Below are 115,343 nucleotides of genomic sequence, written 5' to 3' on the forward strand. Positions count from 1 at the left end.
GTCGCCCACGAGCTGAGCCACGGCGTCACCGAAACCGAAGCCGGGCTTATCTACTTTGAACAGTCCGGGGCGCTGAACGAGTCGTTATCTGACGTTTTTGGTGCGCTGGTGAAGCAGTATCATCTTAAGCAAACCGCCGATAAGGCCGACTGGCTGATTGGCGAAGGCCTGCTGGCAGAGGGCGTTAACGGCAAGGCTCTGCGTTCCATGTCCGAGCCGGGCAGCGCCTACGACGATCCACTGCTGGGCAAAGATCCGCAGCCGGGGCATATGGATGATTTCATTAAAACCCGTGAGGACAATGGCGGCGTTCATCTGAACTCCGGCATCCCTAACCGCGCCTTTTACCTGGCGGCCACCGCCATTGGGGGCTATGCCTGGGAAAAGGCTGGCTACGCCTGGTACGATACGGTGTGCGATCGCAACCTGGCGCAGGACGCAGATTTTGCCGCCTTTGCACGGCTGACCATCTATCACGGAGAGAAACGCGCCGGCGGCGACGTGGCGGCAGCCATTGAACAGGCCTGGAAGAGCACAGGAGTACTGTAAATGCAGATCCCGGAACTGACGGATGACGCCGTGGTTGAGCTGGCCCGCGAGGGCGGCGTCGCTTTTATTCCTAAGCTGAGCGGCCTGCGGCGTATCGCCCTCTCGGAACTGAACGAGCAGCAGCGCCAGCGGGTGGTAGCGATCCTCGACCAGGCGCTGAACCTTGGCCAGCCGCCCGGCCAGGCATCATCACCGGGGCGCGGGGATCAGCGCTATTTTCGCATCCAGATCGTCTGGACCCGGCACAACCAGGCGCAGTATACCGACGTGATCCTACTGGTGCCGGAACAGGAAGCCCCGCCCTCGCTGGTAGATTTGTGGCGTAAGGGCGAAGACTGCGTCTGCGATTAAGCGCCGGGCAGGACGAACTCAACGCGCTTTTTCGAGATCAGGCCGTGGCCGTTCTGGCAGAAATAGTCCACCGCACCGCAGGCTTTTAACACCTCGAGCGGCTTATGGCACTCCGGGCAGCGCGCTTCCAGGGCAATATCCTGGTTGCAGTTTTCACAATGCGCCACGCCGTTTTGCGGTTCAATCTCCGCATGGCAATCCGGGCAGGTAATCGACATGATGACTCCTTGAAAGGATATTCAGTACGCTGTTGATTTTAACACGATGCGCTCAGTGGGGGCCACGTAGCTGTTGCTGTAATGTCAGCAGGCATGTTACTTCCTCCAGCCGACGTTGCGTTGTGCGGCTCACCTCCTGCGGGGCACGTTCAAACAGGCTCTGCTCCCCCAGGATATGCTCCGCCAGACAGTGGGCGTAAATCGTGCCGCCAAAACGCCAGCTCTGAACAACCTGCCCCTTATCAATGAGCTCCAGCACATCTTCCGCTCCGCGCCGGTCGTGGCTGAGGATACGGCCGTCACGCAGATAGAGCCGCAGCCCTTTTTGCCCGCCGCTCGGCCCCGCATATTTGTTGAGCCAGATATCCACCGGCACGCCGCTAATCTGCCCCTGAAGATGCGCCTCGCCTTCCGCGGTGGTCAGGTCGCCTTTAGCGATATCGCGCCCCAGCCGATCTCTGGCGGTCACCACCTGCAAGGCCAGATCCCCACTGCCGCCCAGATAGCGCACCGTTTCGCGCATCATCGCCAGTACGTGCGTGCCGATATCGAGGATCACCCCATCCGGGTGGCGAAGCGTCCGGGTATCCGGCTCGCCGGTGGCAAAGTTAAGCGCGACAGGTTCCCCCGCCGCGTTAAACCCGCTCGGCTCCTGCAAAAAGCCCTCGATCCTGACGATGTCAGAGAAGGAGCCGATCAGCCCCAGACGTATCAGATGAATGCGCGCCATCCAGTGATCGAGCGCCAGCACCCGGGAGGCCGCCTCCGGCCTCGCCAGCAGCGATGTCAGTTTTTCGGCCTGGGCAAGCGTGGCGACAATCGGTTTTTCGACCACAATCCTCGATATGGAGGAGGCCAGCGCCTGCTCAAGCACATCCAGATGGTGTAGTGATGAGGTCGTGATAAAAAGCGTATCGAGGGGGCGGGCAAGGAGGTCGTCGAGCGCAGGAGATCGGGTGATGCCTGCAAGGGTCTTTGCGGGCTGGATATCAAACCCCAGAGAGTGGAGTGAATCACCAAAGGTATTTTGTAGTGCGGGCAGGTAGGCGGTTTCAACCACCGCGCCAAGCCCGACAAATCCAATCTGCATCTGTTACCTCTTTCGTTGCATTGCCGGGGCGTAACACCGCCCCGGCCAGGAAAGGTCAGATTCAGGCGTTGGTTACGGGTTTCGGCTCACTTTTCGTTTGCGCATTTTCCAGCATACGACGCACCGGAACAATGAGCACCGTCAGAACAGCGGCACAAATCAGCAGGGCAATGGAGCAGCGCGCGAAGAGGTCCGGCAGCATATCCAGCTGGTCGGCCTTCACGTGCCCGCCAATCAGGCCCGCCGCCAGGTTGCCCAGCGCGCTGGCGCAGAACCACAGCCCCATCATCTGACCGCGCATTCTTTCCGGGGCCAGCAGGGTCATGGTCGCCAGACCAATCGGGCTCAGGCACAGTTCACCGAGGGTCAGCATCAGAATACTGCCCACCAGCCAGAATGGGGAGACACCCGCCCCACCGTTACTGAGGACATTCTGCGCCGCCAGCATCATCAGGCCAAAGCCCCCTGCCGCGCACAGAATACCGATCACGAACTTGGTGATGCTGCTCGGACGAATATTGTTTTGCGCCAGTTTAGGCCAGGCCCAGCTAAAGACCGGCGCCAGCAGAATAATAAACAGGGCGTTAATTGACTGGAACCACACGGCCGGGATTTCAAAATCGCCGATCATGCGATTGGTGTAGTCGTTCGCAAACAGGTTGAATGAGGTCGGCTTTTGCTCGAACGCAGACCAGAAGAAGGCCGCAGAGACCAGCAGAATAAAGCAGACCAGCAGTCTGGCGCGCTCTTTCCGGTTCAGGCCGGCAAAGGCAAACAGCCAGATGAAGTAGAGCGCCACAGAGGCGGCAATCACATACACCAGCACGCTGGCAACGGCGACCGGGTTAATGACAATCACGCCCTGAGCAATCAGGGTAACAATAATCGCAATACCCACTGCCAGTGCCAGCAGCCAGCCGCCGACACCGTTTTTCTTCGCAACCGGGCTGTTCCAGGTGGAGTCCAGCCCCACTTCACTGTCATAGCGTTTCATGGCCGGTACGGCAAACAGGCGGAAGATGACCAGCGCCACCAGCATCCCGATGCCGCCGATACCAAAGCCCCAGTGCCAGCCGTGGGATTTAATCAACCAGCCGGAGATCAGCGGCGCGATAAATGACCCCATGTTGATGCCCATATAGAACAGCGAGAAGCCGCCGTCACGACGCGCATCGCCTTTCTTATACAGGGTGCCGACCATTACCGAGATACAGGTTTTAAACAGGCCCGAACCAAGGACAATAAACATCAGGCCGATAAAGAACAGGTTGTTACCCATCACCGCAGAAAGCGCAATCGACAGGTGGCCGAGCGCAATCAGGATCGAACCGTACCAGACCGCTCTTTGCTGGCCGAGCCAGTTATCCGCCAGCCAGCCGCCCGGCAGTGCGGCCAGGTACATGGTTCCGGCGAAGATACCGACGATAGCGGAGGCATTTTCACGCGCCAGCCCCATGCCGCCATCATAGACGGTGGCCGCCATAAAGAGGATCAGCAGCGGACGGATACCGTAAAACGAGAAGCGCTCCCACATCTCCGTGAAAAACAGCGCGCCGAGCGGATAAGGATGGCCGAAGAAAGTTCGGCTTTCGTTTTTATTAACAGAGGATTGCATAATTCTCCCGAGATGATGTGTCGTCGTACTTGTTAGCACCGGAAGTCAGCCGCCCCGTTAGCATTCGGGTGGCTTTTTTACATCCGGCGAAATGTTATTTAACCATTTGATAACCTGAAGCAACTTTTGTCCAGCCCCTGGTGCACCACCAAAAGATGAAAGTTCGACAATCATCTTATTTCTTAGATTTTATGTTGGATAAACATGAATAGTGATTGACATCACATCAATAATTATTCGTTCCTGTCAGGCATAAAAAAACCCGCGACAGGCGCGGGTTTTTTGGCAGAGCAGCAAAGATTATTTGCTTTTCTTGATGTGTTTAATCAAACGCTTACGTTTACGCATCTGGTTCGGCGTCAGGGTGTTGCGTTTGTTAGCAAACGGGTTATCCCCTTCCTTGAACTGGATACGGATCGGCGTACCCATTACGTCCAGCGATTTGCGGAAGTAGTTCATCAGGTAACGTTTGTAGGAGTCCGGCAGATCCTTCACCTGGTTACCGTGAATAACCACGATAGGTGGGTTATAACCACCGGCGTGCGCATACTTCAGCTTCACGCGACGACCACGCACCAGCGGTGGCTGGTGGTCTTCTGCCGCCATGGTCATGATGCGGGTCAGCATCGCGGTACCGACACGGCGGGTAGAGCTGTCGTAGGCTTCGCGTACGGATTCAAACAGGTTGCCGACGCCGCTACCGTGCAGGGCAGAGATGAAATGCACACGAGCAAAGTCGATAAAGCCCAGACGGAAGTCGAGGGTCTCTTTCACCTGCTCACGCACTTCATTGCTCAGGCCATCCCACTTGTTGACGACGATAACGAGTGAGCGCCCACTGTTGAGGATAAAGCCGAGCAGGGAGAGATCCTGGTCGGAGATACCTTCACGGGCATCGATAACCAGCATCACCACGTTGGCATCTTCAATCGCCTGCAGGGTTTTGATTACCGAGAATTTTTCCACTACATCGGTGATTTTGCCGCGCTTACGCACGCCCGCGGTGTCGATCAGCACATATTCACGCTCGTCGCGCTGCATCGGGATGTAGATGCTGTCACGGGTCGTGCCCGGCATGTCGTAGACCACCACGCGGTCTTCACCGAGAATACGGTTAGTAAGCGTTGACTTACCGACGTTTGGACGGCCCACAATCGCCAGCTTGATCGGCAGATCCTGTGGATTGAAGTCGTCTTCAGGCTCTTCTTCGCCCTCTTCGCTCTCTTCAAACTGCGCCCAGTATTCCGCGTCTTCATCCACCTCTTCTGGCGGGTTGATCTCATCAACAAACGGCAGCAGCGCGGTTTCCAGCAGGCTGGTCACGCCACGACCGTGAGAGGCGGCGATCGGGTAGATATCACCCAGGCCTAATGACCAGAAATCGGCCATCGCCTGGTCGGCATCGATACCGTCAGTTTTGTTCGCCACCAGGAACGTTGCTTTTTCACGTGAGCGCAGATGCTTGGCAATAGCCGAGTCGGCAGGCATCAGGCCCGCGCGCGCATCGACCATAAACAGCACGATATCGGCCTCTTCGATCGCCAGCAGGGATTGCTCCGCCATGCGGGTTTCCACGCCGTCCTCTGTACCGTCGATACCACCGGTATCGATACAGATAAACTCACGACCTTCCACTTCTGCACGACCGTACTTACGGTCACGCGTGAGCCCCGGGAAATCCGCAACCAGCGCATCACGGGTGCGTGTTAAACGGTTAAAAAGAGTGGATTTTCCAACGTTCGGGCGCCCGACAAGCGCGACCACAGGTACCATGTTTAAAGCCTCATAAAATTCGATATCACGTCGCATTTGCGGCGTTTTTTAAAAAATCAAAACGGCCCCTGAAGCAACAGGAGCCGTTGAGTATACTACAACCGCGGTGATTAACGCGTGATCGCGTACAGCGTGCCGTCTTTTGCCTGGATCAGCAGTTTACCGTCAACCGATACCGGCTCGGTCAGGAAGCCGGAACTGTCGACCTTCTCCTGCGCGACAAAACGACCGTTGCTCGGGTCAATCCAGTGCATATAGCCTTCGCTATCACCCACCACCAGGCTGCCGTTATAGAGTGCCGGCGCGGTCAGCAGACGGTGCAGCAGATCGCTTTGCGTCCACAGCGTCACGCCGCCTTCAGTGCTCAGGGCCAGCACGCGATCGTTCTGATCGACCAGGTAGATGCGGTTGCCGTCAACGATGAAATCGTTCACCGAGCCCAGCTCACGTTTCCACATGATTTGACCACTACGCAGATCCATCGCGGTCAGGTTGCCGTTATAGGCCAGCGCATACACAACGCCATTCACGATAACCGGCGTGGTATCGACGTCGCTCAGACGGTCGATTTCGGTCGGACCGGTAGCCTGAGAGATACGCTGCTGCCAGATCAGCTGACCTTGCTGCATCAGTACGGCGCTAACGCGACCGTTATCACCGCCGACAATGGCGGCGCCAAACGCGGTAGCCGGAGCCGATTCGCCGCGCAGGGAGAGCGCAGGCATATCCAGGTTCACGGTCCATTTCACCGCGCCGTCAGTTTCATTCAGCGCCTGCAGCTGACCGTTTGCGGTATGCACCAGCACCATGCCGTCGCTGACGACCGGACGAGAGAGCGATTCGCCCGCCACGCGGGTCTGCCAGGCAATGGAGCCATCGCTGGCGTTAAGAGCATAGACCTGTGCCTTCTCGCTGCCGATATAGACATGGCCACCGGCGACCGTTACACCACCGGAGAGCAGCGCAGGCGTGCGTGACAGCCAGCCGCTTTTTTCTGCGAGGTTAACCGACCACACTTCTTTGCCGTCGTCGGCATTCAGGGCTTTCACCGTGCCTTTACGGTCAGCCGCATAGACAACGCCGTCCGCAGAAGCCGGATGCAGGTTAGAGTAGAAATCACCAATCCCGTCGCCCACGGAGGTGCTCCAGGCGGTAGAAGGTTCAAACTGGTTTTCAACCGTCGGCAGTGGCGACATGGTCACGACATCTTCTTCACCGCTGAACAGTGAACAGCCGCTCAATAACGTAACGGAAAGCAGTCCTGGCAGAAGTAATTTACGCAATTGCATCGGGTCCCTCTCAGACGGACAAATTATTTATTTTCATCTGCAGCATTTCGCTCAGCGCTGGCGAAGCGTTGCTTTTCACGCCCGCTTCCCACGCGCTGCGCGCGCCCTGTTTGTCACCTTTGCTCAGCAATGCTTCGCCACGCAGGTCGGCAACAATGGCGGCGTAACCTTCACCTTTAACGCTGTCCAGCGTTTTCAGCGCGTCGTCAGTTTTTTTCTGCTGAACCTGAATACGGGCGAGACGCAGGTTGATAACCGCTTTCAGATTATCGTCGCTTGCTGATGCCAGACCCTGCTGCAGCTGGGCTGCCGCTTTGTCCAGTTCATTCTTATCAACAAACTGCTGAGCCACTTCCAGGGAAGCCAGCGCACCGTAGGTGTTTTTGTTGTCTGCGGCAAATTTCTCTGCCGCCGCCAGCGTTTGTGGCTGATCGGCGCGGATTGCGCTAACGGTATTTTCATACTGTAAGGAAGAACCACGGGCAGAATCGACCTGATGATTGTTCCAGTAACGCCAGCCCACCAGGGCGCCAACACCTAAAATGACCCCAACAGCCAGGGCTTTGCCGTTTTCAGCAAAGAAGCGTTTAAGTGCATCAACCTGGTCGTTTTCGTTCTCGTAAATTTCCACGCAGTCCTTCTCCTTAGCCCAGTAGAGTGCGCAAGTGCGCCGCAACGCCGTCCTGCGTTACCGTTGTTTGCTCACCAGAGCGCAGATCTTTCACTACCACTTCGCCGTTAGCCACTTCTGACTCGCCAAGTACCAGTGCGATACGCGCGCCCCACTTATCGGCACGGGCGAACTGTTTTTTAAAGTTGCCGCCGCCGTGGTTGGTCATCAGCTTAGCCTCCGGGAGCGCATCGCGCACGCGTTCGGCAAGCTGCATTGCCGCAGACTGCGTTTCCGCGCCTGAGGCTACCAGGTATATATCGACAACAGGATCGGCTTTAAATTCCGGATTAACTGCCTGAACTAACAAAACAAGTCGCTCAAGGCCCATGGCGAAGCCAACGGCAGGTGCAGGGCGACCGCCTAACTGCTCAACCAGACCGTCATAACGGCCACCGGCACAGACAGTCCCCTGGGAACCCAGGCTGGTAGTGACCCACTCAAAGACGGTGCGGTTATAGTAATCCAGGCCACGTACCAGGCGCTGGTTAACCGTATAGGTAATACCGGCAGCTTCCAGCAGTTTGCACAGACCGGCAAAGTGTTCGCGGGAGTCGTCATCCAGGTAATCACCCAGCGCAGGCGCATCGTTCAGCAGCGCCTGCACGTCCGGGTTCTTGGAGTCCAGCACGCGCAGCGGGTTGCTGTACATACGACGTTTGCAGTCTTCGTCCAGCTTCTCTTTGTGCAGTTCCAGGAAGGCCACCAGCGCATCGCGGTAGTTCGCGCGCGCTTCAAGAGAACCGATAGAGTTCAGCTCCAGCGTAACATGTTCGGCGATGCCCAGCGCACGCCACCAGCGCGCGGTAAGCATGATCAGCTCAGCGTCGATATCCGGCCCCTGCAGGCCAAAGGCTTCGACACCCAGCTGGTTAAACTGGCGGTAGCGGCCCTTCTGCGGACGTTCGTGGCGGAACATCGGGCCGATATACCACAGGCGTTGCTCCTGATTGTACAGGAGACCATGCTCGATGCCGGCGCGAACACAGCCCGCCGTACCTTCCGGACGTAAAGTCAGGCTGTCGCCGTTACGATCCTCAAAGGTATACATCTCTTTTTCAACCACATCGGTCACTTCGCCGATAGCGCGCTTGAATAACGGGGTCTGCTCTACAATCGGCAAACGGATTTCGCTGTAACCGTAGCTGCCGAGCACCTGCTTCAGGGTGCCTTCAATGCGCTGCCAGATGGCGGTCTCGGCAGGCAGATAATCGTTCATGCCGCGAATGGCTTGAATATTCTTTGCCACGTTTGTTCTCTTTCTATAGACAAAAATGAACCCTGGGGTTCATAACCGAAGGGTTCAATCATACACAGGAAGCATACCGCTTCCCATCACGTTATTTTTCGACCTGGTGCACGCTGATGCGCTGCGCTTCATCAAGCATGGTCGCTTTGGCGCGGATTCGGGCTTCAAGCTGATCGATCATGTCGCTATTATCCAGACGATCTTTGCGAACGCCATCTTCATAGAGACCACTTTTCTTGTTGCCGCCCGTTACACCAAGCGTTGACACCAGCGCTTCACCCGGACCGTTTACCACGCAGCCGATAATCGAGACATCCATTGGGGTGATGATATCTTCCAGACGCTGCTCAAGGGCATTCACGGTACCGATGACATCAAACTCCTGACGCGAACAGGTCGGGCAGGCGATAAAGTTGATGCCACGGGAGCGGATACGCAGGGATTTCAGAATATCGAAACCGACTTTGATCTCTTCGACCGGATCGGCGGCCAGCGAGACGCGCAGGGTATCGCCAATGCCTTCGTTCAGCAGCAGGCCGAGGCCAATGGCTGACTTCACCGCCCCACTGCGCGCGCCACCGGCTTCGGTGATCCCCAGGTGCAGCGGCTGATCGATCTGCTTCGCAAGCAGACGATAGGATTCAACGGCAAGGAAAACATCAGAGGCTTTCACGCTGACTTTGAATTGATCGAAGTTCAGGCGATCGAGATGATCCACATGACGCATGGCCGATTCCAGCAGCGCCTGCGGCGTCGGTTCGCCATACTTTTCCTGCAGATCTTTTTCCAGAGAACCGGCGTTCACGCCGATACGGATGGGGATGTTTTTATCGCGGGCGCAATCCACCACCGCACGAATACGCTCTTCGCTGCCGATATTGCCGGGGTTGATACGCAGACAATCGACACCGTATTTCGCCACTTTCAGCGCGATGCGGTAATCGAAGTGAATATCGGCAACCAGCGGAACAGAGACCTGCTGCTTGATGAGTTTGAATGCTTCTGCCGCATCCATCGTTGGCACGGAAACGCGAACAATGTCCGCACCTACGCGTTCTAACGCTTTGATCTGATTGACCGTCGCTTCCACATCCGTGGTGCGGGTGTTGGTCATCGACTGAACGGCGATGGGGGCACCATCGCCGATTGGCACATTTCCGACGTAAATACGTTTCGATTTTCTACGTGGAATAGGAGCCTGGTTATGCATGAAAAATCTCCCGCGTTGCCTGTCCGTTACTTACTGTGCTGCTGATTGTTCGGCATTTACGGTCAGACGCGCAACCTGGTTAGTTCTGATAAAACGGCTCAGATCGACAGGTTTACCCTGGAACTGGATCTGGACCGCAGCCGGAGCACCAATCTTGAGTTTGTACGGCGCCTGGCCTGTCAGGTTTAAATTACCGTCTTTACGCTGCAGACCGCTGAACAGCTTTTTGCCCGTCGCATCGGTCACTTCCAGCCAGCAGTCGGCGGTGAAGTTCATCACCAGCGCGTTCGGGTCAACAGGTGCTGCCGACACGCCTGCCGGATCGGCAGGTAAGGTCTGAGTGGCATCCGCCGTCGCTGCAGGTGCGGTTGCAGGTGCAGTCTCGACGTTAGCCTGAGAAGGCGACACCACCGCATTGTCTGCCGGTGCCTGCGCCGTCTGATCCGCGGCTGGCGCAGCAGTTTGCGCCGTTGCCATATCCTGAGTGCCGGTTGCTGGCGTCTGTGAATCGCTGGCGCTTGCAGAGGCGTCGGTATTCAGCGGGATGCTCTGGGCACCATCGCCCGCTGAGTTATTGAGCTCGGCGGAAGTTTGATCGGCCATGGTGGTGATCTCTTCCTGCTGCGCTTTATGGTTCTGCCACCACCACGCGCCCGTCAGGCCGATGACCACAAACAGCACCAGCCAGGTGAAACTCATCAGCCAGCCATCACGTTTTTTACGGCGTTTGCCCAGCGAAAAACTCTGCATCGGCGCGACTTTCGCCGCTCTGACCGGTGCCTGTTTTTCCATCATTGGCAGCAGTTCGTTTTCAGGGATATGAACCAGTTTCGCATAGGAGCGGATATAACCACGCAGAAACGTTGAAGCAAGATCGGCAGGAGCCTTATCTTCTTCAATATCGCGGACCGTGGAAACCTTCAGACATAAGCGCTCCGCAACGACTTGCTGGCTTAGTCCAAGTTGTTCACGGGCGTTACGAAGACGTACGCCAGTGGAAAGTGCTGCATTTTGGTCGTGAGTGGCTTCAGTATTCATTCGCTACAACTACTGGTACGTGAAAAGTGAGTATCCTGGCGCCGGTGAGTCACAATGCCACCTGCACCGCGAAACTTCTGGTCAGTTAACCTTAGTAACCCCGCCCAATGCTGTCAGGTTATCGTTGACAGAGGCGGTCTGGCAGTGAGGCTAAACTGTTGTTGCATCGTTACATACTGCCTCAAAGTCATATAAAACGCACCGTAATTATTACCCATATGCCGGCGCAATGACTGTTTATTCGCATCCGTAGCCGCCACGGCGCAATAGACGCGCCGTGACGGCATAATAATTACACGGACTTGATCGCGATGGCGTCGCCCTGCATGCGTTTACGCAGTGTACGCTTGGTGCGGTCGATAACATCACCGGCCAGCTGACCACAGGCGGCATCAATATCATCACCACGGGTTTTACGCACGATAGTGGTAAAACCATACTCCATCAGAACCTTGGAGAAACGGTCGATACGGCTGTTTGAGCTACGGCCATACGGCGCGCCCGGGAACGGGTTCCATGGGATCAGGTTGATCTTGCACGGCGTGTCTTTCAACAGTGCCGCCAGCTCGTGGGCGTGTTCGGTACCGTCGTTGACGTGATCCAGCATGACGTACTCAATGGTGACGCGACCCTGGTTGGCGTTGGACTTCGAAATGTAGCCACGAACCGAGTTCAGGAAGGTCTCAATGTTGTACTTCTTGTTGATGGGCACGATCTCATCGCGGATGGTATCGTTTGGCGCATGCAGCGAAATCGCCAGCGCCACGTCAATCATATCGCCGAGCTTATCCAGCGCGGGAACAACGCCTGAGGTAGAGAGTGTGACGCGACGTTTGGAGAGGCCAAAACCGAAGTCGTCGAGCATGATTTCCATCGCCGGAACCACGTTGGTCAGGTTCAGCAGCGGCTCGCCCATCCCCATCATCACCACGTTGGTGATTGGACGGGTGCCGGTGATTTTTGCCGCACCGACGATTTTCGCCGCACGCCACACCTGGCCGATGATCTCTGACACGCGCAGGTTACGGTTAAAGCCCTGCTGCGCCGTGGAGCAGAATTTACACTCCAGCGCACAACCCACCTGGGAGGAGACGCAGAGGGTAGCGCGATCGTCTTCCGGGATATAAACCGTTTCAACACGCTGATCGCCAACCGCAATCGCCCATTTGATGGTGCCGTCAGCGGAACGCTGCTCTTCCACCACTTCCGGCGCGCGGATTTCGGCCACTTCTTTCAGCTTGTTGCGCAGCACTTTGTTGATGTCGGTCATCTCATCAAAGTTGTCGCTGCAATAGTGGTACATCCATTTCATGACCTGGTCGGCACGAAACGGCTTTTCGCCCATCTCTTTGAAGAACTCGCGCATCTGCTGACGGTTCAAATCCAGCAGGTTGATTTTTCCATTTTTATTCGGAACCGCAGGAATGGCGACTTCGGAGGTGTTAACTAATTCAGACATAATATATTCCGGCCTCGTTGTTACACGTTATGGCCCGTGGAGGGTTGAAAAGAAACGCCCCGGAAAGCGATCGGCTCATCCGGGGCGTTACATTGTACAAAGTCTGGTGCAGGGATGCCACGTTTGCACGCGGCATTTACGAAAATAATGTGTAAACGAAACCGTTATATTAACGGGTACGTGGACACACTTCGCCTTCCGCGAAGAAGTAGGCGATTTCGCGTTTAGCAGATTCTACGGAGTCGGAACCGTGGGTGCCGTTCTCGGTGAAGCTGTCAGCGTAGTCTGCACGCAGTGTACCTGCCAGCGCGTTGTCCGGGTTAGTGGCACCCAGCAGATCGCGGTGACGCTGAACGGCATTTTCGCCTTCCAGAACGGAAACCACGATTGGGCCAGAGGTCATGAACTCAACCAGGCCGTCGAAGAATGGGCGACCTTCGTGCTCAGCATAGAAACCGCGAGCCTGCTCAACGGTCAGATGCAGCATTTTGGTACCAACAATTTTGAACCCTGCCGCTTCAAAGCGCGCAAAGATGCTGCCAATAACGTTTTTTGCCACCGCGTTTGGTTTGATGATGGAAAAAGTACGTTCAATAGCCATGATTACCTCTGTGATTTGTTCTGTTGTTTTGCATTCATGCGAAATATATGGCGCGGATTATAATGAGCATTGGCGCCATTGCCTATGGATGCATGTAACATTTTTTTAAAATAAGACGAGTTTTAACAACAGATCCTCGTCAAAACACCTTTTATCTATTGCAGCGTGAAATCCACAGTCGCCACCTGCCCCGCCTCATCCATTACCAGTAGCTGATAGTCTCCTGCATTTTCAAGCTGCAACGTATACATTCGCCCCTGGACATTCAGCGGTTCGCCATTAAGAAACCACCAGCGCGGTCCCTCGCTGCCGCTGACCAGCAGAGGCAGCGAGACGCGCGACTCCCCCGGCAAACGCTTAATCACTGCCCCCTGACGAATGCCGGAGAGCAGCAGCGGCGCCGGGAAGGTCTGACCGAGCGGCGGACAGGTTGCAGACGCGGGCGGGATGCGGGCAGACCGTCGCTCTGCCTGGGGCAGCCACGGCTCCAGCGGCAGCGGCCAGACGTCGACGCTTTTTTCCTGCGCCTGCGGGCAGTCTGCTGCCACCCGCTTACCGCTGTTATCCAGCCAGATCGGAAAATGAATGCCGCGGATGCCCTCCTGCTCCGGCAGTAACAGCGTCGGCGGTTGGCTCCCTTCGAGCAGCCACGTCGCGAGTCGACGGCGGCAGTTGCTGTCCCCGTCTGGCAGCGACTGCCCGCCCGGCCAGCAAATCACCCCGCGGCTAACGGAGGCCGGGCGCGGATCGCGCGGCAGACGCGCCTCATCCAGCGCCGATCGCGACTGCAGCAGGTTATTAACCTGATTCAACACCGGCACGGCGCTGGCAAAACCAAACTGCCCGGCCACCGGGGTGCCGTCCGGCCTGCCGGTCCAGACCCCGATGACGTAGCGCGCATTCAGCCCAATCGCCCACGCATCACGATAGCCATAGCTGGTGCCGGTTTTTATTGCCAGGGGCACTACCTGAGCAAGCGCGCTGTCGGGTAACGGCTGCGCCTCACTGGCAAGAATGCGTCGGATGATCCACGCGGACCCAGGCGAGAGTAGAGGCCGTTCCAGCAGCGGGTCGTCGGGTTTCAGGCGCAGCTTCCCTGCCCGACCCTGACGGGCAAACGCGCTGTATGCCGCGGCGATATCCGCCAGACGCGCCCCGGCGCCCCCGAGAATCAGGGACAGATTCGGCTGAGCCCCCGCAGGCAGGAGAAGCGGTAAACCAGCGTTACGCAGCATTCCGGCAAACTTTTTCGGCCCGTAGGCCTCCAGCACCTGGACGGCGGGCAGGTTCAGGGATCTCACCAGCGCCTCGCTCATGCTCACTGGGCCGTGAAAGCCGCTGTCAAAGTTACCCGGACGGTAATCGCCGGTGCGTCGCGGCACATCCTGCAGCAGCGAGGCGGGATGGATCAGCCCCTCATCCATCGCCAGGCCATAGATAAAGGGCTTCAGCACCGATCCCGGGGATCGGATCGCGCTGATCATATCCACATGGCTGAAGCGGCTGTCGTCGTTGATATCGACCGATCCCACCCAGCCGCGCACCTTCATATCGGTATGATCCAGGACGATCATCGCCAGCGAGCTGCGGGGCGGCAGGCGGGATTTCCAGTTCAGGGCCAGCTCCTCCAGCTGACGCTGCAGCGTGGCATCCAGCGTCGTCACCACTTTGCTGTCGCGGCTTTTGCCCAGCATCATGCGCGAGAACAGCGGCGCCAGCTGCGGCATCTGGCGTGGCGCCAGCCAGACGGGCTCTTTCTGCGACTCTTTGACCTGGCGGGCGGACCAGACGCCCTGGGATGCCATCCGGTTGAGCACTTTGTTACGCGCCGCCTCTGCCCGCTGCGGCCAGCGATCCGGTCGCAAACGGCTCGGCGCCTGGGGCAGAACGGCAAGCAGGGCGGCTTCGGAGTAGCTCAGTTGCGCAGGGGATTTTCCCAGATAGGCCCAGCTGGCGGCCCCCACCCCCTGTAGCGTGCCGCCAAACGGGGCGCGGTTCAGATAGAGCGTCAGGATCTCAGCTTTGGAGAGGTGCCACTCCAGCTGGAGCGCCCGCCAGAGCTGACGCACTTTGCCCCCCAGCGTACGGGAATGCGGATCCAGCAGTCGCGCCACCTGCATCGTCAGCGTGCTGCCGCCCGAGATCACCTTTCCGGCCAGCAGATCCTGCCAGGCGGCGCGCAGAACAGAGAATGGGTTAACGCCGGGATGATCCCAGAACCAGCGATCCTCATACTGGATCAGCGCCTCAAGATAGCGGGGTGAAACCTCTTCAATGGTGACCGGATAGCGCCAGATCCCGTCGCGATCGGCAAATCGCCACAATGGAATGCCCTTTTCATCCACCACCAGGCGGGCAGGTTTGACCTCGTGTAACGGCAGCGGCCACAGGCGATCGGCAGCCACGACAGCGCCCCATAGCAGAAGAAGCGCTCCCGCCGGCCACAGCCAGCGGGAGCGTAACAGAGAGCGGCGCTGCACGTTACGGAACGACAGTTAGCGGGCCGCTGGCCGCACCCGTTGCCCGCCACTGCGGTACGTACATGGATTCCACCATCGGTACCGGCACCGTGTAGGTTCCCGGGGTGACGGCACGGGCCAGATAGACCAGCGTCACTGTCTCATAATTTTTCACCGACACGGCGGCGACAAAGCGATCGTCGCGGAACTCCATATGCTGGATATCCGCCTGCTGCATCTGGTTGAGCAGGTTTTGTACCTCGCTGCCGCTCTCCTGCAGGCTGGCGCTGCTGCTGGCGAGGTTCTGGTTTTCCAGCTCCAGCCCCGCAGGCAGCAGATCCACCACCAGCGCATCCGGCACGTTCTTGCTGGCACGCACGGTCAGCCAGACCAGAACCAGCTCCCCGCTTTTCAGGGAGGAGAGCGACTTGCTGCTGCCATCGGTGGCCAGAATCTGCCGTTCAATTTTCAGCACGTTCGAGGCGGGCTGCGGCGCGTATTGTGGGTAGCCGCTGCTGTCCAGACGCACCCACAGCGGTGCAGTGCCGGTATTGGTCACCTGCAGGGCGGCCAGTTGATCGGCATTAAGATTTTGCACCTGCGGTTTGTCTCCCCGCATATTGCCTTCTTTAAACGACGTGGTGGCCTGCCACTCTCCGGTGAGTTTCTGTACGGAACGCCCCGCCAGGAACAGAGCGTTACTCTCCTGCGTTGAGAGCCAGCGCTGGCTGTACGCCTGCTCAGAAAGCACATTCAGCAGCGTATTCTGAGCGTTCGGCAGCAGTTTGTACTCTTCCAGCAGGCTGAGCATCATCGCGTTATCGCGAAGCGGGCTGCCGTAATCGGCCAGCCAGCTTTGCGTTTCGCTGCGCGGCGTTTTGATTGCCAGATCGAGCGCCTGCTGGCTGCGCGGCGCATCCCCCATCAGCTTCAGCGCCAGGCCAAGCTGCATCAGCGGCAGGCCCGATTTGGCCTGACCATGACGATCCCAGATTTCACGCAGCGCCCCCAGCGGCGCTTTTTGCTGACGAGCCAGCACCAGCGCGGCATAGGCCTGGATGGCAAATTTGCTGGCGGTGGTGTTCTCGCTGTAGCGGACAGCCATCATGCCCGGGTCCTGCAGATAGCGCAGCAGGCGGTTGTTGGCGTTGGTAATGGCCTCAGCCGGGACGCTGTAACCCTGCTCGCCCGCCCGCACCAGGAAATCAGTGACGTAGGCGGTGAGCCAGTACTCTTCCTCACCGTTTTTATCCCACAGGGCAAAGCCACCGTTGTCACGCTGCATCTGCAGCAGGCGGGAGATACCGATCTCAATAGCCGCGCGACGTTTTTCGTCGCTGTCACCCTTAATCCCTAACGCGCTCAGCTGGGCGGCATTGGTATACAGAGACGGGAAGAGACCGCTGGTGGTCTGTTCCAGACAGCCATACGGATAGGCCTGCAGCTCACGAATGTAGCGGGCCAGGTTGAGCGGCGGCTTGCCGCTGAGCAGAAGCTGCCCCTGTAAGGTCACCGGCGAGAAATTCGCCAGGTGCTGTTCCGGCGCATGCCAGCTTTCGCCCGGATTGAGCATCGTGCCGGTGTTCACCGTCTGCGCCGGGAATGCCGGGCGCACGCCGATTTTCCAGCTTTTCTGCTGCGGGGCAAAGGTTTCGCCGGGCAGCGTCAGGCCGTTTACCTGCGCGACGATTTCGCCCTCGCCGTAACCTTCCAGCGCCCGCACAGGAATAAACAGCGTCGAGCGTTCGCCCGCGGCCAGTGTAACCGGCTGCGGCTGGGCCCCTTCCAGCGCCAGATTACCGCCAGCGGTCAGGGCGACGTTCAGGGTCTGCGGACGATCGGTGAGGTTAGTCAGATCCAGCGTCAGCCTGGCGCTATCGCCGCTGGCCAGGAAGCGCGGTGTGTTTAGCTCGGTGATCACCGGTGCGGCAACGATGATTTTGCTCTCGCTACTGCCAAAATCATCATCGGTCCAGGCCTGGGCCATCAGACGCAGCTCGCCGTTAAAGTCGCCAATGGGTAACGAGACGGTGCCCTCCCCGTTGGCGTCCAGCTCTACCGGCTGCGCCTGCTGGGCGATAATGGTGACGTGGTTAACCGGCGGTTTGCCGCCGCGCTTGAGCTCATCGCCGTCGCCGCCAAAGCGCAGCGACGCCAGACGCCCCTGGCCTTCAATCACCTGGCCGTAGATATCGTAGATGTCCGCGCCATAGCGCTTCTGGCCAAAGAACGCCTGCCACGGATCCGGGGTGACGTAATCGGTAATGTTGAGTACGCCGCTGTCCACCGCCGAAACCAGCACGTTAACTTTCTGCGGGGTCGTCCCCTCTTTCACGCTGGCTTTCACTTTCACCGTCAGCATCTGGTCAGGACGCATTTTGGGCGGATTTTCCAGGGCGATGCTCAGGCGACGGTTCTCATCGCCCATCGGCAGATGCAGCAAGCCCACAGCCCGTTTTGGCGTGGCCGATTTGGATTTATCGCCGGGGCGAACCACCAGCGTGGAGAGGTAAAGATCGTGACGTTTCCAGGCTTTATCTACCGGGATCGTCATATCCAGCCCTTCAGCCGGGACGTCGATCTCTTTCCACCACAGCGGCCCTTCGCTGGATTCGATCATCGCGTAGCCTTTACCTGCCGCCGGGGCGGCAATGTGCAGCTTGATGGTATCCCCTGGCTGATAGGCCGGTTTGTCCAGTTTCAGGGTGACGCGATCCGGTCGCGCCGCGCCGGAGCCGTCGCTGTTATCCTGCCAGCTGTAGCCCGCCCAGAAGCGCACGCTGCTCACCGCCTCATCCGGGGCTTTCACCTCCAGACGGTAGGAGCCCCACTCCACCGGGAAGCTCACTTTCCCCGTTTCGTCCGCGGCCAGATCCAGCGCCTGCTCGCCTTCGATCAGATCTTTTTGATCAAACTGCGACTGCCAGCCGTCACTTTCCGACCAGGTCCAGGCGTAGTCCCGACGTTCGCGGATCAGGCGAACCTGCAGACCAGAAACGGCTTTTTTCGCCCCGCTGGCATCAGCGTAGACAATATCGAATCCGGCCTGGCTGTTCTCCTCCACAATCGGCTGGTTGACGGTGGTATCGGTGCGGTAGTCATAGACCGCTTTGCTGGCGAACTGCGGACGGATGCCCGGCAGGGTGGCCGCTGGCCAGACGGCCTGTTCCGCCCGGCGGGTCACCGGACGTCCGCCGGACTCCAGCAGGCTGGCCTGCAAAATAACCTGCAGCGGGGAGTGCGTCTCTTTCCACTGGCTTTCGCTGGTCACCTGACCCCGCCCTTGTTCGTCCAGGGTCAGCTGCACTTCGTCGAGGCTGCGGCTCAGGTTCTCTTCGGCGATATCGCCAAACTGGAAGCCCGGCAGTGCGGCCACGGCGTCACGCAGCGGGCGTAAAAAGAGCTGTCCTTGCAGGCTGTTGCCGTTGGCGGGAGCGCCGTACAGGTAATACCCCGTCACGTCGAACGCGACATCATCCTGCGGCGCAACCGGCGCTTTTTGCCCGGTAAGATTCAGCGCCATGCGCTCTGGCATAAAATCTTCGACGTGGAAATCCCACATCCGCTGCTGGTTATCGCCGGTACTGGCGCGCACATGCCACATGCCGGTCTGCGCCCCGCTATCAAGGGGATAGTTAAAGCGATAGAGACCGTTTTCCGGCTGGCTGACCACGGTACGTGCCACCTGGCCGTCCGGGCGTAATACCTCCAGCTTCACCGGCTGGTCGGGCAGCGGTTTGCCGTCGCTGTCGCGCAGCAGGCCGTTGAGGATCAACGTTTCGCCCGGGCGATAGAGATCGCGCGGACCAAACATAAAGAACTGCTTGTTCAGGCCTGGCGCGCCGGTGATGGCAAACTCCGCCAGATCCAGCGCCGGAAGGGTGAGATCCAAAAGCGTGGTCTGCCCATCTTTACGGGCGAGAAGCAGCGCGGCCGCTTTATCTGTTTGCAACGTCGCGTGACCGTCGGCATCGCTCGACGCCTGGGCCAGTGTCTGCCCTTTATCGTTGAGCAACAGCACCTCAATGCCCGACTGCGCCGCGCCGTTCTCCAGGCTCTGGGTAAAAATATCCAGCCGGTTATGGTAGCGGTGGGCGGAGAGACCAATATCGCTGAGGGTAAAGAGCGTGGCGGCGTTGCTGTAGTTATAGTGCCCGGCCTGATTCATCACCGCGATGTAGACCCCCGCCTGCTGTAGCGGCTTGATCTCCGCCAGCGGCAGCAGCAGTTTCTCGCGGGTATTGCGCGCCGGGTTAAGGTCGAAGCGGCCGGTATAGACCAGATCGGCCATCTTCAGCAGATTGTCGGATTCCCAGTTGGTAAGCGAACTGCGGTACTCCCACTGGCTGACGAACGCGGCCAGGGACTCGGGTTTGACCCGGTAGAAATTCACATCGACGTTATTTACGTTCAGCGCCATTACCGGCAACCCTTCTACCACCTTGCCCGGCAGCAGCGAGCCGCGGCTGGCGAAGCCCACGGTCGGCTCAATATCGCGGGTGGTGATGGTTTTTTCGATATCGCTGCCCAGCGTGGCTTTATTCAGCCCAAGCAGCCCGCTCTCGACGGTGACCACCAGATTCCGGTTTGGCTCCAGATGGCGCAGGCGCAGCTCCTTCAGATTAGGCGCCAGCTCCCATGCCCCATCAACCTTGCCGCTTTTTTTGTCCACCACGTGCACGGTACGGGCGAAATCCTGGGCGGGATCGAGGGGAACCGAGAAGGTCAGCACCAGGGCTGCCGCGCCGTCGAGCTGGAGCTCTGAAGCATCCAGCAGGGTCAGCGCCTTGCCCTGGCTCTGCGCTGCCAGTTTTTCCAGCGTGGCGCCGTCAGGCTTCGCCGGGACAGTCGGTTGTGTGGTGGATGCAGCCGCCGCAGCGGGCGCCTGGGGTTTGGGCTTATCGTCACTGTTGTCACAGCCGATAAGCGCCAGTGAAGTGAGCAGCGCTAATGAAAGTGCGGCGAAGCGAAACGGTTTCATCCTTTATCCCTGGCCTCTCGGGCCTGTTGGTCGTCGTCGGGGTAAGTATTATCCGCAAGTTTCATTAATACAAAAGCACTCAATCCAATTACGGACAGCACCTCGCAAAATAATTATCAGCATTAAAAATTCCGCTGCTACGGCGATCACAGCCCATAAGGTTACATGTAACCTTTAACGTCATTTGTTTTTAAAACAAGAAGATATATGGATAAACCGGCGTTCCCACTGCTAGTTTTACTCTCAGACGCACCTTGAGTGCGCGGTTCAATAAGAGAGAACATGATGAAACGAGCCGTGAACGCCCTACAAAATTTCGGAAAATCATTATACGGACCGGTACTTATCCTGCCGATTGTCGGTCTGTTTATTGCCTTTGGAAACGTGCTGGGTAACGGTGGTCTTGCCGGCTATCTGCCATTCCTCGGCCATCCACTGATCCAGAGTATTGGCCAGCTGATCGCCAAATCCGCCGTCTCGGTGCTGGTTAACCTCGCGCTGGTGTTCGCCGTGGGGATTCCCATTGGTCTGGCAACACGTGACAAAGGTTACGCGGCGCTGATTGGTCTGGTGACCTTTGTGGTGTTTATCAACGCCATGAACGTCACGCTGCAACTGCAGGGCGCGCTGGCCCCTGCGGAGCAGATGAAAGCCGCCGGACAGAGCATGGTGCTGGGGGTACAGGTGCTGGAGATGGGCGTGTTCGCCGGGATCCTCACCGGGGCGCTGTCGGGCTACCTGTATAACAAATACTCCGGGGTGCAGTTTAACGGCGCCATGGCAATCTACTCCGGCCACTGCTTTGTCGCCATTATTATGCTGCCGGTCTCAATGCTGCTGGGGGTGGTGATGAGCGAGCTGTGGCCGTTTGCCCAGCACGGGATCAGCACGATGGCCTTAGCAATAAAAGGTTCCGGACCGTTTGGGGTGGCGATTTACGGCTTCCTTGAGCGCATCCTGGTGCCGACCGGCCTGCACCATCTGGTTTATACCCCCTTCCTCTATACCGAACTGGGCGGTACCCAGGAGGTCTGCGGCGCTACCTACCAGGGCGCGCGTAATATCTACTTCGCCGAGATGGCCTGCCCGGACGTGAAACAGCTCAGCAGCACCGTGGTCTGGGATGCTCGCGGTATCAGCAAGATGTTTGGCCTGCCTGCCGCCGCGCTGGCGATGTATGTCACCGCGAAACCGGAGCGTAAAGCCGCGGCGAAAGCGATTCTGATCCCGGCGGCGCTCACCTCGTTGCTGGTGGGCGTTACCGAACCCATTGAGTTCTCCTTCCTGTTTGTCGCCCCGCTGCTGTTTGTGGTGCATGCGGTGCTGACCGGGATTGGCATGATGCTCTTCTCCCCGTTCGGCGTTCACGCCATCGGCGCCAACGGCATCATCGATTTTATTCTCTATAACCTGCCGCTGGGCACTGAGAAGTCTAACTGGCCGATGTACATCGTGGTCGGGCTGATCATGTTCACCGTCTACTTCGTTGTCTTCCGCTTCCTGATCCTGCATTTCCGCATGAAAACGCCGGGACGCGAGGAGGAAGATCAGGAGACCCGTCTGTACAGCAAGCAGGAGTATCAGGCGAAGGGCAGCAATAATGGCCTGGGCGAGGCGATTGTGGTCGGCCTCGGCGGACGTGAAAACATCGAGGTAGTGGACAACTGCTACACCCGCCTGCGCGTCACGGTGAAAGATGTCGCCGTCATCGACGAGCCGCGGCTCAAGGCGACGGGCGCGAAAGGCATTATCAAACAAGGTAACAACGTTCAGGTGGTCTACGGGCTGCATGTCAAAAAAATGCGAGAAGCGGTCGAGACGGTTCTCTGAAGGAGATAAACATGATTACACCCCCATTCATTCTCTCTATCGCCGGTGGCGGCAGCACCTATACGCCCGGGATTGTGAAAAGCCTGATGGTGCAGCTGGACAAATTCCCGCTGGCGGAAATTCGCCTCTACGACATCGACGCCGCGCGGCAGGATACCATCGCGCCGGTGGTGGAGAAGGTGATTCGCGATCACAGTCAGAGCATCAAATTCACCGTCACCAGCGACCCGGAAGTGGCCTTCAGCGGTGCCCATTTCATCTTCGCCCAGATGCGCGTGGGTCAGTACAAAATGCGCGAGAAGGATGAGAAGATCCCGCTGCGTCACGGCGTGGTTGGCCAGGAGACCTGCGGCCCGGGCGGGCTGGCGTATGGCTTACGCACGATCCTGCCGATGGTTGAACTGATCGACATGGTCGAGCGCTATGCGCATGAAAAAGCGTGGATCGTTAACTACTCCAACCCGGCGGCCATCGTCGCAGAGGGTGTGCGCCGCCTGCGACCTGACGCCCGGGTGCTGAACATCTGCGATATGCCGGTCGCGGCGATGCGCAATATGGGGGCCATTCTGGGCGTGGATCGTCACAAGCTGGAGGTGGATTATTTCGGTCTGAACCACTTCGGCTGGTTTACCCGCGTGCTGGTGGATGGCGAGGACAAACTGCCGGAGCTGCGCCGCCATGTCGCCAGATTTGGCCTGCTGACGGAAGATGCGGCTAAAACCGACCCGCAGCACTCCGATCCATCCTGGGTGAAAACCTGGCGCAACATCAAGCCGATCATGGATAACTTCCCGGAGTATCTGCCGAACCCCTATCTGCAGTACTACCTGATGCCAAACCAGATCGTGGAGCACCAGAACCCGGACTATACCCGCGCCAACGAAGTGATGAACGGTCGCGAGAAAAAGCTGTTTGCGGCTGCGGAAGAGTATAAACAGACCGGGATCCTGCCAGATGCGTTCCACGTGGGGGTACACGGCGAGTTTATCGTGGATGTGGCCCGCTCGCTGGCGTTCAACCTGCGTCAGCGCCATCTGGTGATGGTAGAAAACCGCGGGGCGATTACTAATCTGCCGTATGACGCCATGGTTGAAGTGCCGGCCTATATCACAAGCGAAGGGCCAGAGCCGATCCGCATCGGCCAGGTGCCGCTGTTCCACCAGACCCTGCTGCAACAACAGCTGGCCTCGGAGCAGCTGCTGGTAGAGGCCACCATCGAAGGCAGCTACGAGAAAGCGTTGCAGGCGTTCACCCTGAACCGCACCGTGCCAACCATGGAGCATGCCAAAGCCATTCTGGACGAGATGATCGAAGCTAACCGTGAATACTGGCCTGCATTGCAGAAAGCATGGCAGGACGGAGAAGCGGTGAAAAAATAAGGGCTTGCTCGCGAGTTGAACGTGGTTCCCTTGTCGGTGTCAGAAAAAACACCGACAATCCATTATTGGATTCATTTATGGAGGCAACCATGCCCACCTCATATTTTGTCGCAGCCGACTGGCTGATTGAGCACAGTGACGATCCTGAAGTCCAGATCCTCGACGCGCGCATGGCGCCGCCGGGGCAGGAGCATCGTGACGTTCCCGCGGAATACCGCGCCGGGCATCTGCCGGGGGCGGTATTTTTTGATATTGAAGCCCTCTCCGATCACACCTCTCCCCTGCCGCACATGATGCCGCGCCCGGAAGCTTTTGCGGTCGCCATGCGCGAGCTGGGCGTCAGCCACGATAAGCATCTGGTGATTTATGATGAAGGGAATCTCTTCTCCGCACCACGGGCGTGGTGGATGCTGAAAACCTTCGGCGTGGAAAAAGTGTCGATTCTGGCGGGCGGGCTTGCGGGCTGGCAGCGGGCGGAGCTCCCGCTCCAGCAGGGCGATGTCTCGCTGCCGGACGGCGATTTTGAAGCCACCTTCGATGCCGGAGCGATCAAGCGCGTCACCGACGTGCTGCTGGCCAGCCACGAACAGACCGCACAGATTGTCGATGCCCGCCCTGCCCCGCGCTTTAACGCCGAGGCCGACGAGCCGCGCCCTGGCCTCAAGCGCGGCCATATCCCAGGCGCACGTAACGTGCCGTGGGGCGATCTGGTGTTTGAGGGCGAGCTGAAGACCACCGATGAGCTGCGTGAGATTTTTGCCCGTCAGGGTGTGGATCTGCATCAGCCCATCGTCGCCAGCTGCGGCTCGGGCGTCACCGCCTGTGTGGTGCTCCTGGCGCTGGCTACCCTCGGCAAAACCGACGTGACGCTCTACGACGGGGCGTGGAGTGAATGGGGTGCCCGGGACGATCTGCCGGTTGAACCGGCGCAGTAATGGATAACCGCCTGGCGACATTGTTATCGCGCGGGGAGACCCTGACCCGCGCGGAATATCGCGTGCTGGCCCATCTGACCGGGCATCCGCTGCTGGTGGGCCATATCACGGTGCGGGAGCTGGCGCAGGCGACCTTTGTCTCGACCGCCACCATTATGCGTCTCTGCCGCAAGCTGGGGTTTAGCGGCTTTAGCGAGTTCATCTGGCACTGCAAGCAGCTGTTGAGCGACACGCCGCACATTGCCGCCGAAAGCCGTCAGCCTGCGGAGCTGCCCGCGCTGTTCAATCAGTTTATCGCCAACTATCAGCAGACCTTTCAGTGGGCGACGGCGCAAAAGCGCCACTATTTTGCCGAACTGCTGCGGGAAAAAGAGAGCTTCTTTCTCTACGGGGCGGGCTTTTCCTATCTTTTTGCCGAGTACCTGACCAAAAAATTGCAGGTGCTGGGCAAGACGGCCTTTATCTCCGGCCCGGGCGACAGCCGTAATATCTTTCTCAGCAACGCCTCGCGCTATCAGGTCTTCATCGCAGTCTCGCGCAGCGGGGAAACGGAACAGGTTCTGGATAAGGCGCGCATTGCGCAAAACGTGGGGATGACGGTGGTGGCTTTTACCCGCGCGTCGGCGAATAGCCTGGCGGGGATGGCGGATCTGCATTTTGCTTTGTACGACGAAGCGGTGCATTTCGCCGCCGAAGCCGCAGGGGTGACCTCGTTTGAGTCGAACCTGGTGCTGCTGATGGATTTACTGCTGCTGGAAGCAACGGGGTGAGTGCCACCCCGTAAGATTCAGATAATGCGGTTGTTTTTGAAATCGCGCAGGAAGCCACCCCAGCGGCGCTCATAGAACGGCGTGATGTGCTCGGTGATAAAGTGGCTGATGCCCTTCTCCCCCGCCACTACCCGGCAGATATCGATCGGCTCGTCGCCCGGCAGGGTGTCGGTCGCCACGCTGCCCGCGGCCTGAATGATGTCGTCGATCTCGCCATCCGCCTCGATACCAATCAGCAGTACCGGCTGTTCGTCAGCCTGCTCTTTGATGGAGCAGAGAAACGCGCGCTTAACCGGCTTGAGGGTCTGGAAAAGGGTGGTCAGGGAGTCGATCATCTGCGCCGGTGGCTCGGCCACTTCCGACAGCAGCAGCGACTCGCCGCCCTCCAGCACCTCCTGGGTGCTAAGCGGGTTGCCCTCTTCGCCAATCAGATGGCTGATTTCACGCGGGGTGAACTCTTTCCCGGTCGGCAGTTTGGCATTCAGAAACAGGGTTTCGCCCAGCGTCATCTCAAACAGGGTGCGCACCGGCATCACCACGAACGCCTGCTCATCTTCAACGGCTTGCTGTAAGGCCTCAAGGGAGGAGAAGAACGGGATCACCGAGGTGCCGTCGTCTTTTTCCCAGTGCAGCAGATCCAGGGCGCTGTCCTCAACAACCTGCTCGCCTTCCGCCGCCGTACCGGGCACCCAGACGGTGGACTCCAGCAGCGCGCGGAAGAATGCCGGACGATGGGCGGGCTCGGTGGCCGCTTTCTCCAGCAGGGTTTCTAATTCGTTTTTGGTTTCTGACATAGTTTCACTACTTCAAAAAACGCCGGGTGGCGCTTTGCTTACCCGGCCTACAACACCCGTAGGCCCGTGCAAGCGCAGCGCCGCCGGGCAAGCTAATTACTCTGCCGTCAGCAGGTTCGCAATGGTACGCACGCCCAGACCGGTCGCACCCGCGGACCACTGTTCAACCGCCGCTTTACGGTAGGTCGCGGAGCAGTCGATGTGCAGCCAGCCTTCGCGATAGTTCTCGACAAAGTGCGACAGGAAACCGGCGGCGGTGCTTGCCCCTGCCGGATAGGCCGCGCTGGCGGTATTGTTCAGTTCGGCAAAGTTCGACGGCAGCTGGCTGCGGTGGAACTCGGCCAGCGGCAGACGCCAGAACGGCTCGTTCTCGGCGGCGGCGCTCGCCAGCAGGCGGTTTGCCAGCTTATCGTCGAAGCTGAACAGCGCGTGGTAGTCGTTGCCCAGCGCGGTTTTCGCCGCCCCGGTCAGGGTCGCCATGTCGATAATCAGCTCTGGTTTTTGCGCCGAGGCATCGATCAGCCCATCCGCCAGCACCAGACGGCCTTCGGCGTCGGTATTCATCACTTCAACGTTTTTGCCGTTGCGGTAGCGAATGATGTCGCCCAGCTTAAAGGCGTTACCGCTGACCATGTTGTCGGCGCAGCAGAGCCAGAGCTTCACGCGTTTGTTCAGGCCGCGGGTGATGGCAAAGGCCAGCGCACCGGTGATGGTCGCCGCGCCGCCCATGTCGGACTTCATGGAGTCCATGAACGCGCTCTGCTTCAGGCTATAGCCGCCGGTGTCAAAGGTAATGCCCTTCCCGACCAGGCAGGCGAATACCGGGGCCGCTTTATCGCCGGTTGGGTTGTAGTCCAGCGCCAGCAGCACCGGCGGGCGCTCAGAGCCGCGACCCACGGTGTGGATGCCCATATAGTTCTGCTCGCGCAGATCTTCGCCTTTGGTGATGCGGTAAGAGACGTTGTCGCCCGCCACCTTGCTCAGCAGATCGACAGCACGCTGCGCCAGCTGCTCCGGACCCAGCTCTTCCGCCGGGGCGTTGATGGTGTCGCGCACCCAGTCGATAATGGTCAGACGGCTTTCCAGCTCGCGCTTGCCGGCTTCGTCCAGATTAGCCCACTCAATTTTACGGCTGCCTTTTGGCCCTTTATAACCGGCCCAGAAGGCCCAGCTGCGATCGGTGTCCCAGCCTTCGCCGTCGAGTAACACATGTTTAATGCCCAGGCCGTCAATTTTACGCGCCGCGCGCTGGATCAGGCCTAAATCGTCGCTGCCGTTCAGGTGCAGGGTAATACCGTCGTTGTTGATGCTGTAAGTGGCTTTTTCACCCCAGCGCGCATCGGCAGGCTGAGTAGAGAGCGTAATCTTCATCGCTTCGGTCATTTTATTTTTCCTTATTAGCAACAAGCAAACGGGCCGCCTGAAGGCAGCCCGTTACGTTTTTATTCTGCTTCGTCCAGCCAGACTAACAGAATCGCCTCCAGAATTTTTTCATTGGATGCGTTGGGATCGTCGTCAAACTCTTCCAGATCGCAAATCCACTGATGCATATCGGTGAAGCGTACGGTCTTCGGATCGAGATCCGGGTTGGCGTCGTACAGCGCCTCGCCGATTTCACGGCTGTCTGTCCACTTCAGTCCCATATTAATGCTCGCGTGCGTGGTTAAGCGTATAACGCGGAAGTTCGACCACCAGATCTTCATCGGTGACGCGCGCCTGACAGCTCAGACGGCTTTCCGGCTCCAGACCCCATGCTTTATCCAGCATGTCGTCTTCATCTTCTGTGCTCTCCGCCAGGGAGTCAAACCCCTCGCGGACGATGCAGTGGCAGGTTGTGCAGGCACAGGATTTTTCACAGGCGTGTTCCACTTCAATACCGTTACGCAGGGCAACGTTAAGGATGGTTTCGCCGGTCTCAGCTTCCAGAACTGCGCCATCCGGACAGAGGTCCGCATGTGGCAGAAAAACAATCTTTGGCATATTAAACCTCGTCCACGGAGTGGCCTTTCAGCGCAGTACGGACAGACTGGTCCATACGACGAGCGGCAAACTCCTGGGTTTGTTTATCAACGTTTTTAATCGCTTGTTCTATGGCGTCAGCATCATTGCCTTCGGCCACCGCAATCAACTGTGCGACGGCATCGTCAATGGCCTGACGTTCAGCGGCGCTTAGCAGCGCGGCATCAGCAGTGAGTGCGCTGTTCAGGCTTTCCAGCACGCGTGCGGCTTCGACTTTCTGTTCGGCCAGCATACGCGCCTTCACATCCTGCTCAGCAAAACTCATTGAGTCCTGAATCATGGCGGCGATCTCATTATCGGTCAGACCGTAGGACGGTTTCACCTGAATGGAGGATTCGACACCGGTCGATTTTTCCATCGCCGTGACGCTCAGCAGGCCGTCCGCATCCACCTGGAAGGTGACGCGGATGTGCGCCCCGCCTGCAGGCAGCGCCGGAATGCCGCGCAGGGCGAAACGCGCCAGCGAACGGCAGTCCTGAACCAGCTCGCGCTCACCCTGCAGGACGTGGATGGACATTGCAGTCTGGCCATCCTTGAAGGTGGTGAACTCCTGCGCGCGGGCCACCGGAATGGTGGTGTTACGCGGGATCACTTTCTCCACCAGGCCGCCCATGGTTTCTAACCCGAGGGAGAGCGGGATAACATCCAGCAGCAGCATTTCGCTGTCCGGCTTGTTGCCGACCAGAATATCGGCCTGGATAGCGGCGCCGATAGCGACCACTTTATCCGGATCGATAGAGGTTAATGGCGTGCGGCCAAAGAACTCGCCCACGCGCTCACGCACCAGCGGCACACGGGTTGAACCGCCGACCATCACCACCTCCAGCACCTCTTCGGCTTCCACGCCCGCATCTTTCAGCGCGCGACGGCAGGCCAGCAGGGTGCGTTTCACCAGCGGGGCAATCAGTTCATTGAACTGCTCGCGGCTGATGCCGCCTTTCCAGCCCGCCACCTCAACGGTCACGGAGGAGGCATCGCTGAGAGCGATTTTGGCGGCAATGGCCGCATCCAGCAGCTCGCGCTGGACGCGCAGGTCGCTGCGATCGGCAATCCCCGCCTGCTCGCGGATGTGATCCGCCAGCAGATGGTCGAAGTCGTCACCGCCGAGGGCAGAGTCGCCGCCGGTCGCCAGCACTTCAAACACCCCGCGGCTCAGGCGCAGGATGGAGATATCAAAAGTCCCGCCGCCGAGATCGAATACCGCGATCACCCCTTCCTGGCCGGAGTCGAGACCATAGGCAATGGCGGCCGCGGTCGGCTCGTTGAGCAGACGCAGCACATGCAGGCCCGCCAGACGCGCGGCATCTTTGGTGCCCTGACGCTGGGCGTCATCGAAATAGGCCGGCACGGTGATCACCACGCCATCCAGCTCGCCTGAAAGGGTCGCGGTGGCGCGGGCGGCCAGCGCCTTGAGAATATCGGCAGAGACACGGATCGGGTTCAGTAACCCTGCGGCAGTGGCGATCATCGGCAGGCCATTTTCACTTGCCTGCAGCTGATACGGCAGATGGGGATAACGGTTCTGGATATCCGCCAGCGAGCGGCCCATCATGCGTTTTACCGAGCTGATGGTGTTGGCAGGATCCTGCGCGGCATTGGCGCGGGCATCGAAGCCCACGCTGTGGCCCTGAGGCTGATAGTGGACCACAGAAGGCAACAGATGTTGACCCTGCGCATCCGCCAGCGTCTCAGCCTGGCCGCTGCGCACGGTCGCCACCAGCGAGTTTGTGGTGCCTAAGTCGATGCCCACCGCCAGACGACGCTGGTGCGGTGCGGCACTTAAACCTGGCTCACTAATTTGTAATAAGGCCATAATCGCTTCCGAAATTAAAAATCGAGCAGCTTTTCTTCGAGTTGTTCAGCACTGCTTCGCAGTTTATCGAGAAAACGCAGCTTGCGAACGCTGTCCGCTGCCACGTCCCACGTCTCGTTATTCAATTGGTCAACCATCTGCTGATGGCGGGTATCGAACATCCCTTTTACGCGCTTGATAAAGCGCTCCAGACGGGCTTCGTCTTTGGCCTGTTCAATCTCATCCAGCTCTTCACGCAGCTCCAGCTGTTCCATCAGGAACGCGGTGTCGCGGACGGTGTGTTGCTCACTGGAGAGATCAAACCCGTGACGCGAAAGCAGATATTCTGCCCGGCTCAGCGGATTGCGCAGGGTTTGCCACGCCTGATTGATGGTCGCAGAGTGCTGCACCGCCGCCAGTTGTTCCGCCTGCGTACCGCTGGCGAATTTATCCGGGTGATACTGACGTTGCAGATCCTGGAAACGGGCCGCCAGCGCCTGAGTATCAATTTCATACCCGGCTGGTAACCCAAAGAGGGTGAAGTAATCCATAACAATCTCAGGGTTAGCTGATTAAAGCAAACCCCACACACAGCCTGGCTGCGGTGGGGTTAACAGGTGATGCGCAATTATACGTGGAAGCTTTCGCCGCAGCCGCACTCGTCTTTCACGTTCGGGTTGGTGAACTTAAACCCTTCGTTAAGACCTTCTTTAACAAAGTCCAGCTGAGTGCCGTTCAGGAACTGCAGGCTTTTACCATCGACCACCACCTTCACGCCTTTGTCTTCGAACACGGTGTCTTCCGCCGCAGGTTCGTCAACAAATTCCAGTACATACGCCATACCGGAACAACCGGAGGTGCGTACACCCAGTCGCAGGCCAAAGCCTTTGCCACGGTTTGCCAGGAAGGCGCTTACTCGCGCGGCAGCGCTGTCGCTAAGGGTAATCGACATAACAACCTCAACTAATTATTTTGCTTCACGTTTGCTTTTGTAATCCGCAATTGCGGCTTTGATCGCATCTTCCGCCAGGATAGAGCAGTGAATTTTCACCGGCGGCAGTTCGAGTTCGTCAGCAATATCGGTATTTTTAATCGCCTGCGCTTCGTCCAGAGACTTGCCTTTCACCCACTCGGTAACTAGGGAGCTCGACGCGATTGCGGAACCGCAACCGTAGGTCTTGAAGCGCGCATCTTCAATGATACCTTCATTGTTGACTTTAATCTGCAACTTCATCACGTCGCCACACGCTGGTGCACCCACCATGCCGCTGCCTACGCTGTCGTCGCTGTTGTCGAAGGAGCCCACGTTACGTGGATTCTCGTAATGATCGATAACTTTTTCGCTGTATGCCATGCTGAATTCTCCTTACAAACCGATTAGTGATGTGACCATTCAATGCTGTTCAGATCCACGCCTTCTTTGTACATTTCCCACAGTGGAGAAAGATCACGCAGACGGCCAATGGAGTTGCGAACCAGTTGGATGGTGTAGTCAATCTCTTCATCGGTAGTAAAACGACCTAAAGAGAAGCGGATAGAGCTGTGTGCCAGTTCGTCGGTCATGCCCAGCGCACGCAGTACGTAGGACGGCTCCAGGCTTGCGGAAGTACACGCAGAACCGGAAGAGACGGCCAGGTCTTTCAGCGCCATGATCAGCGACTCGCCTTCAACATAGTTGAAGCTGACGTTGAGGATATTTGGTGCGCCCTGCTCGAGATCGCCGTTCAGGTAGACCTCTTCCATATCCTTCACGCCTTCCCACAGACGGTTGCGCAGCGTACGCAGGCGCGCCATCTCGGTTTCCATCTCTTCTTTGGCGATACGGTAAGCTTCACCCATGCCCACGATCTGGTGAACAGGCAGCGTACCGGAACGCATGCCGCGCTCGTGACCACCGCCGTGCATCTGGGATTCGATGCGGATACGTGGCTTACGACGCACGTACAGCGCGCCGATACCTTTCGGGCCGTAGATTTTATGGCCGGAGAAGGACATCAGGTCCACTTTCAGCTGGCTCAGATCGATAGGCAGTTTGCCCACGCTCTGGGTCGCATCCACGTGATAGATAATGCCGCGCGCACGGCACAGCTCGCCGATTGTCGCGATATCCTGCACCACGCCGATTTCGTTGTTAACGTGCATGATGGAGACCAGAATGGTGTCGTCACGCATTGCCGCTTCGAGCTCTTTCAGGTCGATGATACCGTTGCGCTGCGGGGCGAGGTAGGTTACTTCAAATCCTTCACGCTCCAGCTGACGGCAGGTATCCAGCACGGCTTTGTGTTCAGTTTTGCTGGTGATGATGTGCTTGCCTTTTTTCTGGTAGAAATTAGCGGCACCTTTAATCGCCAGGTTATCGGATTCGGTTGCGCCAGAGGTGAAAACAATTTCACGCGGGTCGGCACCAACCAGCTCGGCAATCTGGTTACGGGCGATATCTACCGCCTCTTCAGCATGCCAGCCAAAACGGTGTGAACGGGAAGCTGGGTTACCAAAGTTTCCGTCCAGGGTCAGACACTGCATCATTTTCTCGGCAACACGCGGGTCCACCGGCGTGGTTGCGGAGTAGTCGAGATAAATCGGTAATTTCATTGCTCTATAAACTCCGTACATCGCTTCAATGCAAGGAATCAGGCAACCGGCTGGATGTACGACCGAGTACACGGGGCGTTACGCCCCGGCCTGATTCTGAAATACTTATCTTTTTATTACGCGCGTAATTTGACGTCGATAGCGTCCTGCGCGCGGGTATTACGATGGGAATCGTGGCTGTGCTGACGGCCTGATACATCCAGAACTTCCTGGTTATTTACCAGCTCACCGAGGGTGATATTGTTCAGGAAACCGGTCAGACGGTCGCTCAGATCGCGCCACAGCGCGTGCGTCAGGCATTTGTCGCCGCCCTGACAGCCGCCTTTACCCTGGCAACGGGTCGCGTCGACGGATTCGTCAACTGCGCTAATCACTTCACCAACCGCAATACTGCCCGCGTCTTTACCTAACAGATAACCACCGCCAGGACCGCGAACGCTGGAAACCAGGCCATTTTTACGCAGTCGGGAAAAAAGCTGTTCCAGATAAGAGAGGGAGATTCCCTGACGTTCAGAAATATCAGCCAATGGAACCGGGCCCGCTTCGGAGTTGAGCGCAACGTCCAGCATCGCGGTCACGGCATAACGCCCTTTAGATGTCAGTCTCATGTCTTACTTAACCTCAAACTCGCCCCTGCCCGGGGTTTTTTATTGTAAAGTGGGGGTATTGCATAGCAGGGCCAAGTCTGACATTCCTGACTAAAATGGTCAACTATTTACTTGACTGATTTAGTCAGGTATTTAACCTTCTGTGCGCTCATCAGTTTTTGCCCGGCGGCGCTTCGCTTGCACGGGCGTACGGTTTTCGTAGGCCGGGTAAGCGCAGCGCCACCCGGCGCCACACCGCACTACTCTTTATTCTTCTGCTCAATCGACGCCAGAATACCGCGCAGGATGTTCAGCTCCTGGCTCTCCGGACGGGCGCGAGTAAAGAGGCGGCGCAGACGATTCATCACCTGACCCGGATGACCGGCGCGGATAAAGCCGGTGGCGAGCAGGGTCTGCTCCAGATGGCCGTAGAACCGCTCCAGATCGTCCACCAGCGGATAAGGCGTCTCTTCCTGCGCGGCGGGAACATCTTTTTCCTGGGTTGCCAGCCAGGCCATACGCACCTCATAGGCAATGACCTGCACGGCCATGGCCAGGTTCAGCGAGCTGTACTCCGGGTTGGCGGCAATGGCGACGTGATAGTGACACTTCTGCAGCTCATCGTTGGTCAGCCCCACGCGCTCACGGCCAAACACCAGCGCCACCGGCGCATGCTGGCCTTCGCTGATGCTTTTCAGCCCGCATTCACGCGGGTCGAGCATCGGCCACGGCAGGGTGCGGGAACGCGCGCTGGTACCCACCACAAGGCTACAACCCGCTAAGGCTTCATCCAGGGTATCGACGATCTGGGCATTGCCAATCACGTCGCTGGCCCCTGCCGCGAGGGCAATGGCCTGGGAGTCGGGTTTGACCAGCGGGTTAACCAGCCAGAGATTGGTTAAGCCCATGGTTTTCATAGCGCGGGCTACGGAGCCCATGTTGCCGGTATGCGATGTTTCGACCAGCACGATTCGGATATTTTGCAGCATAATTTTTCTGAGTATGGAGAATATTCGATGATGTTATCATAAACGGAAGACATATTCCGATCCCGCTGCTATACTCTGCGCCGTTTTCGTTTCCCCGTTCTTTAACATCCAGTGAGAGTAACCGATGCAACATCCTATGTTGACCATCGCCGTGCGCGCAGCGCGCAAGGCGGGTAATGTAATTGCCAAACACTACGAAACACCCGATTCCGTAGAAACCAGCCAGAAAGGCAGCAATGACTTTGTGACCAACGTTGATAAAGCGGCAGAAGCTGTAATTATCGACACCATTCGCAAATCTTACCCGCAGCACACCATCATCACCGAAGAAAGCGGTGAGCATGAGGGCGAAGATCAGGATGTTCAATGGGTTATTGATCCACTGGATGGCACCACCAACTTCGTTAAACGTCTCCCACACTTCGCTGTTTCTATCGCTGTACGCATCAAAGGCCGTACCGAAGTGGCCGTGGTTTACGATCCAATGCGTAACGAACTCTTCACCGCCACCCGCGGTCAGGGCGCACAGCTGAACGGCTACCGTCTGCGCGGCACCAACGCTCGCGACCTCGACGGCACCATCCTGGCGACCGGCTTCCCGTTCAAAGCCAAACAGCACGCCCCTGCGTACATGAAAATTCTGGGCAAACTGTTCACCGAGTGCGCCGACTTCCGCCGTACCGGCTCCGCTGCGCTGGACCTGGCTTATGTTGCCGCTGGCCGCGTTGATGGTTACTTCGAGATTGGCCTCAAGCCGTGGGACTTCGCCGCTGGCGAACTGATCGCGCGTGAAGCGGGTGCGCTGGTGTGTGATTTCACCGGTGGCCACAACTACATGCTGTCTGGCAACATCGTTGCGGGTAACCCACGCGTGGTAAAAGCCATGCTGGCGAACATGCGTGACGAACTGAGCGAAGCGCTGAAGCGTTAATCTCAGCAGGCGGGTGAAGATCTTTCACCCGCCTCTTTTCCTGCCCTGCCCGCCCCAGACAATTAACGATTACTGCAGCAGTGACAGCAGTATACGAATGAAGGTATTGGTGACCATCGCCAGCACCGCCATGCCGTTAAACAGCGCAAAATACCGCCACCCTTTTTGACACCGCGCCTCCCCCAGCCACTGATGCAGCAGACAGGCGATACCGCCCGTCGCCAGTCTGGCTAACAGCACGCCAATCATGGTGGGGACGAATAGCAGCCATCCTGTCAGGATCAAATCATGCTCCCGCGCCCCCAGCAGTAGCCACACGATTTGTGAAGGCATATAGAAGCTCAGCGCGAAAATGAGCGGCAGCCGAATATTGCTCCGGGGACCTTCAGCGCTTTTCCGCCAGCACAAGGCATCGCGAACCAGCAACACACCCAGTACCAGCGTGGCGAAATAGCAGACGTAGTTGAACGCTGCGACAAAGCGCAGCAATACCTCGTGGGAGAGATTCTGCGTAAATCCGATGCGCCAGAAAACAATGACAAAAAAACCGCCCTGCAGGATCCAGCTGCGCACTATCCAGTCAAAGAATTGCCTGGCCGAAGGCTGGTTATGCAGCATCCAGGCGACGAGAGGTATTTTGCTGTAGCCGGGATGCAGAAAAGCCAGCACAAAACCGGCCACCAGCAGCTTGCCGTACATGGCGAGCGGAAGCGTGTCGATGCTGGTTTGCCCCATACCGATAAGAAAATAGAGGGTGGAATAGATGCGGGGGAGATCTTCAGGCCACCAGCTCGCCAGTTCGGGCCAGAAGCAGACGAGCGCCAGGCCGACAGCAGGCCGGACCCGGCGGCTAACCAGAGATTGCGTGTTGAAACAGTAGTATTATGATCGGTCATCGTGACTCCTTGTCATGACCCCAAAGCAAAGCTTGCAAACTAAAACATCCCTGTCGAAGCGACAATCATATCCCGCCATTTTGGGATTTTTGCCCGGCAGGGACGACTAAAACGGCCTCAGCCCTCTGCCCACCGGCACCGCGCTCAGCCACATGATGACTGCCGCCGCCAGCAACACCACACCGCCCGCTAATGCCAGCGTCGTCCATCCGACCTGTCGCCACAGCACCGGCGTTTTATTGCCGCTGAGCCTGACCGCCAGATGGCGAAAGCCGTGCACCAGCAGTGCCAGCGAAGAGATGGTTAACCCCGTTCCCGCCGCCATCGCCAGCGCCGAGGCCACACCCCAGCTGAATACGCCGATCACCTTACTGAACAGCAGCACCATAATGGCCCCGGAACAGGGCCGCATCCCCATCGACAGAATAATCATCAGCCGCGTCCGCCAGTCGTCCGCGCCCTGCATCTGCCCCGGCGTGGGCAGATGTTGATGGCCGCAGCCGCAGTTTGCGTCGTGGACGTGATGCGGGGTAAAGGCTTTGAAGGTCGGTTTGCGCAGCAAGGCACGCAGTTTTTTCAGCGCCCGCCAGCAGAGCATAATCCCCAGCACGCCCACCAGGGCGTAGCTGCCCTTCTCCAGCCAGAAGCTACTCATGTGCAGATCCCGCGCCGGGAGCCGCAGCAGCATTAATACCCCCACCACCAGGGCGATCGCCACGCCCCCCTGTAATAAAGAGGAGGCCAGGGTTAAGCCGATGCTCGATTTCAGTTTTGAGGGGTGGGTAGCAAGCCAGGTGGTGATAACAATTTTGCCATGTCCCGGCCCCAGCGCGTGCAGCACGCCATAGAGGAAGCTGAAGATCAGCAGTGACCCGCCTGCTGCCGTCGGGTTATCGGCCACCGCTTTCAACAAACCGCTCATCTGCTGGTTGACCTCCCGCTGCCAGAGAATGCTCTGGCGCATCACCTGCGGCCACGCCTGCCATAACCACACGGCTCCCGCCGCCGCCACAACGAGGAACAGCGCCAGCGGCCAGAGATCCCACCCACGTCGCGCGCGCATTACTGACATTGTAAGGTCACCGTCTGGGCAAACTGTTTGCCGAGATTCATATCTTCCGGCGGGGCATCATCTTTATCCAGCGAGCTGGCAAAGTTGAGCGTCTCATCGCTGGGCTCCGGGGTATCGATAGTGAGGGCGCATTGACTTTTCAGGCCGTCAGGCAGCGTCACGTCACTATCCTCTGCATAGCTCATGTCGACGTAATAAGAGGGATCGAAGGTCGAGAAGGTGTACTTTTGTCCGGCCAGCGGCTGGGGCTCCGCCAGCGGCAGGATAAATGTCAGCACCGCCTGGTGATCAATGCGGCTCATACCGTACTGAGTGGGGCGGTTAAGAAATTTCACCTTCTCCCCGTTATGCCAGAACTCGGTAAAGTAGTGCTGGCCGAGCACGTTGGCCATGACCTCCGCCGCCAGCTTTTTCCAGATTTCATCCCCGGGCTTTGCGTTCCCGGCATCATAAAGCAGATCGGCGGATGTTAGCTCGTCCATTACCCAGCGCATTTTCAGGCCGGTGACCTGCTCATCCTTCACCATGATTTGCGTTTTCAGGGTGATAAAGCTGTGAGGGTGCGCGACGGCGGAAAAAGACAAAACCGCCAAAAAAAGCGCAGTTGCGCTGCGTTTAACTATTTGCATCTCATCCTCACGTCAAAAATTCTGTGATGTTCACCCGCATTCCTGAAGGAAAGCCCGGCATCCCGTGCTATGGCGTACATCCTTTAGCTATTCTTATCAAACACACTCACTGGAACCCGACAGATGATGACGACTCTCGAAATGCCATCTGCACTTTCCAGTTCGCAGCGCCGCTGCCAGGTTCTGTTGATGCTCTATGTGCCAGGCTTTCGCGCCACTCTGCAAAGCATCGGGGAAATCAATGGTGTCGATGATGCCCTCTGCCGGCAGGATATCGACGAGATGCGCATGGAGATCCAGCGCTATCACCAGCTCGACATTGCGACACAGCATGATGGCTGCTACCTGCTGGAAGGTAGCCACCTTAATCAACGCTTATGCCTGCTGCACTGGTTGCGCCGGGCGTTACGCCTCTGCCCCCACTTCATCGCGCAGCAGTTTACCCCATCTCTGAAGATCGCGCTAAAGCAGCTCGGCATCGCCCGCACGTTATATGACGACACTAACCTGCAGGCGCTGGTCAATTTCTGTTCCCGCCGACTGCAACGGCAGTTTGAATGCCGTGACGCGCAGTTTTTACAGCTCTACCTGCAATACTGCCTGCTCCAGCACCATCTGGGCCAGACGCCGCAGTTTACAGTGGTTCAGCGTAACTGGACCCAGTCGCGTAACGAATATCTGATGGCGCAGGAGATTGTACGCCACTGGCAGCGCCGCGTGGTGCAGGTACCCCACGCGGATGAACAGCTGTTTCTGGCTCTGCTGTTTATGATGTTGCGTACCCCCGATCCGCTGCGCGATGCGCACCAGGAAGATGAACGCCTGCGCCACGCCATTACCCGGATGATCGACCGCTTCCGGGAACAAACGGGGATGCATTTCAGTGACGAGCAGGGACTGACCGCTCAGCTCTATATCCACCTTGCCCAGGCGCTGGACCGCTCGCTGTTTGGCATTGGCATCGACAACAGCCTGCCGGAGGAGATCCACCGCCTCTATCCGCGCCTGATGCGTACCACCCGGGAGGTGCTGTTTGAGCTGGAGTCCGAATTCGGCCTGCGGTTCTCCGAGGAGGAGGCGAGCCTGGTGGCGGTGATCTTTGGCGCCTGGCTGATGCAGGAGACCGATCTGCATGAAAAGCAGGTGGTGTTGCTGACCGGTGAGGATAAAGCGTGCGAGGAGCTGATTGAACAGCAGCTCCGGGAACTGACCCTGCTGCCGCTGAACATTCGCTATGTGACGCTACAGTCTTTTCAGAAGGAGGGTGCCCCGCGCGAAGCGGCCCTGGTGGTCACACCTTACACCACCGCCCTGCCGCTGTTCTCGCCGCCGCTTATCCATGCCGTCGAGGCGTTGAATGCGCAGCAGCAGGAACATATTCGCGCCATGCTGGAAACTTAGCGCACTGCCACGCGCGGACGCAGCAGAACCGCGGGCAGCGCCACCAGCGCCATCACCCAGAAGACCCCGTGACCCAGATGCTGGTAAAGGAAACCGGCAAACACGGTCATGATGGCAATACTGCCCCCCATCGCCACGGCGGAGTAGACCGCCTGCAGGCGGATCACGTCGCTGCCTTCGCGCGCCGCGATATAGCGCATCGCCGCCAGGTGGCACACCGTAAAGGTGCCGCAGTGCAGGATCTGCGCCACAATCAGCCACGGCAGCTCCGTGGTCCAGCCCATCAGACCCCAGCGTACAATCCCGCAGAGGGCCGATAACAGCAGCAGGTCCCGGGCGCTGAAGCGGCGAAACAGCCTGTTGCTGAGAGCAAAGATAATCACTTCCGCTACCACGCCCAGCGACCAGAGATAGCCGACAGCGGAGGCTGAATACCCGGCTCCCTGCCAGTAGATAGCGCTGAAGCCATAGTAGGCGGCATGCGCCCCCTGCAGCAGACAGACGCAGGCCAGAAAACGCCAGCTCTGGGCGACAAGCGATCGCCAGGCGGGCCAGCCTGCGCTCTCCTGCTGACGGCTCTCCCCCTGCGGCATGACTGAAGGACGCAACAGCATACCGAGCAGCATCGACAGGATCCCCACGCTCAGCAGTGCCAGAATCGCGCGATAGTCGTAAAGGCTCACCAGTTTGCCCACCAGCGCCGAGCCAATCACAAAGGCAATCGAGCCCCACAGCCGCACCCGGCCATAGTCCATGGTGATCTGCTTTTGCCAGGTATTGGCGAGCGCGTCGGTCAGCGGGACCAGCGGCGAGAAGAAGAGGTTAAAGCCCACCATCACCACCATCAGCCAGGCAAACTGCTGGCTGACCCAGAAACCGGCCATAAACACCAGGGTGAGCAGCGCCAGCACGCGTACGGCTTTGATTAACAGGGAGGGATCGCTGACGCGCGGCGCAATAAGCAGGCTACCGAGAAAACGTGCCACCAGGCCCGAGCCCAGCAGAAGGCCAATCATCTCCGGCGTAAGGCCAATTCCCTTGAGCCAGACGCTCCAGAAAGGCAGAAAAATACCGTAGCTAAAAAAGTAGGTGAAGTAGCTGAGCGCCAGCCAGCGTGTGGAATGCAAAACCATGAATCCCTCCCGTTTTGGAGGCGATAGTCTGGCGGCAAAAACGGGCTGGCGCAAGGGAGTATTAACAGCGGTTTAACAGTTTCGGCGAGCCTGTTCGACGGCGATTTCCATCGCAAAACGACTGCTCTCTCCCTGGGCTAACGCCACCAGGCCAGGCTGCCCGGCCATATGGTGGGCATTGACCGGATGGCTCTGGGGCTCAAGACATAAGAACGATTGGCCCGACATTCTGAACAGCATCAACCACGGAGTTTGCGCTGTAATTGTGATATTCATCACATCATGATCCAGGGTCGCCACGCCGTTCCAGCCGGAATAGCCGACGTTCAGCCAGCGATCGCCACCATGGCGTGACGTGCTGAAATCGACATCCGCCGGGATATTGCTCTGCCAGGCTTGCGGTAAATGGTGTTCACCTTCCGGCCAGTAGCCGCTGGCGGAGAAGCGCAGGCGGCTTTGCGCATCAAAACAGAACCACGGGTGAAAGCCCAGGCCGTACAACATCGGCGCCTGACCAAGATGGGTGAGCGTCAGCTCCGCCCGCAGAACGTTCCCGCGCAGCTGGTAGCGCAGCCCAGCCTGATAATCAAAACCGCACTGATGCTGGCTGCGCAAGGTGAGGACGCACGCCTTGTCGGAATGGGAAGCTATCTGCCAGCGCGACTGCCAGCCGTCACCGTGCAGGAAGAAGCGCTCATCAACCGGACTTTGCGGCAGCACCACCTCCCGCCCCTGAAACCGGAAGCGATTCCCCGCCACCCGGTTTGCCAGCGGCACCATCGGAAACAGCGCGCTGTCGCCGCCGTCCCATAACACCGGCTGCCCGCAGGTCAGGGAAAAGAGTTCCTGTAACCCGCCGCCCTGCGGGTTGACGCGCATCCGGAGATGCGCGTTTTCAATCAACAGCGTTTCCATTAGTGCACGCGCTCAGCATGATTTGCGGAGGCAACCTTGCCGTGCTGTTTTTCCAGCTGCGCCTCCAGCGCCTCCAGCGTCACGCCTTTGGTCTCCGGCACTTTACGCAGAATGTAGAGATAGCCCGCCGCGCAAATCACACCGTAGAGCAGGAAGCTCCCCGCTGCACCCAGCCCGGCATTGAGCAGCGGGAAGGTGTAGGTTAACAGGAAGCAGGCGATCCACAGCGCCAGCGTGCCCACGGACATCGCCAGGCCGCGCACGCGGTTGGGGAAGATCTCCGACAGCAGCACCCAGGTGACCGGCGCCAGCGTCACGGCGTAGATGGCAATCGCCGCCAGCACCAGCAGCAGCACCGGCCAGCCCATGATGTTCATGGCGTAGGCGCTGGCAATCAGCACGTAGATAATGGTCAAGCCTGAGGCGCCGAGCAGCATCAGCTTGCGGCGGCCAATCTTATCCACCAGCGGCAGCGCGGCGAGGGTAAAGACCAGATTAATGATGCCGGTCGCCACGATCGATTTCAGGGTGTCGTTGATATCAAACCCGGCCGAGGCGAAGATCTCCTGGGCATAATTGAAGATCACATTGATCCCGCACCACTGCTGGAACATCGCCAGCACGATGCCGATGATGACAATCGGTTTGACCTGCGGTTGCAGGAGCGTGGAGAACGCCACCTTCTGGGTGTCTTTCTCCAGGGTGTGGGCGATCTCTTTTAAGGTCTGACTGGCGTACGCCGGGGTGCCAATACGCTCCAGCATCGCGCGGGCACGCTCTGGCTTGCCCGCCTTCATCAACCAGCGCGGCGATTCCGGGACAAAGAACATCAGCACCAGAAACGCCAGGGCGGGAACCAGCTCAGCGCCAAACATCCAGCGCCAGCCGGTCTGCCCGTTCCAGGTCTGAATGATGGCCTCCTGAGTGGCGCCTGCCGCTACCGGCTCGGCAATCATCAGGTTAATCAGCTGTGCGGCCAGCACGCCCACCACGATGGTCAGCTGGTTAATCGCTACGAAGCGACCGCGCTTTTCCGCCGGGCTGACCTCCGCGATATAGAGCGGACTCAGGGCGGAGGCCAGGCCGATACCGAGGCCGCCGACGATGCGCCAGACCACAAACATATCAAAACTGCCCGCCACCGCCGTACCCCACGCCGAGGCGCTGAACAGCACCGCCGAGAGGATAAGCGGACGCTTGCGGCCAAATTTATCGGCACACCAGCCGGAGATCAGCGCCCCGAAGATACAGCCCACAAGGGCGGAACTCATCGCCCAGCCGGACTGTGCCGGGTCGGTAATGGAGAACCAGGCTTCATAGAAGGGCTTGGCCCCGCCAATCACCACCCAGTCGTAGCCAAACAGGAGTCCGCCGCAGGCGGCGACCAGACAGATAGTCCAGACGTAGCCCATTTTCAGTTGTGTCTGCGCGCTATTATTCATGTTGATTCCTCTTTAAGGGAAACGCAGGGTACAGAGGGTTAACAGGTGGGTTTCCCCACCTGCGAGGTCAGTTAATGGAAAATGCCCGTGGCCTGCGCATGCTGAAACAGATGCGCTTTGTCATGGGCCGGGTTCAGCGCCAGTAAGTTCCCCAACAGGCGTTTGCAGGCCGCGAGCTCGCCCAGCCCTGCATAGCCCAGCGCCTCAATGAACAGGCAATGCTGCTGGTGCTGATGACCCGCTGGCGTATCCAGTACCACCAGATCCGGGAGCGAAACTGCAAAGAAATCCGCTTCGGGCAGGTCGTCACGATGGGCCTGCACCCACGCCAGGAATCCCTGGAAGTGGCGCTCCGCCGCGGCGGGATCGCCCAACTGGCGCAGCGCCATTCCCTGCCAGAACAGATAGTCCGCTGGCTGATCGTTGTAGTAGCGTCCGGCATCGAGAGTGGAGCCGCCCTGTGCCGCCCGGGCAAAACAGCGTTGCGCGTCGGCATGTGCGCCACTTTGCGTATGGCAGTACCCCAGCAGATACCAGATATCGTTATCGGTTTGCCCCGGCAGACGCCCCTCCCCCAGATTGTGTGGATAGTGCAATGCCGCCTGCAGCAGAGCCATCGCCTCCTGGAATTCCCCGCGGCTTATGTGCTGCAGGGCACGATGCTGCTGGTTCAGCAGATACTGCCCGGTCACTTTGCCTTCACCCCCTTCCCACGGATGGAACTGCCGCTCCTGAAGTACCTGCGCCGCAGCATCGTAGCGCCCGGAACCGTTCCACAGACTCAGGAGTTCTGCGGTGAGGTCATCGCGCTTCAGCGCCACGCGCTCCCGCTCGGTGAGCATGGCGAGGCGTTTCCCCACCGGCTGCCCGGTGAGCTTATTGAGATAATCAAGCTCAAACAGGAAACGCGGATTGTCCGGCTCCAGGGCCACGGCGCGCTGCAGACACTGCTCCGCCAGCGCCAGGTTGTGCTGTTTATTCCAGGCGTAGATCCCAAGCAGGCGGTGCGCAGGGGCAAACTCCGGCTCCTGCGCCAGCGTGGTCTGCCAGCATTTCACCGCATCGTCATAGCGGCGTTTGCTGTACCAGAAGCAGCCCAGCAGATAGCAGGCATACGGGTCGTCGTGCAGGGTTTGCAGCATTTGCACTTCATCAAGAGCATTCGGGAAACGTACCCGGTTGGCCTCGCAGCGCCGCGCCGCGGCAATATAGCGGGCACGGGTAGCAGGATCGTCGCTTAAGGCGGCCCGCCACAACTGGGGCAACGTCTCCTGGCTGTCGAGCAGATCCAGCATCTCGCGGGCGGCGTCGCGCATGCCCATCGAGATTAACCAGCCCGCCAGCAGGCAGGCATTGGCCCCTCGACGACCAGTCACCTGCAACAGCTGGTCACAGGCAGCATCATCCCGGCTGATTGCCCAGCGGGCATAGTGCAGGGCGTAGCTCAGAGGATGGGTTTGCAGGCAGCGCTGAATGTAGTCCAGCGCTGCGCCTTCGCCCTGCACCTCTGCCAGCGCGAGGGCTTTCAGCCCCATCGCCAGGTTGTTGCTGGCGTTGGTGCTAAGGCTGATATCAACTTTTTCCAGCGCATCAGCCGCGTTGCCGCGCTTCATCGCCAGCCGCGCCAGGGATAAGAAAGCCGCATCACGGCAGTTTCCGCTCCACGAGGCTTTGTAGTAGTGATCCCATGCGGCGTCGTCCTGCCCCTGCCGCTCCAGGGCCGTCGCCAGCAGCTGGCTGGCTTCGCCGTCGCGGGGGTTTTTATTCAGACGATGGGCGCGAACCAGCGCGGCTTCGGCGCAGCGTTGCGCCAGCGCCCAGTCGGCACGGTTGAGCGCCAGCGTGCCCAGCGCCACGTTATTGCGATAGTCGTTAGCATCCAGCGCCAGCGCCCGGCGATAGTAATCTTCCGCATAGCGGCTGGCATGGTTGTACTGCTCCAGATGCTGCCCGATAAAATAGAGTTCATCGCTGTTGCTGATCTCTTCCGGCATGGCGGGCGCGGTAGCCGGATCCGGCAGCGGCGTCTCCTGCGGGATATGCTCCTGGTAGTGGAGCAGCGTGCGGCCCGAGGCCTCTTTCACCCTCAGCGTTAAGCGCTGCGGCAAGGTATCCGGCAGCGCCTGCTGCCAGCTTTCGCCCGGCATCAGGGTCAGGTGCGTCTCCCAGACCGGTTTTTCGTCGGCGGTCAGCTCGAGCCGCACATCATGCAGCGGTGCGATGGCGTAGAGGCCGAGGTGAAGCTGCTGCTCACGCCGTTCCAGCTTAAGCGCCAGCTGCGTGTTGGCGTTATGCACCTGTCCCAGTTCGCTATAGGGCAGGAAGTTCTGCACGAAGATCTTCTCTTCGTAGGGTGCAAGCCAGGTGAAATCGGGCTGGTTATCGGTAAACACCCCGGTCATCAGCTCGATATAGGGGCCGTTTTCATCGGTCAGATTGCGATCCCAGGCACGGCCAAAATCGTCATGACCCCAGGTCCACTGCTTTTTCCCCGGCGACACATGGTGGTCGGCCACGTGCAGCAAGCCGCCGCGCTCGCCGTGGTGGTATGCCCCGACGAAATCGTAGTCCGATTTTTCCGCCATGTAGGAGGTTGGCACCGGCACGTTTTTGTAGCGGGAGATATCCACGCCCGCCGAGTAATCGACTTTATAGTAGGTGCCGGTGGCGATCGGGAAGGCGGAGACGGCGCGCTTGCCATGGTCAAATACCGCCGTGACGTCCGGCGGGAAGACGCTCTGGTGATCGTCCCCACCCTTCACCGCCGGATTTGCCCACCACAGGAAGTGGCGCGGCGTGGCATTGCCGTTGAAGACTTTGCCGGCGATCTCAATCAACGCCCGGTCCGGGTAAAGGGTAAACCCGGTCATCACCTGCAGGCCGCGCATCGGCTCGGCCTCGCCCAGCCAGACGGTTTGCGCCCCGTTATCCTGCTCCTGAATGGTGACGTCGACAGGCATAAAGGTGGTTGGGCGGTGGTGCTGCGGCCAGTTAAATTCGATGCCGCCGGAGATCCACGGTCCCAGCAGCCCCACCAGCGCCGGTTTCACCACTTCGTTGTAGTAAACGAAATCACGCTGCTGGACTTTGTCATACGCGCGATGAATACGTCCCCCCAGCTCCGGCAGCAGCATAATGCGGATGAAGTCGTTTTCCATCCAGACGGCCTGGTAATTACGGGTTTCGCGAACGCCGGTCAGGGTATCGGTCACGCCGTAGGGATAGACCGCGCCAGAGGAGCCCTGATAGACGCGCTTTTCCAGGAACATCGGGTTGGTATCTTCTGCGCCGGTGGTCCACGTCGGTAATGCCACGGTCTCCCGCCAGACCTTCACTGCTCCAGACATATTCACTCTCCAGTAAACAAATAATAGTAAAAAGCGATAAGATGGCAGTGTAGAGAGGAATTCAGCGCGCTGATTGCGTAATGCTCACGCAATATAATTAACGGAGTTTAGTGAATGCAGCTATCCGGTCTGAACAATCACAGGGTACGACAGCATAACCGCCGCACGATCATGTCCCTGGTCTGGCGCTACAAGCGCCTGAGTAAATCCCAGCTGGCCCAGCACACCGGGCTCTCTATTCCGGCGGTAAGCAAGATCCTGGATGAGCTGGTGGCGGACAAAAAGCTTGGGCATTCCAGTGAAAACCTCAGCACCCGGGGAATGAACAGCGGCCATTATCAGATCCCGGATGCGGGGCCATTAATACTCTGCATGAATGTCAGCCCCACCAGCATTGAGAGCCAGCTTATCGACGCCCGTATGTCGCCGTTAGGCGAGTTTCGCTGGACTGACGTGAACGCACAGACGCCCGAAGCGTTGTTACAGGCCATTGAGAACCTGTGGCAGCAGCAGCGCAAACAGTGGCCGGGGCAGCGCATTAATCTGGCGCTGGGGATCCACGGCCAGGTCGATACCGCCACCGGGGTATCGCAGATGATGCCCCAGGCGCCGTGGAAAAAACCGGTTGAGATTAAGTATCTGCTGGAAGAAAAACTGGGCATCACGGTGAAGGTGGATAACGACTGTGTGATGCTGGCGCTGGCAGAGAAGTGGCAAAACCCGGCCAACCGCGACGATTTTTGCGTGATTAACGTCGATTACGGTATCGGATCCTCGTTTGTGATTAATGGCCAGGTCTATCGCGGGACGCTTAACGGCAGCGGGCAAATTGGCCACACCATTTTCGATCGCGACGGCGTAGCCTGCGCCTGCGGACGCTACGGCTGTCTGGAGACGGTCGCCTCCCTCTCAGCCCTTAAAAAACAGGCGCGTTTATGGCTGAAATCCCAGCCCGGCACCCTCGGGCTTGATCCGGACAGCCTCACCAGTCTGCAGCTGATTGAGGCCTGGCGTCAGGGGAATGCTCCAATTCAGCGCTGGGCTGACGAGGCCGCCAACGCTATCGGACTGACGCTCTACAACCTGCTCAATATCCTTAATATCAACCAAATCTGGTTCTATGGCCGCAGCTGCGCCTTTGGCGAACGCTGGCTGCAGACCATCAATCGCCAGATTGGATTTACCCCCTTCGATCACGGCGATGCGGTGCGTAACCGGCAAACGGAAATCGCCTTTGGCGGCTTAACCCGGCAGCAGCAGATTATCGGCATTGGCTTTCTGTTCGTGGAGGACGCGCTGGCGGAAGGCTAGCGGAGAACATGCTGAAAGGGGGGGGAATTTAAATCATCCTGATGGCTGATTTATGGCGAAAAGCGGAATGGCGGGGCGGCAATTTGTGTATTAGCTTTAAGATAAATCCCACCCCAAACGAGCCTGCCATGAACACACTACGGTATTTCGATTTTGGTCAGTCCCGGGCGCTGATCCTGTTGATTGCCCGTCTCGCCCTTATCCTTCTGTTCATTATTTTCGGCGTGCCTAAAATGTTCGGTTTTGACGGCACGGTGCAGTATATGGTGAAGCTGGGCGCCCCGATGCCGATGCTGGCGGCCATTGTGGCGGTGATCATGGAAGTGCCCGCCGCCATTCTCATCGTGCTCGGCTTTTTTACTCGCCCGCTGGCGGTCCTGTTTGTCTTTTATACGCTGGGAACGGCGTTGATTGGGCACCACTACTGGGATATGAGTGGCGATGCGGTAATGCCGAACATGATTAACTTCTTCAAGAACATCAGCATCGCTGGCGGATTCCTGCTGCTGGCGGTGGCCGGGCCGGGCGCTATCTCCATCGACCGGCGTTAGCCATAAAAAAGGCCGCTTGCGCGGCCTTTCTGTTCTGCGAGGCAGACTTATGCGTAAACCGGGAAGCGGGCGCAGATCTCCAGCACTTTCGCTTTCACGCGTTCGATAACCGCTTCGTCGTTGATGTTGTCCAGCACGTCGCACATCCAGCCCGCCAGCTCTTTCACTTCCGCTTCTTTAAAGCCGCGGCGAGTGACAGCCGGAGAACCGATACGGATACCGGAGGTCACAAACGGGCTCTTCGGATCGTTTGGTACGCTGTTTTTGTTAACGGTGATGTTGGCGCGGCCCAGGGCAGCGTCAGCTTCTTTACCGGTCAGGTTTTTATCAACCAGATCCAGCAGGAACAGGTGGTTTTCAGTCCCGCCGGAGACCACTTTGTAACCGCGGTTCAGGAAGACTTCCACCATCGCTTTGGCGTTCTTAGCAACCTGCTGCTGGTAAACCTTGAACTCTGGCTCCATCGCCTCTTTCAGCGCCACGGCTTTTGCCGCGATAACGTGCATCAGCGGGCCGCCCTGCGCGCTTGGGAAGACAGCAGAGTTCAGTTTTTTGTACAGCTCTTCGTCACCGCCCTTCGCCAGGATCAGGCCGCCGCGCGGACCGGCCAGGGTTTTGTGGGTAGTGGTGGTGACAACGTGTGCGTGTGGAACCGGGTTCGGGTAGACGCCTGCGGCGATCAGACCGGCAACGTGTGCCATATCGACGAACAGGTATGCGCCGATGCTGTCTGCGATTTCACGCATTTTTGCCCAGTCAACAACACCGGAGTAGGCAGAGAAACCACCGATGATCATCTTCGGTTTGTGCTCTTTGGCCTGCTTCTCCATGTCGGCGTAGTCAATTTTACCGGACTCATCGATACCGTAAGGGATGATGTTGTACAGTTTGCCGGAGAAGTTAACCGGGGAGCCGTGAGTCAGGTGGCCGCCCTGCGCCAGGTTCATACCCAGTACGGTATCGCCCGGCTGCAGCAGTGCGGTATAGACAGCGAAGTTAGCCTGAGAGCCAGAGTGCGGCTGCACGTTAGCGTAGTCAGCGCCAAACAGCTCTTTTGCACGGTCGATTGCCAGCTGTTCAACCACATCGACATACTCGCAACCGCCGTAGTAGCGCTTGCCCGGGTAACCTTCAGCATATTTGTTGGTCAGCTGAGAGCCCTGCGCCTGCATCACGCGCGGGCTGGTGTAGTTTTCGGAGGCGATCAGTTCGATGTGCTCTTCCTGACGTACTTTTTCCTGCTCCATAGCCTGCCACAGTTCGGCATCATAATCGGCAATGTTCATTTCACGCTTTAACATCCGCATCTCCTGACTCAGCTAACAAGTAAATTTTGGCCTGAAAAGGCAGTCCTGATGGACGACGGGCAACAGTATAACTGATTAGCAGAGTGATAACAGGTCTTGACAAAGGATTTTACGCAAACGTTTACCTACCCGCCACGCAAGGGTTTGAGGAATAGCGTCCTCGCCCTGCAAAAGGGAATTCTTTTCAGGTTTGTGATGCAGTTAATTCATGTTGCAAAGAACCATTTACAAAGCAGGGTTATTTTTTATAAGATGCATTCAAAATACACTATTAAAGTAACATTTTAAGGAAGCTGCTATGTTAGATGCCCAAACCATCGCTACCGTAAAAGCCACGATTCCCCTGCTGGTCGAAACGGGTCCTAAACTTACCGCCCATTTTTACGATCGTATGTTCGCGCACAACCCGGAGCTCAAAGAGATTTTTAACATGAGCAACCAGCGTAATGGCGATCAGCGCGAAGCGTTATTCAACGCCATTGCCGCCTACGCCAGCAACATCGAGAACCTGCCGGCCCTGCTGCCAGCAGTGGAAAAAATCGCTCAGAAACATACCAGCTTCCAGATCAAACCTGAGCAGTACAACATTGTTGGCACCCACCTGCTGGCGACCCTGGACGAAATGTTCAGCCCGGGCCAGGAGGTGCTGGACGCCTGGGGCAAAGCCTACGGCGTGCTGGCGAACGTCTTTATCAACCGTGAAGCGCAGATCTACAGCGAAAACGCCAGTAAGACCGGCGGATGGGAAGGTACCCGTGCCTTCCGTATCGTGGAAAAAACCCCGCGCAGCCAGCTTATCACCAGCTTTGAATTTGAACCCGTCGACGGCCAGCCGGTTGCCGATTACCAGCCAGGCCAGTACCTGGGCGTGTGGCTGAAGCCTGAAGGCTTCCCGCATCAGGAGATCCGCCAGTACTCTCTGACCCGCAAGCCAAACGGCAAAAGCTATCGCATTGCGGTAAAACGCGAGGAAGGCGGTCAGGTTTCGACATGGCTGCATAACGAAGCCCGCGTGGGTGATGTGGTGCATCTGGCCGCCCCTGCGGGCGACTTCTTTATGGCTGTTGAAAGCAATACCCCGGTGACGCTGATCTCCGCCGGTGTCGGTCAGACTCCGATGCTGGCGATGCTGGACACCCTGGCGAAGGCGCAGCATAAGGCGCAGGTGAACTGGTTCCACGCCGCAGAGAATGGCGAAGTGCATGCGTTTTCTGATGAAGTGAAAAGCCTGGCTGCCGGCCTGCCGCACTTTACCGCTCATACCTGGTATCGCCTGCCGTCGGATGACGACCGTGCCGCTGCCCGCTTCGACAGCGAAGGCCTGATGGCGTTAAGCGAGCATAAAGAGCAGTTCCACGCCCCGGAGATGCAGTTCTACGTCTGTGGCCCGGTGGCCTTTATGCAGTATGCCGCCGCGCAGCTCCTTGAGCTGGGGGTGAATAAAGAGAACATTCACTACGAATGCTTCGGCCCGCATAAGGTGCTGTAATGCAAAAAGCCCCTCAGTAGAGGGGCTTTTTTTTGCCCGGCGGCGCTGCGCTTGCAGGGGCCTACGGGATGTCAAACAACGGGTAATTAAATCGCTGCGTCGTCTTCTTCGCCGGTACGGATACGGATCACGCGCGCCACGTCAAAGACGAAGATTTTGCCATCACCAATTTTGCCGGTCTGTGCGGTGCGGATAATGGTATCCACGCAGGTATCCACGATGTCATCCGACACCACGATCTCAATCTTCACCTTTGGCAGGAAATCGACCATGTATTCTGCGCCACGGTAGAGTTCGGTGTGGCCCTTCTGACGACCAAAGCCTTTCACCTCTGTCACCGTCATGCCGGTAATGCCGACTTCTGCCAGCGCTTCGCGCACATCATCCAGTTTGAAAGGTTTAATAATCGCATCAATCTTTTTCATGGTGGTCCTTAAACTTATGCCTGTCAGCTGCCTCGTAATCGGTTGCTCACAGTATCATATTCAGGCGGAATTTAGCGCATCACTCTTTAAAATCGTTTGCTTCCAGCTCATGGCGCGAGAGCAGTTTATAAAACTCGGTGCGGTTACGCCCAGCCATGCGCGCCGCATGGGTGACGTTGCCTTTGGTGATCTGCAGTAACTTACGCAGATAGTTAAGCTCAAACTGGTTGCGGGCTTCAACGAAGGTCGGCAGGGCGGTGTTTTCGCCCTCCAGCGCCTGCTCCACCAGCGCATCGCTGATCACCGGCGAGGAGGTGAGCGCCACGCACTGCTCAATCACGTTCACCAGCTGACGCACGTTACCGGGCCAGCTGGCGGTCATCAGCCGCTTCATGGCGTCGGTGGAAAATGCACGGACAAACGGCTTGTGCCGCTCCGCGGCCTGGCGCAGCAGCTGAGTAGCGAGCAGCGGAATATCTTCTGCCCGCTCCGCCAGCGCAGGGATCTTCAGGTTAACAACGTTGAGACGGTAGAAGAGGTCTTCACGAAACTCGTTGCGCGCCATCGCCTTGGGCAGATCCCGGTGGGTCGCGGAGATGATGCGCACGTTGATGTCGATATCGCGGTTACTGCCGAGCGGTCTGACCTTGCGCTCCTGCAACACGCGCAGCAGTTTTACCTGCAAGGGCGCCGGCATGTCGCCAATTTCATCGAGGAACAGCGTGCCGCCTTCCGCCGCCTGGAAGAGCCCTTCCCGGCTGCTGACCGCGCCGGTGAAGGCGCCGCGCGCGTGTCCAAAGAGCTCGGACTCCAGCAGCTGCTCGGGCAGCGCCCCGCAGTTAATGGCGATAAAGGCGTTTTTGCCGCGCGGGCTGGCGTTGTGAATGGCCTGGGCGAGGATCTCTTTCCCGGTGCCGCTCTGGCCGTTAATCAGCACGCTGACATCGGACTGCGCCACCATGCGCGCCTGCTCCAGCAGACGCAGCATAATCGGGCTGCGGGTGACGATCGCCTCCCGCCACGTTTCGTCGCCGGAGGGGGCGGCGTGTTCCAGGGCATCATCAATCGCTTTGTAAAGCGCGTCTTTATCCACCGGCTTGGTGAGGAAGCTAAAGACCCCCTGCTGGGTGGCGGCCACAGCATCGGGGATGGAGCCGTGGGCGGTAAGAATAATCACCGGCATGCCGGGCTGGAGCTTCTGGATCTCGGTGAAGAGCTGCATGCCGTCCATTTCGTCCATCCGCAGATCGCTTATCACCAGATCGATCTTCTCGCGGCCCAACACTTTCAGCCCCTCCTGACCACTTTCGGCGGTCACGATGCTATAACCCTCGCTCACCAGACGCATCCCCAGCAGCTTCAGCAAACCGGGATCGTCATCCACCAGCAAAAGATGCGCAGGTTTTCGGCTTGTCATGGCTTTACGTCCTCCTGTTTCGGGGCATCGCTTTTCGGCTCTGTCGCATCACCCTCGGTGCCGGCGGGCGACGCGGCACTCTTCGGCGCGTCCGGCAGATAGTTACTGACCGGCTTACGGGTGGAGAGCTGCCGTTCAATATCGGTCAGGTTTTCCAGCTTGCGGGTTGTGGTGTCCAGCTGCGCCCGCAGGTATTGCTGCTGCTGGCGCAGGGTATCCAGTTCACCGTCGGTGGTCTGCTGCAGCTTACCGTAGCGGAAACGCTCCTCTGCCAGCTGCAGTTGCAGCACCTGACCGTGTCGCCACAGCTGATACAGCGGGCGCACCTGGGCCGGGATCTGCGGGCTCAGCGCATCCAGCCGGGTGGTCAACTGGCGTCGCTCCACGGGATTAATTTTGGCATTGGCCAGCAGGATCCCGCGCTTAAAACTCTCCTGCCAGGTATCATCGTCCCATCCCCTCGCCTCTGCCCGCGCGGCGGCGGGTGAGAGGCGATCTGCGCAGTCCATGCCGCGCAGCCAGTAAAGCGGGTTGCTGTCGGTCTCCTGACCATGCAGCTGCCAGATATTATTGCAGTCGGTAGACAGGAAGTCCGCCAGCTGATGCTCAGGCAATTTTTCACCCTGCTTGTCGCTGATGGCACTGGTCGGCGTACTGGTGACGCACCCGGCCAGCAGCAGGCAGGGAAGGCTCAGAAAGAGAGAGTGACCGGAAAATACCGCGTTAATGGCGCGGGAAAAGACGTGTGACATACTCACCAGATTTAGATTCATTTTAGTCGTTTTTCCGACTCAAGCGGCAGTTCGATGCGAAAACAGACATCGGTACGGTCGTCAGTGACAAGGTTAAGCTCTCCATGCATACGACGAATACAGTCGCGTGCGATACTCAGCCCCAGGCCGCTTCCCTTCACCGCCCCTTTTCGTTGATGGCTACCCTGATAAAAGGGTTCAAAGATCATCGCTTTTTCATCGTCGGGGATCGGGCTTCCGGTGTTGGCGACATCGATACAGACTCGCGAGCCGCGCGTAAAACTGCGAACATAAATGGTACCGGATTCAATACCATAGTGCACCGCATTGGAATAAAGATTATCCAGCACGCTCATCAGCAGCATCGGCTCGGCTAAACAGGCGGGTGTCGCCAGCGCCAGTTCAGTATGCATCATTTTAGCGCGAGCAGGCAGGCTGTGAGCAGACAGCACCATATCCACCAGCGGTGCGAGCTCTACGCGCTCAAGCTCCGGGATGCCGTCGGCCAGTTTACGGTTGTAGTCGAGCAGCTGTTCAATCAGCTTTTGCAGGTTGCGGCTGCTGGCATCAAGGATCTCGACAATCTCTCTTTGCTCCGGGGTCAGCGACCCGGCAACCTCATCGGCCAGCAGTTCGGTGCCCTCACGCATGCTGGCAAGGGGCGTTTTCAGTTCGTGGGAAATATGGCGTAAAAACTGGTGACGTTGGGATTCGAGCCATGACAGCCGCTCCGACAGCCAGATGATACGTTGTCCGACCGAACGCAGCTCGCGCGGGCCGGTAAAGGCCACGGTATTGCCCAGCGAGCGCCCCTCCCCCAGCCGGTTGATCATCCGCTCAATGCCCTTAACCGGGCCGATGATCATCCGGGTGAAGAGCACCACTAACAGCAGGCTGAGCAGAAAAAGGACCAGCGCCTGCCAGCCAAAGAACTGGCCGCGCTCGGCAATCTCCTGCTGGAGCTGTTGCCCGCGGGAGAAGATCACCGACCGGGTCGCCTGAACCATCTCGGTATTGGCATTCGCAAAGGCCTCCAGTCGCATAGCGGCCTGGGCATCAGGCCCGCTGTTAATGCACTGCAGCTGGGACAGAGCGTTAAGATCCTGGCGCAACGTTTGATAGAGCTTATCGTCGGGCAGTACACCGGCATGGGCGTCGAGCATATCGCTGTAGCGCTTACGCTGATCCTGGTACACCCGGGCCAGCGTTCTGTCGTCGAGGACGCAATACTGCCGGTAGCTGCGCTCCATCTCCAGGGCGGCATTGGTCATCGCCTCGCTGCGGCGGGCATCAATCAGGGTGGTTCTGTTGGTCAGCGCCGCCTGCGCGCTGAGCGCGTTCAGGCTCTGCCACGCCTGCCATGCCAGCACCAGCAAAGGCAGCAGGATCAGCAGGAAGGCCATCATGACTAACTGTCGTAAGGAGCGAGGGAAAACTGGCCAGCGTTTCAACGCATTACTCTCTGTCGCGAGGGGGTAAGGGGATGCTAGCCGGACATGCGTTCAGATACAACAAAGCCGGGTTAAAAACCCGGCTTTGTTGCGGAATGAGGCGGTGCCTAACTCGACGTTTCGCCCTGGGTCTGATAAAGCAACGCTATGATCAGTAGTTGGACGGCAGGCACCTTTTTGTGCGTCATTCGAAGTTTATGTAGCACGTCCCGAAGGGGCTGACATAAGAAGGTGAATGAGCCACTGGTTACTATTATGCAACAGATGTGCCAAAATGCAAATAAAAATATTAATGTGTTGAAAAATATGAATTTATAGAGTTTTACGTACTTATTCAGCACGTGATGATTTTCAGGGTATCTGTCGCTAATCAGCAACACTCTGGCAGAATCCTTACTACCATTATAAAAATCAAAAACTTAAGTGTCGCCTTTTGGCGACACCGCAGAATGTGAGTTGTCGCACATTTGCGACACTGAGGAATTGCCGGGCGGCACTGCCTTTGCCCGGCCTACAAAATTTATCCGGCTTTTGGAGGCCCGGTAAGCGAAGCGCCCCCGGGCACAACAACGATCTCTTAACCTAACTGCTTACGCGCGTTGCGGAAGATACGCATCCACGGGCTGTCCTCGCCCCAGTTTTCCGGGTGCCAGGAGTTACTGACGGTGCGGAATACGCGCTCAGGGTGCGGCATCATCACCGTGACGCGACCGCTTTCGCTGGTCACCGCGGTGATCCCGTTGGCAGAGCCGTTCGGGTTTGCCGGGTAGTTTTGCGTTACCTTGCCGAAGTTGTCGACAAAGCGCAGCGCCACCAGACCTTTGCTTTCCAGCTCCGCCAGATGCGCGGCATCACGCAGTTCAACCTGCCCTTCACCGTGGGAGACAGCGATCGGCATCTGCGATCCCACCATTCCCTGCAGCAGCAGAGACGGGCTCTGGGTCACTTCCACCAGGCTGAAACGCGCTTCGAAGCGATCGGACTGGTTACGCACAAAGCGCGGCCAGGCTTCGCTGCCCGGGATCAGCTCGCGCAGGTTCGACATCATCTGGCAGCCGTTACAGACGCCCAGCGCCAGGGTCTGTGGACGGTGGAAGAAGGTTTCGAACTCATCACGGACGCGTTCGTTGAAGAGGATGGATTTTGCCCAGCCCTCGCCCGCGCCCAGCACGTCACCGTAAGAGAAGCCGCCGCAAGCCACCAGCGCCTGGAAATCAGCCAGACCGGTGCGCCCTGCCAGCAGGTCGCTCATGTGAACGTCGATGGCATCGAAGCCTGCACGGTGGAAGGCGGCCGCCATCTCAACGTGGGAGTTCACGCCCTGCTCACGCAGGACAGCTACTTTCGGACGCGCACCCTTCGCAATGTACGGCGCGGCGATGTCTTCGTTAATGTCGAACGAGAGTTTGACGTTCAGGCCCGGATCGTTGTCGTTGGCTTTCGCCTCGTGCTCCTGATCGGCACACGCCGGGTTATCACGCAGACGCTGCATCTGCCAGGTGGTTTCCGCCCACCACATACGCAGCGTGGAGCGGCTTTCGGCAAAGACGGCCTGGCCGTTGGCGTCGATAACAAAGCGATCCCCGGTCACTGCTTTACCCAGGTAATGGACGCAGTCGCCCAGGCCGTGCTGCGCCAGCAGCGCTTCCACCGCCTCGCGATCGGCCGCACGCACCTGAATCACCGCACCCAGCTCTTCGTTGAACAGCGCTGCCAGACGATCCTCGCCCAGGCTGGCGATGTTGGCTTCCACGCCGCAGTGGCCGGTGAAGGCCATTTCCGCCAGGGTGACCAGCAGGCCGCCGTCGGAACGGTCATGGTAGGCCAGCAGTTTGCGTTGGGCCACCAGCGCCTGAATAGCGTCGTAGAAGCCCTTCAGCTGCGCCACATCGCGCACGTCTGCCGCTTTGTCACCCAGCTGGCGATAAACCTGCGCCAGCGCGGTGGCACCCAGTGCGTTATGACCTTTACCCAGGTCAATCAGCAGCAGGGCGTTATCTTCGGTAGAGAGCTGCGGCGTGATGGTGTGACGCACGTCTTCCACGCGGGCAAAGGCGGTGATCACCAGCGACAGCGGAGAGGTCATCTCGCGCTGCTCGTTACCTTCCTGCCAGCGGGTTTTCATCGACATGGAGTCTTTGCCCACCGGAATGGTCAGGCCCAGCGCCGGACAGAGCTCTTCACCCACCGCTTTAACCGCTTCGTACAGCCCGGCGTCTTCACCCGGGTGACCGGCTGCGGCCATCCAGTTGGCGGAGAGCTTGATACGTTTGATGTCGCCAATCTGGGTGGCGGCGATGTTAGTCAGCGCTTCACCTACCGCCAGGCGGCCAGAAGCGGCAAAGTCAAGCAGCGCCACCGGGGAGCGTTCGCCCAGCGCCATCGCTTCGCCATAGTAGCTATCGAGGCTGGCGGTAGTGACCGCGCAGTTCGCCACCGGGACCTGCCACGGGCCCACCATCTGGTCACGGGCGACCATGCCGGTCACGGTACGGTCACCGATGGTGACAAGGAAGGTTTTCTCCGCCACCGCCGGCAGATGCAGAACGCGGTTTACCGCCTCGGCAATCGTCACACCCTGCAGGTCGAGCGCTTTACCGCTCGCTTTGCGGGATTCAACGTCGCGAGTCATTTTCGGCGTTTTACCCAGCAGCACGTCCAGCGGCAGATCGATCGGCTGGTTGTCGAAATGGGTATCGCTTAAGGAGAGGTGCATCTCTTCGGTGGCCTCACCGATCACTGCATACGGGGCGCGCTCGCGACGGCAGAGCTCGTCAAACAACGGCAGCTGATCCGGGGCAACGGCCAGCACGTAGCGCTCCTGAGATTCGTTACACCAGATCTCCAGCGGGCTCATGCCGGGTTCATCACTCAGGATATCGCGCAGGTTGAAGCGGCCCCCGCGGTTGCCGTCGCTCACCAGCTCCGGCATGGCGTTGGAGAGACCGCCCGCACCCACGTCATGAATAAAGAGGATCGGGTTGGCATCGCCCAGCTGCCAGCAGCGGTCGATCACCTCCTGGCAACGGCGCTCCATCTCCGGGTTGTCACGCTGTACGGAGGCGAAGTCGAGATCCGCATCAGACTGGCCGGACGCCATTGAGGAGGCGGCCCCGCCACCCAGACCGATATTCATCGCCGGGCCGCCCAGCACGATCAGCTTGGCACCCACGACGATCTCGCCCTTCTGCACGTGATCGGCGCGAATGTTGCCGATCCCGCCCGCCAGCATGATCGGCTTATGGTAGCCGCGCAGCTCTTCGCCGTTGTGGCTGTCCACTTTTTCTTCGTAGGTACGGAAGTAACCGTTCAGTGCCGGACGACCAAATTCGTTGTTAAACGCCGCGCCGCCCAGCGGGCCGTCGGTCATGATATCCAGCGCGGTAACAATACGCTCTGGTTTGCCAAAATCTTCTTCCCACGGCTGTTCAAAGCCCGGGATGCGCAGGTTGGAGACGGAGAAGCCGACCAGACCCGCTTTTGGTTTTGCCCCACGACCGGTTGCGCCTTCGTCACGGATTTCACCGCCGGAGCCGGTGGCGGCACCTGGCCACGGCGAAATAGCCGTCGGGTGGTTATGGGTTTCCACCTTCATCAGGATATGCGCCGGCTCCTGATGGAAGTCATAGCGCCCCGCTTCGCGATCGGCGAAGAAGCGGCCCACCTCGGAACCTTCCATAACTGCGGCGTTGTCTTTGTAGGCAGACAGCACATGATCAGGGGTTTGCTCGAAGGTGTTTTTGATCATTTTGAACAGCGACTTTGGCTGTTGCTCGCCGTCGATAATCCAGTCGGCGTTGAAAATCTTGTGGCGGCAGTGCTCTGAGTTGGCCTGCGCGAACATATAGAGTTCGATGTCGTTCGGGTTGCGGTTCAGCTTAATGAACGCGTCCTGCAGGTAGTCAATCTCATCTTCTGCCAGCGCCAGGCCTAAACGCAGGTTGGCGTCAATCAGCGCCTGACGGCCCTCACCCAGCAGGTCCACGCTCTGCACGGGCGCAGGCTGATGGTGAGAGAAAAGCTGCTGCGCATCGTCGAGAGAGGCGAACACGCTCTCCATCATGCGGTCGTGCAGTTCTGTTGACACGGCTGACCACTGTTCATCAGTCAGGCTTGCGGCTTCAACGTAATAGGCCACGCCCCGCTCCAGACGATTAATCTGGCTCAGACCACAGTTATGGGCGATGTCGGTTGCTTTAGAAGACCAGGGGGAGATGGTACCCGGACGAGGCGTAACCAGCAGAAGTTTACCGTTCGGGGTATGGCTGCTCAGGCTTGGGCCGTACTTCAACAGGCGCTCAAGCCGGACTAAATCCTCTGACGTTAAGGGAGCATTCAGGTCAGCAAAATGGACATACTCAGCGTAAATATTGCTTACCGGAAGGTCGGCCGCCTGAAAACGTGCCAGCAGTTTATTGATACGGAAGGCAGACAGTGCAGGCGAACCACGCAGAATTTCCATCATAAGTCTCTCGTCTTCGAAGCGCCGGAGGCGCTTACAGTGTGCGCAAGGGGGGAAAACGGGCGCCATTATAGTGGATCCTGCGCGCCGACGAAACCGTTTGCGTCGTAATAAAATCGTCGTCGTCATTTAACCATTGGTGTTGCCTTTCCCGCTAATAAGTTGCCAAGTGGCGCAACTTTACGCAAAATGCCGCGAAATCTTTGGTAATACTTGTTTTTACTATGGCCAATAAACAACAGAATAATACACAGCGCATAGAATCAACTTATTGAAAAAATTAAAGATTAATTATCTGTTCATCGGCATCGTGACCCTGCTGTTGGCAGCGGCCCTGTGGCCTTCAATCCCCTGGTTCGGTAAAGCCGAAAATCGCATCGCCGCCATTCAGGCGCGGGGGGAGCTGCGCGTCAGTACCGTGGCCTCTCCCCTCACCTACAGTGCGATCAACGATAAAGTCATTGGGCTGGATTACGAGCTGGCACAGCATTTTGCTGACTATCTGGGCGTAAAGCTCAAGATTACGGTACGCCAGAACATCAGCCAGCTGTTTGACGACCTGGACAATGATAAGGCTGACATGCTGGCTGCTGGCCTGGTCTATAACAGCGAGCGCAGCAAAAACTATCAGCCAGGCCCAACCTACTACTCTGTCTCGCAGCAGCTGGTCTATCGCGTAGGCAGCCTGCGACCACGCACGCTTGCCGGGCTCACCGCCGAGCAGCTCACCGTTGCCCCGGGCCATGTTGTCATTGACGACCTTCGGGCGCTGAAAGAAAAAAAGTACCCTGAACTTAGCTGGAAGGTTGATAAGAAGCTCGGCACCACGGCGCTGCTGGAGCAGGTGACGGACGGGAAACTGCCCTACACCATCGCCGACTCGGTTGCCATCAGCCTGTTCCAGCGCGTTCACCCGGAGCTGGCCGTGGCGCTGGACGTCACTGACGAGCAGCCTGTCACCTGGTTCAGCCCTCTCGACGCCGACCAGACGCTTTCCGCCGCCATGCTCGATTTCTTTAACAGGATGAATGAAGACGGCACGCTGGCGCGTCTGGAGGAGAAGTACCTCGGTCACGGGGAGGGCTTCGACTATGTCGATACCCGCAGCTTCCTGCGGGCGGTGGATAATGTCCTGCCGACGCTGAAGCCCCTGTTTGTGAAGTATGCCCAGGAGATTGACTGGCGACTGCTGGCCGCCATCTCTTATCAGGAGTCTCACTGGGACGCACTGGCCACCTCGCCAACCGGGGTACGCGGCCTGATGATGCTGACCAAAAATACCGCCCAAAGCCTGGGACTAACCGACCGTACCGATGCTGAGCAGAGCATCAGCGGCGGCGCGCGCTACCTGCAGGCGATGATGGACAGAGTGCCGGAGAGCGTCCCGGAAGAGGAGCGGATCTGGTTTGCGCTGGCGGCCTATAACATGGGCTATGCCCACATGATCGACGCCCGCGCCCTGACCGCGAAAACCAAAGGCAACCCCGACAGCTGGTCAGACGTAAAACAGCGTCTGCCGCTGCTGAGCCAGAAGCCTTATTACAGCAAGTTGACCTATGGCTACGCGCGCGGCCACGAGGCGTACGCCTACGTGGAAAACATCCGCAAATATCAGATAAGCCTGGTGGGGTATCTGATGGAGAAAGAGAAAGAGGCGCAGGCAGCCCAGCAGCTGGCCCAGGCCTATCCGGTGGTGGCACCGGAGGAGCTTACTCACCCGATAACTTCCATTCTGCCTTTTGCTGCTTTTTCTGCTGACGCCGCATTCGAAAGAAGTCACTTAGCATCGCCGAACACGCTGGTGCCAACACCTCTCCAATAACCTTGACCTGATGGTTCATGCCGGGATGGCTGAGCACGTCCAGCAGCGAACCTGCCGCACCGGTTTTTTCATCCCGCGCCCCATACACCACCGTACCGATCCGGCTGTGGATCATGGCGCCGGAGCACATGACGCAAGGTTCGAGAGTGACATACAGGGTGGTGTCCAGCAGGCGGTAGTTTTGCAGCACCAGTCCGCCCTGGCGCAGGGCCATAATTTCGGCATGGGCGGTGGGGTCATGGCGACCAATCGGGCGATTCCAGCCCTCGCCGATCACCTGATTATTGTGTACCAGCACGGCACCGACCGGGACTTCGCCTTCATCCCAGGCACGTTGGGCAAGCTGGAGCGCATGGCGCATCCAGTATTCATGATTAAGTTCAGGGTCGGACAACGCAGCATACTCCAGTCTGAAAAGCGGGCGCATTATACACACCCGCTATGCATAATCACAAAATCATTCCAGTTGCTGAAGTTCGCCCAGCGGCGTAACGCGCCAGCGGTGCTGGCAGAAGTAGAGCAGCGGGTTATCCTGTTTGCTGTCGCTGTAGCCGCTGTAGAGCCGCAGTGGGGTGCCGATTTTCTTCTCCAGCTGTGCCACCTTCTCATGCCCGAGACAGCGCATGGTCAGCACCCAGCCGCCATAGGCGCGGCCAATCTGGGTGGCGATCAGGTTAACGCGCGGCAGCCAGGGGGTATCAAAGTAGACCTGTTCCACCAGCGACTGCGGCGAGCCGGTGATGAGCCAGATGTCGGCATCGTTGGCGTCCAGGTAGTTTGTCAGCCGATCCTGCACCACCGGAAAGGCGGTGACATGTTTGCGAAACCAGGTGACAAACTCTTTCTCCAGCTGTTTAAGCCGGGCTTCGCTGTGGCCGAAGGTACACCCCCACAGCAACAGGCTCATCGGCCAGCGAGCGGCGCGCCCCTTCACCAGCAACACGCCGCCAATGATTGGCAGCAAGGGCAATACGAGCAGGGCATTCAGGGGCTGTCGGCGCAGTAAATAGCGCATAAAGGTGCCGAACATATCCTGCTGATGCAGCGTTCCGTCCAGGTCAAAAAAGACAACACGACGCTCGTTATTTGCCAAACCTTACTCCTCTGGATCGTTAAACCCTAACAGCCAGGTAAACAGGAACCCGGCGATCACCGCTACCAGATAGCCTAACAGATAGAGCATGACTTTTCCGGTCACGATGGTTAATGCCAGCGGTAATCCGGAAATACCAAAGGTGATGACGGTCGCCACTTTCCAGTAACCGATCAGCGCCCCACCGACCGCGCCACCCAGACAGGCCCCGATAAACGGCTTGCCGAGCGGGAGGGTGACGCCAAAAATCAGCGGCTCGCCGATGCCCAGCAGCCCGACCGGCAGCGCCCCTTTGATCACCTTTTTCAGGCGTGCGTTGCGGGTTTTCATCAGCACCGCGATGGCCGCGCCGATCTGTCCGACCCCGGCCATCGCCAGAATAGGCAGCAGGGCGTTGTAACCGTGCGCCTGCACCAGCTCAACGTGGATCGGCACCAGCCCCTGATGTAAACCGGTCAGCACCAGCGGCAGGAAGGTACCCGACAGCACTGCCCCCACCAGGAACCCACCGCGATCGATAGCCCAGGAGGCACCGTGGGCAATGGACTCCGAGATCCAGCCTCCCAGCGGCTGCAGGGCGATGATGGCGATACTGCCGGTGATAAGCGTGGTCAACAGCGGGTTGAGGATCAGCTCCAGGGAGCCTGGCAGAACATTACGCAGCTTTTTCTCGAGCCAACACATCAGCACCACCACCAGCAGCACGGCGATCACCCCGCCGCGCCCCGGCTGCAGCGCTTCGCCGAACAGGGTGATCTGCGCCAGCTGCGGGCTGGAGAGAATACCGGCCATCACCCCGCCTAACGCCTGCGAGCCGCCAAACACTTTGGCGGTATTAACCCCCACCAGAATGTTCATGATGGCAAAGACCGCGCTGCCGAAAATGCCGAGGATCCCGAGCAGGTTTGGATAGTGGGTCGCAAAATCCCCGACAATGTCCGGGCGTTTGAGGATATTGATAATGCCGGTGATGAGCCCCGAGGCAATAAAGGCCGGAATGAGCGGAATAAAGACATTCGCCAGCATGCGTAGCGCATCGCTCATCGGGGCTTTATATTTCGCTTTTGCCTGCGCTTTGGTGCGCTCGGCATCATCAATCACCGCCCCGCCCATCAGGGAGCGCATGGCATCCACTACCTGCGCGGCTTTACCCGGCCCGACGATGAGCTGGTGCTGCTCCCCCTGCTTTACGTATCCGCTGACGCCAGGCAGTTTTTTCAGGGTGGCCGGATCGAGCTTGTCGTCATCCTGCACTTCCACCCTCACTCGCGTCATACAGTTTTCCAGACGCCGTATATTTTTTTCTCCGCCGATCCCCGCAAGAATACCGCTGGCGAGCGCTACTGTTTTTTCCATGTACGCCTCTTTAGTTTTCTAATGCCGCACGTAAGAATCCCTGATGCGCGTCAAGCCTGGCGCGCGCCGCAGCGGCATCCAGCCCGCTTAAAATCATCAGAATGGCCGGTTTGACGTCGTACCCGGTCTGTTTCAGCACCTCTTCCGCCTCTTCGCGGGAGCTCCCTGTGGCTTCGACCACCATGCGACACGCCCGGTCAATGAGCTTCACGTTGGTCGCTTTCATGTCCACCATCAGGTTCTGGTAGACCTTACCGAACTTGACCATTGCCCCGGTGGAGATCATATTCAGCACCAGCTTTTGCGCCGTGCCGGATTTCAGGCGGGTGGAGCCGGTCAGCGCTTCCGGGCCTACCACCGGCGAGATAGCGATCGTCGCCACCTGGGCGATGGGGGAACCGGGATTGCAGGAGATGGCCACGGTAGTGCAGCCGGTCTGGTTCGCATACTCCAGCCCGCCAATGACGTACGGCGTGCGCCCGGAGGCCGCCAGCCCGACCACCAGATCCTGCGCGGTCAGGTTAAGCGCTTTGAGATCGTCTTCACCGAGCTGCTTGCTGTCCTCTGCCCCTTCCACCGCTTTCAGCAGCGCTCCCGGCCCACCGGCGATGAGGCCGATCACCAGGCCATGTGGTACGCCGAAGGTGGGTGGGCACTCTGAAGCATCCAGCACCCCCAGACGCCCGCTGGTGCCCGCCCCCATATAGATAATGCGTCCCCCCGCTTTCAGCGCATCTGCCGCGGCATCCACCGCTTTCGCCACCTCGGGCAATGTTTCTTTCACTGCCTGCGCGACCAGCGTATCCTGTTGGTTGAAGCGATGAACAAGGTCAAGCGTGGAGAGTGCGTCCAGGTCCAGGGTTTGTGGGTTGCGGGATTCTGATACCAGTGAGCCGAGATTCATTTTTTTGTACCTCAAGAATTTTTAATTCATAATAATCGCATTATCATGGAATATAAAATTCATTCAGGCGAGCAGAATTCGCATTTGCTGCAGTCATCACATTTCGCCAGGAGTCCCTATGAACTGTCTAATTCGCATCCGCCAGCGATACGCGGGTTTTGCCCAGAGCGATAAAAAGCTGGCGGATTTTTTACTCTCGCAGCCCGATCGTGCCCGCCATTTAAGCTCTCAGCAGCTTGCCAGCGAGGCGGGCGTGAGCCAGTCAAGCGTAGTGAAATTCGCGCAAAAGATTGGTTTCAAAGGTTTCCCCGCCCTGAAACTGGCGCTCAGCGAGGCGCTGGCCAGCAACCCAAATCCGCAATCCATGCCGGTTCATAACCAGATCCGCGGCGACGATCCGATGCGCCTGGTCGGGGAAAAGCTCATCAAAGAGAACGTGGCGGCGATGCATGCCACCCTCGACGTCAACAGCGAAGAGAAGCTGCTGGAGAGCGTGGCCATGCTGCGGGCGGCAAGACGGGTGATCCTAACCGGCATCGGCGCCTCGGGGCTGGTGGCGCGTAACTTCGGCTGGAAGCTGAATAAAATCGGTGTGATTGCCATTGTCGAACAGGACATGCATGCCCTGCTGGCTACCGTACAGGCGATGGAGCCTGACGATCTGCTGTTGGCCCTCTCCTATTCTGGCGAACGCCGCGAGATTAATCTGGCCGCTGATGAAGCGCTGCGCGTGGGGGGCAAAATTCTGGCGATCACCGGCTTTACTCCCAATGCCCTGCAGCAGCGGGCCACACGCTGTCTGTATACCATTGCCGAAGAGCAGGCCACCCGCAGCGCGGCGATCTCGTCCACCAGCGCGCAGATGATGCTGACCGATCTGCTGTTTATGGCGCTGGTTCAGCAGGATCTGGAGCATGCCCCGGAACGTATTCGCCACAGCGAGGCATTGGTAAAAAAACTGGTTTGAACAGACAATGAGCGTATAATGCCCGCCCTGTTTGTGTTGTTTCTGAGAATTTCCTGATGGCGCTGTTAATCACCAAAAAATGCATCAATTGCGATATGTGCGAACCCGAATGCCCTAATCAGGCAATTTCAATGGGAGCGAGCATTTACGAGATTAACAGCGACCGCTGCACCGAGTGCGTGGGCCATTATGAGACGCCAACCTGCCAGAAGGTGTGCCCGATCCCCAATACTATCCTGAAAGATCCGGCACATCCTGAATCGGAAGAGCAGCTGTGGGACAAGTTCGTTCTGATGCACCACGCCGATAAAATTTAACTTTCGATAATCACCGTGGCGCAGGCGTAATGGCGTTCATCCGCCAGCGTCACATGCATGTTCGCCACGCCCAGCTTTTCTGCCAGATTTAGCGCCTCGCCCCACAGCCTGAGGCGCGGTTTACCCAGCTCATCGTTAAAGACTTCGAACTGATTGAACGCCAGACCGTTGCGGATGCCGGTACCGAAGGCTTTTGCCGCCGCCTCCTTCACCGCAAAACGTTTGGCAAGAAAACGCACCGGTTGCTGGTGCGCTTCCCAGATGGCCCACTCGTTATCGCTGAGCACCCGACGGGCAAGGCGATCGCCGCTGCGGGCAATCACCGCTTCGATGCGGGCGATCTCAACAATATCCGTGCCTAAGCCGAGGATAGCCATTACTTGCGGGCTTCCAGCATCAGACGCTTCATCTCTGACACCGCCTCTTTCAGACCGCTCATCACCGCGCGCCCGATAATCGCATGGCCGATGTTCAGCTCATGCATCTCCGGGATCGCCGCAATGGCCTTAACGTTATGATAGGTCAGACCGTGACCAGCATTCACCTTCAGACCCAGACCCGCCGCGTAGGTTGCCGCTTTGGCGATGCGATCGAGCTCTTTCGCCTGGGTCGCTTCGTCTTCGGCATCGGCGTAGCAGCCGGTGTGGATCTCAATAAACGGCGCGCCAACGTCGGCGGCGGCTTTGATCTGCGCTTCATCGGCATCGATAAACAGGGATACTAAAATCCCGGCATCGGCCAGACGTTTGCAGGCGTCACGCATCTTATCCAGCTGACCGGCCACATCCAGCCCGCCTTCGGTGGTCACTTCCTGGCGCTTTTCCGGCACCAGGCAGCAGAAGTGCGGTTTGGTCTCAACGGCAATCGCCAGCATCTCTTCGGTGACGGCCATCTCCAGATTCATGCGGGTGTCCAGGGTCTGGCGCAGGATGCGCACATCGCGGTCGGTAATATGGCGACGGTCCTCGCGCAGATGCACGGTAATGCCGTCGGCACCCGCCTGCTCGGCGATAAAGGCCGCCTGGACCGGGTCAGGATAGGCGGTTCCGCGCGCATTGCGCAGCGTGGCGATATGGTCAATGTTGACGCCTAACAGTAATTCAGCCATGACAATCCTCGGTTTCTCGTTGTTCATTTACGCTTTGGCATAAACTGCCTGAATAATTCGCGGCTCTTTAAGGGCTTGCCACCAAGATACGGCTTGAGCGCAATACGGGTAAAGCGTTTTGCCGCCCGCAGGGTGCTGGCGTCCGGAAATTCGCGTTCCGCCAGCGCCCGCAGATCCCGCCCGGTAAAGGTGCTGTTGTCGATAACCACGCTGGCGATAAAGCCCTTCTCTTCGCGATAGCGGTAGGTCATGGTGTCTTCGACTGGTTCGCCGCTGCCCGCGCAGTGCAGAAAATCGACGCCGTATCCCAGATGCCCGAGCAACGCCAGCTCAAAGCGGCGCAGCACAGGCTCGGGCGAGCCGCTCACGCCAGCCAGCGCCTGAAGACAGTGCAGATAATCGAAAAAGAGTTCAGAGAAGCGGGTCTCATGTTCAAGCACGCGCGTAATAAGCTCGTTAACATACAGACCGCTGTAGAGCGTAATACCAGAGAGAGGGAGCGCCAGAGAGACGGCTTCAGCACTGCGCAGGGTTTTCACTTCCCCACGTCCGCCAAAGCGCACCAGCAGCGGTGTGAAGGGCTGCAAAGCACCTTTCAGATTAGAACGTTTAGAACGTGCGCCTTTGGCAACAAGGCGCACGCGGCCTGACTCTTCCGTGAAGACGTCCAGCATCAGGCTGGTTTCACTCCAGGGACGACTGTGAAGGACAAAGGCTCTTTGCCATCCATCCACGTTTTAGTGGCTTATACGTCGTCGCCGTAACCAAGACTGCGCAGTGCGCGCTCGTCATCGGCCCAGCCAGATTTCACTTTCACCCACAGTTCCAGGTGAACCGGCGCTTCGAACATCTCCTGCATATCCTTACGGGCTTCAATACCGATGGTTTTGATTTTGGCACCTTTATTGCCAATCACCATCTTCTTCTGCCCTTCGCGCTCAACGAGGATCAGCCCGTTGATGTCATATCCGCCGCGCTCGTTAGTCTGGAAACGTTCGATTTCAACGGTGACAGAGTACGGCAGCTCCGCGCCAAGGAAACGCATCAGCTTTTCGCGAATGATTTCAGACGCCATAAAGCGCTGAGAACGATCAGTGATGTACTCTTCAGGGAAGTGATGAATCGCTTCCGGCAGATGCTTGCGCACGATGCCCGCGATGGTGTCGACGTTCAGACCGGTCTCGGCAGAGAGCGGGACGATATCGAGGAAGTTCATCTGGCTACCCAGCCACTGCAGATGCGGCAGCAGATCGGCTTTTTCCTGCACGTTGTCCACTTTGTTGACCGCGAGGATCACCGGCGTTTTACCGTCACGCAGTTTGTTCAGCACCATCTCGTCGTCCGGGGTCCAGCGGGTACCTTCGACAACAAAAATCACCAGCTCAACGTCGCCGATAGAGCTGCTCGCCGCCTTGTTCATCAGACGGTTAATGGCGCGCTTCTCTTCCATATGCAGACCCGGGGTATCGACATAAATCGCCTGATATGCCCCTTCGGTATGGATACCGACAATGCGGTGACGCGTGGTCTGCGCCTTGCGGGAGGTAATAGAGATCTTTTGCCCCAGCAGATTATTCAGCAGGGTTGATTTGCCTACGTTCGGACGTCCGACGATGGCAATAAATCCACAATAACTTTTTTCTTCGCTCATTCCAGCTCCAGCATTTTCAGCGCCTGTTCGGCGGCAGCCTGTTCCGCCTTACGACGGCTTGAACCTGTGCCAACCACCGGTTCACTCAGGCCACTGACCTGGCAATGGATGGTAAACTCCTGATCGTGTGCTTCGCCACGAACCTGCACCACCAGATAAGATGGCAGCGGCAGATGGCGACCCTGCAAATACTCCTGCAAACGGGTTTTTGGATCTTTCTGTTTATCACCCGGGCTGATCTCATCCAGACGCGTCTGATACCAGTTCAGGATCAGCTGCTCCACCGTCTGGATATCGCTGTCGAGGAAAACACCACCGATTAACGCTTCGACCGTATCCGCGAGAATAGATTCACGACGGAAGCCGCCGCTTTTCAGTTCGCCAGGCCCGAGTCGCAGGCATTCACCCAGTTCGAATTCACGGGCAATTTCGGCAAGCGTATTGCCACGTACCAGCGTTGCGCGCATGCGGCTCATATCGCCTTCATCCACACGCGGGAAACGGTGATAAAGCGCATTCGCAATAACAAAACTTAAAATGGAGTCACCCAGAAATTCGAGTCGCTCATTGTGTTTGCTGCTGGCACTGCGATGGGTTAATGCCTGTTGCAACAACTCCTGATGCTGAAAAGTGTAGCCCAGCTTCCGTTGAAGCCGATTAATTACGATGGGGTTCATGCGATACCAATAGAATAAATGCGTCAAAAATGCAGCACACGAAACCGTCCTGAGAAAGCCAACGCGGTTTCGTGTGCCGTGGCACTGAATCAGCGCCAACCTTAAACTTCGGGGGAATATTCTATACGCAACGACAGGGGTTGTCGTTAGTCAGAAGAGATTTATCAGTGAAATAATTCACGTAGCCTCTGGTTAAAGAGGCTACGTGCTCATTTATCAGGAATTAATGGATGCCGCCAATACGATTTAACCGTACGCCGGTTGGCCATTCGCCTTCCTGTTTCTCGAAGCTCATCCAGATGGTGGTGGCTTTACCCACCAGGTTCGCTTCCGGCACAAAGCCCCAGTAACGGCTGTCCGCGCTGTTATCGCGGTTATCACCCATCATGAAGTAGTGTCCCGGTGGCACGATCCAGGTCGCCAGCTGCTGCCCCTTCTGCTGATAGTACATGCCCAACTGATCCTGCGCGATGGAGACGGTCAGGATACGGTGCGTCACATCGCCCAGGGTCTCTTTACGCTCGTTCAGACGAATACCGTTCTCTTTGGTCTCGCCTTTCGGCAGCAGGAAGAAACCGCTGGTCGCTTCGCCGCCGTTGCGACGGGCAAAGGTCTGCACAAAGTCGCTTGGCTCAACGCCGGAATAGGTCACCGGTAATGCGCTACCGCAAGCGGTGCCGGAACTGCAGCCAGGCTGAACCGTCACCTCTTTGGAAACCGGATTATAGGTTACCTTATCACCCGGTACGCCAACGGTACGTTTGATGTAATCCAGACGCGGATCGTCCGGATATTTGAACACCACGATATCGCCGCGTTTTGGATGGCCGGTTTCGATCAGCGTTTTCTGGTAGATCGGATCTTTAATGCCATAAGCAAACTTCTCGACCAGAATAAAATCACCGATCAGCAGCGTTGGCATCATCGAACCGGATGGGATCTGGAAAGGTTCATAGATAAACGAACGTACCACCAGCACAATGGCCAGCACCGGAAAGACCGAAGCGCCTGTTTCCAGCCAGCCCGGCTTAGGGCTGACTTTCTTCAGGGTATTCGGATCCAACTGGTCGCCCGTGGCAGCCTGCGCGGCGGCCTGACGTTCGCGACGTTTCGGAGCAAAGATAAACTTATCCAGACACCACAACAGCCCCGTCACCAGTGTGGCAATCACCAGGATCAGGGCAAACATGTTCGCCATGCCAACTCCTTAAGGGTTATTTTCCGTCTTTACCAACGTGCAGAATGGCGAGGAACGCTTCCTGCGGCAGCTCAACGTTACCGACCTGCTTCATACGCTTCTTACCTTCTTTCTGCTTCTGGAGCAGCTTCTTCTTACGGCTGACGTCACCGCCATAGCATTTTGCCAGAACGTTTTTACGCAGCTGTTTCACCGTAGAACGGGCGATAATATGGTTGCCAATGGCCGCCTGAATCGCAATGTCGAACTGCTGGCGTGGGATGAGATCTTTCATCTTCTCGACCAGTTCGCGACCGCGATACGGGGCGTTGTCGTTATGGGTGATCAGCGCCAGCGCATCGACGCGCTCGCCGTTGATCAACACGTCCACACGCACCATGTTGGAGGCCTGGAAGCGTTTGAAGTTGTAATCCAGCGACGCATAACCGCGTGAAGTTGACTTCAGACGATCGAAGAAGTCGAGCACCACTTCCGCCATCGGGATTTCATAGGTCAGCGCCACCTGGTTACCGTGGTAAACCATGTTGGTCTGCACACCACGTTTTTCGATACACAGCGTGATGACGTTACCGAGGAACTCCTGCGGCAGCAGCATGTGACATTCGGCGATCGGCTCGCGCAGCTCATGAATATTATTCAGCGGCGGCAGCTTGGATGGACTGTCGACGTAGATAACCTCTTTGGAGGTGGTCTCGACTTCGTACACGACCGTTGGTGCGGTGGTGATCAGATCCAGGTCATATTCACGCTCCAGACGCTCCTGAATGATCTCCATGTGCAGCAGGCCGAGGAAGCCGCAGCGGAAGCCGAAGCCCAGCGCCGTCGAGCTTTCTGGCTCATAGAACAGGGAAGCATCGTTCAGGCTCAGCTTGCCGAGCGCGTCACGGAAGTTCTCATAATCGTCAGAGCTGACCGGGAACAGACCGGCGTAAACCTGCGGTTTCACCTTTTTAAAGCCTGGCAGCGCTTTTTCTGCCGGGTTGCGGGCGCCCGTCAGGGTATCGCCCACTGGCGCGCCGAGGATGTCTTTGATGGCGCAAACCAGCCAGCCTACTTCGCCGCACTTCAGTTCGGTACGGTCGACCTGTTTTGGCGTGAAGATACCCAGACGGTCAGCGTTGTAAACCTGTCCGGTGCTCATCACTTTGATCTTGTCGCCTTTACGCATGGTGCCGTTTTTAATACGCACCAGCGAGACAACGCCGAGATAGTTATCGAACCAGGAGTCGATGATCAGCGCCTGCAGTGGCCCCTCCGGATCGCCTTCCGGCGCCGGGATGTCACGCACCAAACGTTCCAGCACGTCGGTTACACCCACGCCGGTTTTTGCCGAGCAGCGCACGGCGTCGGTCGCGTCGATGCCGACGATATCTTCGATCTCTTCCGCCACACGCTCAGGATCGGCGGCTGGCAGGTCGATCTTGTTCAGAACCGGCACCACCTCGAGATCCATTTCCATCGCGGTATAGCAGTTCGCCAGGGTCTGGGCTTCTACGCCCTGCCCCGCATCCACTACCAGCAGCGCGCCCTCACAGGCCGCCAGCGAACGGGAAACTTCATAAGAGAAGTCAACGTGGCCTGGGGTGTCGATAAAGTTAAGTTGGTAGGTTTCACCGTCAGACGCTTTATAGTCGAGCGTAACGCTCTGCGCTTTAATGGTAATACCGCGTTCGCGTTCCAGGTCCATGGAGTCCAGTACCTGGGCTGCCATTTCACGATCAGACAGGCCACCGCAAATCTGGATAATACGGTCAGACAGCGTCGACTTACCGTGGTCAATGTGAGCAATGATCGAAAAGTTACGTATGTTCTTCATATAGTTAAATAATTATGCCTTACGAATTCCTGGAGGCCGCTGTTCTTAGCCTGACGTTTTTCAGTGCGAAAACGCAGCATTCTACACTACATCTCCGTCACCAGGAAATGCTCTTCCAGCAAGCTTAGCGCGAAGATCTGGCGTTTTCTTTTATGAGATGTAAATAAAACAAAGCCCGGTAACATCACCGGGCTTCTGAAGAGAGCGTGTCGACACGCAGCTGATCGGGTGGCAATCCGACGCTGAGAATAACGGGCTGCCACGCTTCACGCACCGCAAGACGGGAGGAAAAGCCGCGAGCCAGTAAAAAACCGCCTACGCCGCCCAGCGCTGCGCCGCACATGGCGGCGAGATCGGTCCCAAACAGTACCTGGAACAGACCGCCAAGAGCAAACAACCCCACCAGCGGGGAGAGATAGACCAGCATCGCCGAGCCAAGCAGGCTACCTTCAGCGATCCCTAACTCGACTTTTTGCCCCTCCACCAGCGGCTCTGCGCTGGGCACGCTGATCGTGTGTGAGGTCTGCGGTCCAAGTTTGTTCAGCACCCGGCTGCCGCAACCGGCGCGGGAGGCGCAGCTGTTGCAGGATGCTTTGACGTCGCAGCTGACCAGCGCGACGCCCTTATGCCATGAAACGACCGTTGCCCACTCTTTAATCATTGTGCAGCCCTGAATTTAATGCTGTCGGCGATACGTTTAGCGGTTTGCGGCGGCAGTTCACCGACAACGGTGATCTCTGCGTTATCCCGTATTGTGGTGCTGACGGTGCGACGCCCGGTACGCAACATCTGATCGGCACTGACCGGTGTTGCCCGGTTAATATTAACCGAGAAGCTGAACAAGCCGTCGGAGTAAAGACGGGATTCAACCGGGGTATCGATGGTGGGCAGCTGGCGTCGACTGCTGGAGACTTCACTGAAGCCCTGCGGGATCCAGTTGGGCGCCCAGTTAAAGTTGACGTTATCCCCCGCCGGGACGGAGAGCAGTGGCGGCAGGTTCGCTTTTGCCAGATTCTGCATGCTGTTACCGACCTGATCGTCGATGGTGAAAGAGATCACCCGGAACTGCTCCAGCGTCTCACCATCCCGATCCAGCAGATCGACCCGCATTGGCAGCTTGGTCTCTGCATCCATCCAGACGATATAGCTGTAACGTGTTCCGTCTCTGGCGACCACCCGCAGCACCTCGCAGAGCCGATCGGCGATACGGGTACGTCCTACGGAGATAAAGTCGTAGTAAGGGGAGAGCCGTTTAAAATCGGTATAGATGAGCGAAGGCAGCGAATCAACAATGTAGTCGCCATTCAGCGTAAAGGGTTCGAGACCCGGCTCGAAATAGCTGATTTCATTGCCACGCTGCACGACTTCGCGGCGCGGACCATCCATCTGCAAAAGCTGGGCAAGCGGCTGTTTATCAAGACGGGCATGGCGATAGCGTAACGACTCTACACCTTGCTTATTGATACTGATAAAAGACAGCTCGTAGTTGAGTGACTGGCTGGCCTGGTTCATTTGCTGCAACAACGCCCCGGACGATACATCAGCCGAGGCGTTGACAGTGAACAACAGGCTACCCGCCATCAGAGACATGGCGCACCAAAGTTGCTTCATTACTGCGATTGCGTTCCTAAAGTTTGGTTTCCTGGCACTTGCACAGCAGCCTGCTGCGTTTGCGCCTGTTCAAACTGAAGCTGTTCAGAATGCAGACGACGCTGCAATTCATAATCCTGCAACATCGCATTAATACGACGGCGCTGCTCCTGGACCTGCTGCTGCTGACCGGCACCGGCCGAGGCATCAGAAGGAATACCCAGACTTACCGGGCTGGCTTTGCCCATCATCGGCAGTGTATTAAACACTGGCGCTTCTGGTTGCTGGCTCACTTCAGATTGAGTGTTATAGTGCTGGACGCCCACAATAACTGCAAGCGATACGCAAGCAGCCACACCCATTTGAGTCAGTTGACTCGCCCAGGGGCGCACTTTGTTCCAGAAAGGCATCTTCTGCCACAGGTGCGGTGCAGGTTGGGCTTCGGGGATTAGCGGGGTGGCCTGAGAAACAGGTTCGTTCTCTATGGCCGCCATTACGCGAGCTGAGATATCAAAATGGAGGAGATCGCTGGTATCGCCGCGCAGAGTATCGCGAATGAGATGATAACTCTCCCAGGTTTTTTGCATCTCAGGAGAGCGAGAGAGCTCGTTGAGCATCTCACTGTCCAGCGTTTCACCATCCATCAAAGCGGAAAGTTGTTCTTTCTGCATGCCTAATACCTTTTCCAGTATCCCGCTATCGTCAACGCCTGATTAGCGGTTGAACTTTATTATCAATAGCTTCTCGCGCACGAAAGATCCGTGAGCGAACCGTACCGACCGGGCAATCCATGATAGCGGCTATCTCTTCATAGCTCAGGCCATCTAACTCCCGCAACGTAATTGCCATGCGTAAATCTTCCGGGAGCGACTCGATGGTGCGAAAAACTATTTGTCTCAGTTCTTCTGACAACATTAAGTTCTCAGGGTTCGAAATTTCTTTCAACGCACCGCCGCTTTCAAAATTTTCAGCGTCGATAGCATCGACATCGCTTGAAGGCGGACGTCGGCCCTGAGCGACGAGGTAGTTCTTAGCCGTATTGACGGCAATACGGTACAGCCAGGTATAAAAAGCACTATCTCCCCGGAAAGATTCCAGCGCACGATAGGCCTTAATGAAAGACTCTTGTACCACATCAGGAACATCCCCTGACGGTACATAGCGGGACACCAGACTCGCCACCTTATGCTGGTAGCGCACCACCAGTAGGTTAAAGGCTTTCTGATCTCCCTTCTGGACCCGTTCAACCAGAATCTGGTCCGTTAACTGCTCGCTCATCCGAGGTAAAGTCTCCCCAAACCTAAATTCCACGCGTTATCGAAACGCCACTCCAAACACTGCACTGTGAGCAAGCAGTTGCTTTGAGGGTCTTTATTTCAATTAGTTCCGTCACGCCTTTGTTTTTGTTAATCACGTCGCAGACCGTTCATTTTCTATCATTATAAGTCTGATACCGATACGTACCCAGTTTCTGCTAAGAAATGGTCTTTTACCGCTTGCAGGGTAACGCAAGACGGGCTTTATTTCACCACAAAATCTGAAGCTAACGATCTGCTACGCAAAATATTTTCACCCTTTTAGTCCCTTATCGCTGTCCAGCCTTTGTTTAGTCATTGCAACAACTCTTAAAAAAAACGTGCGATTCATCGCATTCAGGTGCTATGCTGGCCAAACACTGTTTAGTAAATTAAACACACATCATGAACGCAATTTCCGAACTCACCTGTGACGTACTGATTATCGGCAGCGGTGCCGCCGGCCTTTCACTGGCGCTGCGACTCGCCCCACACCAGAAAGTGATTGTCCTCAGCAAAGGTCCTGTTAGCGAAGGTTCTACCTTCTATGCCCAGGGCGGAATTGCTGCGGTGTTTGATGAAACTGACAGTATCGACTCCCATGTCGAAGATACCCTGATTGCAGGTGGCGGTATCGTGGACCGACACGCGGCTGAATTTGTCGCCAGTAATGCCCGCCACTGCGTGCAATGGCTGATCGATCAGGGCGTGCTGTTTGATACCCACGTGCAGGCCAATGGAGAAGAGAGTTACCACCTGACGCGTGAGGGCGGACACAGCCATCGCCGGATCCTGCATGCCGCAGATGCCACTGGTAAAGCAGTCGAAACGACGCTGGTCAGCCAGGCGTTAAGCCATCCCAACATCCGGGTGCTGGAACGCAGCAACGCGGTGGATTTGATCATCTCCGATAAGATTGGTCTGCCGGGCACGCGGCGCGTTGTGGGAGCCTGGGTCTGGAACCGTAATAAAGAGAAGGTGGAAACCTGTCGGGCAAAATCGGTTGTACTGGCAACCGGCGGTGCCTCTAAGGTGTATCAGTACACCACCAACCCGGATATTTCCTCAGGGGACGGTATTGCCATGGCCTGGCGAGCAGGCTGTCGCGTGGCCAATCTGGAATTTAACCAGTTCCATCCCACTGCGCTATTCCACCCGCAGGCACGCAACTTCCTGCTGACCGAAGCGCTACGCGGTGAAGGCGCGCATTTAAAACGCCCGGATGGCTCGCGCTTTATGCAGGACTTTGACGAGCGGGGCGAGCTGGCGCCGCGTGATGTTGTGGCCCGCGCAATCGACCATGAGATGAAACGCCTGGGCGTGGACTGCATGTATCTGGATATCAGCCACAAACCCGAAGCCTTTATTCGCCAGCACTTCCCGACCATCTATGAAAAACTGTTGGGGCTCGGCATCGATATCACCAAAGAGCCGATGCCTGTGGTGCCCGCGGCGCACTATACCTGCGGCGGCGTGATGGTCGACGATCATGGCCGGACCGACGTTGACGGCCTGTACGCCATCGGCGAGGTGAGCTACACCGGCCTGCATGGCGCGAACCGAATGGCATCAAACTCGCTTCTGGAGTGCCTTGTGTATGGCTGGTCAGCGGCGGAAGATATCACGAAGCGCATGCCTTACGCCCGCCAGGTGGAAAACCTGCCGGACTGGGACGAAAGCCGCGTGGAGAACCCGGATGAACTGGTCGTGATCCAGCATAACTGGCACGAGCTGCGCCTCTTTATGTGGGATTACGTCGGCATTGTGCGCACCACCAAACGTCTGGAGCGCGCCCTGCGCCGTATTACCATGCTGCAGCAGGAAATTGATGAGTATTACGCCCATTTCCGCGTATCCAATAATTTGCTGGAACTGCGTAATCTGGTTCAGGTGGCGGAGCTGATTGTGCGCTGCGCAATGATGCGCAAAGAGAGCCGCGGTTTGCACTACACGCTCGACTACCCGGAGCAGCTTGAGCATTCCGGCCCGTCGGTGCTCTCACCGCTGGCTCACATAAATAAATAGAAGGGGTGGGTCAGCGCCGTGTAGTCATCGGAATAACGCTGATCTGGCCCACGTATCACCAGCCTGTCGCTGAAGCACTCTCCCTCTTTCGGCGACAGCGCCAGCAGCACCCGGTGCGGCAGCCTGCCGTCGGTTTCCGCAATATCGGTGCGCAGGCGTAAAAACCAGCCCATCTCCAGCGCGCTGGCAATAAATGCACTGCCTGCGCTCTCCGGTAATACCACGCAGAAAAATCCCTCTTCGGAGATCAACCCGGCAGCGCAGGCTAACAGCGCGCCATGATCGAGCGTGTCGGTATACCGGGCCTGCTCTCGCTGGGGTGTAGCACAGGCTACGCCCGGTTCAAAATAGGGAGGATTGCTGACAATCAGGTCATAGCGGCCCGTTTGTTCTGGCGCCCAGGCAAGAACATCCGCACAATGAAGAGATACGCGCGAAGCCCAGGGGGATTCCGCTACGTTTTCCGCTGCCTGCTCAGCCGCCTGGGGATCCAGTTCAACCGCGTCAAGCGTGACAGCGTGTTCGGTACGCTGCGCCAGCATCAGGGCTAATAATCCGCTGCCGCTGCCAATGTCGAGGATACGTTTAACGCCTGCTACCGGCGCCCATGCCCCCAGTAAAATGCCATCAGTGCCGACTTTCATTGCACAGCGATCGTGGGCGACAAAGAACTGCTTAAAAGTAAAACCATCGCGGCGCAGCTGCGCTTTGAGTTGAGACATGTCGGAGCAACCTTCAAAGTGAAACGGGAGTAGCATAGGTGAAAGCGTAACGACGGAAAAGGGATATCCACACAAACAGATGAAGATTGCAGCCGTAACGTCTATAATCAGCGCCCCACACAGAGGTAGAACATGACTGTAACGACTTTTTCCGAACTTGAACTCGATGAAAGCCTTCTGGACGCGCTCCAGGAAAAAGGCTTCACACGCCCGACCGCTATTCAGGAAGCGGCAATTCCGCCTGCACTGGAGGGCCGTGACGTGCTCGGTTCTGCGCCAACCGGCACGGGTAAAACGGCAGCCTATTTGCTGCCTGCGTTGCAGCATCTGCTGGATTTTCCGCGTAAGAAATCAGGTCCGCCGCGTATTCTGATCCTCACCCCGACCCGTGAACTGGCGATGCAGGTTGCCGATCATGCCCGTGAGCTGGCGAAGAATACCCACCTGGATATCGCAACCATTACCGGCGGTGTGGCCTATATGAACCACGCCGAAGTATTCAGTGAGAACCAGGATATCGTCGTTGCGACGACCGGGCGTCTGCTGCAATACATCAAAGAAGAGAACTTCGACTGCCGTGCGGTTGAAACCTTAATTCTTGACGAAGCTGACCGTATGCTGGATATGGGCTTTGCGCAGGATATCGAACACATTGCCGGTGAGACCCGCTGGCGTAAGCAGACTATGCTCTTCTCCGCGACGCTGGAAGGCGATGCAATTAAAGATTTTGCTGAGCGTCTTCTGGAGGACCCAGTTGAGGTTTCCGCCACCCCGTCCACCCGCGAGCGCAAGAAGATCCATCAGTGGTACTACCGCGCCGATGATATTCAGCATAAAACCGCGCTGCTGATCCACCTGCTGAAACAGCCTGAAGCCACCCGCTCTATCGTCTTTGTACGGAAACGTGAGCGTGTGCACGAGCTGGCGACCTGGCTGCGTGAAGCGGGTATCAATAACTGCTATCTCGAAGGCGAGATGGTGCAGATTAAACGTAACGAAGCGATCAAACGTCTGACCGATGGCCGCGTGAACGTGCTGGTGGCGACCGACGTTGCTGCGCGCGGTATTGATATTCCTGATGTCAGCCACGTGTTCAACTTCGATCTGCCGCGCACTGCGGATACCTATCTGCACCGCATTGGCCGTACCGGTCGTGCCGGGCGTAAAGGGACAGCCATTTCGCTGGTCGAAGCGCATGACCATCTGCTGCTGCAAAAAATTGGTCGTTACGTTGAAGAGCCGCTGAAGGCCCGCGTGATCGACGAACTGCGTCCGAGCACCCGTGCGCCGAGCGAAAAAATGACGGGCAAACCGTCCAAGAAAGTGCTCGCTAAACGTGCCGAGAAAAAGGCGAAAGAGAAAGAGAAACCGCGCGTGAAGCAACGCCACCGTGATACCAAAAACGTGGGCAAGCGTCGTAAGCCTAGCGGCAGCGCGCCGGTGACACAGAAAGAAGAGTAATAAAAAAGCCGGGTTCTAACCCGGCTTTTTTTATCTGTACGCTGGTAACGATTACAGGCTGGCAGTAAAGGTACGGGCAATAACGTCGCGCTGCTGTTCGGCAGTCAGTGAGTTAAAGCGTACCGCGTAGCCAGAAACACGGATGGTCAGCTGCGGATATTTTTCCGGATGCTTAACAGCATCTTCCAGCGTTTCACGACGCAGCACGTTAACGTTCAGATGCTGACCGCCTTCAACGCGGACTTCAGGTTTGATTTCCATCGGGATTTCGCGGTATTCGAACTCGCCCAGCGCGTTAACCTGAACAACTTCATCTTCAGCAAAGCCTGCTTTTGCGCATACGCAACGCGCTTCGCCTTTCTCGCTGTCCAGCAGCCAGAAAGAGTTCAGCAGGTCGTCGTTTGCAGCTTTAGTAATCTGGATACCAGTAATCATGTGATGTCTCCCTTACACTACAATATTGGGTGTCGCCCGTTCGTCCGGGCAATTGGTAAAACCATTGTTGCTTGAGTGTATATATATCAGTCAAACCCTCGTCATTCCTTGACTTAAATCAACAAAAACCACACCAGTAAAAGGGTGATAAACGGAGATTATTGTTTTATATCAATTTTACCCTCGCAATTGAATTCAAAATTCCGTGTAAATTTTCAATATTTTTCAGTGCAATGACATTTTTGGCGCGCCAGTTTTGTTCCCTCGTCATATGCAGTTAAGCTAAAGACAGTGAAAATTCGCAGGAGAGCGAGATGACAGCACCTTTAACCTGGCACGACGTACTGGCCGATGAAAAAAAACAGCCTTACTTCGTTAATACTCTGAATACCGTCGCCGCGGAACGTCAGGACGGCATCACCATCTATCCGCCCCAGAAAGATGTGTTCAACGCCTTTCGTTTTACCGAGCTGGCAGATGTCAAAGTGGTTATCCTGGGACAGGATCCCTACCACGGACCGGGTCAGGCACACGGCCTGGCGTTTTCTGTGCGTCCGGGCGTTGCTATCCCCCCTTCCCTGCTGAATATGTATAAGGAGCTGGAAGCCTCCGTACCGGGGTTTACCCGACCTTCACATGGTTACCTGGAAAGCTGGGCGCGTCAGGGCGTTCTGTTGCTCAACACCGTGCTGACGGTTCGCGCCGGGCAGGCCCATTCTCATGCCAGCCTCGGGTGGGAGACATTTACCGACAAGGTCATCAGCCTGATTAACCAGCACCGGGAAGGCGTGGTCTTTTTGCTCTGGGGATCGCATGCGCAGAAGAAAGGGTCGATCATTGATACTCAGCGCCATCATGTGCTGAAAGCGCCGCACCCGTCACCGCTGTCAGCCCATCGCGGCTTTTTTGGCTGCAATCATTTTGTGCTGGCGAATGAGTGGCTGGAGAAACAGGGCGAAACGCCGATTGACTGGATGCCGGAGTTACCGGCTGAAAGCGAGTAAGTTGTTATAGGCCGGGTAAGGCGAAGCCGCCACCCGGCACATTGCCCGGCGGCGCTACGCTTGCCGGGCCTACGAACGACGAACAAAGCGGGATTATGCTTTGTTCTGACGCCACCATTCCGCCAGCAGAACGCCGGTCGCAACGGATACGTTGAGGCTTTCTACATTGCCGGTGCCATCGATAGAGACGCTCAGATCGGCGCTGGAGAGTGCCGCATCGGAGAGACCATCGCGCTCCTGACCCAACACCAGCACCATCTTACGGGGCAGTGTCGCTTTAAACAGCGGCGTGGTGCCTTTGTGGCTGGAGGTGGTCACGATGGCATAGCCCGCCTGACGGAACTGCTCAATCGCTTCCAGCACGCTGTCGCCAGTGATCGGCTGAACGTGCTCCGCGCCGCCTTCCGCCGTACGGATTGCTGCGCCGGATTCCAGCAGAGCCGCATCCTGCAACAGAACGCCTTTCACGCCGAAGTGGGCGCAGCTGCGCATCATGGCGCCGAGGTTGTGCGGGTTACCCACGTCTTCCAGGGCCAGCACGCAATCATCTTCGCCAGCCTGGCTGACCCACTGCTTAACGGTGGTACCGTTACGTTTCTTAATCAGGAAGCAGACGCCACCATGGTGTTCGGTGCCAGACGCTTTGGTGATCTCAGCATCGTCCACCACATGGTAGGCTTTGCGGTTGGCCGCCATCCAGCGCAGCGCTTCTTTGAAACGCGGCGTGACGCTCTGGATGAACCAGGCGCGCACGATGCAATCAGGACGGCTCTGGAACAGGGCCTGACAGGCGTTTTCGCCATAGACGCGCGTCTCTTCGGCACGCTGACGGCGGATCACTTCCGGATCGATAACCGTTTTACCGGCCATGCTGCCGTGATCGACGGGCGCAGTGGACTCGTCGCCCGGCGCGCGGGAGACGGTACGCCACGGTGAGGCGTCGCGGCTGAAATCGTCGCGTTTGAAATCATCACGCTTACGGTCGTCACGTTTGCGGTCATCACCGCGGCTGCTTCTCTCATCGCGGGCGGGGCGACGGCCACCGTCTGCACGAGATGGCCCTGGACGTCCGCCACCTTTTCCGGTACGCGGATTTTGGGTGCGTTTATCAGAGTCATCGTCACTGCGGACATACATCACTTTGACCTTGCCGCTTTTGTTTTTCAGTTCGTCGTTCATGCTTTTCTCCACCAGCGCTGCGCGAAGCGCGCAGATTACCCGATGTCCCGGCGCATAGCCATTACTTCGTATAAAAGCCTGTGACTATTGTTCTCATTGAACAAAACGCATTGTCGTTTCAAACAGGGTCGTTGATAATATGTAACATATTGGAAACATAACCGGCATGTTGCCGATTTGTCCCCCTGCTCTACCTGAGGTTAGTTATGAATACCGTATGTGCCAACTGCCAGGCTCTTAACCGCATTCCGGAAGATCGCATTGATGACGGAGCAAAATGCGGACGCTGCGGTCATGAATTGTTCGATGGTGACGTGATTAATGCTACCGGCGAAACTCTGGATAAACTGCTGAAGGATGATCTGCCGGTTGTTGTAGACTTCTGGGCACCCTGGTGCGGCCCTTGCCGTAACTTTGCGCCGATCTTTGAAGATGTCGCCGAAGAGCGTAGCGGTAAAATGCGTTTTGTGAAAGTGAACACCGAAGCTGAGCGCGAACTGAGCTCCCGCTTCCGCATTCGTAGTATCCCGACCATTATGATTTTCAAAAATGGTGAAGTCGTCGATATGCTCAATGGTGCCGTTCCGAAAGCACCTTTTGATAGCTGGCTGAACGAATCCCTCTGACATTCCGGGGCACGTAACTTGTGCCCCGCCCTCGCCTCTGCGAGAATGGCGTTTTTTCTGCGCTCCTTCCCATGACTGATAACGCCGTACTGCAACTGCGCGCCCAACGCCTGGCGCGTGCGACTCGCCCTTTTCTTGCCCGTGGTAACCGCATTCGTCGCTGTCAGCGCTGTCTGCTGCCGCTCAGGCAGTGTCTCTGCGCGACGCTGGCGCCCAGCCATGCTCAAAGCCGTTTCTGCCTGGTGATGTTCGATACCGAACCGATGAAGCCCAGCAACACCGGACGGCTGATCGCCGATATTCTACCGGATACCGCAGCCTTCCAGTGGTCACGCACTGAGCCACCTCAGGCGCTGCTCGATCTGGTCGCCAGCCCCGACTATCAACCGATGGTAGTGTTTCCGGCCTCCTACGCCGGTGAGACGCGCCAGGTAATTACCGCGCCCTCCGCCGGTAAACCGCCGCTGTTTATCATGCTGGATGGCACCTGGACTGAAGCGCGTAAAATGTTTCGCAAAAGCCCCTATCTGGATGCGCTGCCGGTGATCTCCGTCGATTTGTCGCGCGTCTCGGCTTACCGGCTGCGTGAAGCCCACGCAGAAGGCCAGTATTGTACTGCCGAAGTGGCCATTGCCCTGCTGGATCTGGCGGGGGACGTTCAGGCGGCAGGCGCCCTGGGCGATCACTTCTCACGCTTTCGCGAACGTTATCTGGCCGGAAAAACCATTCATAAGGGAAGCATCACAGCGGCGGAGCCGGAAAGCGTTTAAAATCATCAGGTCACTCGCCTTTTCAGGAGATCTGTATGAGCCAGCGCGGGTTAGAAGCCTTACTCCGCCCTAAATCCATTGCCGTGATTGGCGCGTCGATGAAGCCTGAACGCGCCGGTTATCTGATGATGCGTAACCTGCTCGCTGGCGGCTTTAATGGCCCGATACTGCCGGTTACCCCCGCGTATAAGGCGGTGTTGGGTGTCCTTGCCTGGCCGGATGTGGAGAGCCTGCCCTTCATTCCCGATCTCGCGGTGCTCTGCACCCACGCCCGACGTAACATCGCCCTGCTCGACGCACTGGGGAAGAAGGGCTGCAAAACCTGCATTATTCTCTCTTCGCCCCCTGAACAACAGGCGGAGCTGCTGGCCTGCGCGACGCGCTACCAGATGCGACTGCTGGGGCCAAACAGTCTGGGTCTGCTGGCACCGTGGCAGGGGCTGAATGCCAGCTTTTCTCCCGTCCCGATACGTAAAGGCAAGCTGGCCTTTATTTCCCAGTCGGCGGCGGTCTCTAATACCATCCTCGACTGGGCCCAGCAGCGCGAAATGGGCTTTTCCTATTTCATTGCGCTGGGCGACGGTCTGGACATTGACGTTGACGAGCTGCTGGATTTTCTGGCGCGCGATAGCAAAACCAGCGCCATCCTGCTCTATCTTGAGCATCTCAGCGACGCGCGACGCTTCGTCTCGGCAGCCCGTAGCGCTTCACGCAACAAACCGATTCTGGTGATCAAAAGCGGGCGTAGCCCGGCCGCCCAGCGTCTTTTGCATTCTCATTCAGGCATGGATCCGGCATGGGATGCCGCTATCCAGCGTGCCGGCTTGCTGCGTGTTCAGGACACCCACGAACTCTTTTCCGCTGTCGAAACGCTCAGCCATATGCGCCCGCTGCGCGGGGAACGGCTGATGATCATCAGTAACGGGGCCGCACCGGCCGCGCTGGCGCTGGATGAACTGTGGCTGCGTAACGGTAAGCTGGCCACCCTCAGCGAAGAGACAATGCAGCGCCTGCGTGAGGCATTGCCGTCCGGCGTGGAGCCGGGTAATCCACTCGACTTACGCGACGATGCCAGCAGCGAGCACTATCTCATGGCACTCAATATCCTGCTGGACAGCCAGGATTTTGATGCCCTGATGGTTATTCACTCCCCTAGTGCCGTAGCCCCGGGCAGCGAAAGCGCTCGTGCGCTGATTGATATTGTGAAGAAGCATCCGCGTGGAAAGTATGTGTCGCTTCTGACCAACTGGTGCGGTGAATTTTCATCTCAGGAGGCGCGACGTCTGTTCAGCGAGGCTGGCCTCCCCACTTACCGTACCCCGGAAGGCACTATCACCGCTTTTATGCATATGGTGGAGTACCGGCGCAATCAGAAACAGCTGCGGGAGACGCCTGCCCTGCCGGGAAACCTGACCGCCAATACGGGTCATGCTCACGACCTGTTGCAGCGTGCCATTGATGACGGCGCGCGTTCGCTGGATACCCATGAGGTACAGCCGATCCTCACCGCCTATGGCCTGCATACACTGCCCACCTGGATCGCCAGCGACAGCGCGGAAGCGGTGCATATTGCCGAGCAGATCGGTTTTCCGGTAGCACTGAAACTGCGTTCGCCAGATATCCCGCATAAATCTGAAGTTCAGGGGGTGATGTTGTATCTGCGTACCGCGGCGGAAGTCCAGCAGGCGGCGGATGCCATTATCGATCGCGTTAAAATGGCCTGGCCCCAGGCGCGGATCCACGGCCTGCTGGTGCAGAGCATGGCTAATCGTGCCGGCGCGCAGGAGCTACGGGTGGTAGTGGAACACGATCCGGTCTTCGGTCCGCTGATTATGCTGGGCGAAGGGGGCGTGGAGTGGCGCCCTGAAGAGCAGGCGGTGGTTGCCCTGCCGCCCCTGAACATGAACCTGGCGCGTTATCTGGTGATTCAGGGGATTAAGAGCAAAAAGATCCGTGGACGCAGTGCCTTAAGACCGCTGGATATCGCCGCCCTGAGCCAGTTCCTGGTGCAGGTATCGAACCTGATTGTCGATAGCCCGGAAATCCAGCGTCTGGATATTCATCCTTTACTGGTATCCGGCAGCGAACTGACGGCGCTGGATGTGACGATGGATGTGGCGGCCTATACCGGCGATCGCGAAAGCCGGCTTGCTATTCGCCCTTACCCCCATCAGCTTGAAGAGTGGGTGGAGATGAAAAATGGCGAACTGTCGCTGTTCCGCCCTATCCTTCCTGAAGATGAACCCCAGCTTCAGCGCTTTATTGCCCAGGTCACAAAAGAAGATTTGTATTACCGCTACTTTAGCGAAATCAACGAATTTACCCACGAAGATTTAGCCAATATGACGCAGATCGACTACGATCGGGAAATGGCTTTCGTTGCTGTCCGACGCACTGAAGAGGGCGATGAAATCCTTGGCGTCACACGTGCCATCTCCGATCCTGATAACGTTGATGCGGAGTTTGCGGTGCTTGTTCGCTCCGATCTGAAAGGTCTTGGGCTGGGAAGACGATTACTCGAAAAACTGATCAGTTATACGCGCGATCACGGACTGATCCGCCTCAATGGCATTACCATGCCTAACAACCGTGGCATGGTCGCCCTGGCGCGAAAGCTGGGCTTTACCGTTGATATCCAGCTTGAAGATGGGATCGTCGGGTTGACTCTGCAGCTTATGCCATCAGGTAAACAAGAGTAAGGTACTGGAAATGTTGACCACTTTAAACGGCACTGGTGGTATGATTGCCCGCTTCTGTTGTCTACATAGTACATATAATCCTTCAATGAACAGAGAAGAAACGCACTGTGATGTTGTCAAAATTTAAGCGTAATAAACATCAACAACACCTTGCTCAACTACCGAAGATTTCTCAGTCAGTTGATGATGTAGAGTTTTTTTATGCTCCCGCCGACTTTCGGGAGACGCTACTGGAAAAAATTGCCAGCGCAACGCATCGTATCTGCATTATCGCGCTTTATCTTGAACAGGATGATGGCGGCAGCGCCATTTTACGCGCCGTGTACGAAGCCAAACGCCAGCGCCCTGAGCTGGATGTCCGTATCCTGGTCGACTGGCATCGCGCCCAGCGCGGTCGTATTGGCGCCGCTGCGTCCAACACCAATGCCGACTGGTATTGCCGCATGGCGCAGGAAAACCCTGGCGTAGATGTCCCCGTTTATGGTGTTCCTGTTAACACCCGCGAAGCTCTGGGCGTTCTCCATTTCAAAGGCTTTATCATTGATGACAGCGTGCTCTATAGCGGCGCGAGTCTGAACGATGTCTATCTGCATCAACTGGATAAATACCGTTACGATCGTTATCACCTGGTGCGTAATGCCCGCATGGCTGACGTCATGTTTGAGTGGGTGGACCAACATCTGGTGCATGGCCGCGGCGTGAATCGGCTTGACGATCCGCAGCGACCAAAAAGCCCGGAGATCAAAAATGAGATCCGCCTTTTCCGTCAGGAACTGCGCGATGCCATGTTCCATTTCCAGGGCGATGCCGATAATGAACAGCTTGCAGTGACCCCACTGGTTGGGCTGGGTAAATCCAGCCTGCTCAACAAGACCATCTTCCATCTGATGCCGTGTACAGAACATAAGCTGACCATCTGTACACCGTACTTCAACCTGCCGGCGGTGCTGGTGCGTAACATCATTCAGCTGTTACGCGACGGTAAAAAGGTGGAAATTATCGTTGGCGATAAAACCGCGAACGATTTCTTCATTCCTGAAGATCAGCCATTTAAGATCATCGGCGCCCTGCCTTATCTCTATGAGATCAACCTGCGCCGCTTCCTGAGCCGCCTGCAGTACTATGTGAATACCGATCAGCTGGTTGTGCGTCTGTGGAAAGATGAAGATAACAGCTATCACCTGAAAGGCATGTGGGTTGATGATGAATGGATGCTGCTGACGGGCAATAACCTCAATCCCCGCGCGTGGCGACTGGATCTAGAAAATGCGATTTTGATCCACGATCCCCGCCAGGAGCTGGCTGCTCCGCGCGACCGTGAACTGGATCTGATCCGCACGCACACCACTGTGGTTAACCATTATCGCGATCTGCAAAGTATCGCTGACTATCCGGTGAAAGTGCGTAAGCTAATTCGCCGTTTACGTCGCATCCGAATCGACCGGTTGATTAGCCGCATCCTGTAATCTTCAGCCCTGTCATTGACGGGGCTTTTTTATGGAGGTCGTTGTGCGTTATTTGCTGTTAATGGGCTGCCTGGTTTTGGGCGGATGCAGCCATATGGCTCAGGATAGCTGGTCGGGTCAGGATAAGGCGCAACACTTTTTAGCCTCGGCGATGCTCTCGGCTGCGGGTAATGAATATGCACAGCGCCAGGGCTACAGCCGCGACCGCAGCGCTGCATACGGCCTGATGTTTTCGGTCAGTCTGGGGGCATCGAAAGAGCTCTGGGACAGCCGCCCGGCAGGGAGCGGCTGGAGCTGGAAAGATTTTGCCTGGGACATAGCCGGTGCGACTACCGGCTATGCCGTCTGGCAGATGGCGGATCATTAAAGACGCACGCCTTTCCCTTTGCGGTGCAGCATTAAAGAAACCATAAATGCCAGCGCCCCCATCAGCGTGACGTACCAGAAAAAGATTGCCTCACTCCCCACCGATTTTAATGACAGGGCTACATATTCCGCTGAGCCGCCAAACAGCGCGTTAGCCACCGCATAAGAGAACCCAACGCCCAGTGCACGCACCTGAGCTGGAAACATCTCTGCCTTAAGAATGCCGCTGATCGAGGTGTAAAAACTGGCAATGACCAATGCGACCATCACCAGTGCAAAAGCGGCATAAGGAGACGTGACATGCTGGAGTGCAGTGAGAATGGGCACAGTACATATTGCCGATAACCCGCCGAAAATCAGCATCGAGCTACGACGACCGATTCTATCCGACAGCGCGCCGATAATGGGTTGGATGAGCATAAAGACAAAGAGCGCCACCGTCATAACCATGCTCGCCACGTTAGCGTGCATACCCGTTGTGTTAACCAGATACTTCTGCATATAGGTGGTGAAGGTATAGAAGGTGAGCGAACCGCCAGCCGTAAAGCCGAGCACCATCAAAAACGCCTTCCGGTTACGCCACAAGCCTTTAAATGAACCTGCCTCTTTTAACGTCCTTACCTCTTTACGCGACGTTTCGTCCAGCTGACGGCGCAGCCACAGCGCCACAATGGCAAGGAGGGCGCCAAGCGCAAAAGGAATACGCCATCCCCAGGCCCGAAGATCTTCATCACTCAGAACCTGTTGCAGGATCACGACGGCCAGAATAGCCAGGAGCTGTCCCCCTATCAGGGTGACGTACTGAAATGAGGCATAAAAGCCTTTACGCCCTTCCACGGCAACTTCACTCATATATGTCGCGCTTGTGCCATATTCCCCCCCAACGGAAAGTCCCTGGAACAAACGCGCCAACAGCAGTAAGGCTGGAGCCCAAGTGCCGATAGTGTCATAGCCCGGAAGGCAGGCGATAACCAGGGAGCCGAAACACATCATGCAGACGGAGATCAGCATGGACGTTTTTCGCCCCTTTCGATCGGCAATACGCCCAAAGAGCCAGCCGCCGATTGGACGCATCAAAAAGCCTGCGGCGAAAACCCCTGCAGTTTGCAGAAGCTGGGTAGTGGTGTTGCCGGATGGGAAGAAGATATGGGCAAAATAGAGCGAGCAAAACGAGTAAACGTAAAAGTCGAACCATTCAACCAGATTGCCTGAAGATGCGCCGACGATTGCCCAAATCCTGCGGCGAGTATCGTCCTCTGCCAGTTTTTTACTATCCGTATCTGTACTTGCTACGGTTTCTGTCATTTTAAATCCCCTGTCTTACAATGCGGGCCAAAGCACCCACTCCAGTAAAACCAGATTTAAAATTTAACGTTAGGTAAAATAATTGTTTCTATTATGTTTCATTTAATTTTGTTATCTCCGTCACAAAATGCGTCCTGGCACGGATAACATCATCAGCCCCACTTTTTTTGATGCGCTTGTTTTCTCTGTAAATAATCCTCATCGGCGCGAATTTTGTCCCACCATCCTTTGAATACTTTTGCGGCTTCGGCTTTAACGGGATCGTGATCCAGTGGACGAACATTGCGTTCATCATCGTACTTTTTTCCGCCTTTGTGGTTGGCGTAGCGTCTGGCGCGGGTATATCCCATCTGGATGAATTTTCTGGCCATATCCATGCCCACAAAATCGTCTTGCTGACGGTATTGCTCAAAGAGTGCGTATATTTCCTGCGCAGATTTTGTCGCAACCTCAGCATTTTTGTATCGCCAGTAGGGCAGAATTTCGCTTTTGTAAGGTTCAACCAGCAGAACGCCTTGTTCTCCCCGCCCTACCTGGTAAAGCTCAGGATGGTCGCGAAAGTTTATGTTGGCGAAATCTTGTTGATAGTTAAAGGGGGGGTTCGGCAAAATAACCTCGCTGACGATGCATATCTTGTTATTTTAGCCAGAGATTGTTGATTGTGCCCGCCAGGGTGGAAAAGCAAAAAACCCCGCACCATAAGGTACGGGGTTTCTTAATTTGATGCCTGGCAGTTCCCTACTCTCGCATGGGGAGACCCCACACTACCATCGGCGCTACGGAGTTTCACTTCTGAGTTCGGCATGGGGTCAGGTGGGACCACCGCGCTACAGCCGCCAGGCAAATTCTTGGTGCTCTGTACGCAATACTTTATCGCATCAGCCGCGTTGGCCGCGCTCGTAAAGTCAGTCACATACTTCAGTATGCTCCTTCCTTTCCTTCGCTTGCCGCCCTGCTGCTGCGCAAACTATTGTGTACTTAACTCTGAATCAATGCTGAAAATTTTCTCAAATCCACCGAAACAGCTTCGGCGTTGTAAGGTTAAGCCTCACGGTTCATTAGTACCGGTTAGCTCAACGCATCGCTGCGCTTACACACCCGGCCTATCAACGTCGTCGTCTTCAACGTTCCTTCAGGAGCCTTAAAGGCTCAGGGAGAACTCATCTCGGGGCAAGTTTCGTGCTTAGATGCTTTCAGCACTTATCTCTTCCGCATTTAGCTACCGGGCAGTGCCATTGGCATGACAACCCGAACACCAGTGATGCGTCCACTCCGGTCCTCTCGTACTAGGAGCAGCCCCCCTCAATTCTCCAGCGCCCACGGCAGATAGGGACCGAACTGTCTCACGACGTTCTAAACCCAGCTCGCGTACCACTTTAAATGGCGAACAGCCATACCCTTGGGACCTACTTCAGCCCCAGGATGTGATGAGCCGACATCGAGGTGCCAAACACCGCCGTCGATATGAACTCTTGGGCGGTATCAGCCTGTTATCCCCGGAGTACCTTTTATCCGTTGAGCGATGGCCCTTCCATACAGAACCACCGGATCACTATGACCTGCTTTCGCACCTGCTCGAGCCGTCACTCTCGCAGTCAAGCCAGCTTATGCCATTGCACTAACCTCCTGATGTCCGACCAGGATTAGCTGACCTTCGTGCTCCTCCGTTACTCTTTAGGAGGAGACCGCCCCAGTCAAACTACCCACCAGACACTGTCCGCAACCCGGATTACGGGTCTACGTTAGAACACCAGCCATTAAAGGGTGGTATTTCAAGGACGGCTCCACGCAGACTGGCGTCCACGCTTCAAAGCCTCCCACCTATCCTACACATCAAGGACCAGTGTTCAGTGTCAAGCTATAGTAAAGGTTCACGGGGTCTTTCCGTCTTGCCGCGGGTACACTGCATCTTCACAGCGATTTCAATTTCACTGAGTCTCGGGTGGAGACAGCCTGGCCATCATTACGCCATTCGTGCAGGTCGGAACTTACCCGACAAGGAATTTCGCTACCTTAGGACCGTTATAGTTACGGCCGCCGTTTACCGGGGCTTCGATCAAGAGCTTCGCGTTGCCGCTGACCCCATCAATTAACCTTCCGGCACCGGGCAGGCGTCACACCGTATACGTCCACTTTCGTGTTTGCACAGTGCTGTGTTTTTAATAAACAGTTGCAGCCAGCTGGTATCTTCGACTGATTTCAGCTCCACCCGCAGGGGCTTCACCTACATATCAGCGTGCCTTCTCCCGAAGTTACGGCACCATTTTGCCTAGTTCCTTCACCCGAGTTCTCTCAAGCGCCTTGGTATTCTCTACCTGACCACCTGTGTCGGTTTGGGGTACGATTTGGTGTTACCTGATGCTTAGAGGCTTTTCCTGGAAGCAGGGCATTTGTTGCTTCAGCACCGTAGTGCCTCGTCATCACACCTCAGCGTTAAAAAGGTACCGGATTTACCTGGAACCTCCGCCTACATGCTTAAACCGGGACAACCGTCGCCCGGCCAACATAGCCTTCTCCGTCCCCCCTTCGCAGTAACACCGAGTACAGGAATATTAACCTGTTTCCCATCGACTACGCCTTTCGGCCTCGCCTTAGGGGTCGACTCACCCTGCCCCGATTAACGTTGGACAGGAACCCTTGGTCTTCCGGCGAGCGGGCTTTTCACCCGCTTTATCGTTACTTATGTCAGCATTCGCACTTCTGATACCTCCAGCATGCCTCACAGCACACCTTCGCAGGCTTACAGAACGCTCCCCTACCCAACAACACATAGTGTCGCTGCCGCAGCTTCGGTGCATGGTTTAGCCCCGTTACATCTTCCGCGCAGGCCGACTCGACCAGTGAGCTATTACGCTTTCTTTAAATGATGGCTGCTTCTAAGCCAACATCCTGGCTGTCTGTGCCTTCCCACATCGTTTCCCACTTAACCATGACTTTGGGACCTTAGCTGGCGGTCTGGGTTGTTTCCCTCTTCACGACGGACGTTAGCACCCGCCGTGTGTCTCCCGTGATAACATTCCCCGGTATTCGCAGTTTGCATCGGGTTGGTAAGCCGGGATGGCCCCCTAGCCGAAACAGTGCTCTACCCCCGAGGATGAGTTCACGAGGCGCTACCTAAATAGCTTTCGGGGAGAACCAGCTATCTCCCGGTTTGATTGGCCTTTCACCCCCAGCCACAGGTCATCCGCTAATTTTTCAACATTAGTCGGTTCGGTCCTCCAGTTAGTGTTACCCAACCTTCAACCTGCCCATGGCTAGATCACCGGGTTTCGGGTCTATACCCTGCAACTTAACGCCCAGTTAAGACTCGGTTTCCCTTCGGCTCCCCTATACGGTTAACCTTGCTACAGAATATAAGTCGCTGACCCATTATACAAAAGGTACGCAGTCACACCCGAAGGTGCTCCCACTGCTTGTACGTACACGGTTTCAGGTTCTTTTTCACTCCCCTCGCCGGGGTTCTTTTCGCCTTTCCCTCACGGTACTGGTTCACTATCGGTCAGTCAGGAGTATTTAGCCTTGGAGGATGGTCCCCCCATATTCAGACAGGATACCACGTGTCCCGCCCTACTCTTCGAGTTCACAGCAAGTGTGCTTTCGTGTACGGGAGTATCACCCTGTACCCTGCGACTTTCCAGACGCTTCCACTAACACACAAGCTGATTCAGACTCCGGGCTGCTCCCCGTTCGCTCGCCGCTACTGGGGGAATCTCGGTTGATTTCTTTTCCTCGGGGTACTTAGATGTTTCAGTTCCCCCGGTTCGCCTCGTTAACCTATGTATTCAGCTAACGATAGTGTGACGAATCACACTGGGTTTCCCCATTCGGACATCGCCGGGTCAAGGGTTCATATCACCTCGCCGGCGCTTTTCGCAGATTAGCACGTCCTTCATCGCCTCTGACTGCCAGGGCATCCACCGTGTACGCTTAGTCGCTTAACCTCACAACCCGAAGCTGTTTCACTTCGTGTTGTGAAAATTTGAGAGACTCGAACACACCTTCATCTGTTCTTATTACGGAGAACAGACACAGTGTGTCGTTTCAATTTTCAGCTTGATCCAGATTTTTAAAGAGCAAATATCTCAAACATGACTCTGAAGTCAGTTTTGAGATACTGTTTGGTTGTGCCTTTCACTCACACCCAGCAAGTGGCGTCCCCTAGGGGATTCGAACCCCTGTTGCCGCCGTGAAAGGGCGGAGTCCTAACCGCTAGACGAAGGGGACACGAGGTGTCACGACTTCGCAGCCGTCTTGCTTTCTACTTTCTATCAGACAATCTGTGTGGACACTACAAAGGCAGGTTCTTTAAGGTAAGGAGGTGATCCAACCGCAGGTTCCCCTACGGTTACCTTGTTACGACTTCACCCCAGTCATGAATCACAAAGTGGTAAGCGCCCTCCCGAAGGTTAAGCTACCTACTTCTTTTGCAACCCACTCCCATGGTGTGACGGGCGGTGTGTACAAGGCCCGGGAACGTATTCACCGTAGCATTCTGATCTACGATTACTAGCGATTCCGACTTCATGGAGTCGAGTTGCAGACTCCAATCCGGACTACGACGCACTTTATGAGGTCCGCTTGCTCTCGCGAGGTCGCTTCTCTTTGTATGCGCCATTGTAGCACGTGTGTAGCCCTACTCGTAAGGGCCATGATGACTTGACGTCATCCCCACCTTCCTCCAGTTTATCACTGGCAGTCTCCTTTGAGTTCCCGGCCTAGCCGCTGGCAACAAAGGATAAGGGTTGCGCTCGTTGCGGGACTTAACCCAACATTTCACAACACGAGCTGACGACAGCCATGCAGCACCTGTCTCAGAGTTCCCGAAGGCACCAAGCCATCTCTGGCAAGTTCTCTGGATGTCAAGAGTAGGTAAGGTTCTTCGCGTTGCATCGAATTAAACCACATGCTCCACCGCTTGTGCGGGCCCCCGTCAATTCATTTGAGTTTTAACCTTGCGGCCGTACTCCCCAGGCGGTCGACTTAACGCGTTAGCTCCGGAAGCCACGCCTCAAGGGCACAACCTCCAAGTCGACATCGTTTACGGCGTGGACTACCAGGGTATCTAATCCTGTTTGCTCCCCACGCTTTCGCACCTGAGCGTCAGTCTTTGTCCAGGGGGCCGCCTTCGCCACCGGTATTCCTCCAGATCTCTACGCATTTCACCGCTACACCTGGAATTCTACCCCCCTCTACAAGACTCAAGCCTGCCAGTTTCAAATGCAGTTCCCAGGTTGAGCCCGGGGATTTCACATCTGACTTAACAGACCGCCTGCGTGCGCTTTACGCCCAGTAATTCCGATTAACGCTTGCACCCTCCGTATTACCGCGGCTGCTGGCACGGAGTTAGCCGGTGCTTCTTCTGCGAGTAACGTCAATCACTGTGGTTATTAACCACAATGCCTTCCTCCTCGCTGAAAGTACTTTACAACCCGAAGGCCTTCTTCATACACGCGGCATGGCTGCATCAGGCTTGCGCCCATTGTGCAATATTCCCCACTGCTGCCTCCCGTAGGAGTCTGGACCGTGTCTCAGTTCCAGTGTGGCTGGTCATCCTCTCAGACCAGCTAGGGATCGTCGCCTAGGTGAGCCATTACCCCACCTACTAGCTAATCCCATCTGGGCACATCCGATGGCAAGAGGCCCGAAGGTCCCCCTCTTTGGTCTTGCGACGTTATGCGGTATTAGCTACCGTTTCCAGTAGTTATCCCCCTCCATCAGGCAGTTTCCCAGACATTACTCACCCGTCCGCCACTCGTCACCCGAGAGCAAGCTCTCTGTGCTACCGTTCGACTTGCATGTGTTAGGCCTGCCGCCAGCGTTCAATCTGAGCCATGATCAAACTCTTCAATTTAAGTTTGATGCTCGTGAATTAAACTTCGTAATGAATTACGTGTTCACTCAGAGACTTGGTATTCATTTATTGTCCGAGGACATTAAGAATCCATGTCACTTTGAGTGCCCACACAGATTGTCTGATAAATTGTTAAAGAGCAGTGCCGCTTCGTTTTTCGCTGCGGCGCGGGTTGTGCATACTACGCTTTCCCGCTTCAGAGTCAAGCGATTATTTCACGCTTTTCTCTGCTGATTCGGCGGCTTGCTTGCCGTTGTTCCGTGTCAGTGGAGGCGCATTATAGGCAGTTCTTCGGAGCTGGCAAGTATAAAGTGAAAATTATTTATCGACCGCTCACTTTCCAGGCAATTCCGCATTTGGACCTCTATTTTTGCCTGGTTTTTAAACAAAAACGAGCCCTCCGGGGGCTCGTTTTTGCGTTTTGTGATTTACTGCACTGCCACAATGCGATCGTCGTTGGCTTCCAGACGGATAACTTTGCCCGGAATCAGCTCCCCAGAGAGGATCTGCTGTGCCAGCGGGTTTTCGATCTGCTGCTGGATAGCACGTTTTAATGGACGCGCACCGTATACCGGATCGTAACCATTCTCGCTCAGCAGCTTCAGCGCATCGTCGGAAATGTGAATTTCATACCCACGCTCTTCCAGACGTTTATAGAGACGCTGCAGCTGAATCTGCGCAATCGAGGCAATGTGTTTCTCACCCAGAGGATGGAAGACCACCACTTCATCAATACGGTTGATGAACTCAGGACGGAAGTTATGGCTCACCACCCCGAGCACCAGGTCCTTCATATGGCTGTAGTCCAGTTCACCGAAACGTTCCTGAATCAAATCAGAACCCAGGTTCGAAGTCATGATGACAACCGTATTACGGAAGTCGACCGTTCTCCCCTGCCCGTCCGTCAGACGACCATCATCCAGTACCTGTAGCAGAATGTTGAACACATCCGGATGCGCTTTTTCCACCTCATCCAGCAGGATGACGGAATAAGGACGACGGCGCACTGCTTCCGTCAGGTAACCGCCTTCTTCATAACCAACATAACCAGGAGGCGCACCGACCAGACGTGAAACGGAGTGTTTTTCCATAAACTCGGACATATCGATACGCACCATCGCATCGTCACTGTCGAACATAAAGTTAGCCAGCGCTTTGCACAGTTCGGTTTTACCGACGCCGGTTGGCCCCAGGAACAGGAACGAACCAATCGGGCGATTCGGATCGGAAAGCCCTGCGCGACTACGACGGATAGCATTCGATACCGCTTCAACCGCCTCGTTCTGCCCAATCACACGATTATGGAGATCCTGTTCCATACGCAGCAGTTTTTCACGTTCGCCTTCAAGCATGCGCGCCACCGGAATCCCGGTCCAGCGAGCAAGCACTTCAGCAATTTCCGCATCCGTCACTTTATTACGTAACAGACGCATCGTTTTACCTTCCGATTGCGTCGCCATCTGAAGCTGTTTTTCCAGCTCAGGAATTTTGCCGTACTGCAGTTCAGACATGCGCGCCAGATCGCCCACACGACGCGCCTGCTCAATGGCAATTTTTGCCTGTTCAAGCTCAGCTTTGATTGTTTGAGTGCCAGACAGGGAAGCTTTCTCGGCTTTCCACTCTTCTTCTAACTCAGAATACTGGCGCTCTTTATCATCCAGCTCTTCATTAAGCATATCCAGACGCTTTTTACTCGCTTCATCAGACTCTTTTTTCAGCGCCTGCTGTTCCAGCTTGAGCTGAATGATCCGGCGATCGAGTCGGTCCAGCTCTTCTGGCTTGGAGTCAATCTGCATACGAATACTGGAGGCCGCTTCATCGATAAGGTCGATCGCTTTGTCAGGCAGCTGTCGGTCAGCAATATAGCGATGCGACAAGGTAGCAGCCGCCACGATGGCCGGGTCAGTAATCTGCACATGGTGGTGCAGCTCATAGCGCTCTTTCAGGCCACGCAGGATCGCGATGGTATCTTCCACTGACGGTTCAGCCACAAACACTTTCTGGAATCGACGTTCCAGAGCAGCATCTTTTTCAATGTACTGACGATACTCATCAAGCGTGGTGGCGCCCACGCAGTGCAGCTCGCCGCGAGCAAGAGCGGGTTTCAGCATGTTCCCGGCATCCATGGCACCATCGGCTTTACCTGCTCCCACCATCGTGTGCAGTTCGTCGATAAACAGAATGACGTTGCCTTCCTGTTTCGCCAGATCGTTGAGCACGCCTTTTAAGCGTTCTTCAAATTCGCCGCGGTATTTGGCCCCGGCCACCAGCGCGCCCATATCCAGTGCCAGTACACGGCGGCCTTTCAGACCCTCCGGCACTTCACCATTGACGATACGCTGGGCAAGCCCTTCCACAATAGCCGTTTTACCGACGCCCGGTTCACCAATCAGCACCGGGTTATTTTTGGTACGGCGCTGCAGAACCTGAATGGTACGGCGGATCTCTTCGTCACGGCCAATGACCGGGTCAAGCTTGCCCTGTTCCGCACGCTCAGTCAGGTCGACCGTATATTTTTTCAATGCCTGACGCTGATCTTCAGCACCCTGATCGTTCACGCTCTCACCTCCGCGCATTTGTGCAATCGCCTGCGTCACATTGGCGGTAGTTGCGCCAGCTGTTTTCAGCAGGTCGGTCAAGGTGCCACGTGATTCAAGCGCCGCCAGAACAAAGAGCTCTGACGAAATAAAGTTGTCGCCGCGTTTCTGCGCCAGTTTGTCGCACAGGTTTAATACGCGAACCAGATCCTGAGACGGCTGAACATCTCCGCCTGTGCCCTCTACCTGCGGTAAACGGCTCAGCGCCTGATCGATGGCTGTGCGTAACTGGCCCGCATTAATGCCGGCAGATGTCAATAAAGGACGTACCGATCCCCCTTCCTGATTCAGTAAGGCGCTCATTAAATGAAGAGGTTCGATAAACTGATTGTCGTGCCCCAGTGCGAGAGACTGGGCATCGGCGAGAGCAAGCTGGAATTTATTAGTAAGACGATCCAGACGCATAACTCCTCCCATAACAGGTCAAAATTGCTACTGGAGATTAAATGAGGTCATCCCTCAATTATTCAAGGTGAATGACCTGAATTATGCGAAAAGAAAACGGCGCGTACCGGATCGTCTTGATTCTATAGGTTATATCAGCCAAATGAAACTTGCCATACGCCCGGTAGTCTTGTCGCGGCGATAGGAAAAGAAATCATCGTTTTCGGTGAAGGTGCAGCGATCGCCGCCGTAGATCTGGCTGATACCGACGCGGGTCAGGCGCTGGCGGGCAAGCTGGTAAATGTCCGCCATATACTTATCCCCGGCCGGAAGAAAAGCGCTCTGCGCCTGCGGATCGTGCGCCATAAAAGCGTCACGCACCTCCGGCCCCACTTCAAAAGCCTGTGGGCCAATGGCCGGGCCAAGCCAGGCGATGATGTTATCCGCGCCGTCGGCAAAACAGGAGACGGTCTCTTCCAGTACGCCGGCGCACAATCCGCGCCAACCGGCATGGGCGGCGGCCACTTCCGTGCCCGCACGGTTGCAGAAAAGCACCGGCAGACAGTCAGCAGTCATGACGGCACAAACCGTGCCCGGAGTATTGCTGTAAGACGCATCGGCACGTTTCGAGGCATACGGTTCACCGGTGAGACGAAGCACAGCGGTACCATGTACCTGTTCAAGCCAGACCGGTTTTGACGGCAACTTGCCTGCCGCAAACAACCGCTTACGATTCTCTTCAACGTGATCGAGGTTATCGCCACAGTGAGCGCCCAGGTTCAATGATTCCCAGGCCCCCTCACTCACGCCGCCGATACGGGTTGAACTGCAGGCCGCCACACCTTCTGGCGCAGGCCACTCCGGGACAATCAGTTTGGTCATAACCAGTCCACGTCATCCTTATGTTCTTCAAAATCGGCACGCATCGCGTCGATAAGATCCACCATATCCTGTGGAATTGGCGCATGCCATTCCATCTCAATGCCGGTGATCGGATGGTAGAGACGTAGCATGGTTGCGTGCAGGGCCTGGCGGTCGAATTTACGCAGCATCGCGATAAATTCGTCAGACGCCCCTTTCGGTGGACGCGGACGACCACCGTACAGCTGATCGCCCACCAGCGGATGGGTGATATGGGACATATGCACACGGATCTGGTGCGTACGGCCCGTTTCCAGACGCAGACGCAGACGCGTATGAATGCGGAAATGCTCCATAATGCGGTAGTGCGTGACGGCCGGTTTACCCATCGGGTGAACGGACATGTGGGTACGCTTGGTCGGATGGCGACTGATAGGCTGCTCTACCGTGCCACCGGAGGTCATATGCCCAATAGCAACCGCTTCGTATTCACGGGTGATTTCACGCAGCTGCAGGGACTCCACCAGACGCGTCTGCGCCGGAATGGTCTTGGCAACGACCATCAGGCCGGTGGTGTCTTTATCCAGACGGTGAACGATCCCCGCACGCGGTACGTCCACAATAGGAGGATAGTAGTGCAGCAGGGCGTTCAGTACAGTGCCGTCAGGGTTACCTGCGCCAGGGTGTACAACCAGATCGCGCGGCTTGTTAATAACCAGGATGTCGTCATCTTCATAGACGATATTCAGCGGGATATCCTGAGGCTCAAAACGGACTTCTTCTTCGATATCAGCATTGATGGCGACCACTTCCCCACCCAACACTTTCTCTTTTGGCTTGTCCCAGATCTTGCCATTTACCAGCACGCGCTGGTCAAGAATCCATTCTTTTATGCGTGAACGCGAATAATCAGGGAACATTTCGGCCAAAGCCTGATCTAAGCGTTGTCCGAGCTGTTTTTCGGAGACTGTTGCGGTGAGTTCTACTCGTTGTGCCATAGACTGCTTCTTCGTTTAACGTTGGGTTTTACGGCTTTGCCGTTTAATATAGTGTGCTATTGTAGCTGGTCTTAATCGGGAGCAGGAAAGAGATTCTCCCGGACAAACATTTGAGGAAAGTCAAAACGTCATGACGCGCATGAAATATCTGGTGGCAGCGGCCACGTTGAGCCTGGCTTTGGTAGGCTGCTCCGGTTCGAATGAACAGGTCCCTGACAATCCGCCGAATGAAATCTATGCGACTGCTCAGCAAAAGCTGCAGGACGGTAACTGGAAACAGGCGATAACGCAACTGGAAGCGCTGGATAATCGCTATCCATTTGGCCCGTACTCCCAGCAGGTACAGTTGGATCTGATCTACGCCTACTATAAAAATGCCGATCTGCCACTGGCCCAGGCGACGATTGATCGCTTCATGCGTCTGAATCCGACCCATCCGAATATTGACTACGTGATGTATATGCGCGGCCTGACCAATATGGCGCTGGATGACAGCGCGCTGCAGGGCTTCTTTGGTGTGGATCGCTCCGACCGCGACCCGCAGCACGCCCGCGATGCGTTTAATGACTTCTCTAAACTGGTTCGCGGCTACCCGAACAGCCAGTACGTAACGGATGCCAGCAAACGTCTGGTGTTCCTGAAAGACCGTCTGGCGAAATACGAATACTCTGTGGCGGAATACTATACCCGTCGTGGTGCATACGTTGCCGTCGTGAACCGCGTCGAAGGCATGCTGCGTGATTATCCGGATACTCAGGCAACGCGTGATGGCCTGAAGCTGATGGAAAACGCCTATCGCCAGCTGCAGATGACCTCCCAGGCTGACAAAGTGGCGAAGATCATCGCCGCGAACAGCAGCAGCTCCTGATCGTCCAGTAGAATGCAAAACGGCAGCCTCAGGGCTGCCGTTTTTTTTATCCATTTCCGCATCAAGCTGAACCGGTTTAGCCTGCACGAATCCTATCAACTATGGCCGCAATTTGTCGCTTCGACAAGGTAAATGTTACGTGTTCCTGTCCTGCCTCACAAAAAGAATCCGTTGACAAAAAGTGACATAAAAATGTGATTTACATCACACATTTTGACATTAGGAACGGTATGCTGGACTCACCAAGACGGGAAAGACCAGAGGTAAAATTTATGACAATGAACATTACCAGTAAACAAATGGAAATTACTCCGGCAATCCGCCAGCACGTCGCAGACCGTCTCGCCAAACTGGATAAATGGCAAACACACTTGATTAACCCACATATCATTCTCTCTAAGGAGCCACAGGGTTTCATCGCTGACGCAACTATCAATACTCCAAACGGCCATCTGGTCGCCAGCGCGAAACATGAGGATATGTACACCGCCATCAACGATTTGATTAACAAGCTGGAACGGCAGCTCAATAAAGTGCAACACAAAGGTGAAGCCCGTCGCGCCACAACATCGGTGAAAGACGCCAGCTTCGCAGAAGAAGTTGAAGATGAGTAATCCCTTACATTGAGTCTATCGCCAACGCGCCTTCGGGCGCGTTTTTTATTGACAGGGTGAAAACAGTACGGGTACTTTAAGTCTGTCTTCTGAAGGAATTTTCCATGACCATTAAACCGTTTTTCTTCGCATTCTTTTTTACCTTCCCCTGATTGGGAGGCGTTTCGTCGTGTGATAAAGAATGCGAAGACGAACAATAAGGCCTCCCACACCGGGGGGCCTTTTTTATTGATAACGATAAATGACAAAGGCAACGCTATGACACCGGAAAACCCGTTACTGGATCTGCGAGATAAGATCAGCGCTCTGGATGAAAAATTGCTTTCACTACTGGCCGAACGCCGTGCGCTGGCCGTTGAGGTCGGAAAAGCAAAGCTGGCTTCACATCGTCCGGTACGCGATATCGATCGGGAGCGCGACCTGCTGGAACGCCTGATTAACCTTGGTAAAACGCACCATCTGGATGCGCACTACATTACCCGTCTGTTCCAGCTGATTATCGAAGATTCCGTTCTCACCCAGCAGGCGTTGCTGCAGCAGCATCTGAACAAAACTAATCCGCACTCGGCGCGTATTGCCTTCCTGGGACCAAAAGGGTCCTATTCCCACCTCGCTGCACGTCAGTATGCTGCCCGTCACTTCGAAGAGTTTATTGAGAGCGGCTGCGCGAAGTTCGCCGATATTTTCAATCAGGTAGAAACCGGCCAGGCAGATTACGCTGTCGTGCCGATTGAGAACACCAGTTCCGGTGCCATCAACGACGTTTACGATCTGCTCCAGCACACTACGCTGTCGCTGGTCGGCGAGATGACGATCCCGATTGACCACTGCGTACTGGTTTCCGGAACGACTGACCTCGACAAGATCGAGACGGTCTACAGCCACCCACAACCTTTCCAGCAGTGCAGCCAGTTCCTGAACCGCTATCCGGGCTGGAAAATTGAATATACCGAAAGCACGTCAGCCGCGATGGAGAAGGTCGCACAGGCCAACTCCCCCACCGTTGCCGCGCTCGGCAGCGAAGCGGGCGGGGCGCTGTATGGCTTACAGGTGCTGGAGCGCAACCTGGCCAACCAGACGCAAAACATCACCCGTTTCATCGTGCTGGCGCGTAAAGCAATCAACGTCTCCGATCAGGTGCCGGCCAAAACCACCCTGCTGATGGCGACGGGCCAGCAGGCCGGCGCGCTGGTTGAGGCTCTGCTGGTACTGCGCAATCACAATCTGATTATGACCAAACTGGAATCGCGCCCTATTCATGGCAACCCGTGGGAAGAGATGTTCTATCTCGATATCCAGGCCAACCTGGAGTCTGCGTCCCTGCAGAAAGCCCTGCGTGAACTGGGTGAGATCACCCGCTCCATGAAGGTGCTGGGATGCTATCCGAGCGAAAACGTCGTCCCGGTCGATCCGGCTTAACGCGCGATAAATGGGCCTTTTTTCACTCCTGCCACGCTGACGGGCAGGGTGAAAATGGCGCCGGAAAGAGGATATGCCGCCACCTCCTGTGCGTCCATGTTCTCACGGGTGGTGGTAATAAACAGCGTCTGCATATCATCGCCCCCAAAACAGACCATTGTCGGACAGCGCACCGGCAACCGGTACTCTTCCAGCTGTTCGCCCTGCGGTGAAAAACGGGCGATCCGCCAGCCGTCAAACAGCGCGCTCCAGTAACAGCCCTCCACATCCACCGCCGCGCCGTCCGGGATCCCCTCCCCCGGCTGGAACCGGCGAAAGACTTCCCGTTTACCCGGTTCGCCCTGCTCATCCAGCGGCGTACGGTAGATCACCGCATTGGGCGTGTCTGAGGTGTACATCCAGCGCCGGTCATCGCTAAAGGCCAGCCCGTTATGGCCGTGGATATCACACTGGATCACCTCCGGCGTCAGGTCGTTATCGATACGCATCAGCAAGGCGCCGTTATAGTCCCCCGGAGCCCAGAATGTGCCCGCGTAAAAGCGGCCGAAATGATCGGTTCCCCCGTCATTAAAGCGTGCCAGCTGCGGGTTCGACGGATTATCACAAACTTTTCGTTGTAGCAGCCCATGCTTATCCGCCAGCCAGATGCCCGTGCGCATGGCGACAATAAAGCCCCCATCCTGACGCAGCGCGAAGCACCCCACCTCTTCATGGAAGGATAAAACGCTGTGTTCACCCGTCGGCAGATGGTAGCGGTGGATCTCGCCTTCCAGAATATCCGCCCAGTAGAGCGCGCTTTCTGCTTCGCTCCAGGTGGGGCACTCTGGTAAGTGCCCCGTATAGTCAAACAAAACGCGTGGTTCAGCCATGACAGTTCCCCAAAATAAAAAAAGCCAGCAGTGCTGGCTTTCAGTATATACATCATCAGATTACTGGCGACTGTCATTCGCCTGTCGGAGCAAAATGCGGCTCTCGCTCTGGAAACGCTGGGCGTAATCGCCAAACCAGTGCTCGACCTTGCGGAAGCTGTCGATAAAGGCCTGCTTATCGCCCTGCTCCAGCAGCGTAATCGCCTCACCAAAACGCTGGTAGTAACGTTTGATCAGCGCCAGGTTATTGCCCGAGGACATAATGATATCCGCATAGAGCTGCGGATCCTGGGCAAACAGTCGTCCGACCATCGCCAGTTCAAGACGATAGATAGGAGACGACAGCGACAGCAGCTGCTCAAGCTGAACGTTCTCTTCCGCCAGGTGCAGGCCATACGCGAAGGTTGCGAAGTGACGCAGCGCCTGGATAAAGGCCATGTTCTGGTCATGCTCGACGGCACTGATCCGGTGCAGTCGTGCGCCCCATACCTGAATCTGCTCCAGGAACCACTGGTACGCTTCTGGCTGGCGGCCATCACAATAGACGACTACCTGCTTCGCCAGACTGCCGCTGTCCGGGCCGAACATCGGGTGCAGCCCCAGCACCGGACCACGGTGTGCGGCAAGCATCGCCTGCAATGGACCATTTTTTACCGAGGCGAGATCGACCAGAATACAGTCATCCGGCAGCGGTGGCAGTCGGGCAATAATCTCTTCGGTGATGTGGATCGGTACGCTGACAATGACCATACCCGCATCGGCCACCATCGCCTGCGCCCGGGTCCAGTCCTCTTTTTCAAGGATGCGGACCTGGTAGCCTGAGAGCGTGAGCATCTTCTCGAAGAGACGCCCCATCTGCCCGCCGCCACCGACAATGACCACCGGGCGCAGCGTCGGACAAAGGGTTTTAAATCCCTTGTCGTTTTCGCTGGAATACGACTCGCGCATCACCCGGCGCAGTACATCTTCTATCAGGTCCGGCGAGACGCCCAGCGCCTGCGCCTCTTTGCGCCGGGAGGCCAGCATGGAGGCTTCGCGCTCCGGCACGTAAATCGGCAAGCCATATTTACTTTTGACTTCACCTACCTCGGCGACCAGCGCCATGCGGCGCGCCAGCAAATCCAGTAGCGCCTTATCTACCTCATCAATTTGATCGCGCAGGGCGGTCAATTCAGCAACCATAACAAACCTCTTAAGCCAGACGCGTCGCCAGCTGGCCGTTCAAATCTTTGTGGATCTCACGCAGCAGCGCATCGGTGGTTTCCCAGCTGATGCAGGCATCCGTAACAGATACCCCGTATTTCATGGTGCTGCGCGGCTGCTCAGATGACTGATTGCCTTCATGGATGTGGCTTTCAATCATCAGGCCAATAATCGAACGGTTGCCATCTTTGATCTGCGCGACGACGGATTCCGCCACCGCAGGCTGACGACGGTAATCTTTATTGGAATTACCATGACTGCAATCTACCATCAGCGCCGGGCGCAGTCCTGCCTGTTCCATCTCTTTTTCACACTGCGCCACATCTGCCGGGCTGTAGTTAGGCGCTTTGCCGCCGCGCAGGATAACGTGTCCGTCCGGGTTGCCCTGGGTCTGCAGCAGGCAAACCTGGCCCGCCTGGTTGATGCCGACAAAACGGTGCGGCATGGCAGCGGCACGCATAGCGTTGATGGCTGTGGCCAGGCTGCCGTCTGTTCCATTTTTGAAACCGACCGGCATGGAGAGGCCAGAAGCCATTTCACGGTGCGTCTGAGACTCGGTCGTACGCGCCCCGATTGCCGACCAGCTAAAGAGATCGCCCAGGTATTGTGGGCTGTTCGGATCCAGCGCTTCTGTCGCCAGCGGCAGCCCCATGTTCACCAGCTCCACCAGAAGATTACGCGCAATCTTCAGACCGGCTTCCACATCAAACGAGCCATCCATGTGCGGATCGTTAATCAACCCTTTCCAGCCGACAGTGGTACGAGGTTTTTCAAAATAGACGCGCATGACCAGGTAGAGGCTATCGCTGACCTCCTCGGCCAGAGCTTTAAAACGATGGGCATATTCGATGGCAGCTTCAGGATCATGAATAGAGCACGGACCACATACCACCAGCAGACGCGGATCGCGCCCGGCGATGATGTCGGAAATGGTCTTGCGGGAGTGCGCGATTTGCGCCTCCTGCTCAACGCTCAGCGGGAATTCCGCTTTCAGTTGATCCGGAGTAATCAAAACATGTTCATCAGTAATATGTACGTTATTCAGCGCGTCTTTTTGCATGATTGCGGTCCTGGAAGCTCGTTTGCGATAGTGGTTTCCTCACTGAGGAAGCCCAACGATATCACATCAAGTAAAGATTTCAATCCAAAATGCGTAAATAATAGTTTACAACACCTCTTTTCAAGCAAAAAACATCTGATTAAGGTGTAACGTAAAAATTACAGAATAGATTCTTATCGCCAGGCTATGCTCAATGGAAAAAGGAGAATGCCTTATGCGCCTGACCGTTATCCCGCTTTTGGGTCTGCTATTAACCGCTTGTCAGATTGATCCTTACACTCATCAGCCTCACTGGACCGGCACCGACTGGTATGGTGCGGGGAAAGAAGACGCGATGGACGGCGTGGCCGTAAAATCCCGTGAAACGCTTGCCGCTAATTTTAATGACCCTAAGGTGGACCGCCCGGCCTATCTCAAAGGATATAAAGAGGGACAAAAGAAAATATGCCAGGAAAATTTTGTTTACGCCTGGGGATTAGCCGGTCGAATATTCCCCGCCAGCTGTGATACCGCTGAAAACGCCACTCAGCTCCGCACCGCCTGGCAGCAGGGTATGGATGAAGGTACAAAAGCCAGCCGTTTGAATTAATAACCTCGATAGCTCCTTTTTAAATTAAGGAGCCAGGATTTTACTTAAGCTCCTTAATATCAGCGCGACGTAATGACGATCCGGGTAAAAAATGGTATTATTGCGGCAAAACTAAAGGGCTAATATTCCCAGAGTGGTATGGCGGATTCTGGTGGGTAACTATTTTCTCATTTCCGGTTGTCGGGTAGCGCTGGTAGTGATGCTGTTAATATCCTGCGGACACGCTATTGGCGGAACATTATCCAGAACGGATAAATCGGTACGTTCAATTGTCTCCGGGATCGTCAGTTATACCCGCTGGCCCACCCTCTCTGGCCAGCCAACCCTGTGCATTTTTGCCTCTTCCCGCTACGTTGAGGCGCTCAGTATCGATGGCCCGGACACGCTGCCCTATATCCCCGTCATTATCCATAGCGATCAAGAGGCACTGAGTGCAGGATGCCATGCGCTCTATTTTGGCAGTGAGCCTCCCCACGCCCAACTTGAATTAAGCACAGCATTTAATGCCAGACCGTTACTCCTCATTGCGGAGCAAAATTCGCAGTGTCTTACAGGCAGCGCTTTTTGCCTGATAATAGACGATAGACAGGTCAGATTTTCCGTCAATATGAATGTGCTGTCGCGCAGCGGAGTCCGGGTTAGTCCTGATGTGTTAATGCTTGCATGGAATACAAAGCATGAATAAGGAATTTACATCAGCGCCGCGTCCAACGTTCAAAAGAACCCTCAGGCGCATCAGTATAATTAGTGTTCTCATTACCATGACGCTGGTCTGGTTATTATTGTCTATTGCTTCGGTATTCACACTGAAACAGTACGCGCAACGAAACCTTGAATTAACCAGCGCCACGGTAAGTCGCAGCCTGGAGGCGACGCTGGTCTTTAATGACACCGCCGCCGCTCACGAAGCGCTGGCCACACTCGGCAAACAGGGGCAATTTTCGTCAGCAATATTGCTGGACCGCCACGATAACCCTTTTGCGGCGTGGTCAATGGAGCCAGACGTGCAGGCGGATCCCCTGAGTCAACTGGTCAGCCAATGGTTATTCCCCCAGCCCATCAGACAGCGCGTCTGGCACAACAACCTGCCGATTGGTGAGTTACGCCTTACCGCACGTGACAGCCTTATTAGTCACTTTCTCTGGACGTCTCTGGCCGTGTTAACCGGTTGCATCCTGTTTGCCTCCCTGGTGGCGTTAGCGATAACCCGCACCCTGCACAATGGCGTGGTCACCGCCCTGCAAAACATTACCGAGGTGGTGCATGATGTCCGTACGAACCGGAATTTCTCCCGCCGGGTGCCAGAGGAACGTATTGATGAATTTCATCGTTTCGGTCAGGACTTCAACAGCCTGCTGGATGAAATGGAGGAGTGGCAGCGCAAACTACAGGCGAAAAATGCCCAGCTGCTGCGCACTGCCATGCACGACCCGCTCACCGGGCTGGCGAATCGGGCCGCTTTTCGTACCCGCATCTCGGCCCTGATGAGTGACGCCTCCTCGCGGGCTAACGCCGCCCTGCTCTTCCTGGATTGCGATGACTTCAAGCTGATTAACGATACCTGGGGGCACGCCGCGGGCGACGATGTGCTGATTGAAGTGGCCCGCCGCATGGTCGAATTCAGCGGCGGGCGTCATCAGCCCTATCGTCTGGGCGGGGATGAATTTGCCATCATTCTGTATGGCGTCCACTCGGAGTACGAGGTTCTGCGCCTTTGCGCTGCGCTGACGCAGCAGTTCAGCCCCTCATATGAGCTGCAAAACGGACTCAGCACCAGAATGTCGCTCAGCATTGGCTTCGCGCTGGGCTGGGAACACCATTCCGTTGAAGCGTTGCTCGATCAAGCCGACCGGAATATGTATCTGGTGAAGCATCAGCGTCCTAGAAATTCCGCGTAGAAGACAACGCCGCTGATGCCCCGCGCCAGCGCAGCCAGTCAACGATGACGAACAGCGCCAGGCTGCATCCCATTACTGGCATCGCCAGCCCCAGTAAAAAGGCGATAGCGAAAGAGAGCACGCGCCCCCACAGCGGCAACGCCAGCCAGCTCTGACACAGCGTCTGCGCCGGATTGGTTGCCGTCTGGCGGGGTCTTCGCATCCACCACATCCGGTATCCCCAGACGATCATCACACACAGCGCGAGGCCAAAAGCGATCAGCACCAGCTGGTTTGGCAGGCCAAACAGCACCCCCATATGGAAATCCACACCCCAGCGGGTCAGTTTGGCCATCAGCGGGAAATCCGCAAAGCGGGTCCGATCGATCACCGTCAGGGTCGCCGGGTCAACAGCCACCGCGTCCACCTGCGTCGGCCAGCCGCGATCGATCTCCGTTACCGTCCACGCCGTGGTAGCGCTTTTCGCCGGGCGGATCTCCAGCTTCGTGGCGTCAATACCTGCTGCATAAGCCGCGTTCATTACGCCGTCATACAATGCCAGGTCGGGCTTCATCTGCGGCATGGGCATCGACATGTGGTGACCATGATGATCGGCATGCGGATCGGCGACCTCCGCCGGACCGTGCAGCTGCGTGTTCACCTGCGGCGTGAGCCAGTTCAGCTGCGCACGCAGTTTATCCACGTTGCCCCCCGCCCACTGGGACCAGGTCAGGCCGGTAGCCGAGAACAACAGCATGCCCAGCAGCAGACACCAGCCGAGGGAGACGTGTAGCCGACGGTGGTTCTGGAAGCGGTTATTGATGCGCCGTTTTGGCCGGGTATAGAACCACAGCGCGATCCCTCCCAGCGCAGCGATCCACATCCATGACGCGGCCAGCTCGCTGTAGATACGCCCGATATCGCCCAGCAGTAATGACCGATGCAGATAATCAATCTTCTGGCGTAACGGCAGGATACCGCTGGTGCCATAGACGGTCATATCGCCGCGCACCGCCAGGCTGACCGGGTCGATAAAGATGGCCCGGTTCTCAGAGGCGTTCAGCGCCGGGTCGGCATACATCACCCGGGTGGTCTCACCTGCAACCAGGCCCGGACGTACCGCATGCAGAGGTAGCCCTCCGCCGGTGACCTTTTCTGCGACCGCGATCTGTTCAGCAAGGGGACGCGCTTCTCCCTCGGTCTCGCTGAACAGGGCATGATGATAAAGCGCATTTTCCAGCTGCGGCGTAGCGACATAGAGCGTACCTGAGAGCGCAGCGATGAAGATAAACGGCCCGACAAACAGACCAATATAGAAGTGAAGACGACGCAGCAGGTTGCCCCAGGCTGCGCGCGAAGTGCAGGTAGTCATGCTTTCCCTTTTTCAGGCAATAGATTATCGGTACACCAGGGTGTACGTTTTATTTAAATGGAATAAGCAGACAGGTGCGGCGGTGCGCGGGTATCGGGGCAGAGCCAGGGGAAGAAGTGCCAGTGGCGAACAGAGGGGCGCGGCGGCGTCAGGCGCTGCCTGAGTAATACCGCGCACAGCAGCATCACCAGCGCCAGAATCACACCCGGCACGTGGGCCAACAGTACGCAGTAACCGCAGGCTTCGGCATGGTCAACCGGCATGCTTTCGGGCGGGGCATGGTGCTCTGCCATCATGCTCATGTCATGGTGCATGCCGGGCATCGCGCTCATGGGATCTTTTTGCAACGAGACAGAGACCAGCGGCGCAAAGACGATCATCAGGATCGCAAATAACGCGAGACCTGCCGCGATACGTTGCCATTTTGTCTGATGCTGTTGAGTCGTCACTTACCCTCCGTTAGAGCAGGGGCATTGTAAACGATTTATGACGAAGAAGTTAATGCGCAGGGCACAGAGAGATAAAAAAAGGGCCGGCCATTCGGCCAGCCCTTTTTACAGGATGTCGCACAAGCGAATCTTAGTTCAGACGCTCTTTAATACGAGCAGACTTACCAGTACGCTCACGCAGGTAGTACAGTTTAGCTTTACGTACAGCACCACGACGTTTAACAGCAATGCTGTCAACTACCGGAGAGTGAGTCTGGAAGACACGCTCAACGCCTTCGCCGTTGGAAATTTTACGAACAGTGAATGCAGAGTGCAGACCGCGGTTACGGATAGCGATAACCACGCCCTCAAATGCCTGCAGACGTTTTTTGGAACCTTCAACAACCCATACTTTCACTTCCACGGTATCACCCGGACGGAAGGAAGGTACGTCCTGCTTCATCTGCTCTTGTTCAAGTTGCTTAATAATGTTGCTCATAATTTAATCTCTTATCCTGGGTAAACTGATATTTGGGGGCCTCAGGCCATCCCATCATGTTTCTGCTGCTGGTGCGCGTGTTCAGTTTTGAACTCGGCCAGCAACTTTGCTTGCTCTTCAGTCAGAGCCAGGTTTTCCAGAAGTTCAGGTCTTCTAAGCCAGGTACGGCCCAGCGACTGCTTCAGGCGCCAGCGACGAATCTCGGCATGGTTTCCCGACAGTAATACTGGCGGTACCTCCATCCCTTCTAACACTTCAGGACGGGTATAGTGTGGACAGTCCAGCAATCCATCAGCAAAAGAGTCTTCTGTTGCTGAAGCTTCATGGCCCAGAACCCCCGGAATAAACCGGGAAACCGAGTCAATCAGCGTCATTGCCGGTAACTCACCACCGCTGAGAACGTAATCGCCGATAGACCATTCTTCGTCAATCTCGGTTTGAATTACGCGCTCATCTATCCCTTCGTAGCGACCACACACCAGAATCAGTTTCTGATTCGTTGCCAGTTCGCTGACGCCCGCTTGATCAAGCTTGCGTCCCTGAGGTGACAGATAAATCACCTTTGCGCCTTCACCTGCCGCGGCTTTTGCTGCTGCGATGGCATCCCGCAAGGGTTGAACCATCATGAGCATCCCCGGTCCGCCGCCGTAAGGACGATCGTCCACGGTACGGTGCCGGTCATGCGTGAAGTCACGTGGACTCCAGCTTTCGATGCTCAGCAGGCCATTTTTTACTGCCCGGCCAGTTACCCCGTAATCAGTAATCGCGCGGAACATTTCAGGAAACAGGCTAATAATGCCAATCCACATAGCGCCGTCTTTTACCGTTTTCAGGAGAATTTAAAAACCAGGATCCCAATCTACTTCGATAGTACGAGTAGCGAGATCGACTTTCTTGATAACCTGCCCATCGAGGAACGGAACCAGCCGCTCCTTGATACCAAACGCATCTTTCAGGTTTGCCTTAATGACGAGAACGTCATTGGATCCGGTTTCCATCATATCGATGACTTTCCCCAGACCGTAACCTTCAGTCGTGACTACCTGGCAACCCATAAGGTCTTTCCAGTAGTAGTCACCCTCTTCCAGCTGTGGCAACTGCGACGAATCGACGACAATTTCACAATTAGTCAGCGCATTCGCGGCATCACGATCGTCAACGCCTTTCAACTTGATGATGATGTCCTGATTGTGGTGACGCCAGCTTTCCAGCTCGACCTCTTCCCACTTACCGGCCTTCTGGATAAACCAGGGCTGATAGTCAAAAATGCTTTCGGCGTCTTCGGTGGAGGAAAACACTCTGAGCCAACCACGGATACCGTAGCAAGAACCCATTTTGCCCAATACAATCGGTTCAACAGGTGCTTTTTTGCTCATCATGACCACCGTGACAGATTAAGCTGCTTTGTTTGCTGCTTTGATCAGCGTAGCAACGCGATCGGAAACAGTAGCGCCCTGGCCAACCCAGTGAGCGATACGATCCAGATCCAGACGGGTTTCTTCTTCTGCGCCAGCGGCCAGTGGGTTGAAGAAACCAACACGCTCGATGAAGCGACCGTTGCGTGCATTACGGCTGTCGGTGACAACAACCTGGTAGAACGGACGCTTTTTCGCGCCGTGACGTGCTAAACGAATAGTTACCATAACATCCTCTTGTGTGAATAAAACACCGGGCCCCATCGAGGGAAGGAGCCCGGTGTCATATTAAAAGCCCGAAAATTTTACTGATTTCTGGGGAAAATGCAATCAGCATCTGTTTTTTACTGCACAAGGCCAGGGCGTAACCGGTGCAGCCAGTTTGGCGTCGGCGTGCGCGCAGCTACCGGAGCGTACTTTGCGTACGTGAGGATAGCGAGCACACCCCGGCGTCAAAATGGCAAATAAGGTAGCCCGATATTATCTACCCGGGAATCCTGGGGGCATCATGCCTTTCATGCCGCGCATCATCTTGGCCATGCCGCCCTTCTTCATCTTCTTCATCATGCGCTGCATGTCGTCGAACTGCTTCAGAAGACGGTTCACGTCCTGGACCTGCATCCCACAACCCGCCGCGATACGGCGTTTACGGGAGCCTTTGATGATTTCCGGCTTCGCGCGCTCTTTCAGCGTCATGGAGTTGATAATCGCCTCCATACGCACCAGGACCTTGTCGTCCATCTGCGCTTTTACGTTATCCGGAATTTGCCCCATGCCCGGCAGCTTGCCCATCAGGCTCGCCATACCGCCCATGTTTTTCATCTGGCGCAGCTGCTCCAGGAAGTCGGTCAGATCGAAGCCGTCGCCTTTTTTCAGCTTGGAGGCCAGCTTCTCGGCCTGGGCACGGTCAACCTTGCTCTCGATATCTTCGATCAGCGACAGCACGTCGCCCATGCCGAGGATACGGGAGGCAATACGGTCCGGGTGGAACGGCTCCAGCGCTTCGGTCTTTTCGCCGACGCCGAGGAACTTGATTGGCTTACCGGTGATATGACGAATAGAGAGCGCCGCACCGCCGCGGGCGTCGCCGTCCACTTTGGTCAGCACCACGCCGGTTAACGGCAGCGCTTCGTTGAAGGCTTTTGCGGTATTGGCCGCATCCTGACCGGTCATGGCGTCAACGACAAACAGGGTTTCTACCGGGTTGATCGCGGCATGCACCTGTTTAATCTCGTCCATCATCGCTTCGTCAACGTGCAGACGACCGGCGGTATCCACCAGCAGCACGTCAAAGAACTTCAGCTTCGCCTCTTTCAGCGCCGCGTTAACGATATCGATCGGTTTCTGTCCGACATCGGACGGGAAGAACTCCACGCCAACCTGTTCAGCCAGGGTTTCCAGCTGTTTGATCGCCGCCGGGCGATAAACGTCGGCAGAGACGACCAGCACTTTCTTCTTGTGCTTCTCGCGCAGGAATTTACCCAGCTTACCGACGCTGGTGGTTTTACCCGCACCCTGCAGACCCGCCATCAGCACCACTGCGGGTGGTTGCGCCGCCAGGTTCAGGCTCTGGTTCTCTTCGCCCATCGCCGCAACCAGTTCGTTACGCACGATTTTGACGAACTCCTGACCCGGGGTCAGGCTCTTATTCACTTCATGGCCAACCGCTTTCTCTTTTACGCGGTTGATGAAATCACGGACGACAGGCAGCGCGACGTCTGCTTCGAGCAGCGCCATACGCACTTCGCGCAGCGTCTCTTTAATATTGTCTTCGGTAAGGCGTCCACGGCCGCTGATGTTGCGCAGCGTGCGCGACAAACGATCGGTTAAATTATCAAACATTGTCTCTCGCCTGGGGTAGAAACGTTAGGTCGCTGGCGCGACACGTACACAGAATTTTGCCGGAGTATAACATGAAGCCGTCTTTGTTGTTATGCAACGGTTGGAGCACGCCTCACGTAACGTTATACTGCATCTCTTTCTTATCAGGACAACTGTCGACACCTATATGCCTGTTTTCGCTCTGATCGCCCTCGTCGCGTACTCTGTCAGCCTTGCGCTGATCATTCCTGGCCTGTTACAAAAAAACAGTGGCTGGCGGCGAATGGCTATTTTGTCGGCGGTCATCGCGTTGATAAGCCACGCTTTTGCGCTCGAAGCGCGCATTTTACCGGGCGACGGTAGCGGGCAGAACCTGAGCCTGCTTAACGTCGGCTCACTGGTCAGCCTGATGATCTGTACGGTGATGACTATCGTGGCCTCGAAAAACCGCGGCTGGCTGCTGCTGCCCATTGTCTACGCCTTCGCGCTGATCAATCTGGCCTTTGCTACCTTCATGCCGAACGAATTTATTACCCACCTTGAAACCACCCCGGGCATGATGGTGCATATTGGCCTGTCGCTGTTCTCCTATGCCACGCTGATTATTGCCGCGCTGTACGCGCTTCAGCTGGCCTGGATTGACTACCAGCTCAAAAATAAAAAGCTGGTCTTCAGCAATGAGATGCCGCCGCTGATGACCATTGAGCGTAAGATGTTCCACATCACTCAGGTTGGCGTAGTATTGCTGACGCTCACCCTGAGCACTGGCCTGTTTTATATGCATAATCTCTTCAGCATGGAGAATATCGACAAGGCCGTGCTCTCCATCATCGCGTGGTTTGTCTATATTGTCCTGTTATGGGGCCATTATCATGAAGGCTGGCGCGGTCGCCGCGTGGTCTGGTTTAACGTGGCGGGTGCAGGCCTCCTGACCCTTGCCTATTTTGGTAGCCGCGTCATCCAGCAATTTGCCGGCTAAGTAACAAAGGAGTTCCCCCTGGAACACATCTCCACTACCACGCTGATCGTTACCCTGATCGTCATGGTGGTTATCTCCGCCTATTTCTCCGGCTCGGAGACCGGCATGATGACGCTCAACCGCTACCGGTTACGTCATCGCGCCAAACAGGGTAACCGCGCCGCTCGCCGTGTTGAAAAACTGCTGCGTAAGCCAGATCGCCTGATAAGCCTGGTGCTTATCGGCAATAACCTGGTCAACATTCTCGCCTCCGCGCTGGGCACCATTGTCGGCATGCGTCTCTACGGCAACGCCGGGGTCGCTATCGCCACCGGGGTGCTGACCTTTGTGGTGCTGGTCTTTGCCGAAGTGTTACCGAAGACCATCGCAGCCCTCTATCCTGAGAAGGTCGCCTATCCCAGCAGCTTCCTGCTGTCGCCTATGCTCGTTCTGATGATGCCGCTGGTCTGGCTGTTAAATGGTGTGACCCGGATCCTGATGCGCCTGATAGGTATCAAAGCAGATGGGGTGGTCAGCAGCGCGCTGAGCAAGGATGAACTGCGCACCATCGTGCATGAATCACGCTCGCAAATCTCCCGCCGCAATCAGGATATGCTGCTGTCGGTGCTGGATCTGGA

102 protein-coding genes, 1 tRNA gene, 3 rRNA genes and 1 other annotated feature (2 of these 107 cut by a window edge) are annotated in these 115,343 nt (G+C 56.7%); of the genes, 31 read left to right on the top strand and 75 right to left on the bottom strand.

The window, feature by feature from the left end; all coding sequences use genetic code 11:
- Positions 1 to 549: the 3' portion of a M4 family metallopeptidase gene (locus C2U54_RS21995; RefSeq protein ID WP_103180701.1), read on the top strand. The gene continues 471 nt to the left of window position 1, outside the view; 549 of the gene's 1,020 nt are visible here — the last part of the coding sequence; the start codon falls outside the window, past its left edge; its stop codon occupies positions 547 to 549.
- Complete coding sequence (locus C2U54_RS22000; protein WP_103180702.1) at positions 550 to 900, top strand: protealysin inhibitor emfourin; 351 nt, start codon at positions 550 to 552, stop codon at positions 898 to 900. It begins immediately after the preceding gene.
- Here the strand turns inward: C2U54_RS22000 and C2U54_RS22005 are convergent.
- From C2U54_RS22005 to C2U54_RS22065, 13 genes are all read right to left on the bottom strand, one after another.
- On the bottom strand, positions 897 to 1,118 hold the full coding sequence (locus tag C2U54_RS22005) for a zinc ribbon domain-containing protein (RefSeq protein WP_103180703.1): 222 nt from the start codon (positions 1,116 to 1,118) through the stop codon (positions 897 to 899). The genes C2U54_RS22000 and C2U54_RS22005 overlap by 4 nt on opposite strands.
- A 52-nt stretch (positions 1,119 to 1,170) precedes the next feature.
- On the bottom strand, positions 1,171 to 2,208 hold the full coding sequence (locus C2U54_RS22010; RefSeq protein ID WP_103180704.1) for a Gfo/Idh/MocA family oxidoreductase: 1,038 nt from the start codon (positions 2,206 to 2,208) through the stop codon (positions 1,171 to 1,173).
- A gap of 61 nt (positions 2,209 to 2,269) precedes the next feature.
- Positions 2,270 to 3,823, bottom strand: a complete 1,554-nt coding sequence (locus C2U54_RS22015) for a peptide MFS transporter (RefSeq protein ID WP_103180705.1) — start codon at positions 3,821 to 3,823, stop codon at positions 2,270 to 2,272.
- Positions 3,824 to 4,123: 300 nt separating this feature from the next.
- On the bottom strand, positions 4,124 to 5,596 hold the full coding sequence (gene der, locus C2U54_RS22020; RefSeq protein ID WP_103181122.1) for a ribosome biogenesis GTPase Der: 1,473 nt from the start codon (positions 5,594 to 5,596) through the stop codon (positions 4,124 to 4,126).
- A 110-nt stretch (positions 5,597 to 5,706) separates the two neighbouring features.
- Positions 5,707 to 6,885, bottom strand: coding sequence for an outer membrane protein assembly factor BamB (gene bamB, locus C2U54_RS22025; protein ID WP_103180706.1), 1,179 nt, complete (start codon positions 6,883 to 6,885; stop codon positions 5,707 to 5,709).
- Between the two features lie 10 nt (positions 6,886 to 6,895).
- Positions 6,896 to 7,516: a YfgM family protein gene (locus tag C2U54_RS22030; RefSeq protein ID WP_103180707.1), complete on the bottom strand. Its 621-nt coding sequence runs from the start codon at positions 7,514 to 7,516 to the stop codon at positions 6,896 to 6,898.
- 13 nt (positions 7,517 to 7,529) lie between these two features.
- Positions 7,530 to 8,804 (bottom strand): histidine--tRNA ligase, encoded by a 1,275-nt coding sequence (gene hisS, locus C2U54_RS22035; protein ID WP_103180708.1) that lies wholly within the window; start codon positions 8,802 to 8,804, stop codon positions 7,530 to 7,532.
- Positions 8,805 to 8,895: 91 nt separating this feature from the next.
- Positions 8,896 to 10,014 (bottom strand): flavodoxin-dependent (E)-4-hydroxy-3-methylbut-2-enyl-diphosphate synthase, encoded by a 1,119-nt coding sequence (gene ispG, locus C2U54_RS22040; protein WP_103180709.1) that lies wholly within the window; start codon positions 10,012 to 10,014, stop codon positions 8,896 to 8,898.
- A 30-nt stretch (positions 10,015 to 10,044) separates the two neighbouring features.
- Complete coding sequence (gene rodZ / locus C2U54_RS22045; protein ID WP_103180710.1) at positions 10,045 to 11,052, bottom strand: cytoskeleton protein RodZ; 1,008 nt, start codon at positions 11,050 to 11,052, stop codon at positions 10,045 to 10,047.
- A gap of 292 nt (positions 11,053 to 11,344) precedes the next feature.
- Positions 11,345 to 12,511, bottom strand: coding sequence for a bifunctional tRNA (adenosine(37)-C2)-methyltransferase TrmG/ribosomal RNA large subunit methyltransferase RlmN (locus tag C2U54_RS22050; RefSeq protein WP_103180711.1), 1,167 nt, complete (start codon positions 12,509 to 12,511; stop codon positions 11,345 to 11,347).
- A gap of 169 nt (positions 12,512 to 12,680) precedes the next feature.
- Positions 12,681 to 13,112: a nucleoside-diphosphate kinase gene (gene ndk, locus C2U54_RS22055; RefSeq protein ID WP_039029721.1), complete on the bottom strand. Its 432-nt coding sequence runs from the start codon at positions 13,110 to 13,112 to the stop codon at positions 12,681 to 12,683.
- A 155-nt stretch (positions 13,113 to 13,267) separates the two neighbouring features.
- On the bottom strand, positions 13,268 to 15,592 hold the full coding sequence (gene pbpC / locus C2U54_RS22060) for a peptidoglycan glycosyltransferase PbpC (protein WP_103180712.1): 2,325 nt from the start codon (positions 15,590 to 15,592) through the stop codon (positions 13,268 to 13,270).
- A 1-nt stretch (position 15,593) separates the two neighbouring features.
- The gene (locus C2U54_RS22065) at positions 15,594 to 20,552 is read right to left on the bottom strand and encodes an alpha-2-macroglobulin family protein (RefSeq protein ID WP_103180713.1); all 4,959 of its coding nucleotides are present in this window, start codon (positions 20,550 to 20,552) and stop codon (positions 15,594 to 15,596) included.
- Between the two features lie 285 nt (positions 20,553 to 20,837).
- On the opposite strand from C2U54_RS22065, the gene C2U54_RS22070 reads away from it, so the two are divergent.
- The 4 genes from C2U54_RS22070 (at position 20,838) to C2U54_RS22085 (ending at position 25,466) form a co-directional block, all read left to right on the top strand.
- Positions 20,838 to 22,382, top strand: coding sequence for a PTS transporter subunit EIIC (locus tag C2U54_RS22070; RefSeq protein ID WP_103180714.1), 1,545 nt, complete (start codon positions 20,838 to 20,840; stop codon positions 22,380 to 22,382).
- Positions 22,383 to 22,393: 11 nt separating this feature from the next.
- Positions 22,394 to 23,761: a 6-phospho-alpha-glucosidase gene (locus C2U54_RS22075; protein ID WP_103180715.1), complete on the top strand. Its 1,368-nt coding sequence runs from the start codon at positions 22,394 to 22,396 to the stop codon at positions 23,759 to 23,761.
- Positions 23,762 to 23,850: 89 nt separating this feature from the next.
- A complete protein-coding gene (sseA, locus tag C2U54_RS22080) occupies positions 23,851 to 24,696 on the top strand; it encodes a 3-mercaptopyruvate sulfurtransferase (RefSeq protein WP_103180716.1) in 846 nt (281 codons plus the stop codon).
- A complete protein-coding gene (locus C2U54_RS22085) occupies positions 24,696 to 25,466 on the top strand; it encodes a MurR/RpiR family transcriptional regulator (protein WP_103180717.1) in 771 nt (256 codons plus the stop codon). The genes sseA and C2U54_RS22085 overlap by 1 nt, the downstream gene beginning before the upstream one ends.
- Positions 25,467 to 25,483: 17 nt before the next feature.
- Here C2U54_RS22085 and sseB read toward each other — a convergent pair whose 3' ends face one another.
- The 11 genes from sseB to trmJ form a co-directional block, all read right to left on the bottom strand.
- Positions 25,484 to 26,260 carry an enhanced serine sensitivity protein SseB gene (gene sseB, locus C2U54_RS22090; RefSeq protein WP_103180718.1) on the bottom strand — a complete coding sequence of 259 codons (777 nt, stop codon included), beginning with the start codon at positions 26,258 to 26,260 and terminating at the stop codon, positions 25,484 to 25,486.
- Between the two features lie 96 nt (positions 26,261 to 26,356).
- Entirely contained in the window at positions 26,357 to 27,643 is a 1,287-nt protein-coding gene (gene pepB, locus C2U54_RS22095; protein ID WP_103180719.1) for an aminopeptidase PepB, read from the bottom strand.
- Positions 27,644 to 27,702: 59 nt separating this feature from the next.
- Positions 27,703 to 27,903, bottom strand: a complete 201-nt coding sequence (gene iscX, locus C2U54_RS22100) for a Fe-S cluster assembly protein IscX (RefSeq protein ID WP_032613119.1) — start codon at positions 27,901 to 27,903, stop codon at positions 27,703 to 27,705.
- Between the two features lies 1 nt (position 27,904).
- Positions 27,905 to 28,240 carry an ISC system 2Fe-2S type ferredoxin gene (fdx, locus tag C2U54_RS22105; RefSeq protein WP_039029728.1) on the bottom strand — a complete coding sequence of 112 codons (336 nt, stop codon included), beginning with the start codon at positions 28,238 to 28,240 and terminating at the stop codon, positions 27,905 to 27,907.
- A gap of 1 nt (position 28,241) precedes the next feature.
- The gene (gene hscA / locus C2U54_RS22110) at positions 28,242 to 30,092 is read right to left on the bottom strand and encodes a Fe-S protein assembly chaperone HscA (protein WP_103180720.1); all 1,851 of its coding nucleotides are present in this window, start codon (positions 30,090 to 30,092) and stop codon (positions 28,242 to 28,244) included.
- Between the two features lie 14 nt (positions 30,093 to 30,106).
- Positions 30,107 to 30,622, bottom strand: a complete 516-nt coding sequence (gene hscB, locus C2U54_RS22115) for a co-chaperone HscB (RefSeq protein WP_039029730.1) — start codon at positions 30,620 to 30,622, stop codon at positions 30,107 to 30,109.
- Between the two features lie 77 nt (positions 30,623 to 30,699).
- Positions 30,700 to 31,023, bottom strand: a complete 324-nt coding sequence (gene iscA / locus C2U54_RS22120) for an iron-sulfur cluster assembly protein IscA (RefSeq protein WP_103180721.1) — start codon at positions 31,021 to 31,023, stop codon at positions 30,700 to 30,702.
- Between the two features lie 15 nt (positions 31,024 to 31,038).
- Positions 31,039 to 31,425: a Fe-S cluster assembly scaffold IscU gene (iscU, locus tag C2U54_RS22125; RefSeq protein ID WP_004866383.1), complete on the bottom strand. Its 387-nt coding sequence runs from the start codon at positions 31,423 to 31,425 to the stop codon at positions 31,039 to 31,041.
- A 23-nt stretch (positions 31,426 to 31,448) separates the two neighbouring features.
- Entirely contained in the window at positions 31,449 to 32,663 is a 1,215-nt protein-coding gene (gene iscS / locus C2U54_RS22130; protein ID WP_103180722.1) for a cysteine desulfurase, read from the bottom strand.
- A gap of 116 nt (positions 32,664 to 32,779) precedes the next feature.
- On the bottom strand, positions 32,780 to 33,271 hold the full coding sequence (gene iscR / locus C2U54_RS22135; protein WP_103180723.1) for a Fe-S cluster assembly transcriptional regulator IscR: 492 nt from the start codon (positions 33,269 to 33,271) through the stop codon (positions 32,780 to 32,782).
- A gap of 239 nt (positions 33,272 to 33,510) precedes the next feature.
- A complete protein-coding gene (gene trmJ / locus C2U54_RS22140; protein WP_103180724.1) occupies positions 33,511 to 34,239 on the bottom strand; it encodes a tRNA (cytosine(32)/uridine(32)-2'-O)-methyltransferase TrmJ in 729 nt (242 codons plus the stop codon).
- 124 nt (positions 34,240 to 34,363) lie between these two features.
- Here trmJ and suhB point away from each other — a divergent pair, with 124 nt between their 5' ends.
- Positions 34,364 to 35,170: an inositol-1-monophosphatase gene (suhB, locus tag C2U54_RS22150; RefSeq protein WP_103180726.1), complete on the top strand. Its 807-nt coding sequence runs from the start codon at positions 34,364 to 34,366 to the stop codon at positions 35,168 to 35,170.
- Positions 35,171 to 35,239: 69 nt separating this feature from the next.
- Here suhB and C2U54_RS22155 read toward each other — a convergent pair whose 3' ends face one another.
- From C2U54_RS22155 to C2U54_RS22165, 3 genes are all read right to left on the bottom strand, one after another.
- Complete coding sequence (locus C2U54_RS22155) at positions 35,240 to 35,905, bottom strand: hypothetical protein (RefSeq protein WP_139156360.1); 666 nt, start codon at positions 35,903 to 35,905, stop codon at positions 35,240 to 35,242.
- A 267-nt stretch (positions 35,906 to 36,172) separates the two neighbouring features.
- Complete coding sequence (locus tag C2U54_RS22160) at positions 36,173 to 37,138, bottom strand: nickel/cobalt transporter (protein WP_103180728.1); 966 nt, start codon at positions 37,136 to 37,138, stop codon at positions 36,173 to 36,175.
- Positions 37,129 to 37,767, bottom strand: a complete 639-nt coding sequence (locus C2U54_RS22165; RefSeq protein ID WP_103180729.1) for a DUF1007 family protein — start codon at positions 37,765 to 37,767, stop codon at positions 37,129 to 37,131. The genes C2U54_RS22160 and C2U54_RS22165 overlap by 10 nt, the downstream gene beginning before the upstream one ends.
- A gap of 123 nt (positions 37,768 to 37,890) precedes the next feature.
- Here C2U54_RS22165 and csiE point away from each other — a divergent pair, with 123 nt between their 5' ends.
- Positions 37,891 to 39,168 carry a stationary phase inducible protein CsiE gene (gene csiE, locus C2U54_RS22170; protein WP_103180730.1) on the top strand — a complete coding sequence of 426 codons (1,278 nt, stop codon included), beginning with the start codon at positions 37,891 to 37,893 and terminating at the stop codon, positions 39,166 to 39,168.
- Here csiE and C2U54_RS22175 read toward each other — a convergent pair.
- The 4 genes from C2U54_RS22175 to C2U54_RS22190 form a co-directional block, all read right to left on the bottom strand.
- A complete protein-coding gene (locus tag C2U54_RS22175; protein ID WP_103180731.1) occupies positions 39,165 to 40,301 on the bottom strand; it encodes a 3-phenylpropionate MFS transporter in 1,137 nt (378 codons plus the stop codon). The two genes, csiE and C2U54_RS22175, sit on opposite strands and share 4 nt — an antisense overlap.
- A gap of 72 nt (positions 40,302 to 40,373) precedes the next feature.
- The gene (locus tag C2U54_RS22180) at positions 40,374 to 41,216 is read right to left on the bottom strand and encodes an aldose 1-epimerase (RefSeq protein ID WP_103180732.1); all 843 of its coding nucleotides are present in this window, start codon (positions 41,214 to 41,216) and stop codon (positions 40,374 to 40,376) included.
- Positions 41,216 to 42,658, bottom strand: a complete 1,443-nt coding sequence (locus tag C2U54_RS22185; RefSeq protein ID WP_103180733.1) for a sugar porter family MFS transporter — start codon at positions 42,656 to 42,658, stop codon at positions 41,216 to 41,218. The genes C2U54_RS22180 and C2U54_RS22185 overlap by 1 nt, the downstream gene beginning before the upstream one ends.
- Before the next feature lie 71 nt (positions 42,659 to 42,729).
- Positions 42,730 to 46,005 (bottom strand): DUF5107 domain-containing protein, encoded by a 3,276-nt coding sequence (locus C2U54_RS22190; protein WP_103180734.1) that lies wholly within the window; start codon positions 46,003 to 46,005, stop codon positions 42,730 to 42,732.
- A gap of 114 nt (positions 46,006 to 46,119) precedes the next feature.
- Between C2U54_RS22190 and C2U54_RS22195 the strand changes: the two genes are divergently transcribed.
- Entirely contained in the window at positions 46,120 to 47,316 is a 1,197-nt protein-coding gene (locus C2U54_RS22195) for an ROK family protein (RefSeq protein ID WP_103180735.1), read from the top strand.
- Between the two features lie 128 nt (positions 47,317 to 47,444).
- Positions 47,445 to 47,867, top strand: coding sequence for a DoxX family protein (locus C2U54_RS22200; RefSeq protein ID WP_103180736.1), 423 nt, complete (start codon positions 47,445 to 47,447; stop codon positions 47,865 to 47,867).
- Positions 47,868 to 47,914: 47 nt separating this feature from the next.
- Here C2U54_RS22200 and glyA read toward each other — a convergent pair whose 3' ends face one another.
- Complete coding sequence (gene glyA, locus C2U54_RS22205; protein ID WP_103180737.1) at positions 47,915 to 49,168, bottom strand: serine hydroxymethyltransferase; 1,254 nt, start codon at positions 49,166 to 49,168, stop codon at positions 47,915 to 47,917.
- A gap of 304 nt (positions 49,169 to 49,472) precedes the next feature.
- On the opposite strand from glyA, the gene hmpA reads away from it, so the two are divergent.
- Positions 49,473 to 50,663 (top strand): NO-inducible flavohemoprotein, encoded by a 1,191-nt coding sequence (gene hmpA / locus C2U54_RS22215; protein ID WP_103180738.1) that lies wholly within the window; start codon positions 49,473 to 49,475, stop codon positions 50,661 to 50,663.
- An 86-nt stretch (positions 50,664 to 50,749) separates the two neighbouring features.
- Here hmpA and glnB read toward each other — a convergent pair whose 3' ends face one another.
- The 5 genes from glnB to purL all read right to left on the bottom strand — a co-directional run bounded on the left by glnB (position 50,750) and on the right by purL (position 59,173).
- Entirely contained in the window at positions 50,750 to 51,088 is a 339-nt protein-coding gene (gene glnB / locus C2U54_RS22220; RefSeq protein ID WP_003860685.1) for a nitrogen regulatory protein P-II, read from the bottom strand.
- 79 nt (positions 51,089 to 51,167) lie between these two features.
- Positions 51,168 to 52,505 carry a two-component system response regulator GlrR gene (glrR, locus tag C2U54_RS22225; protein ID WP_103180739.1) on the bottom strand — a complete coding sequence of 446 codons (1,338 nt, stop codon included), beginning with the start codon at positions 52,503 to 52,505 and terminating at the stop codon, positions 51,168 to 51,170.
- Positions 52,502 to 53,278 carry a two-component system QseEF-associated lipoprotein QseG gene (qseG, locus tag C2U54_RS22230; protein WP_103180740.1) on the bottom strand — a complete coding sequence of 259 codons (777 nt, stop codon included), beginning with the start codon at positions 53,276 to 53,278 and terminating at the stop codon, positions 52,502 to 52,504. The genes glrR and qseG overlap by 4 nt, the downstream gene beginning before the upstream one ends.
- Positions 53,275 to 54,708 (bottom strand): two component system sensor histidine kinase QseE/GlrK, encoded by a 1,434-nt coding sequence (gene qseE / locus C2U54_RS22235; protein ID WP_103180741.1) that lies wholly within the window; start codon positions 54,706 to 54,708, stop codon positions 53,275 to 53,277. The genes qseG and qseE overlap by 4 nt, the downstream gene beginning before the upstream one ends.
- 577 nt (positions 54,709 to 55,285) lie before the next feature.
- A complete protein-coding gene (gene purL, locus C2U54_RS22245) occupies positions 55,286 to 59,173 on the bottom strand; it encodes a phosphoribosylformylglycinamidine synthase (protein WP_103180743.1) in 3,888 nt (1,295 codons plus the stop codon).
- A gap of 268 nt (positions 59,174 to 59,441) precedes the next feature.
- On the opposite strand from purL, the gene mltF reads away from it, so the two are divergent.
- Positions 59,442 to 60,992: a membrane-bound lytic murein transglycosylase MltF gene (gene mltF, locus C2U54_RS22255; protein ID WP_103180744.1), complete on the top strand. Its 1,551-nt coding sequence runs from the start codon at positions 59,442 to 59,444 to the stop codon at positions 60,990 to 60,992.
- Here mltF and tadA read toward each other — a convergent pair.
- The 4 genes from tadA to murQ are packed head-to-tail and all read right to left on the bottom strand — an operon-like array spanning position 60,880 to position 64,345.
- Entirely contained in the window at positions 60,880 to 61,419 is a 540-nt protein-coding gene (tadA, locus tag C2U54_RS22260) for a tRNA adenosine(34) deaminase TadA (RefSeq protein ID WP_103180745.1), read from the bottom strand. The two genes, mltF and tadA, sit on opposite strands and share 113 nt — an antisense overlap.
- 30 nt (positions 61,420 to 61,449) lie before the next feature.
- The gene (gene yfhb, locus C2U54_RS22265; protein WP_103180746.1) at positions 61,450 to 62,085 is read right to left on the bottom strand and encodes a phosphatidylglycerophosphatase C; all 636 of its coding nucleotides are present in this window, start codon (positions 62,083 to 62,085) and stop codon (positions 61,450 to 61,452) included.
- Positions 62,086 to 62,088: 3 nt separating this feature from the next.
- Complete coding sequence (locus C2U54_RS22270; protein WP_103180747.1) at positions 62,089 to 63,441, bottom strand: PTS transporter subunit EIIC; 1,353 nt, start codon at positions 63,439 to 63,441, stop codon at positions 62,089 to 62,091.
- Between the two features lie 10 nt (positions 63,442 to 63,451).
- On the bottom strand, positions 63,452 to 64,345 hold the full coding sequence (gene murQ, locus C2U54_RS22275) for an N-acetylmuramic acid 6-phosphate etherase (protein WP_103180748.1): 894 nt from the start codon (positions 64,343 to 64,345) through the stop codon (positions 63,452 to 63,454).
- A gap of 118 nt (positions 64,346 to 64,463) precedes the next feature.
- Here murQ and C2U54_RS22280 point away from each other — a divergent pair, with 118 nt between their 5' ends.
- On the top strand, positions 64,464 to 65,312 hold the full coding sequence (locus tag C2U54_RS22280) for a MurR/RpiR family transcriptional regulator (RefSeq protein WP_039029756.1): 849 nt from the start codon (positions 64,464 to 64,466) through the stop codon (positions 65,310 to 65,312).
- Positions 65,313 to 65,368: 56 nt separating this feature from the next.
- Positions 65,369 to 65,629, top strand: coding sequence for a YfhL family 4Fe-4S dicluster ferredoxin (locus C2U54_RS22285; protein WP_103180749.1), 261 nt, complete (start codon positions 65,369 to 65,371; stop codon positions 65,627 to 65,629).
- Here C2U54_RS22285 and acpS read toward each other — a convergent pair.
- The 12 genes from acpS to rseD form a co-directional block, all read right to left on the bottom strand.
- Positions 65,626 to 66,006 carry a holo-ACP synthase gene (gene acpS / locus C2U54_RS22290; protein ID WP_103180750.1) on the bottom strand — a complete coding sequence of 127 codons (381 nt, stop codon included), beginning with the start codon at positions 66,004 to 66,006 and terminating at the stop codon, positions 65,626 to 65,628. The two genes, C2U54_RS22285 and acpS, sit on opposite strands and share 4 nt — an antisense overlap.
- Positions 66,006 to 66,737, bottom strand: a complete 732-nt coding sequence (pdxJ, locus tag C2U54_RS22295) for a pyridoxine 5'-phosphate synthase (protein ID WP_103181123.1) — start codon at positions 66,735 to 66,737, stop codon at positions 66,006 to 66,008. Before pdxJ ends, acpS begins: the two co-directional genes overlap by 1 nt.
- A gap of 23 nt (positions 66,738 to 66,760) precedes the next feature.
- Entirely contained in the window at positions 66,761 to 67,471 is a 711-nt protein-coding gene (recO, locus tag C2U54_RS22300) for a DNA repair protein RecO (protein ID WP_103180751.1), read from the bottom strand.
- 11 nt (positions 67,472 to 67,482) lie between these two features.
- Entirely contained in the window at positions 67,483 to 68,388 is a 906-nt protein-coding gene (gene era, locus C2U54_RS22305; protein ID WP_103180752.1) for a GTPase Era, read from the bottom strand.
- Positions 68,385 to 69,065: a ribonuclease III gene (gene rnc / locus C2U54_RS22310; RefSeq protein WP_103180753.1), complete on the bottom strand. Its 681-nt coding sequence runs from the start codon at positions 69,063 to 69,065 to the stop codon at positions 68,385 to 68,387. Before rnc ends, era begins: the two co-directional genes overlap by 4 nt.
- Positions 69,066 to 69,288: 223 nt before the next feature.
- Positions 69,289 to 70,263, bottom strand: a complete 975-nt coding sequence (gene lepB, locus C2U54_RS22320; RefSeq protein WP_103180754.1) for a signal peptidase I — start codon at positions 70,261 to 70,263, stop codon at positions 69,289 to 69,291.
- A 16-nt stretch (positions 70,264 to 70,279) separates the two neighbouring features.
- Complete coding sequence (gene lepA / locus C2U54_RS22325; RefSeq protein ID WP_103180755.1) at positions 70,280 to 72,079, bottom strand: translation elongation factor 4; 1,800 nt, start codon at positions 72,077 to 72,079, stop codon at positions 70,280 to 70,282.
- A 184-nt stretch (positions 72,080 to 72,263) separates the two neighbouring features.
- A complete protein-coding gene (gene rseC, locus C2U54_RS22330; protein ID WP_103180756.1) occupies positions 72,264 to 72,740 on the bottom strand; it encodes a SoxR-reducing system protein RseC in 477 nt (158 codons plus the stop codon).
- The gene (gene rseB, locus C2U54_RS22335) at positions 72,737 to 73,690 is read right to left on the bottom strand and encodes a sigma-E factor regulatory protein RseB (protein WP_103180757.1); all 954 of its coding nucleotides are present in this window, start codon (positions 73,688 to 73,690) and stop codon (positions 72,737 to 72,739) included. The genes rseC and rseB overlap by 4 nt, the downstream gene beginning before the upstream one ends.
- Positions 73,690 to 74,340: an anti-sigma-E factor RseA gene (gene rseA / locus C2U54_RS22340; RefSeq protein ID WP_103180758.1), complete on the bottom strand. Its 651-nt coding sequence runs from the start codon at positions 74,338 to 74,340 to the stop codon at positions 73,690 to 73,692. The genes rseB and rseA overlap by 1 nt, the downstream gene beginning before the upstream one ends.
- A 31-nt stretch (positions 74,341 to 74,371) precedes the next feature.
- Positions 74,372 to 74,947, bottom strand: coding sequence for an RNA polymerase sigma factor RpoE (rpoE, locus tag C2U54_RS22345; RefSeq protein WP_032613187.1), 576 nt, complete (start codon positions 74,945 to 74,947; stop codon positions 74,372 to 74,374).
- Entirely contained in the window at positions 74,944 to 75,012 is a 69-nt protein-coding gene (gene rseD, locus C2U54_RS27995; protein ID WP_233212310.1) for a rpoE leader peptide RseD, read from the bottom strand. The genes rpoE and rseD overlap by 4 nt, the downstream gene beginning before the upstream one ends.
- 357 nt (positions 75,013 to 75,369) lie before the next feature.
- Here rseD and nadB point away from each other — a divergent pair, with 357 nt between their 5' ends.
- Positions 75,370 to 76,989, top strand: a complete 1,620-nt coding sequence (gene nadB, locus C2U54_RS22355) for an L-aspartate oxidase (RefSeq protein WP_103180760.1) — start codon at positions 75,370 to 75,372, stop codon at positions 76,987 to 76,989.
- Here the strand turns inward: nadB and trmN are convergent.
- On the bottom strand, positions 76,974 to 77,711 hold the full coding sequence (trmN, locus tag C2U54_RS22360; protein WP_103180761.1) for a tRNA(1)(Val) (adenine(37)-N(6))-methyltransferase TrmN: 738 nt from the start codon (positions 77,709 to 77,711) through the stop codon (positions 76,974 to 76,976). The genes nadB and trmN overlap by 16 nt on opposite strands.
- Positions 77,712 to 77,843: 132 nt before the next feature.
- Between trmN and srmB the strand changes: the two genes are divergently transcribed.
- A complete protein-coding gene (gene srmB, locus C2U54_RS22365; RefSeq protein ID WP_103180762.1) occupies positions 77,844 to 79,172 on the top strand; it encodes an ATP-dependent RNA helicase SrmB in 1,329 nt (442 codons plus the stop codon).
- A 51-nt stretch (positions 79,173 to 79,223) separates the two neighbouring features.
- On the opposite strand, the gene grcA is transcribed toward srmB, so the two are convergent.
- A complete protein-coding gene (gene grcA / locus C2U54_RS22370) occupies positions 79,224 to 79,607 on the bottom strand; it encodes an autonomous glycyl radical cofactor GrcA (protein ID WP_103180763.1) in 384 nt (127 codons plus the stop codon).
- Positions 79,608 to 79,921: 314 nt separating this feature from the next.
- Here grcA and ung point away from each other — a divergent pair, with 314 nt between their 5' ends.
- Positions 79,922 to 80,611, top strand: a complete 690-nt coding sequence (ung, locus tag C2U54_RS22375) for a uracil-DNA glycosylase (protein WP_103180764.1) — start codon at positions 79,922 to 79,924, stop codon at positions 80,609 to 80,611.
- Positions 80,612 to 80,704: 93 nt separating this feature from the next.
- On the opposite strand, the gene C2U54_RS22380 is transcribed toward ung, so the two are convergent.
- Positions 80,705 to 81,790 carry a tRNA/rRNA methyltransferase gene (locus tag C2U54_RS22380; protein ID WP_103180765.1) on the bottom strand — a complete coding sequence of 362 codons (1,086 nt, stop codon included), beginning with the start codon at positions 81,788 to 81,790 and terminating at the stop codon, positions 80,705 to 80,707.
- Positions 81,791 to 81,996: 206 nt separating this feature from the next.
- On the opposite strand from C2U54_RS22380, the gene trxC reads away from it, so the two are divergent.
- The 5 genes from trxC to C2U54_RS22410 all read left to right on the top strand — a co-directional run bounded on the left by trxC (position 81,997) and on the right by C2U54_RS22410 (position 87,718).
- Positions 81,997 to 82,416: a thioredoxin TrxC gene (trxC, locus tag C2U54_RS22390; RefSeq protein WP_103180766.1), complete on the top strand. Its 420-nt coding sequence runs from the start codon at positions 81,997 to 81,999 to the stop codon at positions 82,414 to 82,416.
- A 71-nt stretch (positions 82,417 to 82,487) separates the two neighbouring features.
- A complete protein-coding gene (gene tapT, locus C2U54_RS22395) occupies positions 82,488 to 83,186 on the top strand; it encodes a tRNA-uridine aminocarboxypropyltransferase (protein WP_103180767.1) in 699 nt (232 codons plus the stop codon).
- A 35-nt stretch (positions 83,187 to 83,221) separates the two neighbouring features.
- The gene (locus tag C2U54_RS22400) at positions 83,222 to 85,885 is read left to right on the top strand and encodes a bifunctional acetate--CoA ligase family protein/GNAT family N-acetyltransferase (protein ID WP_103180768.1); all 2,664 of its coding nucleotides are present in this window, start codon (positions 83,222 to 83,224) and stop codon (positions 85,883 to 85,885) included.
- A 110-nt stretch (positions 85,886 to 85,995) separates the two neighbouring features.
- Entirely contained in the window at positions 85,996 to 87,351 is a 1,356-nt protein-coding gene (gene pssA, locus C2U54_RS22405) for a CDP-diacylglycerol--serine O-phosphatidyltransferase (protein WP_103180769.1), read from the top strand.
- Positions 87,352 to 87,412: 61 nt separating this feature from the next.
- Positions 87,413 to 87,718, top strand: coding sequence for a YfiM family lipoprotein (locus C2U54_RS22410; protein ID WP_371413862.1), 306 nt, complete (start codon positions 87,413 to 87,415; stop codon positions 87,716 to 87,718).
- Here the strand turns inward: C2U54_RS22410 and C2U54_RS22415 are convergent.
- The 9 genes from C2U54_RS22415 to rluD form a co-directional block, all read right to left on the bottom strand.
- Positions 87,715 to 89,022: an MFS transporter gene (locus C2U54_RS22415; RefSeq protein ID WP_103180770.1), complete on the bottom strand. Its 1,308-nt coding sequence runs from the start codon at positions 89,020 to 89,022 to the stop codon at positions 87,715 to 87,717. The two genes, C2U54_RS22410 and C2U54_RS22415, sit on opposite strands and share 4 nt — an antisense overlap.
- Before the next feature lie 152 nt (positions 89,023 to 89,174).
- A complete protein-coding gene (locus C2U54_RS22420) occupies positions 89,175 to 89,630 on the bottom strand; it encodes a DUF4385 domain-containing protein (RefSeq protein ID WP_103180771.1) in 456 nt (151 codons plus the stop codon).
- A gap of 117 nt (positions 89,631 to 89,747) precedes the next feature.
- Positions 89,748 to 89,863, bottom strand: a 5S ribosomal RNA gene (rrf, locus tag C2U54_RS22425).
- 196 nt (positions 89,864 to 90,059) lie between these two features.
- A 23S ribosomal RNA gene (locus C2U54_RS22430) occupies positions 90,060 to 92,963 on the bottom strand.
- 208 nt (positions 92,964 to 93,171) lie between these two features.
- Positions 93,172 to 93,246, bottom strand: a tRNA-Glu gene (locus C2U54_RS22435).
- 87 nt (positions 93,247 to 93,333) lie between these two features.
- A 16S ribosomal RNA gene (locus C2U54_RS22440) occupies positions 93,334 to 94,873 on the bottom strand.
- The 16S, 23S and 5S rRNA genes sit together here with 1 tRNA gene alongside, the layout of an rRNA operon.
- A gap of 428 nt (positions 94,874 to 95,301) precedes the next feature.
- Entirely contained in the window at positions 95,302 to 97,875 is a 2,574-nt protein-coding gene (gene clpB, locus C2U54_RS22445) for an ATP-dependent chaperone ClpB (protein WP_103180772.1), read from the bottom strand.
- Positions 97,876 to 98,004: 129 nt separating this feature from the next.
- Complete coding sequence (yfiH, locus tag C2U54_RS22450) at positions 98,005 to 98,736, bottom strand: purine nucleoside phosphorylase YfiH (protein WP_103180773.1); 732 nt, start codon at positions 98,734 to 98,736, stop codon at positions 98,005 to 98,007.
- Entirely contained in the window at positions 98,733 to 99,713 is a 981-nt protein-coding gene (rluD, locus tag C2U54_RS22455) for a 23S rRNA pseudouridine(1911/1915/1917) synthase RluD (protein ID WP_103180774.1), read from the bottom strand. The genes yfiH and rluD overlap by 4 nt, the downstream gene beginning before the upstream one ends.
- A gap of 130 nt (positions 99,714 to 99,843) precedes the next feature.
- Between rluD and bamD the strand changes: the two genes are divergently transcribed.
- The 4 genes from bamD to pheA all read left to right on the top strand — a co-directional run bounded on the left by bamD (position 99,844) and on the right by pheA (position 102,614).
- Positions 99,844 to 100,581 (top strand): outer membrane protein assembly factor BamD, encoded by a 738-nt coding sequence (bamD, locus tag C2U54_RS22465; protein WP_103180775.1) that lies wholly within the window; start codon positions 99,844 to 99,846, stop codon positions 100,579 to 100,581.
- A gap of 272 nt (positions 100,582 to 100,853) precedes the next feature.
- A complete protein-coding gene (gene raiA / locus C2U54_RS22470) occupies positions 100,854 to 101,195 on the top strand; it encodes a ribosome-associated translation inhibitor RaiA (RefSeq protein WP_032613238.1) in 342 nt (113 codons plus the stop codon).
- 103 nt (positions 101,196 to 101,298) lie between these two features.
- Positions 101,299 to 101,424: a sequence feature (Phe leader region), on the top strand.
- Positions 101,300 to 101,347: a hypothetical protein gene (locus tag C2U54_RS27635; RefSeq protein ID WP_193312005.1), complete on the top strand. Its 48-nt coding sequence runs from the start codon at positions 101,300 to 101,302 to the stop codon at positions 101,345 to 101,347. It overlaps the preceding feature by 48 nt.
- A gap of 29 nt (positions 101,425 to 101,453) precedes the next feature.
- Positions 101,454 to 102,614, top strand: coding sequence for a bifunctional chorismate mutase/prephenate dehydratase (gene pheA, locus C2U54_RS22475; protein ID WP_103180776.1), 1,161 nt, complete (start codon positions 101,454 to 101,456; stop codon positions 102,612 to 102,614).
- Here the strand turns inward: pheA and C2U54_RS22480 are convergent.
- From C2U54_RS22480 to aroF, 3 genes are read right to left on the bottom strand one after another with little or no spacing between them, the layout of a single operon-like run.
- A complete protein-coding gene (locus C2U54_RS22480; RefSeq protein ID WP_103180777.1) occupies positions 102,611 to 103,483 on the bottom strand; it encodes an SMP-30/gluconolactonase/LRE family protein in 873 nt (290 codons plus the stop codon). The genes pheA and C2U54_RS22480 overlap by 4 nt on opposite strands.
- A gap of 60 nt (positions 103,484 to 103,543) precedes the next feature.
- Positions 103,544 to 104,665, bottom strand: coding sequence for a bifunctional chorismate mutase/prephenate dehydrogenase (gene tyrA, locus C2U54_RS22485; RefSeq protein WP_103180778.1), 1,122 nt, complete (start codon positions 104,663 to 104,665; stop codon positions 103,544 to 103,546).
- Between the two features lie 10 nt (positions 104,666 to 104,675).
- A complete protein-coding gene (aroF, locus tag C2U54_RS22490; RefSeq protein ID WP_103180779.1) occupies positions 104,676 to 105,746 on the bottom strand; it encodes a 3-deoxy-7-phosphoheptulonate synthase AroF in 1,071 nt (356 codons plus the stop codon).
- Positions 105,747 to 105,960: 214 nt separating this feature from the next.
- On the opposite strand from aroF, the gene C2U54_RS22495 reads away from it, so the two are divergent.
- The 3 genes from C2U54_RS22495 to dgcN all read left to right on the top strand — a co-directional run bounded on the left by C2U54_RS22495 (position 105,961) and on the right by dgcN (position 108,233).
- Positions 105,961 to 106,335: a DUF2799 domain-containing protein gene (locus tag C2U54_RS22495; RefSeq protein ID WP_103180780.1), complete on the top strand. Its 375-nt coding sequence runs from the start codon at positions 105,961 to 105,963 to the stop codon at positions 106,333 to 106,335.
- Positions 106,336 to 106,534: 199 nt separating this feature from the next.
- Positions 106,535 to 107,020: a YfiR family protein gene (locus C2U54_RS22500; RefSeq protein ID WP_103180781.1), complete on the top strand. Its 486-nt coding sequence runs from the start codon at positions 106,535 to 106,537 to the stop codon at positions 107,018 to 107,020.
- Positions 107,013 to 108,233 (top strand): diguanylate cyclase DgcN, encoded by a 1,221-nt coding sequence (gene dgcN, locus C2U54_RS22505; protein ID WP_103180782.1) that lies wholly within the window; start codon positions 107,013 to 107,015, stop codon positions 108,231 to 108,233. Before C2U54_RS22500 ends, dgcN begins: the two co-directional genes overlap by 8 nt.
- Here the strand turns inward: dgcN and C2U54_RS22510 are convergent.
- From C2U54_RS22510 to ffh, 7 genes are all read right to left on the bottom strand, one after another.
- Positions 108,217 to 109,584, bottom strand: a complete 1,368-nt coding sequence (locus tag C2U54_RS22510; RefSeq protein ID WP_103180783.1) for a PepSY-associated TM helix domain-containing protein — start codon at positions 109,582 to 109,584, stop codon at positions 108,217 to 108,219. The two genes, dgcN and C2U54_RS22510, sit on opposite strands and share 17 nt — an antisense overlap.
- 53 nt (positions 109,585 to 109,637) lie before the next feature.
- Entirely contained in the window at positions 109,638 to 109,964 is a 327-nt protein-coding gene (locus tag C2U54_RS22515; protein ID WP_103181125.1) for a DUF2946 domain-containing protein, read from the bottom strand.
- Positions 109,965 to 110,163: 199 nt separating this feature from the next.
- The gene (gene rplS / locus C2U54_RS22520; protein WP_002914145.1) at positions 110,164 to 110,511 is read right to left on the bottom strand and encodes a 50S ribosomal protein L19; all 348 of its coding nucleotides are present in this window, start codon (positions 110,509 to 110,511) and stop codon (positions 110,164 to 110,166) included.
- A gap of 41 nt (positions 110,512 to 110,552) precedes the next feature.
- Positions 110,553 to 111,320: a tRNA (guanosine(37)-N1)-methyltransferase TrmD gene (trmD, locus tag C2U54_RS22525; protein ID WP_103180784.1), complete on the bottom strand. Its 768-nt coding sequence runs from the start codon at positions 111,318 to 111,320 to the stop codon at positions 110,553 to 110,555.
- Positions 111,321 to 111,350: 30 nt separating this feature from the next.
- Positions 111,351 to 111,890 (bottom strand): ribosome maturation factor RimM, encoded by a 540-nt coding sequence (gene rimM / locus C2U54_RS22530; RefSeq protein WP_301564410.1) that lies wholly within the window; start codon positions 111,888 to 111,890, stop codon positions 111,351 to 111,353.
- Between the two features lie 15 nt (positions 111,891 to 111,905).
- On the bottom strand, positions 111,906 to 112,154 hold the full coding sequence (gene rpsP, locus C2U54_RS22535; RefSeq protein ID WP_003863133.1) for a 30S ribosomal protein S16: 249 nt from the start codon (positions 112,152 to 112,154) through the stop codon (positions 111,906 to 111,908).
- Positions 112,155 to 112,406: 252 nt separating this feature from the next.
- Entirely contained in the window at positions 112,407 to 113,768 is a 1,362-nt protein-coding gene (ffh, locus tag C2U54_RS22540) for a signal recognition particle protein (protein WP_103180786.1), read from the bottom strand.
- 166 nt (positions 113,769 to 113,934) lie between these two features.
- On the opposite strand from ffh, the gene C2U54_RS22545 reads away from it, so the two are divergent.
- Both C2U54_RS22545 and C2U54_RS22550 read left to right on the top strand, forming a co-directional pair.
- On the top strand, positions 113,935 to 114,726 hold the full coding sequence (locus C2U54_RS22545) for a cytochrome C assembly family protein (RefSeq protein WP_103180787.1): 792 nt from the start codon (positions 113,935 to 113,937) through the stop codon (positions 114,724 to 114,726).
- A gap of 18 nt (positions 114,727 to 114,744) precedes the next feature.
- Positions 114,745 to 115,343 carry the 5' end (the start) of an HlyC/CorC family transporter gene (locus C2U54_RS22550; RefSeq protein ID WP_103180788.1) on the top strand. The gene runs 688 nt beyond the window's last position, so 599 of the gene's 1,287 nt are visible here — the first part of the coding sequence; its start codon is at positions 114,745 to 114,747; the stop codon falls past the right edge of the window.

Origin of the sequence: Leclercia sp. LSNIH1 (genome assembly GCF_002902985.1) — a bacterium.
In the GTDB taxonomy this organism is placed as follows: Bacteria; Pseudomonadota; Gammaproteobacteria; order Enterobacterales; family Enterobacteriaceae; genus Enterobacter.

Coding starts and splice junctions, on each gene's coding strand:
- C2U54_RS22285 (WP_103180749.1), top strand. CDS start 65,369: ATGGCGCTGTTAATCACCAAAAAATGCATCAATTGCGATATGTGCGAA.
- hscA (WP_103180720.1), bottom strand. CDS start 30,092: ATGGCCTTATTACAAATTAGTGAGCCAGGTTTAAGTGCCGCACCGCAC.
- iscA (WP_103180721.1), bottom strand. CDS start 31,023: ATGTCGATTACCCTTAGCGACAGCGCTGCCGCGCGAGTAAGCGCCTTC.
- C2U54_RS22270 (WP_103180747.1), bottom strand. CDS start 63,441: ATGGAAAAAACAGTAGCGCTCGCCAGCGGTATTCTTGCGGGGATCGGC.
- C2U54_RS22190 (WP_103180734.1), bottom strand. CDS start 46,005: ATGTCTGGAGCAGTGAAGGTCTGGCGGGAGACCGTGGCATTACCGACG.
- iscU (WP_004866383.1), bottom strand. CDS start 31,425: ATGGCATACAGCGAAAAAGTTATCGATCATTACGAGAATCCACGTAAC.
- iscX (WP_032613119.1), bottom strand. CDS start 27,903: ATGGGACTGAAGTGGACAGACAGCCGTGAAATCGGCGAGGCGCTGTAC.
- C2U54_RS22050 (WP_103180711.1), bottom strand. CDS start 12,511: ATGTCTGAATTAGTTAACACCTCCGAAGTCGCCATTCCTGCGGTTCCG.
- glrR (WP_103180739.1), bottom strand. CDS start 52,505: ATGACAAGCCGAAAACCTGCGCATCTTTTGCTGGTGGATGACGATCCC.
- bamB (WP_103180706.1), bottom strand. CDS start 6,885: ATGCAATTGCGTAAATTACTTCTGCCAGGACTGCTTTCCGTTACGTTA.
- fdx (WP_039029728.1), bottom strand. CDS start 28,240: ATGCCAAAGATTGTTTTTCTGCCACATGCGGACCTCTGTCCGGATGGC.
- trmD (WP_103180784.1), bottom strand. CDS start 111,320: ATGTGGATTGGCATTATTAGCCTGTTTCCTGAAATGTTCCGCGCGATT.
- hscB (WP_039029730.1), bottom strand. CDS start 30,622: ATGGATTACTTCACCCTCTTTGGGTTACCAGCCGGGTATGAAATTGAT.
- rpsP (WP_003863133.1), bottom strand. CDS start 112,154: ATGGTAACTATTCGTTTAGCACGTCACGGCGCGAAAAAGCGTCCGTTC.
- pheA (WP_103180776.1), top strand. CDS start 101,454: ATGACACCGGAAAACCCGTTACTGGATCTGCGAGATAAGATCAGCGCT.
- glyA (WP_103180737.1), bottom strand. CDS start 49,168: ATGTTAAAGCGTGAAATGAACATTGCCGATTATGATGCCGAACTGTGG.
- C2U54_RS22005 (WP_103180703.1), bottom strand. CDS start 1,118: ATGTCGATTACCTGCCCGGATTGCCATGCGGAGATTGAACCGCAAAAC.
- C2U54_RS22000 (WP_103180702.1), top strand. CDS start 550: ATGCAGATCCCGGAACTGACGGATGACGCCGTGGTTGAGCTGGCCCGC.
- C2U54_RS22165 (WP_103180729.1), bottom strand. CDS start 37,767: ATGCAAATAGTTAAACGCAGCGCAACTGCGCTTTTTTTGGCGGTTTTG.
- ung (WP_103180764.1), top strand. CDS start 79,922: ATGACAGCACCTTTAACCTGGCACGACGTACTGGCCGATGAAAAAAAA.
- bamD (WP_103180775.1), top strand. CDS start 99,844: ATGACGCGCATGAAATATCTGGTGGCAGCGGCCACGTTGAGCCTGGCT.
- ispG (WP_103180709.1), bottom strand. CDS start 10,014: ATGCATAACCAGGCTCCTATTCCACGTAGAAAATCGAAACGTATTTAC.
- C2U54_RS22200 (WP_103180736.1), top strand. CDS start 47,445: ATGAACACACTACGGTATTTCGATTTTGGTCAGTCCCGGGCGCTGATC.
- C2U54_RS22180 (WP_103180732.1), bottom strand. CDS start 41,216: ATGGAAACGCTGTTGATTGAAAACGCGCATCTCCGGATGCGCGTCAAC.
- C2U54_RS22545 (WP_103180787.1), top strand. CDS start 113,935: ATGCCTGTTTTCGCTCTGATCGCCCTCGTCGCGTACTCTGTCAGCCTT.
- rpoE (WP_032613187.1), bottom strand. CDS start 74,947: ATGAGCGAGCAGTTAACGGACCAGATTCTGGTTGAACGGGTCCAGAAG.
- C2U54_RS22495 (WP_103180780.1), top strand. CDS start 105,961: ATGCGCCTGACCGTTATCCCGCTTTTGGGTCTGCTATTAACCGCTTGT.
- qseG (WP_103180740.1), bottom strand. CDS start 53,278: ATGAATCTAAATCTGGTGAGTATGTCACACGTCTTTTCCCGCGCCATT.
- C2U54_RS22280 (WP_039029756.1), top strand. CDS start 64,464: ATGAACTGTCTAATTCGCATCCGCCAGCGATACGCGGGTTTTGCCCAG.
- C2U54_RS22400 (WP_103180768.1), top strand. CDS start 83,222: ATGAGCCAGCGCGGGTTAGAAGCCTTACTCCGCCCTAAATCCATTGCC.
- trxC (WP_103180766.1), top strand. CDS start 81,997: ATGAATACCGTATGTGCCAACTGCCAGGCTCTTAACCGCATTCCGGAA.
- lepA (WP_103180755.1), bottom strand. CDS start 72,079: ATGAAGAACATACGTAACTTTTCGATCATTGCTCACATTGACCACGGT.
- purL (WP_103180743.1), bottom strand. CDS start 59,173: ATGATGGAAATTCTGCGTGGTTCGCCTGCACTGTCTGCCTTCCGTATC.
- raiA (WP_032613238.1), top strand. CDS start 100,854: ATGACAATGAACATTACCAGTAAACAAATGGAAATTACTCCGGCAATC.
- C2U54_RS22380 (WP_103180765.1), bottom strand. CDS start 81,790: ATGAACGACGAACTGAAAAACAAAAGCGGCAAGGTCAAAGTGATGTAT.
- rseA (WP_103180758.1), bottom strand. CDS start 74,340: ATGCAGAAAGAACAACTTTCCGCTTTGATGGATGGTGAAACGCTGGAC.
- yfiH (WP_103180773.1), bottom strand. CDS start 98,736: ATGACCAAACTGATTGTCCCGGAGTGGCCTGCGCCAGAAGGTGTGGCG.
- rnc (WP_103180753.1), bottom strand. CDS start 69,065: ATGAACCCCATCGTAATTAATCGGCTTCAACGGAAGCTGGGCTACACT.
- pdxJ (WP_103181123.1), bottom strand. CDS start 66,737: ATGGCTGAATTACTGTTAGGCGTCAACATTGACCATATCGCCACGCTG.
- csiE (WP_103180730.1), top strand. CDS start 37,891: ATGATGACGACTCTCGAAATGCCATCTGCACTTTCCAGTTCGCAGCGC.
- tadA (WP_103180745.1), bottom strand. CDS start 61,419: ATGCGCCCGCTTTTCAGACTGGAGTATGCTGCGTTGTCCGACCCTGAA.
- rseC (WP_103180756.1), bottom strand. CDS start 72,740: ATGATTAAAGAGTGGGCAACGGTCGTTTCATGGCATAAGGGCGTCGCG.
- C2U54_RS22415 (WP_103180770.1), bottom strand. CDS start 89,022: ATGACAGAAACCGTAGCAAGTACAGATACGGATAGTAAAAAACTGGCA.
- rodZ (WP_103180710.1), bottom strand. CDS start 11,052: ATGAATACTGAAGCCACTCACGACCAAAATGCAGCACTTTCCACTGGC.
- C2U54_RS22085 (WP_103180717.1), top strand. CDS start 24,696: ATGGATAACCGCCTGGCGACATTGTTATCGCGCGGGGAGACCCTGACC.
- C2U54_RS22480 (WP_103180777.1), bottom strand. CDS start 103,483: ATGGCTGAACCACGCGTTTTGTTTGACTATACGGGGCACTTACCAGAG.
- era (WP_103180752.1), bottom strand. CDS start 68,388: ATGAGCGAAGAAAAAAGTTATTGTGGATTTATTGCCATCGTCGGACGT.
- grcA (WP_103180763.1), bottom strand. CDS start 79,607: ATGATTACTGGTATCCAGATTACTAAAGCTGCAAACGACGACCTGCTG.
- nadB (WP_103180760.1), top strand. CDS start 75,370: ATGAACGCAATTTCCGAACTCACCTGTGACGTACTGATTATCGGCAGC.
- rluD (WP_103180774.1), bottom strand. CDS start 99,713: ATGGCACAACGAGTAGAACTCACCGCAACAGTCTCCGAAAAACAGCTC.
- pssA (WP_103180769.1), top strand. CDS start 85,996: ATGTTGTCAAAATTTAAGCGTAATAAACATCAACAACACCTTGCTCAA.
- C2U54_RS22175 (WP_103180731.1), bottom strand. CDS start 40,301: ATGGTTTTGCATTCCACACGCTGGCTGGCGCTCAGCTACTTCACCTAC.
- C2U54_RS22075 (WP_103180715.1), top strand. CDS start 22,394: ATGATTACACCCCCATTCATTCTCTCTATCGCCGGTGGCGGCAGCACC.
- C2U54_RS22185 (WP_103180733.1), bottom strand. CDS start 42,658: ATGAATAATAGCGCGCAGACACAACTGAAAATGGGCTACGTCTGGACT.
- C2U54_RS22010 (WP_103180704.1), bottom strand. CDS start 2,208: ATGCAGATTGGATTTGTCGGGCTTGGCGCGGTGGTTGAAACCGCCTAC.
- C2U54_RS22410 (WP_371413862.1), top strand. CDS start 87,413: ATGGGCTGCCTGGTTTTGGGCGGATGCAGCCATATGGCTCAGGATAGC.
- C2U54_RS22195 (WP_103180735.1), top strand. CDS start 46,120: ATGCAGCTATCCGGTCTGAACAATCACAGGGTACGACAGCATAACCGC.
- C2U54_RS22155 (WP_139156360.1), bottom strand. CDS start 35,905: ATGGGGCAAACCAGCATCGACACGCTTCCGCTCGCCATGTACGGCAAG.
- iscS (WP_103180722.1), bottom strand. CDS start 32,663: ATGAAATTACCGATTTATCTCGACTACTCCGCAACCACGCCGGTGGAC.
- C2U54_RS22065 (WP_103180713.1), bottom strand. CDS start 20,552: ATGAAACCGTTTCGCTTCGCCGCACTTTCATTAGCGCTGCTCACTTCA.
- sseB (WP_103180718.1), bottom strand. CDS start 26,260: ATGTCAGAAACCAAAAACGAATTAGAAACCCTGCTGGAGAAAGCGGCC.
- C2U54_RS22510 (WP_103180783.1), bottom strand. CDS start 109,584: ATGACTACCTGCACTTCGCGCGCAGCCTGGGGCAACCTGCTGCGTCGT.
- ffh (WP_103180786.1), bottom strand. CDS start 113,768: ATGTTTGATAATTTAACCGATCGTTTGTCGCGCACGCTGCGCAACATC.
- rseB (WP_103180757.1), bottom strand. CDS start 73,690: ATGAAGCAACTTTGGTGCGCCATGTCTCTGATGGCGGGTAGCCTGTTG.
- der (WP_103181122.1), bottom strand. CDS start 5,596: ATGGTACCTGTGGTCGCGCTTGTCGGGCGCCCGAACGTTGGAAAATCC.
- iscR (WP_103180723.1), bottom strand. CDS start 33,271: ATGAGACTGACATCTAAAGGGCGTTATGCCGTGACCGCGATGCTGGAC.
- lepB (WP_103180754.1), bottom strand. CDS start 70,263: ATGGCGAACATGTTTGCCCTGATCCTGGTGATTGCCACACTGGTGACG.
- C2U54_RS22160 (WP_103180728.1), bottom strand. CDS start 37,138: ATGTCAGTAATGCGCGCGCGACGTGGGTGGGATCTCTGGCCGCTGGCG.
- trmJ (WP_103180724.1), bottom strand. CDS start 34,239: ATGCTGCAAAATATCCGAATCGTGCTGGTCGAAACATCGCATACCGGC.
- trmN (WP_103180761.1), bottom strand. CDS start 77,711: ATGTCTCAACTCAAAGCGCAGCTGCGCCGCGATGGTTTTACTTTTAAG.
- C2U54_RS22515 (WP_103181125.1), bottom strand. CDS start 109,964: ATGATCGTCTTTGCGCCGCTGGTCTCTGTCTCGTTGCAAAAAGATCCC.
- C2U54_RS22070 (WP_103180714.1), top strand. CDS start 20,838: ATGAAACGAGCCGTGAACGCCCTACAAAATTTCGGAAAATCATTATAC.
- srmB (WP_103180762.1), top strand. CDS start 77,844: ATGACTGTAACGACTTTTTCCGAACTTGAACTCGATGAAAGCCTTCTG.
- hmpA (WP_103180738.1), top strand. CDS start 49,473: ATGTTAGATGCCCAAACCATCGCTACCGTAAAAGCCACGATTCCCCTG.
- C2U54_RS22015 (WP_103180705.1), bottom strand. CDS start 3,823: ATGCAATCCTCTGTTAATAAAAACGAAAGCCGAACTTTCTTCGGCCAT.
- ndk (WP_039029721.1), bottom strand. CDS start 13,112: ATGGCTATTGAACGTACTTTTTCCATCATCAAACCAAACGCGGTGGCA.
- clpB (WP_103180772.1), bottom strand. CDS start 97,875: ATGCGTCTGGATCGTCTTACTAATAAATTCCAGCTTGCTCTCGCCGAT.
- sseA (WP_103180716.1), top strand. CDS start 23,851: ATGCCCACCTCATATTTTGTCGCAGCCGACTGGCTGATTGAGCACAGT.
- aroF (WP_103180779.1), bottom strand. CDS start 105,746: ATGCAAAAAGACGCGCTGAATAACGTACATATTACTGATGAACATGTT.
- acpS (WP_103180750.1), bottom strand. CDS start 66,006: ATGGCTATCCTCGGCTTAGGCACGGATATTGTTGAGATCGCCCGCATC.
- tyrA (WP_103180778.1), bottom strand. CDS start 104,665: ATGGTTGCTGAATTGACCGCCCTGCGCGATCAAATTGATGAGGTAGAT.
- glnB (WP_003860685.1), bottom strand. CDS start 51,088: ATGAAAAAGATTGATGCGATTATTAAACCTTTCAAACTGGATGATGTG.
- rimM (WP_301564410.1), bottom strand. CDS start 111,890: ATGATGAGCAAAAAAGCACCTGTTGAACCGATTGTATTGGGCAAAATG.
- murQ (WP_103180748.1), bottom strand. CDS start 64,345: ATGAATCTCGGCTCACTGGTATCAGAATCCCGCAACCCACAAACCCTG.
- tapT (WP_103180767.1), top strand. CDS start 82,488: ATGACTGATAACGCCGTACTGCAACTGCGCGCCCAACGCCTGGCGCGT.
- suhB (WP_103180726.1), top strand. CDS start 34,364: ATGCAACATCCTATGTTGACCATCGCCGTGCGCGCAGCGCGCAAGGCG.
- pepB (WP_103180719.1), bottom strand. CDS start 27,643: ATGACCGAAGCGATGAAGATTACGCTCTCTACTCAGCCTGCCGATGCG.
- rplS (WP_002914145.1), bottom strand. CDS start 110,511: ATGAGCAACATTATTAAGCAACTTGAACAAGAGCAGATGAAGCAGGAC.
- dgcN (WP_103180782.1), top strand. CDS start 107,013: ATGAATAAGGAATTTACATCAGCGCCGCGTCCAACGTTCAAAAGAACC.
- C2U54_RS22500 (WP_103180781.1), top strand. CDS start 106,535: ATGCTGTTAATATCCTGCGGACACGCTATTGGCGGAACATTATCCAGA.